This is a genomic window from Taibaiella sp. KBW10 (assembly GCF_003852495.1).
Taxonomy (GTDB): Bacteria; Bacteroidota; Bacteroidia; order Chitinophagales; family Chitinophagaceae; genus Edaphocola.
Window position 1 is genome coordinate 61795 of the sequence record NZ_QAJI01000004.1, and the last position, 115343, is coordinate 177137.

Annotated in this window: 98 protein-coding genes (2 of these 98 only partly in view); 63 read left to right on the forward strand and 35 right to left on the reverse strand. The window is 41.6% G+C overall.

Annotated features, from left to right (window positions below):
* The 6 genes from DBR32_RS07965 to DBR32_RS07990 all read left to right on the forward strand — a co-directional run.
* A protein-coding gene (locus DBR32_RS07965) for a M23 family metallopeptidase (RefSeq protein ID WP_124635788.1) crosses the window boundary here: on the forward strand, positions 1 to 1539 show its 3' portion. 213 nt of this gene lie to the left of the window's left edge; the window shows 1539 of its 1752 coding nt (coding positions 214–1752); the start codon falls outside the window, past its left edge; the stop codon is at positions 1537 to 1539.
* A 54-nt stretch (positions 1540 to 1593) separates the two neighbouring features.
* The gene (gene lepB, locus DBR32_RS15795) at positions 1594 to 2814 is read left to right on the forward strand and encodes a signal peptidase I (RefSeq protein ID WP_124635789.1); all 1221 of its coding nucleotides are present in this window, start codon (positions 1594 to 1596) and stop codon (positions 2812 to 2814) included.
* 188 nt (positions 2815 to 3002) lie between these two features.
* A complete protein-coding gene (locus DBR32_RS07975; RefSeq protein WP_124635790.1) occupies positions 3003 to 4250 on the forward strand; it encodes a PKD domain-containing protein in 1248 nt (415 codons plus the stop codon).
* Between the two features lie 195 nt (positions 4251 to 4445).
* Positions 4446 to 4658 carry a heavy-metal-associated domain-containing protein gene (locus DBR32_RS07980; protein WP_124635791.1) on the forward strand — a complete coding sequence of 71 codons (213 nt, stop codon included), beginning with the start codon at positions 4446 to 4448 and terminating at the stop codon, positions 4656 to 4658.
* 104 nt (positions 4659 to 4762) lie between these two features.
* On the forward strand, positions 4763 to 5437 hold the full coding sequence (locus DBR32_RS07985) for a class I SAM-dependent methyltransferase (RefSeq protein WP_158605940.1): 675 nt from the start codon (positions 4763 to 4765) through the stop codon (positions 5435 to 5437).
* A 2-nt stretch (positions 5438 to 5439) separates the two neighbouring features.
* A complete protein-coding gene (locus DBR32_RS07990; RefSeq protein WP_124635793.1) occupies positions 5440 to 5700 on the forward strand; it encodes a hypothetical protein in 261 nt (86 codons plus the stop codon).
* 149 nt (positions 5701 to 5849) lie between these two features.
* Here the strand turns inward: DBR32_RS07990 and cysK are convergent, their stop codons facing one another.
* The 3 genes from cysK to DBR32_RS08005 form a co-directional block, all read right to left on the reverse strand.
* Complete coding sequence (gene cysK / locus DBR32_RS07995; RefSeq protein ID WP_124635794.1) at positions 5850 to 6761, reverse strand: cysteine synthase A; 912 nt, start codon at positions 6759 to 6761, stop codon at positions 5850 to 5852.
* Positions 6762 to 6780: 19 nt separating this feature from the next.
* Positions 6781 to 7611 (reverse strand): serine O-acetyltransferase EpsC, encoded by an 831-nt coding sequence (gene epsC / locus DBR32_RS08000; protein ID WP_233559688.1) that lies wholly within the window; start codon positions 7609 to 7611, stop codon positions 6781 to 6783.
* 237 nt (positions 7612 to 7848) lie between these two features.
* Positions 7849 to 9267, reverse strand: coding sequence for a PLP-dependent aminotransferase family protein (locus DBR32_RS08005; RefSeq protein WP_124635796.1), 1419 nt, complete (start codon positions 9265 to 9267; stop codon positions 7849 to 7851).
* 98 nt (positions 9268 to 9365) lie between these two features.
* On the opposite strand from DBR32_RS08005, the gene DBR32_RS08010 reads away from it, so the two are divergent.
* The gene (locus DBR32_RS08010) at positions 9366 to 9842 is read left to right on the forward strand and encodes a cupin domain-containing protein (RefSeq protein ID WP_124635797.1); all 477 of its coding nucleotides are present in this window, start codon (positions 9366 to 9368) and stop codon (positions 9840 to 9842) included.
* A gap of 57 nt (positions 9843 to 9899) precedes the next feature.
* Positions 9900 to 10781 (forward strand): dihydrodipicolinate synthase family protein, encoded by an 882-nt coding sequence (locus DBR32_RS08015; protein ID WP_124635798.1) that lies wholly within the window; start codon positions 9900 to 9902, stop codon positions 10779 to 10781.
* Between the two features lie 58 nt (positions 10782 to 10839).
* Here the strand turns inward: DBR32_RS08015 and DBR32_RS08020 are convergent, their stop codons facing one another.
* On the reverse strand, positions 10840 to 14364 hold the full coding sequence (locus tag DBR32_RS08020; RefSeq protein WP_124635799.1) for a LamG-like jellyroll fold domain-containing protein: 3525 nt from the start codon (positions 14362 to 14364) through the stop codon (positions 10840 to 10842).
* Positions 14365 to 14553: 189 nt separating this feature from the next.
* The gene (gene lon, locus DBR32_RS08025) at positions 14554 to 16962 is read right to left on the reverse strand and encodes an endopeptidase La (protein ID WP_124635800.1); all 2409 of its coding nucleotides are present in this window, start codon (positions 16960 to 16962) and stop codon (positions 14554 to 14556) included.
* A 173-nt stretch (positions 16963 to 17135) separates the two neighbouring features.
* On the opposite strand from lon, the gene DBR32_RS08030 reads away from it, so the two are divergent.
* The 8 genes from DBR32_RS08030 to DBR32_RS08065 all read left to right on the forward strand — a co-directional run bounded on the left by DBR32_RS08030 (position 17136) and on the right by DBR32_RS08065 (position 24921).
* The gene (locus tag DBR32_RS08030; protein ID WP_124635801.1) at positions 17136 to 17852 is read left to right on the forward strand and encodes an outer membrane beta-barrel protein; all 717 of its coding nucleotides are present in this window, start codon (positions 17136 to 17138) and stop codon (positions 17850 to 17852) included.
* Positions 17853 to 17973: 121 nt separating this feature from the next.
* The gene (gene def, locus DBR32_RS08035; RefSeq protein ID WP_124635802.1) at positions 17974 to 18552 is read left to right on the forward strand and encodes a peptide deformylase; all 579 of its coding nucleotides are present in this window, start codon (positions 17974 to 17976) and stop codon (positions 18550 to 18552) included.
* A gap of 20 nt (positions 18553 to 18572) precedes the next feature.
* Entirely contained in the window at positions 18573 to 18965 is a 393-nt protein-coding gene (locus tag DBR32_RS08040; RefSeq protein WP_124635803.1) for a hypothetical protein, read from the forward strand.
* A complete protein-coding gene (locus tag DBR32_RS08045) occupies positions 18962 to 19744 on the forward strand; it encodes a helical backbone metal receptor (protein WP_124635804.1) in 783 nt (260 codons plus the stop codon). The genes DBR32_RS08040 and DBR32_RS08045 overlap by 4 nt, the downstream gene beginning before the upstream one ends.
* 157 nt (positions 19745 to 19901) lie before the next feature.
* Positions 19902 to 23213, forward strand: coding sequence for a preprotein translocase subunit SecA (gene secA / locus DBR32_RS08050; RefSeq protein WP_124635805.1), 3312 nt, complete (start codon positions 19902 to 19904; stop codon positions 23211 to 23213).
* Positions 23214 to 23533: 320 nt separating this feature from the next.
* Complete coding sequence (locus DBR32_RS08055) at positions 23534 to 24223, forward strand: hypothetical protein (protein WP_124635806.1); 690 nt, start codon at positions 23534 to 23536, stop codon at positions 24221 to 24223.
* Between the two features lie 10 nt (positions 24224 to 24233).
* The gene (locus DBR32_RS08060; protein ID WP_124635807.1) at positions 24234 to 24548 is read left to right on the forward strand and encodes a hypothetical protein; all 315 of its coding nucleotides are present in this window, start codon (positions 24234 to 24236) and stop codon (positions 24546 to 24548) included.
* Between the two features lie 97 nt (positions 24549 to 24645).
* A complete protein-coding gene (locus DBR32_RS08065; protein WP_124635808.1) occupies positions 24646 to 24921 on the forward strand; it encodes a hypothetical protein in 276 nt (91 codons plus the stop codon).
* A gap of 311 nt (positions 24922 to 25232) precedes the next feature.
* Here DBR32_RS08065 and DBR32_RS08070 read toward each other — a convergent pair whose 3' ends face one another.
* From DBR32_RS08070 to DBR32_RS08090, 5 genes are all read right to left on the reverse strand, one after another.
* A complete protein-coding gene (locus DBR32_RS08070; protein ID WP_124635809.1) occupies positions 25233 to 29249 on the reverse strand; it encodes a gliding motility-associated C-terminal domain-containing protein in 4017 nt (1338 codons plus the stop codon).
* 614 nt (positions 29250 to 29863) lie between these two features.
* Positions 29864 to 30529, reverse strand: coding sequence for a response regulator transcription factor (locus tag DBR32_RS08075; RefSeq protein WP_124635810.1), 666 nt, complete (start codon positions 30527 to 30529; stop codon positions 29864 to 29866).
* Positions 30530 to 30540: 11 nt separating this feature from the next.
* The gene (locus tag DBR32_RS08080; protein ID WP_124635811.1) at positions 30541 to 31326 is read right to left on the reverse strand and encodes a sensor histidine kinase; all 786 of its coding nucleotides are present in this window, start codon (positions 31324 to 31326) and stop codon (positions 30541 to 30543) included.
* Positions 31319 to 31831 (reverse strand): hypothetical protein, encoded by a 513-nt coding sequence (locus DBR32_RS08085; RefSeq protein ID WP_124635812.1) that lies wholly within the window; start codon positions 31829 to 31831, stop codon positions 31319 to 31321. Before DBR32_RS08085 ends, DBR32_RS08080 begins: the two co-directional genes overlap by 8 nt.
* Before the next feature lie 123 nt (positions 31832 to 31954).
* Positions 31955 to 32410, reverse strand: a complete 456-nt coding sequence (locus DBR32_RS08090) for a hypothetical protein (protein WP_124635813.1) — start codon at positions 32408 to 32410, stop codon at positions 31955 to 31957.
* 405 nt (positions 32411 to 32815) lie between these two features.
* Between DBR32_RS08090 and DBR32_RS08095 the strand changes: the two genes are divergently transcribed.
* Complete coding sequence (locus DBR32_RS08095) at positions 32816 to 35314, forward strand: outer membrane beta-barrel family protein (protein WP_158605941.1); 2499 nt, start codon at positions 32816 to 32818, stop codon at positions 35312 to 35314.
* 78 nt (positions 35315 to 35392) lie between these two features.
* Here the strand turns inward: DBR32_RS08095 and DBR32_RS08100 are convergent, their stop codons facing one another.
* Positions 35393 to 37168 carry an ABC transporter ATP-binding protein gene (locus tag DBR32_RS08100; RefSeq protein ID WP_124635815.1) on the reverse strand — a complete coding sequence of 592 codons (1776 nt, stop codon included), beginning with the start codon at positions 37166 to 37168 and terminating at the stop codon, positions 35393 to 35395.
* An 82-nt stretch (positions 37169 to 37250) separates the two neighbouring features.
* Here DBR32_RS08100 and DBR32_RS08105 point away from each other — a divergent pair, with 82 nt between their 5' ends.
* Positions 37251 to 37481 carry a hypothetical protein gene (locus DBR32_RS08105; RefSeq protein ID WP_148089212.1) on the forward strand — a complete coding sequence of 77 codons (231 nt, stop codon included), beginning with the start codon at positions 37251 to 37253 and terminating at the stop codon, positions 37479 to 37481.
* Between the two features lie 85 nt (positions 37482 to 37566).
* On the opposite strand, the gene DBR32_RS08110 is transcribed toward DBR32_RS08105, so the two are convergent.
* The gene (locus DBR32_RS08110) at positions 37567 to 38358 is read right to left on the reverse strand and encodes a DUF3050 domain-containing protein (RefSeq protein WP_124635817.1); all 792 of its coding nucleotides are present in this window, start codon (positions 38356 to 38358) and stop codon (positions 37567 to 37569) included.
* Positions 38359 to 38702: 344 nt separating this feature from the next.
* On the opposite strand from DBR32_RS08110, the gene DBR32_RS08115 reads away from it, so the two are divergent.
* Positions 38703 to 40406, forward strand: a complete 1704-nt coding sequence (locus DBR32_RS08115) for an agmatine deiminase family protein (protein ID WP_124635818.1) — start codon at positions 38703 to 38705, stop codon at positions 40404 to 40406.
* Between the two features lie 213 nt (positions 40407 to 40619).
* Here DBR32_RS08115 and DBR32_RS08120 read toward each other — a convergent pair whose 3' ends face one another.
* Entirely contained in the window at positions 40620 to 42173 is a 1554-nt protein-coding gene (locus tag DBR32_RS08120) for a PglZ domain-containing protein (RefSeq protein ID WP_124635819.1), read from the reverse strand.
* A gap of 180 nt (positions 42174 to 42353) precedes the next feature.
* Positions 42354 to 43853 (reverse strand): poly(R)-hydroxyalkanoic acid synthase subunit PhaE, encoded by a 1500-nt coding sequence (locus DBR32_RS08125; protein WP_124635820.1) that lies wholly within the window; start codon positions 43851 to 43853, stop codon positions 42354 to 42356.
* 333 nt (positions 43854 to 44186) lie between these two features.
* On the opposite strand from DBR32_RS08125, the gene DBR32_RS08130 reads away from it, so the two are divergent.
* The 12 genes from DBR32_RS08130 to plsX all read left to right on the forward strand — a co-directional run bounded on the left by DBR32_RS08130 (position 44187) and on the right by plsX (position 58578).
* Complete coding sequence (locus DBR32_RS08130; protein ID WP_124635821.1) at positions 44187 to 45533, forward strand: serine hydrolase; 1347 nt, start codon at positions 44187 to 44189, stop codon at positions 45531 to 45533.
* Between the two features lie 56 nt (positions 45534 to 45589).
* Positions 45590 to 46108 (forward strand): thioredoxin family protein, encoded by a 519-nt coding sequence (locus DBR32_RS08135; RefSeq protein ID WP_199724419.1) that lies wholly within the window; start codon positions 45590 to 45592, stop codon positions 46106 to 46108.
* A gap of 72 nt (positions 46109 to 46180) precedes the next feature.
* Positions 46181 to 48301: a thioredoxin family protein gene (locus DBR32_RS08140; RefSeq protein WP_124635822.1), complete on the forward strand. Its 2121-nt coding sequence runs from the start codon at positions 46181 to 46183 to the stop codon at positions 48299 to 48301.
* Between the two features lie 82 nt (positions 48302 to 48383).
* Positions 48384 to 50345, forward strand: coding sequence for an LTA synthase family protein (locus tag DBR32_RS08145; RefSeq protein WP_124635823.1), 1962 nt, complete (start codon positions 48384 to 48386; stop codon positions 50343 to 50345).
* Between the two features lie 57 nt (positions 50346 to 50402).
* Positions 50403 to 50894: a phosphoribosyltransferase family protein gene (locus tag DBR32_RS08150; protein ID WP_124635824.1), complete on the forward strand. Its 492-nt coding sequence runs from the start codon at positions 50403 to 50405 to the stop codon at positions 50892 to 50894.
* A gap of 131 nt (positions 50895 to 51025) precedes the next feature.
* A complete protein-coding gene (locus tag DBR32_RS08155; RefSeq protein WP_124635825.1) occupies positions 51026 to 53575 on the forward strand; it encodes an ATP-dependent Clp protease ATP-binding subunit in 2550 nt (849 codons plus the stop codon).
* A gap of 241 nt (positions 53576 to 53816) precedes the next feature.
* Entirely contained in the window at positions 53817 to 54467 is a 651-nt protein-coding gene (locus DBR32_RS08160) for a bifunctional 2-polyprenyl-6-hydroxyphenol methylase/3-demethylubiquinol 3-O-methyltransferase UbiG (RefSeq protein ID WP_124635826.1), read from the forward strand.
* Positions 54468 to 54572: 105 nt separating this feature from the next.
* A complete protein-coding gene (locus DBR32_RS08165) occupies positions 54573 to 55694 on the forward strand; it encodes a rhodanese-related sulfurtransferase (RefSeq protein WP_233559689.1) in 1122 nt (373 codons plus the stop codon).
* Positions 55695 to 55779: 85 nt separating this feature from the next.
* Positions 55780 to 56682 carry a DUF58 domain-containing protein gene (locus DBR32_RS08170; RefSeq protein WP_124635827.1) on the forward strand — a complete coding sequence of 301 codons (903 nt, stop codon included), beginning with the start codon at positions 55780 to 55782 and terminating at the stop codon, positions 56680 to 56682.
* A 52-nt stretch (positions 56683 to 56734) separates the two neighbouring features.
* Positions 56735 to 57310 carry a DUF177 domain-containing protein gene (locus DBR32_RS08175; RefSeq protein ID WP_124635828.1) on the forward strand — a complete coding sequence of 192 codons (576 nt, stop codon included), beginning with the start codon at positions 56735 to 56737 and terminating at the stop codon, positions 57308 to 57310.
* 31 nt (positions 57311 to 57341) lie between these two features.
* A complete protein-coding gene (rpmF, locus tag DBR32_RS08180; RefSeq protein ID WP_124635829.1) occupies positions 57342 to 57551 on the forward strand; it encodes a 50S ribosomal protein L32 in 210 nt (69 codons plus the stop codon).
* Positions 57552 to 57630: 79 nt separating this feature from the next.
* Positions 57631 to 58578, forward strand: a complete 948-nt coding sequence (gene plsX / locus DBR32_RS08185; protein WP_124635830.1) for a phosphate acyltransferase PlsX — start codon at positions 57631 to 57633, stop codon at positions 58576 to 58578.
* Positions 58579 to 58659: 81 nt separating this feature from the next.
* On the opposite strand, the gene DBR32_RS08190 is transcribed toward plsX, so the two are convergent.
* Positions 58660 to 59316, reverse strand: a complete 657-nt coding sequence (locus DBR32_RS08190; RefSeq protein ID WP_124635831.1) for an outer membrane beta-barrel protein — start codon at positions 59314 to 59316, stop codon at positions 58660 to 58662.
* An 87-nt stretch (positions 59317 to 59403) separates the two neighbouring features.
* Positions 59404 to 62289 (reverse strand): aminomethyl-transferring glycine dehydrogenase, encoded by a 2886-nt coding sequence (gcvP, locus tag DBR32_RS08195; RefSeq protein WP_124635832.1) that lies wholly within the window; start codon positions 62287 to 62289, stop codon positions 59404 to 59406.
* 366 nt (positions 62290 to 62655) lie between these two features.
* Here gcvP and acs point away from each other — a divergent pair, with 366 nt between their 5' ends.
* Positions 62656 to 64563, forward strand: a complete 1908-nt coding sequence (gene acs, locus DBR32_RS08200; RefSeq protein WP_124635833.1) for an acetate--CoA ligase — start codon at positions 62656 to 62658, stop codon at positions 64561 to 64563.
* A 142-nt stretch (positions 64564 to 64705) separates the two neighbouring features.
* Positions 64706 to 65731, forward strand: a complete 1026-nt coding sequence (locus tag DBR32_RS08205; protein WP_124635834.1) for an Omp28-related outer membrane protein — start codon at positions 64706 to 64708, stop codon at positions 65729 to 65731.
* Positions 65732 to 65906: 175 nt separating this feature from the next.
* Here DBR32_RS08205 and pnuC read toward each other — a convergent pair whose 3' ends face one another.
* The 5 genes from pnuC to DBR32_RS08230 all read right to left on the reverse strand — a co-directional run bounded on the left by pnuC (position 65907) and on the right by DBR32_RS08230 (position 69828).
* Positions 65907 to 66566, reverse strand: a complete 660-nt coding sequence (gene pnuC, locus DBR32_RS08210) for a nicotinamide riboside transporter PnuC (RefSeq protein WP_124635835.1) — start codon at positions 66564 to 66566, stop codon at positions 65907 to 65909.
* A 224-nt stretch (positions 66567 to 66790) separates the two neighbouring features.
* The gene (locus DBR32_RS08215; RefSeq protein ID WP_124635836.1) at positions 66791 to 67306 is read right to left on the reverse strand and encodes an outer membrane beta-barrel protein; all 516 of its coding nucleotides are present in this window, start codon (positions 67304 to 67306) and stop codon (positions 66791 to 66793) included.
* A gap of 69 nt (positions 67307 to 67375) precedes the next feature.
* Positions 67376 to 68188, reverse strand: coding sequence for a 1,2-phenylacetyl-CoA epoxidase subunit PaaC (gene paaC / locus DBR32_RS08220; protein ID WP_124635837.1), 813 nt, complete (start codon positions 68186 to 68188; stop codon positions 67376 to 67378).
* Positions 68189 to 68229: 41 nt separating this feature from the next.
* Positions 68230 to 68514 (reverse strand): 1,2-phenylacetyl-CoA epoxidase subunit PaaB, encoded by a 285-nt coding sequence (paaB, locus tag DBR32_RS08225; RefSeq protein ID WP_124635838.1) that lies wholly within the window; start codon positions 68512 to 68514, stop codon positions 68230 to 68232.
* Between the two features lie 51 nt (positions 68515 to 68565).
* Positions 68566 to 69828, reverse strand: a complete 1263-nt coding sequence (locus DBR32_RS08230) for an asparagine synthetase B (RefSeq protein ID WP_124635839.1) — start codon at positions 69826 to 69828, stop codon at positions 68566 to 68568.
* A gap of 100 nt (positions 69829 to 69928) precedes the next feature.
* Between DBR32_RS08230 and DBR32_RS08235 the strand changes: the two genes are divergently transcribed.
* From DBR32_RS08235 to DBR32_RS08285, 11 genes are all read left to right on the forward strand, one after another.
* Positions 69929 to 70936, forward strand: a complete 1008-nt coding sequence (locus tag DBR32_RS08235; RefSeq protein WP_124635840.1) for a sugar nucleotidyltransferase — start codon at positions 69929 to 69931, stop codon at positions 70934 to 70936.
* A complete protein-coding gene (locus DBR32_RS08240; protein ID WP_124635841.1) occupies positions 70933 to 72750 on the forward strand; it encodes a hypothetical protein in 1818 nt (605 codons plus the stop codon). The genes DBR32_RS08235 and DBR32_RS08240 overlap by 4 nt, the downstream gene beginning before the upstream one ends.
* Complete coding sequence (locus tag DBR32_RS08245; RefSeq protein WP_124635842.1) at positions 72743 to 73546, forward strand: DUF4292 domain-containing protein; 804 nt, start codon at positions 72743 to 72745, stop codon at positions 73544 to 73546. Before DBR32_RS08240 ends, DBR32_RS08245 begins: the two co-directional genes overlap by 8 nt.
* 201 nt (positions 73547 to 73747) lie before the next feature.
* Positions 73748 to 77497, forward strand: coding sequence for a type IX secretion system sortase PorU (gene porU, locus DBR32_RS08250; RefSeq protein WP_124635843.1), 3750 nt, complete (start codon positions 73748 to 73750; stop codon positions 77495 to 77497).
* Positions 77498 to 77641: 144 nt separating this feature from the next.
* A complete protein-coding gene (gene porV / locus DBR32_RS08255; RefSeq protein WP_124635844.1) occupies positions 77642 to 78820 on the forward strand; it encodes a type IX secretion system outer membrane channel protein PorV in 1179 nt (392 codons plus the stop codon).
* 199 nt (positions 78821 to 79019) lie between these two features.
* Positions 79020 to 79499: a 2-C-methyl-D-erythritol 2,4-cyclodiphosphate synthase gene (gene ispF / locus DBR32_RS08260; protein ID WP_124635845.1), complete on the forward strand. Its 480-nt coding sequence runs from the start codon at positions 79020 to 79022 to the stop codon at positions 79497 to 79499.
* 19 nt (positions 79500 to 79518) lie between these two features.
* Positions 79519 to 80550 (forward strand): thiamine-phosphate kinase, encoded by a 1032-nt coding sequence (thiL, locus tag DBR32_RS08265; protein ID WP_124635846.1) that lies wholly within the window; start codon positions 79519 to 79521, stop codon positions 80548 to 80550.
* Between the two features lie 64 nt (positions 80551 to 80614).
* A complete protein-coding gene (locus DBR32_RS08270; RefSeq protein WP_124635847.1) occupies positions 80615 to 81022 on the forward strand; it encodes a hypothetical protein in 408 nt (135 codons plus the stop codon).
* Between the two features lie 130 nt (positions 81023 to 81152).
* Entirely contained in the window at positions 81153 to 81533 is a 381-nt protein-coding gene (locus DBR32_RS08275) for a gliding motility-associated C-terminal domain-containing protein (protein WP_124635848.1), read from the forward strand.
* A 228-nt stretch (positions 81534 to 81761) separates the two neighbouring features.
* Complete coding sequence (locus DBR32_RS08280; protein ID WP_124635849.1) at positions 81762 to 82217, forward strand: GNAT family N-acetyltransferase; 456 nt, start codon at positions 81762 to 81764, stop codon at positions 82215 to 82217.
* 232 nt (positions 82218 to 82449) lie between these two features.
* A complete protein-coding gene (locus DBR32_RS08285; RefSeq protein ID WP_124635850.1) occupies positions 82450 to 82734 on the forward strand; it encodes an RNA polymerase alpha subunit C-terminal domain-containing protein in 285 nt (94 codons plus the stop codon).
* Positions 82735 to 82794: 60 nt separating this feature from the next.
* On the opposite strand, the gene DBR32_RS08290 is transcribed toward DBR32_RS08285, so the two are convergent.
* The 7 genes from DBR32_RS08290 to DBR32_RS08320 all read right to left on the reverse strand — a co-directional run bounded on the left by DBR32_RS08290 (position 82795) and on the right by DBR32_RS08320 (position 88519).
* Positions 82795 to 83985 carry a M20 family metallopeptidase gene (locus tag DBR32_RS08290; protein ID WP_233559690.1) on the reverse strand — a complete coding sequence of 397 codons (1191 nt, stop codon included), beginning with the start codon at positions 83983 to 83985 and terminating at the stop codon, positions 82795 to 82797.
* 6 nt (positions 83986 to 83991) lie between these two features.
* A complete protein-coding gene (locus tag DBR32_RS08295) occupies positions 83992 to 84585 on the reverse strand; it encodes an SPOR domain-containing protein (protein WP_124635852.1) in 594 nt (197 codons plus the stop codon).
* A 7-nt stretch (positions 84586 to 84592) separates the two neighbouring features.
* Positions 84593 to 85249: a deoxyribose-phosphate aldolase gene (gene deoC / locus DBR32_RS08300; RefSeq protein WP_124635853.1), complete on the reverse strand. Its 657-nt coding sequence runs from the start codon at positions 85247 to 85249 to the stop codon at positions 84593 to 84595.
* A 20-nt stretch (positions 85250 to 85269) separates the two neighbouring features.
* Positions 85270 to 86172 carry a DUF4249 family protein gene (locus DBR32_RS08305; protein WP_124635854.1) on the reverse strand — a complete coding sequence of 301 codons (903 nt, stop codon included), beginning with the start codon at positions 86170 to 86172 and terminating at the stop codon, positions 85270 to 85272.
* 12 nt (positions 86173 to 86184) lie between these two features.
* A complete protein-coding gene (gene rlmB / locus DBR32_RS08310) occupies positions 86185 to 86973 on the reverse strand; it encodes a 23S rRNA (guanosine(2251)-2'-O)-methyltransferase RlmB (protein WP_124635855.1) in 789 nt (262 codons plus the stop codon).
* A 6-nt stretch (positions 86974 to 86979) separates the two neighbouring features.
* Positions 86980 to 87468 (reverse strand): thioredoxin family protein, encoded by a 489-nt coding sequence (locus DBR32_RS08315; protein ID WP_124635856.1) that lies wholly within the window; start codon positions 87466 to 87468, stop codon positions 86980 to 86982.
* Positions 87469 to 87583: 115 nt separating this feature from the next.
* Positions 87584 to 88519 (reverse strand): lytic transglycosylase domain-containing protein, encoded by a 936-nt coding sequence (locus DBR32_RS08320; protein ID WP_124635857.1) that lies wholly within the window; start codon positions 88517 to 88519, stop codon positions 87584 to 87586.
* Between the two features lie 196 nt (positions 88520 to 88715).
* Here DBR32_RS08320 and carA point away from each other — a divergent pair, with 196 nt between their 5' ends.
* The 4 genes from carA (at position 88716) to DBR32_RS08340 (ending at position 92699) form a co-directional block, all read left to right on the forward strand.
* Positions 88716 to 89837 carry a glutamine-hydrolyzing carbamoyl-phosphate synthase small subunit gene (gene carA / locus DBR32_RS08325; protein WP_124635858.1) on the forward strand — a complete coding sequence of 374 codons (1122 nt, stop codon included), beginning with the start codon at positions 88716 to 88718 and terminating at the stop codon, positions 89835 to 89837.
* A 42-nt stretch (positions 89838 to 89879) separates the two neighbouring features.
* The gene (locus DBR32_RS08330) at positions 89880 to 90830 is read left to right on the forward strand and encodes an NAD-dependent epimerase/dehydratase family protein (protein ID WP_124635859.1); all 951 of its coding nucleotides are present in this window, start codon (positions 89880 to 89882) and stop codon (positions 90828 to 90830) included.
* Positions 90831 to 90942: 112 nt separating this feature from the next.
* Positions 90943 to 91662, forward strand: a complete 720-nt coding sequence (gene bla / locus DBR32_RS08335) for a BlaB/IND/MUS family subclass B1 metallo-beta-lactamase (protein ID WP_370453700.1) — start codon at positions 90943 to 90945, stop codon at positions 91660 to 91662.
* A gap of 173 nt (positions 91663 to 91835) precedes the next feature.
* A complete protein-coding gene (locus DBR32_RS08340; RefSeq protein WP_124635860.1) occupies positions 91836 to 92699 on the forward strand; it encodes an alpha/beta hydrolase in 864 nt (287 codons plus the stop codon).
* Between the two features lie 80 nt (positions 92700 to 92779).
* Here the strand turns inward: DBR32_RS08340 and DBR32_RS08345 are convergent, their stop codons facing one another.
* A complete protein-coding gene (locus DBR32_RS08345) occupies positions 92780 to 95701 on the reverse strand; it encodes a hypothetical protein (RefSeq protein WP_124635861.1) in 2922 nt (973 codons plus the stop codon).
* Positions 95702 to 95885: 184 nt separating this feature from the next.
* Here DBR32_RS08345 and DBR32_RS08350 point away from each other — a divergent pair, with 184 nt between their 5' ends.
* From DBR32_RS08350 to DBR32_RS08370, 6 genes are all read left to right on the forward strand, one after another.
* Positions 95886 to 97091, forward strand: a complete 1206-nt coding sequence (locus DBR32_RS08350; protein ID WP_124635862.1) for an FAD-binding oxidoreductase — start codon at positions 95886 to 95888, stop codon at positions 97089 to 97091.
* A gap of 341 nt (positions 97092 to 97432) precedes the next feature.
* Complete coding sequence (locus DBR32_RS15790) at positions 97433 to 97561, forward strand: hypothetical protein (RefSeq protein WP_255416691.1); 129 nt, start codon at positions 97433 to 97435, stop codon at positions 97559 to 97561.
* Positions 97562 to 97667: 106 nt separating this feature from the next.
* Positions 97668 to 98537 carry a DUF3347 domain-containing protein gene (locus DBR32_RS08355; protein ID WP_124635863.1) on the forward strand — a complete coding sequence of 290 codons (870 nt, stop codon included), beginning with the start codon at positions 97668 to 97670 and terminating at the stop codon, positions 98535 to 98537.
* 185 nt (positions 98538 to 98722) lie between these two features.
* The gene (locus tag DBR32_RS08360; protein ID WP_124635864.1) at positions 98723 to 101002 is read left to right on the forward strand and encodes a multicopper oxidase family protein; all 2280 of its coding nucleotides are present in this window, start codon (positions 98723 to 98725) and stop codon (positions 101000 to 101002) included.
* A 154-nt stretch (positions 101003 to 101156) separates the two neighbouring features.
* Positions 101157 to 102419, forward strand: coding sequence for a PKD domain-containing protein (locus tag DBR32_RS08365; RefSeq protein ID WP_124635865.1), 1263 nt, complete (start codon positions 101157 to 101159; stop codon positions 102417 to 102419).
* A 149-nt stretch (positions 102420 to 102568) separates the two neighbouring features.
* The gene (locus DBR32_RS08370) at positions 102569 to 102958 is read left to right on the forward strand and encodes a hypothetical protein (RefSeq protein WP_124635866.1); all 390 of its coding nucleotides are present in this window, start codon (positions 102569 to 102571) and stop codon (positions 102956 to 102958) included.
* Between the two features lie 84 nt (positions 102959 to 103042).
* Here the strand turns inward: DBR32_RS08370 and DBR32_RS08375 are convergent, their stop codons facing one another.
* Entirely contained in the window at positions 103043 to 104206 is a 1164-nt protein-coding gene (locus tag DBR32_RS08375) for a homogentisate 1,2-dioxygenase (RefSeq protein WP_124635867.1), read from the reverse strand.
* A 14-nt stretch (positions 104207 to 104220) separates the two neighbouring features.
* Positions 104221 to 104619 (reverse strand): acyl-CoA thioesterase, encoded by a 399-nt coding sequence (locus DBR32_RS08380; protein ID WP_124635868.1) that lies wholly within the window; start codon positions 104617 to 104619, stop codon positions 104221 to 104223.
* 127 nt (positions 104620 to 104746) lie between these two features.
* Between DBR32_RS08380 and DBR32_RS08385 the strand changes: the two genes are divergently transcribed.
* Positions 104747 to 105823 (forward strand): COX15/CtaA family protein, encoded by a 1077-nt coding sequence (locus DBR32_RS08385; protein ID WP_233559691.1) that lies wholly within the window; start codon positions 104747 to 104749, stop codon positions 105821 to 105823.
* A 9-nt stretch (positions 105824 to 105832) separates the two neighbouring features.
* Here the strand turns inward: DBR32_RS08385 and DBR32_RS08390 are convergent, their stop codons facing one another.
* From DBR32_RS08390 to DBR32_RS08400, 3 genes are all read right to left on the reverse strand, one after another.
* Positions 105833 to 106498 (reverse strand): DNA alkylation repair protein, encoded by a 666-nt coding sequence (locus DBR32_RS08390; protein WP_199724425.1) that lies wholly within the window; start codon positions 106496 to 106498, stop codon positions 105833 to 105835.
* Positions 106499 to 106773: 275 nt separating this feature from the next.
* The gene (locus tag DBR32_RS08395; RefSeq protein WP_124635869.1) at positions 106774 to 106995 is read right to left on the reverse strand and encodes a hypothetical protein; all 222 of its coding nucleotides are present in this window, start codon (positions 106993 to 106995) and stop codon (positions 106774 to 106776) included.
* 40 nt (positions 106996 to 107035) lie between these two features.
* Positions 107036 to 107335 (reverse strand): hypothetical protein, encoded by a 300-nt coding sequence (locus tag DBR32_RS08400; RefSeq protein WP_124635870.1) that lies wholly within the window; start codon positions 107333 to 107335, stop codon positions 107036 to 107038.
* 204 nt (positions 107336 to 107539) lie between these two features.
* On the opposite strand from DBR32_RS08400, the gene DBR32_RS08405 reads away from it, so the two are divergent.
* From DBR32_RS08405 to DBR32_RS08420, 4 genes are all read left to right on the forward strand, one after another.
* Positions 107540 to 108643, forward strand: a complete 1104-nt coding sequence (locus DBR32_RS08405; protein ID WP_124635871.1) for a sensor histidine kinase — start codon at positions 107540 to 107542, stop codon at positions 108641 to 108643.
* Position 108644: 1 nt separating this feature from the next.
* Positions 108645 to 109712, forward strand: coding sequence for a histidine kinase (locus DBR32_RS08410; RefSeq protein ID WP_124635872.1), 1068 nt, complete (start codon positions 108645 to 108647; stop codon positions 109710 to 109712).
* Positions 109713 to 109776: 64 nt separating this feature from the next.
* Positions 109777 to 110523 (forward strand): LytTR family DNA-binding domain-containing protein, encoded by a 747-nt coding sequence (locus tag DBR32_RS08415; protein WP_158605942.1) that lies wholly within the window; start codon positions 109777 to 109779, stop codon positions 110521 to 110523.
* A gap of 42 nt (positions 110524 to 110565) precedes the next feature.
* The gene (locus tag DBR32_RS08420; protein ID WP_124635874.1) at positions 110566 to 111717 is read left to right on the forward strand and encodes a methionine aminotransferase; all 1152 of its coding nucleotides are present in this window, start codon (positions 110566 to 110568) and stop codon (positions 111715 to 111717) included.
* Between the two features lie 445 nt (positions 111718 to 112162).
* Here DBR32_RS08420 and DBR32_RS08425 read toward each other — a convergent pair whose 3' ends face one another.
* Positions 112163 to 112444: a DUF721 domain-containing protein gene (locus DBR32_RS08425; RefSeq protein WP_124635875.1), complete on the reverse strand. Its 282-nt coding sequence runs from the start codon at positions 112442 to 112444 to the stop codon at positions 112163 to 112165.
* A 104-nt stretch (positions 112445 to 112548) separates the two neighbouring features.
* On the opposite strand from DBR32_RS08425, the gene DBR32_RS08430 reads away from it, so the two are divergent.
* The 4 genes from DBR32_RS08430 to DBR32_RS08445 all read left to right on the forward strand — a co-directional run.
* A complete protein-coding gene (locus DBR32_RS08430) occupies positions 112549 to 113301 on the forward strand; it encodes a ZIP family metal transporter (RefSeq protein ID WP_124635876.1) in 753 nt (250 codons plus the stop codon).
* A gap of 98 nt (positions 113302 to 113399) precedes the next feature.
* Positions 113400 to 113774 carry a hypothetical protein gene (locus DBR32_RS08435; RefSeq protein ID WP_124635877.1) on the forward strand — a complete coding sequence of 125 codons (375 nt, stop codon included), beginning with the start codon at positions 113400 to 113402 and terminating at the stop codon, positions 113772 to 113774.
* Between the two features lies 1 nt (position 113775).
* Positions 113776 to 114528, forward strand: coding sequence for a LiaI-LiaF-like domain-containing protein (locus DBR32_RS08440; RefSeq protein ID WP_124635878.1), 753 nt, complete (start codon positions 113776 to 113778; stop codon positions 114526 to 114528).
* Between the two features lie 12 nt (positions 114529 to 114540).
* Positions 114541 to 115343: the 5' portion of a sensor histidine kinase gene (locus tag DBR32_RS08445; RefSeq protein WP_124635879.1), read on the forward strand. The gene runs 274 nt beyond the window's last position; the window shows 803 of its 1077 coding nt (coding positions 1–803); the start codon lies at positions 114541 to 114543; its stop codon lies beyond the right edge, outside the window.

Consider the following 115343-nt stretch of genomic DNA (forward strand, 5'->3'; position numbering starts at 1 on the left):
CGTCAGCAACTGATCAATAATATTAATTTAGAGTTGACCAATATCTCTACCGACATCCGTACCACCAATACGGATATTACGGTTTTAAATGCGCAATTGAGCAAATTCAGAACCGATTATGCCCGTTCGGTACGCTATGCCTACAAGCATCAGGAGTCTCAAAACCTGATGTTATTTGTGTTCTCTGCCAATACGTTTAATGATATGATGCGCCGAATGGAGTACATGAAAAAGTACCGCCAGTACCGCACCATACAAGCCAATAAAATTCGCGAGATACAGGGAACCTTAAAACAAAAAGTAGGTTTTCTGAACAATAAAAAACTACAGAGGGGAGAATTGCTGGCTGCAGAGCAAGAACATAAATCTGCCATTCAGGCTGATGCGGATGAAACGCAAAAAGTAGCACAGGAATTAAAAGGCCAGGTTACCGATTTGTCGAGCCAGATTGCGAAAAATAAAAAAGCCGCCGCACAACTGGAAAGTGCGATTAAAATTCAAATTCAAAAAGAAATAGAAGAAGCGCGTCGCTTGGCTTTAGAAGAAGCCCGTCAAAGAGCCCTGGCAGAAGCCAAAGCCAAAGCGGCTGAGGAAACCCGTCGCAGAGCGGAAGAAGCCCAGCGCATGACGGAGTTGAACAGGCAAAAAGCGGTAGAGGAAGAACAAAAGCGTGCCGCTGATTTTGCCAGACAAGCGGAGCTTGCCCGTAAGAAAGCAGCCGATGATGCCGAACGCCAACGCCTTAAGGATATTGAAGACGCTAAAAAACGTAGAGAAGCCGCCGCAGCAGAAGAAAAGCGTATTGCGGATGCACAAGCCCGAGAAGAGCAACGCAAACGTAATGAAGAGCGTAATAAAGAGATTGACCGTAAGAAAGAAGAAGAACGCCAGAAGGAACTGACGCGCCAGAAAAAGGTAGCTGAAGATTTGGAAAAACAACGCCAGGCCGCCGCACAACAGGCCACGCAATACAAATCGGGCGGTACTGTGGTTACGATCAATAAAACCCCGACCACACCTTCCTCCGCAACGAGTACGCCTCCTGTGGTGAAGACCAATCCGGAAAGTATTTCTTATAAAAATATATTGACGCCTGACGTACAGGCTTTGTCCAATAACTTTGCAGCCAATAAAGGTGGATTACCCTGGCCTGTAGACCGTGGATTGATTGTTGCGCCTTATGGTAATTATCAACACCCGATAGAGAAAAGTGTTACCCTCAGTAACTCCGGTATTGATATCGGTACCAGTGCCAGTGCACCGGTGAAGGTCGTATTCTCCGGTGTTGTCACCAAGATTTTCTCTGTGCCGGGTATGGGCGTCACCGTATTGGTTAGCCATGGTCAATACTATACGGTATACAGCAAGTTGTCCAGTGCTACCGTAAGTGTGGGCACCAAATTGACGACCAGACAAACAGTAGGTTTTGCCGGTAAAAATGATGAAGGCGACAATGTAGTGCACTTTGAAGTATGGAAAGTAGGTGATAATGGCTCTATTTCCAATACCAATCCTATGGGCTGGATTGTGCCCCGATAATTATATTAACGTTTAATTTAAAATATTAATTTCACCCATATCGTTTAAGACATTATGAAATTAGCTTTCTGGAAAAAGAAAAAAGATCCGAATAAACCAAAGAAACCTATATGGCGGGAATGGCTTGATGCTGCCGTATTTGCTATCGTAGCCGCAACCATTATCCGGATGTTCTTTATAGAAGCCTATACCATTCCCACCGGGTCTATGGAAGGAACGCTTAAAGTAAATGATTATTTATTCGTCAGTAAAATGGCTTATGGAGCGCGTTTACCCAACACCCCTTTGTCGGTGCCTTTAGTACATAATACCATGCCTATATTTGGTGGTAAATCCTATAGCGAGGCCGTTAAATGGGGCTACCATCGCTTGCCTGGTTTCGGAAAAGTAAAACGTAATGATATTGTTGTGTTTAACTTCCCGAATAATGACACGGTTGTACTGGAAGATCCGGCGCAGGATTATTACCAATATGTAAGGGTACAGGGCAGGGAACAGGTTTGGAATACCAAAACCATCATTACCCGGCCGGTCGATAAAAAAGAAAATTATATCAAAAGATGCGTAGGTATCCCGGGCGATAAAGTTGAGATTAAAGAAGGCGTATTGTACATCAATGATAAAATAGCGGATTTGCATCCGCATCAGCGCATTGACTATTTAGTAGGCGGAACGGCACAATTATCAGCCGACTTTATGGAGGAAAACTTTATTGTGTTTAAAGGGTATACACAAAATAAAGAAGCCGTGTACGATATGGAGTATTCTGCAGTGGATAAAGTGAAAAAGGTGGCGGGTGTTACCGATGTAAAACCGTTTTCCCTGATTCCTGCGGGCAACCCGGGACCGGTGGATTACTGGACATTCCCTTTTGATACGGCAAATTTTAAATGGAACCAGGATAATTATGGCAGCATGATCGTACCTGCAAAAGGAACGACAGTGCAGTTGAATCCGCAAAATATTGCTCTGTACCGAAGAATCATCCGCGTATATGAAAATAACCCTGGCTTTGTCGAGAAGGATAACCAGTTCTTTATGGATGGAAAGGCAATTACTGCTTACACATTCAAGATGGATTACTACTGGATGATGGGCGATAACCGCCATGGTTCTGCGGATTCCCGCTTTTGGGGATTTGTACCTGAAGATCATATTGTAGGTAAGGCATCCTTTGTATGGTTGAGTTATGGTAACGGAGATGGTAATGTCTATAACAGCAAAGGAATGCGCTGGGGCAGGATTTTTAGAACTGTTGGCAACCTGGAAAACTAAAGAAACATAATTTTTATAAAACGAGAGCAGCCCTTATATCAAGGGCTGCTCTCGTTTTATGCCTGATGCGCGAAAATAGATGGGACTCCATATTTGAACCGCTTAGCAGATTGCCGCATAATTATTTTGAGAGGGACATGCTTATTTGATATATTTGCCTTCCTATTCATTCATAAATTTTATCAACCATGCGAAAATTGCTTCTTTTATGCAATTTCTTTTGTGCCCTTTCCCTGGGTGCACAAGCCAAAACCGTACGTGCCTTATTTATTGGCAACAGCTACACTGCGGTCAACGATTTACCCAATCTGGTCAATAAGCTGGCACTAGGTAGCCAGGATGTGCTGACCTATGCGGCCTCTTCTCCCGGAGGCTATACCTTTCAGCAACATTTTACCAATACGGCAACCCTGAACCTGATCAACCAGGGCAATTGGGATTATGTCGTATTGCAGGAGCAAAGCCAATTGCCCAGTTTTCCCGACGGGCAGGTCACCTCGAGCGTATATCCCTATGCTAAGAAGCTTGATAGCCTCATCCATATACACAGCCCTTGTGCAAAAACCGTATTTTATGTAACCTGGGGACGCAAAAACGGCGATGCCGGCAACTGCTCTAACTTTCCTCCTGTTTGTACCTATGCCGGTATGGACAGCCTGTTGCAACTGCGTTATACCAATATGGCACAACAAAATGCTGCAGTATTATCGCCCGTTGCGATGGTTTGGCGCCGTTTGCGCAATAGTGCGCCAGGCATTAATTTATACGATGCAGATGAGAGCCACCCTTCTATGCATGGGTCCTTTGCTGCCGCCTGTACTTTTTATGCCATCATGTTTCAGAAAAGCCCTCAGTTGAGTACCTATAATGCCACTTTAAGTACTGCTGATGCACAGCTCATCAAAACAGCTGTAGTGACGACTGTTTATGACAGTCTGGTCTATTGGAATCGCTTTGTACCGGCAGTATCAGCCGACTTTACTGTTGCTGTTTCCGGTGCGACGGCTACGTTTACCAATACCTCTCTGCATGCAAGCGTGTATGACTGGAATTTCGGAGACGGACAAACCGCGCAAACCCTAAACCCACAGCATACTTATGCGGCTACCGGTACTTATTCAGTACGGCTGATCGCCCAATGCACTGATACGATCGTGAAAACGGTTGAAATTGGTAGTCTGAGTATTCGCGATCAGGAAAAAAATAATAAGGTACAAGTCTACCCCGTGCCGGCACAGGAGCAGTTATACCTGAATTATGGATCGGATATCCGCATTACCAGTATGTATATGACGGATATGACCGGTAAGAAAATCCTTAAAAGTTTTAACCCCGCGTTGAAAAGCCTTTCGGTTAAAGAATTGGCTACAGGTACCTATTGGTTATGCCTCAGTACCAACCAAGGGATGATCACAAAGAAAATAATCGTTCGCTAATCAAGTTTTGCTTTAAAGCAATAGCAACCCGTATATATCTCAGGCTCCGGTTTCTTTACATAGCTAAAGAAACCGGAGCCTTATTGTTTAGAACGGGGGTAACCTTACCTTAGGAAATCTTACAAATAAAAAACAAAATAGTGTAAGTATGTCGGAAGATGATGAGCGAACTTTGTATCCTAAACAAAATATATTATGGAACATACGTTCAGATTCAAAACGAATATTAAGTGTAATGGTTGTGTGGCGACAGTACAGCCGACATTAGATGCAGAAAAAGCAATCACTTCCTGGGCAGTAGCGACAACCGAGCCGGATAAAATATTGACGGTAAACAGCGAAAGTCTTAGCGAAGAAGAGATCATCAATCTTGTTAAACTTGCGGGCTTTAAAGCAGAATCCCTGTAAATTTGTACCTATGCATCAGGCCCTTAATAATATCTTCAAGCCAATCAAATGGATTTTTAAAAAGCTTTTTACCAAAAGCTGTTGTCGTTAAACCTATGTTCCCAATGGAAGCGCAAGAAAATATTCCTGAATTTACTTTAGAAGCCCTGGCCGGGCAGCTCAGAAGCCCCTCGGGTACTGCTGGTGTTTCGGTTGGACATACCATGCACGAGTCCAATATCGCAATGACGCGAAACGCCTTTACGGCATTGGGTCTTCAGGAAGGCGATCATATACTCGAACTGGGTCATGGTAACGGGCATCATTTGAAAGAGATCTTAATGTCGATACCGGAATTGCAGTATTACGGTCTGGATATTTCAGCGCTCATGCATAAAGAAGCCACCGATTTTTGTGATGCAGTACAGCTACAGGAGCAGGTTTCTTTTGGGTTGTATGATGGGCGAACACTTCCTTTTGAGGACCACGTTTTTGATAAAATAACGACCGTCAATACGCTGTATTTCTGGGCCGATCCCCTGGCTTTGATGCAGGAACTGTACCGCGTATTAAAGCCGGGAGGCCTATGCAGTATTGCGTTTGTAGATAAAGCTTCAATGGATCAATTACCTTTTACGGAATTTGGCTTCACTAAATATGATCGTTCTCATTTTGAAGTATTGATGAGCAATACACCATTTATACTGAATAGAATACCGGAGTATACAGAAATGGTGCGCAACAAAATGGGACAGGAAATGACGCGGCGATATTATGTTGCCGTATTACAAAAACCATAACAATGAAGGCGGCATTTCTTGGGTTTGCAAAACAAGTGGAACAAAGTACCGGCTTATCATTTTTCGAAAATCCGGGAGTCGACAATTTGTGTTTTGCTACAAATCCAGAACTGCGTGCGGTGTATAAATCATACTTTACTACAGCAGATTTATGGCATTATATTTTTGCCCTGATGCCCGGGGTAAATGAAGAGCAGCTTGAGTTCGCAAGTATTCCTTTGCCTGAAAATGCCGATGCTTTTTGGTGTTTTCTGCATGAATAATTTGGATGTCATATTTGGAAAATGAATAGAAGAAAAATGTTTACGATAGCAGGATGGTCATATATATTGTTTATGGTAAGCATAGCTTTTTGAATCACAAAAAGCAAGTCCGGTAAAAACTTGCTTTTGTTTATGGTTCAAAAAGAGGTTTAAAATAGACCTTCGGTAGATAGATATCGTTCTCCTGTATCATAGTTGAATGTCAATACCCTGGCCTCTTTAGGCAGGCTTTCTATTTTCTGAGCAACTGCTGCCAAAGACGCACCGGTAGAAATGCCGACCAAAACACCTTCCTTTTGTGCGATGGCTCTGGCATAGGCAAATGCAGATTCTTTGTCTATTCGGATGATCTCATCAATAAGTGCCGATTGGTATATCTGTGGAATGAAACCTGCACCAATACCTTGTATCGGATGTGGCCCCGGAGCACCACCGCTCAACACAGGCGATAATTCGGGCTCTACAGCAATAACCTTTAATTGTGGCCATTTTTCTTTTAATACCGAGGCGATGCCGGTAATGTGCCCTCCTGTACCGACACCCGTAATGAGGTAATCAATACCTTCCGGAAAGTCGTTCAGAATTTCTACAGCAGTCGTTTTTTGATGGATGGCCACATTGGCCGGATTATTGAATTGTTGGGGCGACCAGGCATTGGGAATGGTTTGTAGTAATGCCTCCGACCGTTCAATCGCGCCTTTCATGCCTTTCTCTCTTGGGGTCAGTTCAAATTCTGCGCCATAAATTTCCATCAGTTTTCTCCTTTCGACACTCATCGATTCTGGCATCACCAGGATCACTTTATACCCTTTTACCGCAGCAACCATTGCCAACCCTATACCGGTATTGCCAGAAGTGGGTTCTATAATCACACTGTCGGGTTTTAAGATGCCTTTTTGTTCTGCATCTTCAATCATGGCCAGGGCAATGCGATCCTTAATACTGCCGCCGGGATTGGCTCTTTCTAATTTTATCCATACCAGACGGTCCGTTCCGAACAGTTTATTAAGATGGAGACTGGGACTATTGCCTATGGTTTCTAAGATGGATTGTACTTTCATTTGTTTATATTTTAAAAGATTAAATTGAAAAATTGATACTGTCCTGGTGGCTGGGTTTGGCCTTTACGATCATTTCGCTTTTATGAAAGACCATTGTTTGCGGGGGCACCGATTCTGTGATCCAGACATTACCCCCAATGATGGCGCCCGTGCCGATATGTGTATCGCCGCCTAGTATGGTAGCATTGGCGTATATCGTGACCTGATCCGCTATCGTGGGATGTCTTTTCTTATCTGCTTTATCTTTACGAACACTCAAAGCACCAAGAGTAACACCCTGGTAGAGGGTTACCTCGTTGCCTATAACGGTTGTCTCGCCAATCACCACGCCCGTACCATGATCAATAAAGAAACGCTTTCCGATAGTGGCAGCAGGGTGAATATCAATGCCGGTCTTGCTATGCGCTATTTCTGCAATCAAGCGTGCCAGGATAAAGACTTCCTGCTGCCATAAATAATGCGCAATCCGGTGTATGGCTACAGCAAAGAATCCGGGATAGCTGAGCAGCACTTCATGAGTCGATTTTGCAGCCGGATCCGATTGCAGCACTGCACTGAGGTCTTCGGTCAGTTGCAGATGAATTTCATTCAGCGCCGCAAATAATTGCCTGGACAAATGTGCAGCTGCAGTTTCTGTAAACTGTTCTTGCTGCAATAATGTTTGTAATAAATATTGCAGCGCTGTTTCCTTCTGTTCAAAATGTGTATAGCTTACAAATTCGGCTTTAGTGGCGAACAGCCAGGAAAATAATTCAGTGATCCAGTAATGGGCTTTTTCTGTGTCGAGAAAGATGCGGTGTACCAGGAAATTCCTTTGGTATAAACCTTTATTTTTTGAAATAATATCCACCGTATGATTGGTTTTAGAAATAAAAAAATGCCCAGGCATGAGCAAGGGCATTTGTGTGAACTATATAGACAGACGTGGCTACATGACAATACCGCTTGCGGGATCTACCCACATTGTACAACAGCATTGACAGCACATCATTGTAATCATGATTCTCTTTTTTTCTTTACAAATTTGCTAAACTATTTTGTCAAAACAAATTATTTTCTCTTAAATAAATGCTATTTTATGAATGCCCTAGGGGCCGAGCAGACTGCCCAATGCTTTAATCCCTTCTTTCAGCTGTGTTGCAGAAAGGGCGCCGTAGCTTAGGCGAAAACCATTTGTGTCCTGCCTGTAGCTGTATTGATCCGGGGGCGTTATTTTAATCCCTTTAAGGGACAACTGCGCCGCAATCTTGTGCCAATTAACCGTTTGTAAAGGCATAATCCAGAAGGCAAGACCACCTTCCGGCAGGTGATAGGTTACCTTACCCGATAAGTATTGGTCTATTAAAGTGGCACATAGATCGCGCTTGGCTTTATAGTGATGGATACCCTTTTTAAGATGCCGGCTTATGGTTCCTTCTTCCATAAGTTGCAATACGGCTTGTTCCATAATCGCATCGCCTTGCACATCAATTATTTTTCTTAAGGCCGCTATTTTTTCCAGCAATGCAGGATGACTCACGATATAGCCCATACGTAATGCCGGCGCCACCACCTTACTCATGGTGCCGATATATACATAATGCATGATCGTATCTAGGCTGCAAACCGGTAATATCGGCCGATAGGCAAAGTGAAATTCATTGTCGTAATCGTCTTCGATAATGGTGAACCCATATGCTTGCGAGAGGCGAACGAGTTCCAGTCTTCTTTGCATACTCAGGGTTACCGTAGTAGGGTATTGATGGTGTGGGGTGATGTAGATTGCCTTTATCTTTTTATACTTCTTCAGGTATTGTATTACATCTTCGATGAGCAAACCTTCCCGATCCAAACGTAGGGGCAGGAGCTTTGCGCCGGAATGTTCAAAAGCCTGCCAAGCGGGTTGGTATCCCGGATCTTCTATCATCACATAATCTCCTTTTTCGAGCAGGCATTGTGCGGTGAGGTATAGCGCCATTTGACTACCCCTGGTCACACAGATCTGTTCGCTGCCGATGTGCATCGCCCGGTGATGGTTCAGCATTTTAGCCAATGCAGCCCGGAAGGCAGCATTCCCATAAGCGTCGGTATAGCCCATCATCTGCCCTTTGGCCTTTGTATTGAAAATACGCCGGTAAGCCCTTGCCAATGCTGCTACAGGTGCTATTTTACTATCCGGATGCCCATCGTCAAAGACGATATGATGCCTTTTTATTGGAGTAGGCTCGTCTTCTTTGATTGCCTGCTGCTTTCTTTTTGTAGCAAGGGGAAGGTGCTCTGATACAAATATGCCTTTACGCTCCCGGGCCATCACCCACTCTTCATTGATCAGGATTTGCAAGGCTTCGACTACAGTATTCCGGTTCACTTTTAACTGACTGGCTAAGGTTCTGCTGCTCGGAAGTGCCTCACCGCTTTTAATCCTTCCGGAACGGATAATCCCGATAAGGGTATCCGCTATTTGCAGGTATACCGCTTTCTCTGACTGATAGTTTAATTGGATGTCTAATTCCCAGGGTCTGATCATCTGGACTACTTATATTTCTAAAAACTGTACCATATTGCTAGTCCAAATGTACGCTACTTTTGAAGGGCAATGATGCAAAAACAAATAATTTTTTAATCATGAACCAGAAAGAAATGAAAACAGCCTCCAAACAGTTCAGCTCTAAAGATTTTCACGAAACGTTTGCCAGGCCTGTGTATGTAAGACCGGCTAAGTTTATCCATGCTGATGTAGCAGCAGAAGGCGTACACGACCAGTTCTCAGCGGAACGGAAACACCCGGTTTTCTTTGTTGATCTGCCGAGTAAGAATGTGAGTATGACAATAGGAGGCTTATTGCCCGGACAATTGACCAACCGGCACCGGCATACTTATGAAACCGTTTTGTATGTATTGGAAGGAGTGGGCTATACAGAAATTGAAGAGGAGCGGGTGGCCTGGAAAGCCGGCGATGCCGTATACATTCCTTCCTGGGCATGGCACCGGCATCAAAATACAAGCGATACCCTTGCGGCAAAATATATTGCCTGTGAAAACGCACCGCAATTGCAAAACCTTGGTGTCGCGCTTAGAGAAGAGGAAGGCCGTGATTTGTAAACAACACAGGCTGCTCTCATCTCCTGATTTATCTCTTCATATTTCAAAATCTTAAAAATGACAAACAATTTGTTTAAAGGAATTATTGCTTATCCGATCACGCCTTTTGATCAAAATGAAAAAGTGGATTTGCAGCTGTATCGTAGCTTGCTCGAAAGGCTGATTGTCTCAAAAGTTCATGCTGTAGCACCTTTAGGAAGTACGGGTGTATTGCCTTACCTCAACGATGAAGAAAAAGAAGCCCTCACAGAAGCAAGTGTACAACAGGTAAAAAGCCGGGTGCCCGTGTTGGTTGGTGTATCAAACCTGACGACAGAACGTACGGTATACCATGCGCAATTTGCAGAAAAAGCCGGCGCTGATGCGGTCATGATCATTCCGATGAGCTACTGGAAACTTAGCGACGATGAAATCGTACAACATTACGACCGGGTGGCGTCCAAGATCGGCATTCCGATTATGGCTTATAATAATCCGGCTACCGGTGGGGTAGATATGAGTCCTGCATTATTGAAACGCTTGCTGCAGATTCCTAATGTAACAATGATTAAAGAGAGTACCGGAGATATACAACGCATGCACTACCTAAGAAAAGAACTGGGTGCGGAAGTCGATTTTTATAATGGGGCTAATCCTTTGGCATTGGCGGCTTTTGCAGCGGGTGCTACCGGATGGTGTACTGCAGCGGCTAATTTAATACCCGATTTGACGATTCGCCTCTATGAGGCCGTGCAGGAAGGACCGCTGTCTGTTGCTCAGGAGATTTTTTACCGGCAGTTTCCTTTATTAAAGTTTATCGTAGAAATGGGTTTACCCAGATCCATACAGGCCGGTTTAGCGCTTTTAGGTACAGATGCCGGGCATTTGAGAAGCCCTTTGAAAGCGCTGGATACAAAGGATGTAGCCACACTCCGGGAAATATTGGCCGGATTATCCTGAATTAAAAACCCTGCTCCATTTGGAGCAGGGTTTTTAAATTATCTGGTCTGGAGACCGATTACTGAATGATTATTTTTTGTGTGGTACTGCTACCATCGCTGGATAAATGTAACATATACACACCTGCCGCAATCCCTTTTACATTGATATTTTTGGTGGTGGTACCTACATTACAATCAAAGGCATCTTTCAAGATGGTTTGTCCCAGTGTTGTGCTCAGTTCCATCTGTACTTTTCCTGTAAAGCCTTGTGCCTGTACTGTGAACGTACCATTGTTTGGATTAGGATATACACTCACATGCTTGCTTAAGTCCGCATCATTGATTTTTAATGGAGAACCAACTGTGAATGAATAGAAAATCTGTGCACCAAAATCAGCACCAAAAGTTTTAAGTGTTTGTCCGTTATTACCATTTAAGATGGAGAAGGAACCACTGCCCTGAGCAGTAGATGCCCACCATTCCAAACCATCACCTACACCACCGGCACCATTATCGTCTAAGGTTAAGGTATAACAATTGTAAGGCAGGCTAAGAGTGTCGTTGTAAATGGTATTGGCTGCCATTCCTGTTTTAGACAAAATTACATTGCCCGCAAGGTCTCTTATGGTCAACGTATTTTCCTGAGGCCTGTTATTGGTTTTCAATCGGATGATCACCTTTTGTGTTGGTAATACATCCGGAAGGTTGTATTTGGAATAACCGGTATCGTTTACAGCATATTCATCGGTGGTATTATTGACACCGGCTATTCTTGCAATAAAGCGATTCGTGTTATCACCCACCCAGAAAGCTGCTGTGTTTACAGGGAGGTCTACTACAGCCGTATCTAAAAACTTAAGATTACCGGTCCAGTTAAAGGTTTGCTCTTGACCACCGGACACTTTATATTTAATTACAGCTTGTGTCAGGTTGTTTTTGCCATCATTCCTTAAGATAACTTGTGGATTCACACAAATAGGATTCATGCGGGATAAAACAAAAGCATCACTTGGTTTGCGGATACTATAGATTTCTGCATCATTATTTCTGCCCGGTGTTTTGTACTCAATCAGTTGCAGACCTACACGATAATTACCATTATACGTATTTTCATTACCTGCCGGAGCCGGTGCAATCTGGTAGTCAAGGTTGATCGATCCGCTGTTGATGTATTGGGATACATTCATGTCATGTGATTCGATAATGTCTCCCGGACACCATCCCTCACGACGGTATACCCAGGTACCTCCTTGCGGGAAAATTGGGTTTACAGAACAATCAGTGCGCTCGATACGGAAGGTCTTAATGGTTTGTCCATTCGATTTGTAGAAATGATCATTATACATAAACTCACAACAACCATTAGGGTAGGAAGGGCCGGCATTTTCTGCACCGCCATGACCACTGATATAGCTTCTGAATTTAGCTTGATTCGTTCCTGTTTTTAAGCTGATGTTTTTGGGAGATAATACGTTTTCTGTAACAATAGATCCGTAGGTATAGCTGCCATGGCCATTTTGTGTCCAGGGTTGCGTCACATGGTTAACTTCTGCCGGAGGATCACCTTTGATGAAGGCAAATTTCACATCCTGAAGCTCTTGTGTGCTACCCACCTCAAGGTCTACCGTATCTTGTAACAGTTGATAGTAATCGGTAACGTCATAAATACGGGTACGGCCATTGCCCAGGCTCAGGTTAATGCCATAAGGAGATATACTGCGGCCGATTTCATACTGTACGGTATTGCTATACCAGTTGATGGTGTTATTGTTTAACAGATTTGCTGAAGGGTTCAGGGTAGAATCCACCAGCACATTATTTAAGTAGGTATAGCTGTATTTTTTGGTCCATACCTTCATCGTATCTGTGCAGATTGCGGGGTTTACCGGGGAATTGTCGCTGATAATGTGATTTGCACCAGGATTACCATAGATATATACCGTTGTTGGTGCCAGGAATACCGTATCGGTTACCAGTACAGAATCTAAACTAGTGGTATAAGTATTGCGCTCAAACTGAATTTGCGGGCGCCAGTTTAAAGGCTGGGCATTGTAATAATAATCTCTTGGTTTTACTTTTTGCCACCACAGGTTGCTGTTGATGTCTCCCTGAGGTTGACCAACCGGAGAGGCATCCTGTACACTGAAGCTGCTGCCACTATTGATTTTATAGTCTGCTTTCAAATGGCTGTATTGCGGATGGCTTGCCGTGATGTCTTTACCAACCCATGCTTTGATTTCTGCATCGGAAAGTTTTTTATCCCAAATACGTAAGTGCGATAATTTACCCAAATAGTTATAGCCCCCTTCTCTGGATTCACCCAAAAAGAAATCGGCATTATCATTGTTAATTGAGGTGTTCAGGCCTGTTTTACGTTTGGTAAACACCAGCTTGCCATTCATGTAAAAGCGGATCGTATCCGTTGCATAAGTAATGGTCAGTTGTTTCCATGCATTTTTAGTATTCGGGCCGGAGAAAATTCCTTCGCCACTTGCAGCGGAACTCCACATGTTTAAACGATAGTTATTGTTCGGGCTTGTGGTACGCATGGTGAAATCGGCATTGTTTAAGCCGCGGCGTCCGGCACTGAACAGCGTACCTTCTGGCGAGATAAACGAATCCACATTCATCCATAACTCATACGTGCGCGGAGCTGTTCCGGTAAACATATTCAGGTTGCGCGGAAAACGGACGTTACCTCCTGAATTTTGAAAAGTGCTTAAGCTGTAATTTCCGGTAATACTATACAGACCGGCAGGGTAGGTGGTATTGTCTCCCATTAAATTATTAGCTGTGGCAGTACTGTTGTTGTCAAAAGAAAAATCGATCAGCAAATGTGCTGTACCATTCCAGTTAAACGGTGTGTTGAACTGAAAATTATTAAGCCCTGCTGTGGTCACCACCCGGTTGAAGTTATAGACCCTGGTCAGGGTATCGACTTCCATGGCATTCACACTAAAGCTATCATAAGGTACTTGTCTGATGCGGATTTGCAGGTTATTGATGGTGGCACTGGCACCTTGGAAGTTAAGTTTAATACCAGTTATATTTCCTGCAGTCATTCCTGATGCGGTCAGTTCGGAAGCCTTCCAGATAAACTGTGCTCTTTCTTTACCCACGGCAAGATTGAAGGGGTGAGGCTGTGCCGTAGTGGCGGTACCTACTGTGAAATTGCTTGCAGCCGTATTGGTCGGGATGGTATTATAAATATAAGACTTATACAGATTGTAATGCGGAGTGTTTGCATATCGCAAGGTATCCGGGCTGGATCCGTCATACAATTTAAAATAACGGCCGGTCTTTGCCGTTGAGTCTAAGATACCGCGATGGTCGTATATATTATTGAAATAAATATAATCCCACTCACCACACGCATAATTGCCATCACCTGAAACGGTAGGATAGCATTTGATATTAAAATACATCAAAATCTTTCGGTAATTTTCATTAGCCGTCGGGAAATTGAATTTGGCTCTTCTTGTCCACAATGAGTCGAATGTGTAGGTCTGCACCCATGTGGTATCCTGAGCATTTGTTTTGGCAAGCGGTAGTAGCATAGCCAATACCAACACAAAACATAAGGAGTAATTAATTTTTTTCATAGTTTGTTAACGTTTGATTTAAAAATATGACTTACGAAAATAACATATTTTTTTATATTATTTAAGAATTCTTTTGCTTCCCGATACAGCGGTTATAGACAAAGAAAATGCAGCAGGTAATAAGCCTGCTGCATTTTCTTTGTCTAAATATTATTGATTACCTAATATGGCAATCGAAGGGAAAGCGCATTATCTTTTCAATAAAGCCAATTCCAAAACCTCTTTCATTTCAGTCACATAATGAAATTTTAATCCTTTGATAAAAGAAGGGGTGATCTCTTCAATATCGCTTCTGTTTTGGGCACAAAGAATAATTTCTTTCGCACCGGAGCGTTTTGCCGCCAATACTTTTTCCTTAATGCCTCCTACAGGAAGCACCTGCCCGCGAAGGGTAATCTCGCCGGTCATGGCAAGACGACTGCGTACTTTGCGTCCCGTAAAGGCAGAAGCAAGTGAGGTCAGCATCGTGATGCCGGCACTTGGGCCATCTTTGGGTTGCGCCCCTTCAGGTACATGGATGTGTACATTGGTTTCTTCAAAGCGTTCGACAGGAATATTGTATGTGGCTCCATGTGCTTTCAGATAAGATAAAGCGGTTGTGGCACTTTCCTTCATGACATTACCGAGATTGCCCGTTAAGGTGAGTCCGCCCTTGCCTTTGCTTAAAATCGTTTCAATAAATAAGATATCGCCGCCTACATAAGTCCAGGCCAGCCCCATCACAATACCCGGTATATTAACGCTGGCATATTCATCATTCATATACACTGGCTTACCCAGAGAGTCCTGGATAAACGCGGCGCTGATCGCCGGGTTTACTTTTTTATTGGTGGCTACATCCATCGCTACATGGCGCATGACCCCTGCAATCTTACGATCCAGTTCCCGCACACCCGATTCTCTGGTGTAGCTTTCTATAATTTGTTGCAATACATTATTGCTAAAGTTGAGCTTCAGATTGGCTAAACCGTGCGCTTCTTTTTGTTTGGGAATGAGGTGCTTTTTCGCAATCTCAATTTTCTCTTCAATGGCATAACCACTCAGGTTGATCACTTCCAGCCGGTCTCTTAATGCCGGAGGAATGGCACCCAGGTTGTTTGCTGTAGCGATGAACAGGACTTTTGACAGGTCATATTCCAGTTCCAGGTAGTTATCATAAAAAGAGTGGTTTTGCTCAGGGTCCAGGATCTCCAGCATTGCAGAGCTAGGATCTCCTTTAAAGTCTTTACCCAATTTATCAATCTCATCAAGGATAAAAACCGGATTGGATGATTTTGCTTTTTTTAGTGACTGTATGATCCTTCCCGGCATGGCACCAATATAGGTTTTACGGTGTCCGCGCAATTCGCTTTCATCGCTTACCCCGCCTAAGCTCAGGCGCACAAATGTTCTATTGATCGCTTTAGCAATCGAATGTGCCAAAGACGTTTTACCAATACCCGGAGGGCCTACAAAACACAAGATCGGCGACTTCATGTCTCCTTTTAGTTTCAATACAGCCAGGTATTCCAGGATGCGTTCTTTGATTTTCTCCATACCGAAATGATCACCGTCCATTACTTGCATTACCTTTTTAAGGTCATATTTGTCGGTAGTGAACTCATTCCAGGGCAATTCCAGCATCAGTTCGGCATGATTATACACCACTGAATAATCCGGGGTGCTTGGATGCATGCGTTCCAGCTTTTCAATATCTTTATAAAAGGCTTCTGCCGTTTTCTCATTCCATAGTTTTGCTTCTCCACGTTTTCTCAGGTCAGACAGTTCCTTTTCATTACCATCATTCAGCTCATCCTTAATTGATTTCAGTTGTTGCTGTAAGAAGTATTCTCTTTGCTGTTTGTCCATCTCACCGCGTGCCTTATTGGTGATCTCGTTTTTGAGTTCGGCCATCTGCAAATCCGCTTGTAAGAGTGTAAAAAGATTTGCGGTACGTTCTCTTATGTCATTGATTTCCAGCAATCTTTGCTTTTCAATTAATTTAGTATCCAGATTCGTCGCGATAAAATGGATTAGGAAAGAATGGCTTTCGATGTTTTTGAGCATCATACCCGTTTCGATCTGAATATTGGGCGATAATTGTACAATACGCTCGGCAATATCCTTCATAGAAGAAATCATTGCGTCATATTCTTTATCCACCTTCGGAAACTTATCTTCCAGGTATTTGACCTCGGCCTTAAGATAAGGGCTATCCTGAGTATACTTCTTTATTTCGAAGCGCATTCTGCCCATGATGAACAGGGTCGTATTGCCATCGGGTAGTTTGATCTGTTTAATGATCTTGGCAACCGTACCTACAGAATATATTTCTTCAGTGGTTGGATTTTCATTATTAGAATCCTGCTGTGCCAGCACCCCGATAAAACCATCTCCTTTCTGCACTGCCTCAATCGCTTGCAGCGATTTATCTCTGGCTACCGTAATCGGAAGGACTACATTCGGAAATAAGACCGTATTGCGCAGGGCAATAATCGGCAATTCTTTAGGGAGTTTCTTTTTATCTTCTTCCTGAATTTCCATTTCTCCAAGGGGGACTATGGGCAGAAATTCCAAATCGTTCGTGTTGCTATTTTGTATTAAGTCCTTAAAATTCATCAAAAATATTTTTTTTCGTCTTGAGTTATGTATGACAAGATGTCAATATTGCAGACAATTCCCTAGAATATTGACGTATACCTTATAGGGTTCAATTAATATGCCAAAAATATATTGCTGAAATAATTTCAGTATTTTAAATTAGGCATTTACTTTTGTAGAAAATAACGATTATGAAAAAACTAATTACAGCGTCTTTAGCAATGTTGTGTATGCATGCTGCTTATGCTCAGGAACCTGCTCCCGAAAAAGCATCAAGAAGCCACTATGCCAATAAAAAGGGTAAAATAGGATCAGTATATATGTCTACACAAATGGACGGTTACATTTTGTCTACTGCCATGATGGAAAAAGGAGCTAGTACTAAATGGACGACGCCTCGTTTTACTGCATTTTTGCATATCGGTGCTACAGCCCATATTAATTTTAATGATAATTTTGGTTTGTTTAGCGGATTAGGGGTTAAAAACATTGGTTTTATTGAGAAATTTAGTGGTAATGACTCTACCGTAAAACGCCGTGTATATACTATCGGCATTCCTTTAGGGATTAAAGTTGGTAATATGTCTGGTACGTATGCTATGTTAGGTGGGGGTTTAGATATTCCATTCCACTTTAAAGAAAAGGGATTTGTAAAGAGAAGTAGTAAAGTAAAGCAAACGGAATGGTTTAGCCAGCGTAATGAGACCCTGATGCCTTATGTATTCGTAGGGGCTCATTTCAAACCCGGCGTGAATCTGAAATTGCAATATTACCCGACCAATTTCCTGAATACTGATTTTAAACAAACGGTAAATAATGTTACGACACAACCTTATGCCGGTTATAAGGTGAACCTGGCCATGGTTACTTTAGGAATTGATATTCCTTATCGTCCTAAATTTGATTAAAATATCGTTTAAGACCTTATTTTGAAAGTGGTTTGTGTATGCAGTAAGCTTGGTTTACGGTACACAAATCACTTTTTTATGTTACCTTTGCCCACTTATTATACATAGAATAACATTTTAGATGATTTTACCAATTGTAGCCTACGGACATCCTGTACTGAGAAAAGTATGTGCTGATATAGACGCAAATTACCCTGATTTAAAAAAGTTGATTGCCGATATGTGGGAAACCATGTACCACAGCAACGGAGTAGGGGTTGCCGCTCCACAGATCAATAAAGCAATACGTTTGTTTGTGATTGATACAGAACAAATTGTAGAAAATTTTGATGAGGAAGACCGTAAGGAATACCCTAATGAAAAACCGATAAAAAGCGTTTTTATTAATGCACATGTTGTGCGTATGGAAGGCGATGAATGGGCGTATAACGAAGGTTGTCTGAGTATCCCGAAAATAAGAGAAGATGTGATGCGTCCCTCCAAGGTAACTTTAGCTTATCTTGACGAAAACTTTGCTGCTCAGGAAAAAACATTTGACGGCATCACCGCCCGGGTGATCATGCATGAATATGACCATATTGACGGAAAATTATTTATCGATTATCTGGCACCGATTAAAAAACGCCTGATCAAGAAAAAATTAGACGATATTTCGAAAGGAAAAGTAAGCATGGGATACAGAATGATCTATCCTAAATAATCATATTTTTAAAATATAGAATGAAAAATTTCATCAATAATTTTTTCAGCAGGCCACCAGTTATTTTTCCTTTGGTGGCTTGTTTTTTGCTATTCCTGACTTTTAACGAAGCACAGCTGTTTTTGCTTAGTGAAGATACTGCGGCTATCTTTAAAGTACGTCCTATCTTAATGGCCATGATGACCGTTTTTTGGATAGGGGCTACCTTATTTCATAAATGGGGCGCTTTAGGTTTTCTGATCCTTACAGCGGTTACCGTAGGGATCTATTTTTTCATGCCGGGTTCGGAATTTAAACAGCTATTGGGTAATGTGCTTATGTTGAGAATTCCTTATGATGGCAAAGTATTCCCCATACCGATGAGCATTATTTTCTCCTTTGCTATTTTATACTATTTCAGAAAAATGGAATGAGGTATTCAGGACAAGATATGATGGGCAATACAATTGTTCTGGAACAAAAGCCGGAGCGGATTGTTTCACTTGTGCCTTCGCAGACAGAATTGTTGTTTGACCTGGGTCTCGATCAGGAAGTGGTGGGCATTACCAAATTTTGCCTGCATCCCGAGTCCTGGTTTAGGACGAAAAGCAGGGTAGGCGGTACAAAGACGGTACATTTTGACCGCGTGAAAGCGCTGCAGCCTGACCTGATTATTGCCAATAAAGAGGAAAATGTAAAAGAACAGATCGAGGCATTACAATCCCTTGCCCCTGTTTGGTTGAGTGACATAAAGTGTGTGGAAGATAATCTCGAAATGATAAGCCATATTGGCGAACTGACACAGACTATGGACAAAGCAAGTGTCCTGATTGAAAAAATTAAAACCGGTTTTGCCCAACTGCCCATTATGCCGGTGCAAGGCCGTAAGGTTGCTTACCTGATCTGGTATAATCCTATCATGGTTGCCGGTGCGGATACCTTTATTCATGACCTTTTATCAAGGATAGGATTGGATAATGTTTTTGTTGCAGATCCACGCTATCCGGAGCAAACCTGGGCACAATTACAAGTAGCACAACCCGAATATTTATTACTCAGTTCTGAGCCCTTTCCCTTTTCCCAAAAACACCTTCAGATTTTTCAGGAAAAGCTGCCGCATGCCAAAATTATGCTGGTAGACGGGGAGCTCTTTAGTTGGTATGGCAGTAGGATGCAATATGCTGTGCCATATTTTAAAAGTATCTTTTCTTGATTTGGCAAAAAAAGGTTTTTTTGCGACTTTTTGGCACGTATCAAAATTTTGCATAAAATTTGAGATTGTAAACATAATAATTAACTTCGCAACACTTTATTTAACCGCAAAAGTGTTATCAATTATAAGGCGGTAACCATTATCAAACACAGCAAAGATGTTAGGATTTTTATCAAAGCTACTTGGTGGCAGTAAGTCTGAAAAAGATATTAAAAAACTTCAACCGGTAGTAAAAGCGGTTAATGATCACTTTGAACTTTACCGTTCGCTTTCCAATGATGAATTAAGGAATAAAACGCAGGAGTTTAAAGCAAGAATTAAAGAATACTTAGTAGATATTGATATACAGATCGCAAACAAAAAAACCGATGCTGAAGCGATAGAAGACCTGCACATGCGTGAAGCGGTGTTGAACGAAGTGGATAAACTGGTTAAAACAAGAGATGAGAAGCTGGAAGAAATTCTGGAGCAATTGCTTCCGGAAGCCTTTGCGGTGATGAAAGAAACTTCTCGTCGTTTTGCTGAAGGCGGTTCCATAGTTTCTAAAGCAACAGAGCTGGATAAGACTTTGCTGGAGAGTGGTAGAACCAACTTGAGCATTGATGGAGATCAGGTGACTTATAATACTACCTGGTTGGCTGCCGGTGCAGAAGTAACCTGGAACATGGTACACTATGACGTACAGCTGATTGGTGGTGCGGCTTTGCATCAGGGTAAAATTTCCGAAATGGCTACCGGTGAAGGTAAGACCTTAGTGTCTACCCTGGCTACCTACCTGAACGGTCTTGCCGGATTAGGGGTGCATTTGGTTACGGTGAATGATTATCTTGCCCGTCGTGACTCTGAATGGAACGGTCCTATATTTGAATGGTTAGGTTTAAGAGTAGACTGTATCGATAAGCATCAGCCAAACTCTGAAAGCCGCCGCAATGCCTACAATGCAGACATTACTTATGGTACCAATAACGAATTTGGTTTTGACTACCTGCGTGATAATATGGTGCATCGTCCGGAAGAGATGGTACAACGTAAACATCACTATGCCGTAGTGGATGAGGTGGATAGTGTATTGATTGATGATGCGCGTACGCCTTTGATTATTTCCGGTCCTGTACCAAAAGGAGATGATCAGCAATTCCAGTTTTTGAAGCCAAGAATTGAAAAAATTGTAGAAGCACAAAAACGCGTAGTTAACCAGGCTTTGAATGAAGCGAAACGCTTGATCAAAGATGGTAAAACAGATAAAGATGCCGGTGGTCTTCAATTATACAGAGCATTTAAAGGGATGCCGAAAAACGGTGCCATCATTAAATTGCTGAGTGAAGAAGGCAATCGCCAGATCATGCAAAAGGCAGAAAACTATTACATTGCCGAACAGCAACGTAATATGCCTAAGGTGTATGAAGAATTATATTTCTACATTGACGAAAAACAAAACAGCGTAGACCTTACTGAAAAAGGTTTGGCTATGATTACCGGTGATGGAGAAGATCCTAGCTTCTTTATCTTGCCAGACATCAGCACGGCGCTTGCCGCAATCGAAAAGTCAGAAGAAAGCGAAGAAGTAAAAGCACAAAATAAAGACCTTTTATTACAGGAATACGCAGCTAAAGCAGATCGTATCCACTCTATACAACAATTATTAAAAGCCTATTCGCTTTTTGAAAAAGATGTAGAGTATGTAGTGATTGATGATAAAGTAAAAATCGTAGATGAGCAAACGGGTCGTATCATGGAAGGCCGTCGTTATTCAGACGGGCTGCACCAGGCGATAGAGGCTAAAGAAAATGTACACATTGAGGCGGCAACGCAAACCTTTGCTACCGTTACCTTACAGAACTATTTCCGTATGTACCACAAGTTGTCTGGTATGACGGGTACTGCAGAAACAGAAGCAGGTGAATTCTGGGAAATCTACAAATTGGATGTGGTGAATATCCCTACCAATCGTGGTATCCAACGCCAGGATCATCAGGATCTGGTGTACAAAACAAAGCGTGAGAAGTATAAAGCGGTGATTGACGAGGTGGAAGCGATGCGTGGTATCGGCCGACCAGTATTGGTGGGTACAACTTCTGTAGAGGTTTCCGAATTGCTGAGCCGTATGATGCAACAACGCAAAATTCCACATAATGTATTGAATGCGAAACAACATGCCCGTGAAGCGCAGGTCGTTACAGAAGCCGGTTTGCAGGGTGCAGTAACCATTGCGACCAACATGGCCGGTCGTGGTACCGATATCAAATTGGGTGCCGGTGTTAAAGAAGCGGGTGGTTTGGCCATTATTGGTACCGAGCGCCATGAGAGTCGCCGTGTAGATCGCCAGTTACGTGGTCGTGCCGGTCGTCAGGGTGATCCGGGTAGTTCGCAGTTCTTTGTATCCTTAGAGGATGAACTGATGCGTTTATTCGGTTCGGAGCGTATTGCCTCTCTGATGGATAAGATGGGACATAAAGAAGGTGAAGTATTGCAACACGGCATGATCACTAAGTCTATCGAAAGAGCACAGAAAAAAGTAGAAGAAAATAACTTTGGTATCCGTAAGCGCTTGTTGGAATATGATGATGTCATGAATGCACAGCGTAACCAGATCTACAAACGCCGTCATAATGCCTTGTTTGGGGATAGGGTTGCTATTGATATTGACAATGCAATCTATGATGTAGCAAGTGACCTGATCGGACAATATCAGGGTGGTTTAACTCATGAAGCCTTTAGTCTGGAAGTGATCAAGCAATTGGCATTTGAACCGAAGCTGAGCGCAGATGAGGCGAAAGCCACAAATGCAGCGGAATTGTTGTATGAAGAAGCAAAAGCATTCTATCAACACAAAACGAATGCGATGCGTGAAATCATGTTGCCGCAGTTTATCGATATTAAGCAACAAAACGAAGGTCGTATTGAGTATATCATGATTCCGTTCTCCGATGGGATTAAGGGAATGCAGGTTCAGGTAGGATTAAGCGAATCGATTGAAAAAGAAATCAAACCGGTTGTAGAAAGCCTGGAGAAATCCATTACACTTGCCTTGATTGATGAATCCTGGAAAGATCATCTGAGGGCAATGGATGACTTGAGAACATCGGTGCAAATGGCTTCTTACGAACAGAAAGATCCTTTATTGATCTATAAATTTGAAGCTTTTGAACTCTTTAAAAAGATGCTTTTAGAGACCAATAAAAGTATTGTATCTTTCTTATTCCGTGCAGGGGTACCGGCACAGGAAGAACAGCCGCAACACATACAGCAGATTCCGCAGGAATATGCCGATTTTGAAGAACTGTATGATAATAGCCGGGAAATTGAAAACCGTGGTGAAGATTATGCGGCTAATGAAAATGATTATTACAACGAAGATCATGTACAGCCCAAACAACAACCCATCTCTGTGGAGCCTAAAATAGGCAGAAACGATTTGTGTCCTTGTGGAAGCGGAAAAAAATACAAGCAATGCCACGGCGCTAATTGATAATTATCTTCCTGGTATTCAGTGTAAACAAAAAGATTGAAGAAAATTTTCTTCAATCTTTTTGTTTTTTGTTGAAAATTGTCTTTGTTTTGTGTGGCAAACGGAAACGTAGCGTAAAGCCGGTTAATCCGGAATGACTGAAAACACTTACGAAATCTGTAAACACTTAAGACCATACAAATTCAATTAAAGGGTGTGCGGAAATATGCGTAAATGGTTGTGCGATGCATGGCAAGGGTCCGCTGCGATAGGGATGCAGGAGTTCTAAGACCTTTGACAGCCTATTATTAAAGTGGATAGGGCAAAACCAACAACCTTTTATGAAAAAAAGAGTATCATTTACCATTATCATTGCCTGTTTATGTTTTATCATATCCTGTGATAAAAAAGAGACCATAAAACAGTCGGAAAGTACTGCAGTAGCCAATGGCATGCTTGGCAAAAATCTCAAAACCATATCAATACATGGCGCGGAATTGTATACAGATGTTGATTTTCTGGCCATGTACAAAAATGATACGATCTTAAGAAGGATATCTGAAGAAATGATTTTTAAATATCCGGAAGTAAATAAGGAAAGCCTGCTCGCACAAATTAATTCTTGCACTTCTGTAAATGATATGAGGGATGTATACATCCGCTTTGGTATTACGGAGGGAAACCAAATTGTTGATCTTACAGTTCAGAATTTTGGCTATCTGCAATCTATCGCCCAAAAATATCCGGCTCTGGCCAATTTAAACCAAACAGATTTGCAGCATTTTTGGCAGCAACAATGGAAAAAAGTCCCCGTTTTGCGATTGATGGGAACAACCTGTGCCCAACAATACGCTATCTCAGTAAGAGATTGCAATGATGATTATGTTGTGAATGTGGGCATCGCTGCCGCAGGCTCGCTCTTCGCAGGCCCCGCAGCTGTAGCCACTTTTGCCGTTGGATTAGCAGGAGCGATCATTACACATAATAACTGTATTGAACGTGCTAAAAGAGTATATGATTCATGTAAATAAATGTTATTTTATGTTGAGAAAATATAATAAACAATACATAGCAATAATGGGCATCATACTAGCTTTTTGTATGATTGCACTACCTTGGTTTATCCAGCCGGAAATGCGGGAACTGAAGTATAATATACGGCTTGTGGGCTTCTCAGTTTTAGGTGTCTTCTACATATTATTTGTCTATTATAATCGCACCCAATGGAAAAGGTTTGTATTACGGACATTTGTAGCAGCAATTTTATATTTTGTGGTTATGTGGCTTTCTAAACCAATGATGGATGCACCATATAAATATCAACCCGCACATAATACGCCTGTCGAAACTCCTTAACAGAATGAAAACCGGATTATTTTAATCCTGCTTGGGAGGCAGTGCTTATCGGAAATGACAGGCCAAAGGAATAATATTGACACATTAAATAATGTTTATGAAAACAGCGAAAATAAGTTTCTACATAGCCATAATTGGTCTGGTAGCGGCATTTGCAGCATCGATGACTAAGCTAAGTTATCCGGAACTATATCGTTCAGATATATTTTTACTCGGTCTAATTCCTGTTTGTGTAGCTGCTATCTTAATGATTATTGCAGTTCAAAAAGACAAAATGGCAAACAAGGCGCTTTGGTACCTTGGTGCATTGTTTTTTCCTTCTATAGCGCCGATTTTTTATTACCTCACCAATAAAAGCAGGAGCAGGATTTAATAATACCGTAATAGTTCCAATAAGATTAAGCTTATACTAAATCAAGTTGGTACCGACCCTGAAATGTTCCTGAGCGTATCTGCATAGTTATGCTCAGGAACATTTTTTATACCTGATTAAAAAGGCTTTAACAAGCTTCCTTGCAACTTGTCAAAGCATCCATTTAGCGATGCCGCTACCGTGCTATAGTGATCACCAATATTTGGAACGATGACCACTCCTAAAAAAGAAAGTGAATCCCTCTAAAAAAAATGAAGGCTGCCTAGGAATAGGCAGCCATGCTGTATTATAAGAGGGGGTAAAAAATTAAATTATTTAATAAGCGTTATATCGCCTTTGTAGGTTTTGCTTGTGCCATCAAGGAAGACAAGGGTGAGGGTATAAAAATATACGCCCTGGCTTTGTAGCTGCCCCTGGAAGGTTCCGTCCCATCCTTTATTGATATTGGCAGTGGTAAATAATACCTGCCCTAATCGGTTAAATACCCGGAAGTCTACTGTACGATAAGCCCTGTCTATGGCGAGGATCGGTATAAACACATCATTCCGGCCATCTCCGTTTGGAGAAAAAGCATTAGGCATCATCACATCTTTTTTATACGGTCTTACACCGATCGAAAGGGTAGCAGTGTCTTTACAGCCTTTTTTACTTTCTGCCATCACCACAATATTGGTCGCGGTGTTTAAGGCAATCTGCTGTGCAGTCGCTGTTTGGTTATTGAATAAGGATGATGGTGTCCAGGAAATGACAGTATAAGGTATATTCAAGTCGTTTGAAGTGGATATTTTAATATACTCTCCTTCATATGGATCTTCCGGAGTGTAGGTTGCCGTTAGATCAAAGGTTTCGATTTCTATATTATTCGTTCTATATACACTATCGCAACCGTTAATGGTTCTTAAGGTATCGGATATGACCGTACTGTTATAATAGGTTTGGCCATTAAGCGTATAAGAGGTACATCCAAGCAGGTATCGGTCTTCGGTATAACTGTATTGAGGGAAAACGGTAATCCTGGCTTCGTGATAGATACTGTCACAGCCGTATTGGGTGTAGAGCGTATCGTAAACAATGGTGCTCGCCGTATAAACATTTCCCAGATAAGTAACGGCACCACAGCCCGAAAGTCTGTCTATTTTCTGTACTGGGTTTACAGGCATTACAATCAGGTTGAGGGTAACGATACTATCACAACCGACGCCATTTACAAAAGTATCTTTTGCCGTGTTGTTCGTAATCGTATGGTATACTCCATTAAACAAATAGCTTTCACCGTTACAGATAATGGTATTTTGTGTTCCGTAGGTTACTGGTCTCACGACTACCGTCATGGTGTTGGTGAGGGCACATAAGCCCGGTGTAGGGGTGAAGGTATAGGTGGTGGTGGCCATATTGTTGATCACAGGAGACCATGTGCCGGTTACCCCATTATTTGCAGTTGTCGGCAAAAGGAATGTTCCTCCCTGGCATATGGATGCTATCGCAGTAAACGAAGGCGTTAGCATCGGATTGACCGTAAGGTTCAATGTGGTGATACTATCACATCCTGTAATCAAAGAAGGCGTATGGTACGTAGCTGCGGTAGTACCGCCTGCCGTTACGCTAATGCTGTTCCAGATATAGGGCAATTGATTGGCACAGATGGTAATACTTTGAGTGGCCGTAGGATTTGGATTTACGGTAAGGTTTAAAGTAGTAGCACTATCACATCCTGTGATCAAAGAAGGGGCATGATAAATTGCTACCGCTGTACCGCCTGCGGTTACGTTAATGCCGTTCCAGCTATAGGGTAATTGGTTCGCACAAATGGTGACATTTCTGGTCGCAGTCAATAACGGATTTACGGTAAGATTTAAGGTTGTAGCACTATCACAGCCGGTTACCAAAGAAGGGGTATGATAAGTTGCTACCGCTGTACCGCCTGCAGTTACGTTAATGCCATTCCAGCTATAGGGTAGTTGACTGGCACAGATCGTAACATTTCTGGTTGCTGTTAACAATGGGTTTACGGTGAGGTTTAACGTAGTTGCACTATCACATCCTGTACTCAAGGAAGGAGTATGGTATACTGCTGCTGTAGCACCACCTGTGGTCACATTAATACCGTTCCAGCTATAAGGTAATTGACTGGCACAGATCGTAACATTTCTGGTTGCCGTTAATAATGGATTTACGGTAAGGTTTAACGTTGTGGCACTATCACATCCTGTGATTAATGAAGGCGTATGGTATACTGCTGCCGTAGCACCGCCTGCGGTCACACTAATGCCGTTCCAGACATAAGGTAATTGACTGGCACAGATGGTAACACTTCTCGTCGCGGTCAACAGCGGATTTACGGTAAGGTTTAACGTTGTGGCACTATCACATCCCGTGATCAAAGAAGGCGTATGATAGGTTGCTACTGCTGTGCCACCTGCGGTTACGCTAATGCCATTCCAGATATAGGGCAATTGGCTGGCACAGATCGTGACGTTTCTGGTAGCAGTTAATAAAGGATTTACGGTAAGGTTTAAAGTCGTGGCACTATCACATCCAGTGATCAGAGAAGGGGTGTGATAGGTTGCGACTGCAGTGCCTCCTGCGGTTACATTAATGCCATTCCAGTTGTACGGTAATTGGCTGGCGCAAATGGTAAGGTTCTTTGTCGCCGTTAATAATGGATTTACAGTAAGATTCAGGTTTGTCGTACTATCACATCCGGTAACTAAAGAAGGGGTATGATAGGTTGCAGCGGCTGCGCCACCTGCAGTTACGTTAATGCCATTCCAGGTATAGGGCAACTGATTGGCACAGATCGTAATGTTCTTCGTTGCGGTTAATAAGGGATTTACTTTTACGGTATCCATTATGGTTGCTCCGACACAGCCGCTTCTGGTCGGGGTAATGGAATAAATAACGGTACCTTGTGTGCTGCCCGTAGTGGTTAAGGTATGTGCAATGTTGTTTCCGGATCCGTTACTGGCTCCGGTTACGCCGTTTTGTGCTACGGTCCAGCTGAAGGTGGTATTATTAAGCGTCGAACTTAGGCTGGTGTTGATTGCCTGTCCGCTACAGATGACTTTGTTTATAGGGCTTCTGCTCGCTACAGGCGTCAGGTTATTGGTGTAACTGTTGCTGCCGGTAACGGTACAGGTTGTGCCCCCAACGGTATAGCTTACCGACAGGGTGAAGTTGGATGTGCCCGCCGGTATGGTTGCAGTAGTAGCTGCGGCCGTAGTATTGGCAATGCTGGCACCACTTGTCGAAGTACTCCAGGCAATGCTTCTTGTAGCAAAAGTACTTAAAGGTGTGGCGGTATAGGATACCGGAACATTAAATACAGAGGCACTGGCAGAATTACAGGAATTATCGTTAATAGCGGAGTTTATTGTACCCGAATTATAAGTAATGCTGGTAGGGGAACCACAAGTTGTGGTAAGGTTCGAAAAAGTTACATTGGCATTGGTCAGGCTACCGACATCCTGCCCGATACAGTCAAATATTTGTACTTTCCAGCCGCCTTGTATCGCATTACAGCCAATTAGTGGTGCCCAATTAATTGGAGTACTGTTAGGGCCATATTTACCATAAGTTCCGGTAAGCGGTGTTGCGGCGCCACAGACATTGAAGTTGGCTACAGACGTTGTAGAGAAACATAGATTATTTACATTATCACCACTGTTGCAAATATTACTTTGACTTCCTCCCGGATTAGGAGAAAGTAATATAGCTGGACTGCCACAACTGGCGGGGCCGATCAGGTAAAAGGCTAAATCGGATACATAAGTATGGGTTGCAGTAAAGCAGACCTGTATCTGGGTATTGGCATTAATATAAGAGGTTGGAGGCGGCGGCGTATAGTATTTAAAGGTGTCCTGCACGTTGAAACCCGCGGTCAAACCTACTGTAGTACAGTTTGGGTTTGGATTCGTAATAGATACAGTGCCACCCAGGTTCCATACCCAGGTGTGGTAACATTCAATAATGGCATTGGCACCATTTGCGATTTCTACACGATATCCGCCACTAGGTAAATTATTTATTGTAGAAGAAGTACCGTTCGCCGTTGTGTATGCTTGCCAGGAAGTCGTGTTGGCATCAAATTTATACCAATTAAAGGTATAGCTACCTGCGGTAGCAGGGTTTACCCTTAAAGAGGCGGGTGTTGCACTTCCTGTCGCACACCAAACGTAAATAGGCACATTGGTAATGCCACCCGGGTAATTGGTTGTCGTCTGCCCCGTATTACCAATAGCCGTAATCTGTGCATAAATGCCAGAGGGCAGCAATAGTAAAAAGGTAAGTGCCCATGTGACACATAAATAGATTTTGTAGATTTTTTTCATAAACGTTGAATGAAGGAAAAATGGATAATGGATTGTTATACCGTAATAAATTGTGAAGCCCTAATGAATGTCTGACTACATATAACCGCAAATTTTTTCTTTTAAATAGTCTTTAGTAGTTGATATACAGTTAATTATAAAGGCGTAAAATAATATATTATTTCATGTTTTTAACAATTTTTTATCATTTTTTTTGAGCTAAAATTCATTCCGATTTTTTAAGGTTCTCGTTTAGTTGATGGGTGATTTCTTGGTTGGGATAGGGCAATAGGGCTCTTGTTGCTTTGTAAGGCAAAACAACAATAAAAGGCCGGTGGATTTTTGCGTAAAAATACCCGATTACTAAAGCAGGTGTTTTTACCTGCTTTAGCTAAAATAAAGGGTTTATAAATGGGATTAATAGGCGTACCTGATGGGGTAGTGTCGCCAATTTGTCTCCAGAGGGGGTGCAGTGTAGCGGTATGGTTAAAGTATGCTATAAACGATACCTGATCATATATGCCGGCTGTCGCTATATGTTCAGATGCAAAATAAGGATACGCGAATGACTATAAGACACATAAAAACACCTGATTGTATAATCAGGTGTTTTTATGTGTTACTTAAGCAAAATGCTAATAGGAAAGGTTGTGGATATGATATTTTACTGCGAATAATACCAGGCCGGCAGTGTTTCTGCAGCCTGTTTTTGCCAACAGGTTATTCCGATGGCCATCAATGGTTCGTGGGCTTACAAAAAGCTTTTCTGCGATTTCTGCATTGGTCAGTTCCTGGCAGATAAATTGAAGTACTTCCTTTTCTCTGGGAGAAAGGTCAATAGGGATGCCGCTGATGCTTTTGACAACATCTACTTTAGACGAGCCGCTTTGCAGGGCTTTTAAAACCGGGTCTGTAATATAAAAGCCACTTTTGTGTACTGTTTTGATGGCCGTCAGGAGTTCGTCCCGGTCGCAGTTTTTAGGCAAAAAGCCACTCGCACCTGCCTGAATCATACGGGCGATCAACCGCTCATTAAAATGAACAGAAAGGACAATTGTTTTTGTATCCGGATATCTGTTCTGAATTTGTGTATTCAGCTCCATACCATCCATAACAGGCATCTCCATGTCAATAAGGGCAACATGAAGTGGTTGTGAGCGGGTATCTAATTGGGTCATGAACAGCGCACCGTTTTCCGCTTCAAAAACTAATTCAAATTCAGGCACCGCACTGATAAGTGATGCGATACCCTGTCTGAAAAGTTGCTGATCGTCTGCAAGGGCTATGTGTATCTTATCCATTAGTAATTCTTTTATTGTGCTTTTGTAGAAAAAGTAATAACAGCATGGTAACCTTTCTCTGCATTGTAGTCTATTGTATACGTTGCAGCCACCATACTTAACCTGCTTTCTATATTTCTCAATCCCATACCTCTTTTTTTACTGCCCAGTTCCTTGTCCAAACCTTTACCATCATCTGCATAATCAATATGGAAAATATTTTCTTTTAAAGAAAAACCGATATTGATATGGTCTGCTTCGGCATGTTTGATGGTATTATTAATCATCTCAATCAGTACACGGTAAAAGGTTAAGGCTTCTGTCTGGCTCAAAGGAACCTCCAGGCTATTGTCTTCAAAAGACAGATTGATCCTGATTCTTCCCGATGCGTTAATGCCGTCTGTGAAATTGTACAGTGCATCACTAAATCCGTAAGATCCTTTAAACATTGGCGATAAGTTATGCGAAATACTGCGCACACTACCGATAATGTTATCAATTGTTTTTTTGCTCTGTGTGTTGAACTGCTTGCTTTGCTCCTGCTGGTTTTTATCGGCAAAATCTTCAATCATCAGGCGAAGAGAGGATAAGACGGAACCTACTTCATCATGAAGATCCATACCGATACGTTTGCGCTCCTGTTCCTGAGAGTTAATAACCGTATACAACAAGTCCTTCTGATGTTGTACCTCCGCTTCCTTCATCTGGTACTGTTGCTGAATAATATTCTTTCGATATTTCAGGTAAAACAAGAGCAGACTTATAGACAGCAGGAATGAGGCACTCATACCTATAATAATATAAATATAACTATCCATGTTGTCTGTTTAATTTAAAATATGCATAGGCAAAGATCAGGTACATGATTAGCGCCATACTGGCATGTATATTCCATAAGAGATCATTTATTTTGTCTGGCATTTCCATGATTTTGGAGGAAAAGCCAAACAGGGTAGAGCAGGTCGCAAAATACAGGAGTAAACCTACAATCACCATAAAACTGAATACAGACTGGTTATCTTTAATCTGCGTCAGATCTCGGATCAGGAAGTATACACATAAAATGGTTATGCTCATACTACTTAAGAACCTTGGTAATACATTGTGCTTATATAAAGCATCGTTATAACCGATATAGCCAATAGCGACGATCGGAAATAAGACGATGGAAATACTCAGTATGTTATTGATGACCTTTCCCTTTAGTAAAGACTTGAATAAGAGGGAAAGGGTACAAAACTCCAATACCGTGTACAGATGCAGAAAGGGTAGATTCTTGATCTTTAAATATGCCGTGCTGACGGCAATAAGATTAAAGAGCAATGAAATCAGAAGAAAATAATAGGTAATTCTTTCTGGGGCACCCCAGTACTGCCTTTTATATAAAGCAACTGAAATCGTTAAAATTAAAAAAGAGGGTACAATGACCCCCATATATAAATACATTTAAAGAGGATTGTAAGTGGCATATAGCGGACTGGAAACATCACATTGTTTAGGACATGGTGTTGTAAAGTCATAGATCGTAGAAGTCACCGGACTGCTAACCGTTCTGCGCATTTGAAGCACATCTTTTCCAAAAGGATATTCATTTGTTTCTCCGTTGCCCATAGGCTCGCCGCCGTCGATGGGTAATAAAAGTACATGTATATCATTGGCATCATTACTCTCAAGATTGTTTTTGGCCAGGTACACTCTTATGGAATTGATGTCGCCGCCCTGAGCATTATAATAGTCAATATCTTCCATGATGTTTTTTAGATCTACTAAAGGAATACGAAACCCTCTGAATATGTCTGTGCTGTTAGGGTCTTCTATGCCAAGAGACTGTGCAAAGTAAGTGCGCCATGTGCTCGTTAGATCTCTGGCTTCTTCGGGTGTGATTGGGGGGAAATCGCTCATGTTTTTTGATTTTTTAATAGTAAAAGAATGAAAAATAAGTAGATGCCCAATGGTATCCGGTACTGGGATATCATTGAAAGCATAAAAGTAGTAATTTTTGTTAATAATACATTTGTTAATAATTCATTTTCCAATGATATTTAAAGATGTACTATGTAATATGATCATTTTTTTTAGTATATAATGAAAAAAATAACGGGCGCAATCTAAGACTTTTTTTAAGGACTGTTTCAGGTAAAAATACCTGTTTTAATTTACCGAGCAGAAAGGGGCATTCACCGAAGTGCTCTTGAATAGGGCAATACAGCGCATTACTTTTGTGATATCCAATGAGTTAAAATCCCCCTGATGGGGGTAAAGAAAACATATTTTATCACCCTATTTTTGCAATGTAAATTCCTTTTTATGAAAACACTTCCTCTATTAATCACTGTTGCCGGTAGTTTATCCCTAAACATAGCACAGGCACAAACCGGAACGCAAATTCCTGTACCGGTAGTTGCAGCATCCTCTGTAAATAGTGTAAATGTTTCCGGATCTGTAGTAGATGGCGGAAGCAAGCAGCCGGTTGAAATGGCTAACGTTGTACTTACCGGAGCAGATAAAAAACAATATTATGCGTATACAGATGAGGCCGGAAAATTTTTGATTGAAGGCGTTCCGAACGGATCGTATAAACTATCTGCATATTTCGTAAACTATAAAAATTTTGAAAAAGATGTGGTGATTGATGCCGCCACCCATGATCTTGGATCTATCGGGATGCAAAGCGCCGCCACTAACTTGAAAGAAGTAACCGTTACCGATTTTAAGAAAGTAATTGAACAACGTCCTGACGGGATCAATTATAATGTAGAGAATGATAAGTCCAATCTGGGTACCTCCGCAACAGATGTATTGCGTAAAGTACCGATGGTTACGGTAGATATGGAAGGTAATGTGCAGTTAAGAGGTAATAGTAATATCAAAGTATTGGTAGATGGTAAACCCTCTGAATTGATGGCTTCTTCTGTAAAAGATGTATTGCGCCAGATTCCTGCCGATAATATTAAAAGTATAGAAGTATTGACCAGCCCAGGTGCAAAATATGATGGTGAAGGGGCTTCTGGTGTGATCAACATCATCACCAAAAGAAAACTCATCAAAGGCCTTAGCGGAACGGTATTTGGTGCACCAAGCTATAATATAGACAGAGACTTATTGATGGGCCATGTAGGCGCTAATATTAATTACCGCCAGGGTAAATGGGGCGTAAATACCAGCTTCGGTGTAAGCCGTTGGGCGATGGTGTTGGATAGTAAAGGAGGTCGTACAGATTTGCCCGGTACTGCTAATGAAACCCGTTTAGAGCAAAGCCAGCACATGTATGGTTATGGTAATTTCGGATGGAGCAAATTAGGAGCAGATTACCAGATTGACTCCCTGCAATCGATCCAGGCCAGCGTAAACTATAACCCGGGTACCTGGAACCAGGAAATGAGAACCAGTGCTGCTTATCCTAAAACGGGGTTGAACTTTAGCCGTAACATTGATCAGAAAAATCCGAGAAATACGGTAGGCGCGAATGCTGCATATTCCAAAAAGTTTAAGAGCAATCCTAAAAGAACGCTTGATGTATTAGCGGCCTATTCTACCGAAACCATGAACGCAGGATATAATCTGTCTAATGAAAATCTGAATAGCCATGTAGTAGATTACAAGGAGATCAATGATAATAGAGCACAAAATAAAGAATTGACGGTTCAGGCAGATTATGTGGAACCATTGAAAGGTAAAAACCAAAAATTAGAGTTTGGTCTGAAAGCAATCAACAGGGATATCTCCAGCGATTATAGCCTGAAAAGCCTGGCTACCGGTCAAAGCGATTATGTGGTTGATCCTAGCCGTTCTAACCTTTTGACTTATAACCAACTGGTGGGTGCTGCTTATGGGCAATTTACCACGCCGCTGGCTAAAAGCCTGAGTATGGTAGCGGGTGCGCGTTACGAAGTGACACATATTAATGGAAATATCAGAGATAACGGAGGTGATTTCGAACTGCCGGTATTCAATAACTTCTTACCGAACTTGGTATTTATGTTTGACCTGAAAAACTTCAACAAACTGAAACTGAGTTATAATAAACGTATTGAGCGTCCGTCTATAGAATTTGTAAACCCTTACATTGACTATAGTGATCCATTAAACTGGAAACAAGGTAATGCAAGACTGGTGCCGGAAAAAACGCATAATTTTGAATTGGGCTACAGTACATTCGTCGGAAGATCAAGCATTAACCTGAGTGCCTTCCATCGCAGAACCGATAATGCCATTGAATCGAGCACATTGGTGAATCCGGCTACAGGCATCAGCTTAACAAGCTATGGCAATATTGCCAAAACAAATGCAACAGGAGCTGACTTTTTTGCCAGCAGTACCTTCTTTGGTAAATTGATGGTGAATGTTAATGCAAGTGCTTATTATAAACAATTGAAAAGTACTTCTTTAAACATCTCGAATAAAGGCTGGGAATTTAAAGGAAATGCCTATGCGAATTATATGATCAACCAGAAATTCAGCCTCAACGGGTTTGGGATGCTGAACGGAAATCAGGTGCAATTGCAAGGTAATCAAGGAGGCTGGTACTACTACTTTATCGGAGCACAAATGAACATCCTGAAAGGAAAAGGTTCTATCGGTATCGCAGCAGAAAACTTCTTAACGGCTAAAATTGACATTCCTACAAAATACACTTACCAAAATGCAACCTACGATATGACGACTACTTATGTAGGTAGAGGAGTGCGCATGAGCTTTAACTATAACTTCGGTAAAATGCAGTATGGTAAAGAAAAAGCAGTGAATAACGATGACCTTAAAAAAGCAAATTCCGGACAAATGGGTGGTGCCGGCGGCGGTAACTAATCAAGCATAAATAATTAACCTTTTTTCATACAATCCCTTTTATTACAGGCTGTTTCAATTCTTTGAAACGGCCTTTTTTTATTCACTTACCTGATATTGATAAAGATCATAATAAAATCCTTTACGCAGCATTAATGCATCATGTGTGCCTATTTCTGCAATCTTCCCGTCATCCAGTACCACAATCTGGTCAAAATCCCAGTTTTTGAAAATCCGGTGGGTAATGATTAAGACCGTTTTATCTTTTAGTGCTGCTTTTAGATTTCTTAGAATAGCTTGTTCCGTAGTGGTGTCTACCGCAGAAATTGAATCATCCAGGATCAGGATCTCATGTGGTTTTAGCAAAGCCCGGGCAATACTCACCCTTTGTTTTTGTCCTCCCGAAAGCATTACGCCTCTTTCGCCGACTACGGTATCATATTGCTCCCTGAGCCCCATAATATCTTTATCTACATGGGCCAGCTGTGCCGCATGTTGTACCTTACCCTTAGTGACCTCATCCACTCCGAAGGCAATGTTACGGGCAATGGTATCCGAAAATAAAAAGACCTCTTGCGGTACATAGCTAATCTGTTTGCGCAACCGTTCCAAATCCCATTCTTTTACATCCGTACCGTCGATAGATACCGTACCGGCAGTGGTATCATACATTCTGAGTAAGAGATGTGCCAGGCTCGATTTTCCCGAACCCGTTTTCCCGAGAATGGCAATTTTTTGTCCTTTTTTGATCTCTAAAGACAGGTCAGATAAGGCTTTAATGCCCGTATGAGGATATACAAAGTCTACATGCTTAAAGGAAATTGCCCCTTCAACAGCATCAGTTCTGCCCTCAGCAGGAGACTGTATTTCGGGTTGCAGTACCAGAAATTCATTGATTCTTTTTTGGGAAGCCGCCGCTCTTTGGATCATAGAGCTGGTCCATCCAAGTGTGGATACCGGAAAGGTGAGCATCGTGATGTAAAAGATAAACTCCGCAATATTGCCTACCGTTATCGCTCCATTGATCACTTTCATGCCCCCTAAGAGTATCGTAATCAGTAAACTAATACCAATAAAAAAGCCCATCAAAGGAGTATACCAGGCTTCTGTTTTTGCCAGGCCGATCGTGCTTTTGCGGTAAGCCTTAGAAGCCGTCTCAAAATTATCTTGTATTACATCTTCCTGTACAAAAGATTTGATGACCCTGATACCGGAGAAGGACTCCTGAGCCAAGGCTGTTAGTTTGCCTAATTGTGCCTGTATTTTACTGCTTTTTTTATTAATCAGGCCGTTGATCCGGATCATGCTGAAAGCAAGTAAGGGTAGGGGAATTAAAGAACAAAGGGAAAGCATGACATCTACGCGAAACATACCCCAGATCGATAAAATAGTTAAGACGATAAAGTTAAGGGTATACATAATGGCAGGACCGGTATACATACGCACCCGGCTTACATCTTCAGACATACGGCTCATCAGATCGCCCGTGCTTTGCGATTTGAAAAAAGAGGTGCTGAGTCTTTGGTATTGCTCATAAATTTCATTTTTCTGATCATATTCAATATGGCGGGACATAACGATGATCGTTTGGCGCATAAAGAACATAAAAACACCCCGGATCAGCGCAAATGTAATGAGGAGCAAGCCCCCGACCATAACCATTTTCATAATCAGGCGCATATAGTCATTGTTCAACTTTGTATCACTCACCAGCCGGTATAAGGTAATATTGCTATACACCTGATCGATCACCGTACGGATAATGACTGGCGGTAAGACCGCAAAGAAGTTAGAAATGGTCACAAACAGGATGCCCAGGCCTAAACGGTATTTATATTTAAGGAAAAATTTATTGAGCGCGCGTAGTTCTTTCATACTATTTTAAAATACTTTCACAAAGGTACACCCCTTAAGTCTATTGGTTTCCTTAATTTTGCATCGTCAATATAAAATAAATATGAAAAAAGGGATCTTCATTGGTGTACTGGTGTTATTGCTGGGGTCTTGCACAAAAGCTTCAGAAGAAAAACGCTATACGGCCAAGGAGGTGAAGCAGGCGCTGGATTCTGCCAAAGCGACTAAAGTATCTGCCATGAAAAAAGAGGCGGAGAAAGACTTGGCGATCAGGAGTGCAATTGAATTAAAACCCCTGATGGATTCACTGGAGAGACAACAGAAAAAGAAGTAGGGAATATGAGCCCGTTTATAACATTAGCAAAAGGCTCCGGAGATCATCCGGAGCCTTTTTAAAATAATATCTTGTGTTGCTCTTATTAAACTTCTGTATAATTTTTCTTTTTTGCCAACACCTGATAGGCCCCGTCCCAAAGCCTGATGCGGCTTTGCAGCGCTTGTATCGTAGCCATTTCGGCTTCCGCCCAATAGGCATCATTTTGCGCACATAGGTTTGAGGTCATTTGCAAAGCCAGATGGCTATGATGGTCTCCATCTACTTCAATATGTCTCTCCAGATAATACTTGAAGATTGAAATACTGTCCGGGAAGTTTTTATAAATATCATCAATGATCGCATGGAACATGCCCGGGATCAGGTCTTCCCTTCCAAAAGTGAAGATGGCAGATTGTAAATGTGCCTTATCGCTTCGGATCGTGTCGAAAGTGAAATTCACAAAATCAATCGCTTCCGGTGGTGTGCCGGCAGCAGCAAAAGCCGCTTCAAAATTGCCGCCTGCTCTTAAGGCATCAATAAATGTCTCGATTTCTTTTGTGTCTGCGCCGCATTGTTGCATGGCATCCAGGTACAATTCAAAATGGCTCTTCTTATTGCCATACAAATCCACATCCGACTCTTCTCCAGCCACAATTTCATTGATCAATTGCCGCGTCTCTCCATCTCCTTTAGGAAACCAGGGTACTTGGGTACAGGTCAGGTTGTTTTGCAACGATTTTAATAAAGACATAAAGTCCCATACCGCATAGATATGATATTGCATAAAGACTTTCAAATCGTCCACATTTTCTATAATGGAATAGACTTTATGATTAATGATTGCGTTGCGGAATGGTTCCGCTGCTATTTGAATACGTTCAATGCGATGATGCATATAGATAAGATATCGTGTTGTTTTAAGAATTTTGCAAAGGTAGGGGGAAAAATAATTTCGAGTTATTTTTCAATAATTAATATTGTTTTTTTCGGTACTTTCGTTTAAATATAAATCTATAATTATATAAATAATTATAGATTTATATTTTATTGAATTTTATAGTTTTTTATTGTAATAAACTGTTTTATAGCTTAATTACCAACAAACCTTTATTCTTTTACTGGTCTGCATTACCGGCTGAGCCACTCAAATGAACCCTTTCTTTGGCTTCACTTTTATCTGGCTGACTTAATATTTATTTTGACTTGTACAATAATATACTAAAAAACCAAACCTTTCTTATGAAAAAACTACTTTTTGTCTTGATCCTTATTGGCCTTGCCTCACTACAGCTTTGGGCGCAGGTGCCCACAGTGCCGCGTGCACCTGCCGAATGGGAAGAAATCCGGGGCGTGGTCATGGAAGTAGAGCCCATGCGGTCGCATCCCAGTGTATCTTTTGATGAAGCAGTGGAGCCCTATGTAAAAGTGGCCCGGGCTTGTATTAATGAAAACATTGCTTTATACTGCATTACTTCTGACACTATAGATGATCTTGGCACACTCAAACCATTCGATCTGGACACGGTATTTTCCAACAGGGGTATTGTATCGCCACTGATCCATATATTGGATGTAGATAATTTGGAAAGCTTTACCGCCGCACCTTGGTCAAGAGATCATGGAATGTTTGCCATTTACGAGAACGAAACAGGCGCAAGGAAGCTGGCCGATTTTGATATAGTTGCAAGTACCCAGACCCTAATTGCCACTACGCTCGGTATTCCTTCCCTCAATATCCCAACGAGTACCAACACTGGTCAGGCATATTACGATGGAGGAAACTGGCTATGCGATGGTCATCACACTTTTAATATTGCTAATATTTCCCACGGTATACAGCCCGGTCTGCAACAGCCTGCAAAACCCGATTTTACCAATTATATGGGTATTCAAAAGACCCTAAATGTAACGGGGGTGGGTATACATGTCGACTATTGGTTGAAGATGCTTAATGAGGAAACCTTCGTTGTTAGCTACATTCCGCAAGCAAATTATAACCCCATCGACAATAAAACGGATCACCAGGTTGATATTGATGCTTCTGTAGCCTTGATCAAACAACAACTGACCAGTGCTTTCGGCAGATCGTTCACCTTTCACCAAATCAGGAATGCCCCTACATACAATAATACATCCCTTAATACAACATACCTGACAGCCGATGCAAGCTATACCAACTCGCTGATCTTGAACAAGACGGTGCTCGTGCCTCAATACGGTGTACAGCCCTTTGACCAGGATGCTCTTGATGCCTATGCCGCACTGATGCCCGGCTATACGATTACCGGCATTTTGTGCCCACAATATGCGCAAGCAGGAGGCGCCATCCACTGTATTACCCATGAAATCTATGCAGATGAGCCAATCTATATAAAGCATGCCTGGATCAAGGATACGGTGGTCATAGCCCCACAATTTGCCATCAATGCCACAATTAAATCTCAGAGTGGTATTGCTACTGCGCGCCTTTACTGGAAAACAGAGGGTAGTGCAAGCTGGACGACGGTGCCAATGCTTGCTTCGGGAGCAGAATATACGGCTCAGATTCCCGGACAGCCGGCAGGTACCACTATTGTCTATTATATTAGTGCTTCTAATAATTTGGGCAAATCGATATCCAAGCCCTTTGTCGCGCCAGCCGGCGTTTATAAGTTTTATATTAAACAAGGCCTGGGGATTGCGGAAACATCAAGGGAAGTAGCCGAAAAAATAACCCTCTATCCTAATCCGGCTTCGGGTAAAGTGACCGTAACTATTCCTGGTTTAGATCGCCATACACCGATCTTGATTGAGTGTTACGATATAAGTGGGCATAAAGTCCGCGCTAGGAACCTTGCCGAGCGGGATTTTGATATTTCCGGTTTGGCATCAGGCACCTATATCCTCCGTATTGTTTTTAAGGATGGTACGCTCTGCGGTACCGTTCCATTGACGGTACAATAATTTGTGACTAACCTTATCAGCTAAGTATCCTGACCACATTTTTTAGGGTTTGCTCTTAAATAATCGTGTAAATATTTTGTTTAGCAATGAAAAGCCAAGGATAAATAGTACCTGTTTTGGGTTTCGTCGTAATTTACAATTCAAAAAAGGGATATATGCCAAAACCGGTATATATCCCTTTTTATATTTTAAAATCCCGTTGATGGACAATGGTTACTTACTGCTTAGTCGTACAATCGGTACGATCACCTCTTCTAAGCTTACCCCACCATGTTGGAAGGTATTCTTATAATAATTCACAAAATGATTGTAGTTGTTGGGATAACACAAGAAGACATCACCTTTGGCAAAAATAAATTTAGAATTGATATTCGGCTGTGGCAATCCCGCTTGCTTGGGGTTGGTTATGTCAAACACATCCTTGTGCTCATATTGTAAATTTTTTCCGTGTTTATAACGTAGATTGGTAGTGGTTGCACGGTCGCCGATCACTTTACTGGGCGATTTTACCCTTGTCGTACCATGATCGGTAGTAATGAATAACTGAATGTTTTTATCTGAGATCTTTTTGAGTGCGCGATAAAGAGGGGAGTGCTCAAACCAGCTGATGGTCAATGAACGGTAAGATACCTCATCACTGGCCAGTTCCTTCAGTACTTCCATTTCCGTGCGGGCATGAGAGAGCATATCCACAAAGTTGTATACAATAACGGTCAGGTCATTTTGTAAATAATTATGGAAATTATCCTCCATAGATTTACCGTCTTCATTATTCGTAATCTTTAGATAATCCCATTTCAGGTGATCCAGTTTTAATTTTTGCAACTGCGCCCTTAAGAAATCCTTTTCATGCAGGTTTTTACCACCTTCTTCGTCATCATTTTTCCATTCCTTAGGGAATTTCTTTTCAATATCTAAAGGCATCATCCCTGCAAAAATCGCATTACGGCTATATTGTGTAGATGTGGGGAGTATGCTGAAAAACATATCCTCATCTTCGATTCTGAACTGCTCGTTAATGATCGGCTCTATAGATTTCCACTGATCAAAACGAAGGTTATCGATCAATACCATAAACGTAGGCTTGTCCTTGGTCAGGTAAGGGGCGATCTTGTCGGCAAAAAGATTATGCGAGAGCATCGGCAATTCCTTCGTCGTTTTATTGATCCAGTCCAGATAATTGCGGGATACAAATTTGAAGAACTCCGTATTTGCTTCTGTCTTCTGTGTATTAAATACCTCCAGCATCTCCGGACTATCACTTTTACTCATTTCCAGTTCCCAATACACCAGTTTCTTATACAGGTCTTTCCATTCTTCCAGGTTGGGATTAGAATTAAGCGTCATAAAGAGGTTGCGGAAATCTTTCTGATATTCAGTAGTGGTCTTCTCCGAAACCAAACGCTTTCCGTCAAATATTTTTTTGAGGGAAAGTAATACCTGGTTTGGGTTTACCGGTTTGATCAGGTAATCGGAGATTTGTCCCCCAATAGCCTCTTCCATAATATTCTCTGCTTCATTTTTCGTAACCATGATCACCGGTAGGTTGGCATACAGGCTTTTAATCTGGCTCAGGGTTTCCAGCCCCGTCATTCCGGGCATGCTTTCATCTAAGATCACCACCTCGGCCTGGTTTGATCTCAGGTGTTCCAATACGTCATAACCATTAGTAAAGGGGGTTACCTCGTATCCTTTATTTTTTAAAAAAAGTATTTGCGATTTTAATGATTCTATTTCGTCGTCTACCCAAAGAATGTTTGAAGTCATATAATGATCTTAAGATTTGAATTGTTTCTGTTTGAACGATAAATATCAAACAATTATTTCGATTTAAATATTAATAAAAATACAAAACTAAAGGCGGGTATCCTATAGCAGGGACAAAACAAAAGTGCTATCCCCTAAAGGATAGCACTTTGTATATGATATGCGGTATAAGAAATAAGCTTATTTCTTAGGCGCTGCTTTCTTTGCTGCTTTGGCTTCTGTTTCGATATCTGTAGCAACAGGAGAAGGTGCTACAACCTCTTCTTCGTTTACATTAACCTCTAACATTTTTTCCAACTGACGCACTTCTTTTTTCAAATCATAGATCGTTTTGTATAATTCGTCTAATTCAGATTTTGTGGCAATCGGTAAACCGGTAAGCATTTTCTCTGTTTGTGTATCCATATCCTTACGGATTTTCAACTGCATTGCGCTTACTTCGGCCATTAATTGGCTATAGTCATCACTTTCAAACAATTCAACATATACTTTATCACCGATGTTTAACCACTCTTGGTATAAAGCCGTCATGTTGTTGATTTCAACACCATTTTCTGCTTTAGCAATGATGTTATCTACAAGGCTGTCCATTACTTTTTGGCCTTGTTGATATACCATATATTGCAATTCTGCATTTTTGATATTGTAGATCGCTGTTCTGTCGATGATGCTAGACCACTCACTAGCCGATTTTGAATATTGGTTAGGTGTAGCCATTTTAGCCAATGGAGATACAGCACCGCTGAAGTTTTGCTGCATCGTTTGGTATGCATTAGCCATTGTTTCAAACATGTTTTGACCTGCGAAAGGATTCATACCGTTTAAAGACGCTGTAGCTTGGTTGTAGAAATTTCTGCCTTGTCCGGCGAAATCTTTCATATAACCATTCATCATTTCAGTTGCTTGTTGCATATACTGACGGTTTTCGTCGGTATTGAATCCGAAATAATTATTCATCAGATCCTTATAAGCATCAAAATTGAAGTTTTTCTTGAATTGCTCTGCATTAAAGTTTTTATCTTGAATAGATTTCCAGAAAGGCATCCACATTTCATAGAATTTGTTGAAACCTGCAGTTACATTCATCATATTAGAGAAAGTATCCTTGCTGTTTGCATTCTGAAGGTTTTCAGACAATTGACCGAATGATTTAGTCAACAAGTCGTTATATTGGGTAAACATACCACCCAAGTAATCATTTTGACCTTTAAAGCTGTCCATGATATTGGCAGGATTATATTGCTGCATCATGTTCATCCAGTTATTAGCTGTTTGGTATTTGCTGTACCAGCTGTTCCAATTGTTCATCATCTCCATCGGATTCATTTTGGCAAAGGAGTCCTGAGTGGGAATGTTGTTTTTAAAGAAACCCTGATTCATTTCCCAAGATTTTTTAGCCATCTCCACTTGGTTGTTCAACCAGCTTTGATAAAAAGTACCCGCTTTTTCCATGTTTTCTTTTGCAGAGTTCGTTGCATTTTCTACTTTTTCAGCAGAACCGGAGAACGCCTTTTTTTGTTGCTCCAACCAGTTTTTGTAAAATTCTTTACCTTTCTCAATACCGTCATTGACAAAAGCATTATTTTTTGTAGCTTTTTTAGTTGTTTCTACAACATTTTCCACCATTTTTTGTTGTGCTTCCAATACGGTTTCAACAAAATTTTTGTTTTCTGAGGCCATTTTGATTTGATTTTAAAAATGTATTTAAATATGGTTATTTCGTAATTTGATAGGGCAAAAATATTATGATATTATGTAATGGACAAACAATTCTGTGTTAAATCATTTTTTATATAAATATTTAATAATAATTGTATTTATAAGTATATTGAATATCAAATAAAAATAATTAATTAATTATTTTACTATAATAATTATAAGCAAAATAGCTTATAAAATTGAAACATAATACTCACTATGTGACCGATTGGGGGCAAAATGTTGTAGAATTATGGAAATACTTTAACAGGTAAAATGTTGTACGCCTTTTCAATCTTTTATATCTTCGGCTGCATGACAACAAATACCTTTACTAAAGCTAAAAAAGGCTTATTTCTCTCCATATTTGCCCTGACGGCAATGCAACAAATAGCAAGTGCGCAGCAATTAGATAAAACAAAATTAGATTCCTATTTCCAGGCCCTGGAAACGAGTAATAAATTTATGGGCAGTGTGGCTATAAGCCAAGAGGGTAAGGTCATCTATACCCATTCTACAGGCATGGCTGACGTTGAAAAAGGTCTTAAAAGTACGGATCAGTCTATTTATCGTATCGGTTCTATCTCTAAAGTGTTTACAGCGACCTTGATTTTTAAAGCCATAGACGATAAAAAGCTGGATCTCGGCCAAAAGTTATCTGTATATTTTCCTACGATAAAGAATGCAGATAAAATTACGATAGGTCAGTTATTGCAACACCGCAGCGGTATTCATAACATTACAGATGATGCATCTTACCTTACATGGTATACAAAGCCTCAGACTGAAGCGGCAATGCTGGCATTCATTGTGGCCGGTGGCAGTGATTTTGAGCCGGACAGTAAGGCGGATTACAGTAATTCAAATTATATTTTGCTAAGCTATATCCTGCAAAAAGTATACAAAAAACCATATGCAATACTGTTAACGGAAAAAATCTGCAAGCCTTTAGGTTTGAAAAGTACCTATTTTGGAACGAAAACTGATCCGGGCAAAAAAGAAGTTTATTCCTATCATTACACCGGTTCCTGGGTAAAAGAACCAGAAACGGATATGAGTGTGCCGATGGGTGCTGGAGCCATCGTCTCTACACCTGCTGATCTTACCCGGTTTGCCACCGGCCTGTTTACAGGTAAACTCGTGAGCGCAGCCAGTTTGGCACAAATGAAAGAAATGAAAGATGATTATGGGAAAGGGCTTTTTGAAACACCTTTTGAGGATAAGGTAGGGTACGGACATAGTGGCGGCATTGACGGGTTTAATTCAATGATTGCTTATTATCCTGCCGATGGCCGGGCATTTTCTTTTATTGCCAATGGCGTAAATTATGAAACGGATAAGATTTTGAAAACTATGCAAAATGCAGCCTATGGCAAACCATTTGAGGTGCCGGAATTTAAAAGCTTTGCGGTAAGTGCTGCAGAACTGACTTCCTTTGCAGGTGTATACGCTACTAAAGAAATACCGGTAACGGTAACCATCGCCGTAGAAGGCAGCATCTTAACCGCTCAGGCAACAGGGCAATCCGCTTTTCCTTTGGAACCGATCGCAAAAAATACATTTCAATTCGAGCAGGGTGGCATCGTGATTGAATTTAACCCCGAAATAAAGAAAATGACCTTAAAGCAAGGTGGAAAAGCCTTTGACTTTACCAAAGAGTAAGGGCTTATCAATATTGTTTACTGTATTAGCGCACTTGTGCACATTTATAATGGTTTATGAAATATAGCATATTTTTCTTGTTGAGCTTATGTATCGGAATGTGTGCGTTGGCACAAAAAGTACCGGAGACGAGCAAAACAGATTTTACCAAAGAAGCATTGTCTCAATATGTATACACCCCCTCCGGTGATTCCGTAACGATGGGATCGGTATTACAAAAACACCGCAATGATGTTGTGGTACTCGATCTTTGGGCCGGATGGTGTAAAGACTGTATTGCTGTAATGGAACAAAACCGCGCATTGGTCAAACGGTTTCCGAAAGTAAAATTTATCTATCTTTCCTTTGACCGATCCGATAGTGCCTGGAAGGCGAGTATGGCCAAACATCAATTGTCCGACAAGGAGAACTATTGGTTCAAGGCAGGATGGAAAAACAAGTTTACAAATTATATAGACCTGAATTGGATACCGCGCTATATGGTAATAGATAAAAAATCCAAGATAAAAGCCTATTATATTGTACATCCCGAAGATCCAAAATTTCTGGAGCTCTTAGGAAACTTTAGCAAATAGCAAAATTGCTTATTAAGTTTATTTTACTAAATTGCAAAACCAAATTTTTCTATTACATCTATTTTACATTTAATGAAAAGAATTTTATTCTTGTTTGTAGCATTTATATATGCTATCGGCGCACAAGCCCAGATTGTGGGCGACCCTTCTACCTGGTCTTTCGAAACGAAAAAGAAAGGAGACAATAAATACGATCTGATATTTAAAGTGAAGCTACAGGAGCATTGGCATATCTGGTCCTTTAATCCGGGTGGTGATGGCTTATTGGTACCGCCAAGTTTTAAAGTCAATGCAAATAAAAATGTAAAAGTTATCGGTAAACCTACTGAGACCGGTAAAAAAATCAGCAAAGATTTTGATGGAGAAGAAGGCTTAGAACACTTTTTTGAACATAATGTAACCTATACACAGGCCATTGAAGTAACGGGAAATACCAAAGTGACCGGTACTTATAAGTATCAGGTTTGTGACGAATCTCAGTGTCTGCCTCCTAAGACAAAATCCTTTTCTTTTGATATTACCGATGCGGTGGCAATGGATACGGCCAAAATGGATACCGCTGCGGTAGCAGTGGTAGATACCCCAAGCGCCAAAGATACCGCAGCAGTAGTTGCTGCGACGGGTGGTGCCGCAAGCAACGGAACAACCGATGCGGGTAAACAAGACCTTAAATCGGGTGATCCAGCAGCCAATAAAGATATACCAGAGTCTCTTTGGATGATCTTTTTAGCGGGTTTGGGCGCCGGTTTAGCAGCAGTGGTCACGCCATGTATTTATTCCATGATTCCAATTACGGTGAGTTTCTTTACCAAGAAAGTCGCCAGCAGGTCACAAGGGATTAAATACGCTTTAGTTTATTCTTTATCGATCATTGTGATTTTCGCAATCTTAGGGATGGCTATTACAGCCGCTTTTGGGGGAAATGCCCTGAATAACCTGGCTACCAACTGGATTGCAAACTTATTCTTCTTTGTGATCTTCCTCATTTTCGCCTTCTCTTTCTTGGGGGCTTTCGAGTTGACCTTACCTTCTTCCTGGACCAATAAGATCGGCTCTAAGTCTAATGCCAACAGCTATGGCGGTATTTTCTTTATGGCGCTGACGCTAGTGATCGTTTCTTTCTCTTGTACTTCAGCATTTATCGGAGGTATTGCCGTATTGGCCAGTAAAGGCGGACGCATCGGGCCTTTGGTTGGTTTCTCCAGCTTTGGTTTAGGGATTGCTTTGCCTTTCGCCATTTTTGCCTTATTCCCTTCTTACCTTAAAAACCTGGAAAAACCGGGTGGCTGGCAAAATGCCGTTAAGGTTACCTTGGGTTTTGTGGAATTGGCTTTGGCACTTAAATTCTTATCTAATGCCGATCTTTCTAAAGGATGGCGCATACTGGATCGCGAAGTCTTTATTGCCATTTGGGTAATCCTGGCGATCTTATTAGGTGTATATCTGTTAGGGAAACTGCGTTTTAAACATGACAGTGAAATGCCTAAAAACCATTTTGGCATAGAATATTTAGGCGTACCGAGATTAATGTTAGCTATATCGGCTTTTGCATTTGCTATATATTTAATACCGGGTATGTGGGGCGCACCGCTAAAAGCCGTAAGTTCCTTTGTACCACCAATGGGTACGCAGGATTTTGTATCTGGAGGCGGAAGCAGTACAGAATCAAATCATGCACAGGGTGGATTGAAGCCAGTAAAATACGTAGATCGATTGACAATGTACGAACCGGAAGTCGTGAAGAAATATGGTTTGGTTACCTTCTTTGATCTGGAAGAAGCAAAGGCAGCAGCAAAACAATTAAAAAAGCCCCTGATGCTTGATTTTACAGGGATTAACTGTATTAACTGCCGTAAAATGGAAGGACAGGTATGGTCTGATCCGGAGGTGATGAAAATGTTGAAAGAAGATTTTGTAATTGTGTCTTTATACTGCGATTTTGATGGGGTGGAATTACCGAAAGAAGAGCAATATGATTCAAAGGTTTTAGGTTCCAGAATTGTGACGATAGGCGATAAAAATGAAGACTATCAGGCTACTAAATTCAATTCTAATACGCAACCTTATTATTTCTTTGTAGACGAGAACGATGTGCAGCTGCATCCAAAAGGATACCAGTATGATCCTTCCGTGTCCAAATTCTTAAATCATTTAAAACTTGTAAAGGAAAAGTATAAGAGCTTACATCCTTAATTTATTTTTTATCATAAAATGTTGTCTGTAATTGGTATTCGCCGATTCAGGCAACATTTTTAGTTTAGTATCCCGGTATAGCATGTCCTATCTTAGAGTAGCAATCAATAAAATTATTACGCAGATTATTATCCTGTTACTCCTATACATAGTATGCAGAGCGTTATTTTATGCTTTTAATCATGATGTAATCGGGCCACTCAGTGCTGCACAATGGTATCAGGTGCTGATTGGCGGTTTTCGCTTCGATCTTTCGGCCATAGCCTTTCTAAACAGTTTTTGGATCTTGTTAGTACTGATCTTTGCCAACCGGAAAACCGGAACCCTGGTCAATCGGATCATTGCCTTATTCTTTTTGATACCCAATACCTTTGCCTTATTATTTGAAGTCAGTGATTGGGTGTATTTTCGCTTTAACCGAAAGAGAGCAACAATAGAAGTTTTTGACCTGATCCTTACCAAAGGCGATTTTATCAGTATTCTGCCCGGTTATTTGGTGTCCTTTTGGTATGTACCTTTATTGGCACTGTTGCTAGGTGCGGGTTTGTGGTATAGCCATCGTAAACTGAACCGGTATTTTGCCGAAAAAATCGCGGTATTCCGTGCGCTCAATTTTCCTACCCACACACAGAAAAAATATATTCCTGTAAAAGTATTATTCCTTGCACTTGTTGGCGGTATGGCTGTACTGGCCATGCGTGGCGGCTTACAATTGGTGCCCATAAATGCCCGTAATGCCATCGCTTATCTGCCTGCAGATAAGACCGGATTGGTGCTCAATACACCTTTTAGCATCATTACCTCGGTGGAGAGTGGTCGTCTGAAAGAATATCAGTTTATGTCTGATGTAGAAGCCGATGCCATCATCCGTCCAATAAAGACGTACCATACCGATAAGCCGTTTCGAAAAAAGAATGTCGTGATCATTATCCTGGAGAGTTTTTCCAGGGTGTTTACGGGCTTAGGTACAGAAAAAAGTTACACCCCTTTTCTGGATAGTTTAAGTCATAAAAGCATTGCCTTTAAACAGGCGTATGCCAATGGTTTACGCTCCAATGAAGGTATTCCTGCAGTTCTTTCGGGTATTCCTTCAATGATGGAAGGCCCCATTATTACTTCTGTGTATAGCAATAACAAGTTTACGGCTATTGCCGAAATTTTACAGGAAGAGGGCTATCAGACCGCTTTCTTTCATGGCAGTACCAATGGGAGCATGGGTTTTGATACCTATGCCAAAAATGCCGGTTTTCAACAGTATTTCGGCAGAACAGAATATGCCGGTGAAAAAGATTATGATGGTACCTGGGGGATTTATGATGAACCGTTCCTGCAATACGCAATAACTCAATTTAGTCTGCTGAAACAACCTTTTATGACCGCTGTATTTACGCTGTCCTCTCATCCGCCTTTTGCCATTCCGGCAAAATATAAAAATCGTTTTCCTAAAGGTCCTTTAGGCGTAGAAGAAAGCATCGGATATGCTGATTTTGCCCTGCAACAATTTTTTGCTTCAGCGACCAGGCAAGCTTGGTATGCCAATACTGTTTTTGTACTAACTGCTGATCATTGTGCTCCGTTTGGTTCGGGTTATTTCTATACTGATGGTTTAGGCCGTTATCAGGTGCCGATCCTTATTTTTGACCCGGAGCAGGAAGCACAGGCCCGCTACGACAGTACCCTGGTACAACAAATTGATATCCTGCCCACCGTTTTGGACTACCTGCATTACCCTAAACCCTTTTTTGCAATGGGCAACAGCATGATCGATACGACGGGCACACGGGCATTTATCACTTTTTTAAGTGGTAACTATAACAGTATTGTGCAGCAAATACACCTTAAAACAGTCGATACAGAAATCAAAGAAGCCTATCATTTTCCGGCCGACATCACCGATCAGTTTAACCTGATGAATAACGGGCTGCAAAATGATTCTTTAAAGGCCGCAGAGCGATACACAAAGGCCTTTATACAACTGTTCAATCATTCTGTTATACACAATCAAATGCACAGAAGTACTTACCCAACAAATATGGCGAAGTAGTATAGAAATTATGCTATTTTTGTCTGTAACGCAAACCACATAAACATAAAGGCGAACATGGAAATACCAATATTGTCAGTAGAACAGATCGAGCATAAGTTGAAACGCATGGCTTATGAAATTTGGGAACGGAATAGCGGAGAAAAAGAGCTGGTTATTTTAGGCATTGCTGAAGGTGGTGCCGTTGTTGCAGAAAACCTGAAAAAGATCTTGTCAGAGATTTGTCCGCTTACTATTTCTATGGAAATATTGCAAATCGATAAGAAAAAAGTAGAAACGTTTGCACCCCAGTTAAGCGTTATGATAAAAAATAAGGCAGTCATTGTCGTAGATGATGTCGCCATGTCGGGAAAAACCCTCCTGTATGCCATAAAGCCATTATTGGATCATGCTCCTAAAAAGATACAAATAGCTGTTTTAGTGGATCGGAAACATAAGAATTTTCCTGTTACGGCAGACTTTATCGGATATTCTATCGCCTCAACCCTGCAAGAACATATTATTGTCACTTGCAAGGAAGAAAAGGTTACAGGTGCCTATCTTAAATAAGTCAAAATGACGCTAAAATTACTCTAGTATGATTTTTGAGTTGTTTATATCAGTATCTTAGCATAAGACTATTATGATTATAAAAGCGCTTGTAGACTAAGGTGTTGTTTTAACGATTTAAATTTTTATCGATGGATTCTAATTTTTCGCCAAAAGTGAAGGACATTATCTCTTACAGCAGAGAAGAAGCTTTACGTTTAGGCAATCAGTTTATTGGTACAGAACATTTATTACTAGGTATATTACGTGAAGGTGCCGGTGCGCCTATCCAGGTTTTATCTTTAATGCAGGCCGATCTGCCCGCGATCAAAAGCGAGGTGGAAAACGCCATCAAAGACAAAGGTGATACCCCGGTGACTAATGTCAATACTTTGCCCCTGACCAGGCAAGCCGAAAAGGTAATCCGTTTTACAGTGTTGGAAGCCAAAGCGCTGAAAAGCCAAACCGTAGAGCCGGAACATTTAATGTTGTCTATTCTGAAAAATAAAGACAATGTAGCCACGCAAATTCTCAACAACCATCAGGTTACTTACGATCGTTTTGTAGAAGAATTATCGCAGATTTTAGGCGACTGGCCTAAATCGGATTTTTCTGATAGTGGAGACGATTATGATGCAGAAGAGCAGCAACGTCCTAAACAACCGACGGGTGGTGCAGCCAATGCCAAATCGAAAACACCTGTACTGGACAATTTTGGCAGAGACGTAACCCGCTTGGCCGAAATGGGCAGCTTGGATCCGATCGTTGGTCGTGAAAAAGAGATTGAGCGTGTATCGCAGATCTTATCCCGCAGAAAGAAAAATAACCCGATCCTGATCGGAGAACCGGGTGTGGGTAAAACAGCCATTGTAGAAGGCCTTGCCCTGCGCATTGTGCAGCGCAAAGTGAGCCGTGTCTTATTCGACAAAAGAGTGATTTCGCTTGATCTGGCCGCCCTCGTGGCCGGTACCAAATACCGTGGCCAGTTTGAAGAGCGTATGAAGGCCATTATGAATGAGCTGGAAAAAAACAGAGATGTAATCTTATTTATTGATGAGATTCATACAATCGTAGGTGCCGGTGGTGCCAGCGGTTCTCTGGATGCTTCCAACATATTCAAACCGGCTTTGGCACGTGGAGAGCTGCAATGTATCGGTGCATCCACTTTGGATGAATACCGTACCAATATTGAAAAAGATGGTGCTTTAGACCGTCGTTTCCAAAAAGTATTGATCGAGCCACCAAGCATTGAAGAGGCAATCACGATCTTGAATAACATCAGACCTAAATACGAAGACTTTCATAATGTAAGTTATGATCAGGAAGCGATTGAAGCTTGTGTGAAATTGAGCGAACGCTATATGACCGATCGCCTGTTGCCAGATAAAGCCATCGATGTATTAGATGAGGTAGGCGCAAGGGTGCATTTGAAAAACATCGATGTGCCGCAGAATGTATTGGATCTGGAAAAGAAAATAGAAGAGATTAAATTAGAAAAAAATAAAGTAGTCAAAAGCCAGAAATTCGAAGAAGCCGCTGCATTGCGCGACACGGAGAAAAAACTGGGGGATGAGCTGGAAAGAGCGAAAGCGGATTGGGAAGAAGAAGTGAAAAACAAACGCTACCCGATTCATGAAGAGGACATTGCAGAGGTAATCAGTATGATGACCGGCATTCCGGTTATGCGTATGGTTGAGGCAGAAAGTGAGAAACTGCGCCGCATGGGTGATGACTTGAAAAGTGTAGTGGTAGGGCAGGATGAAGCCGTTGCAAAAGTGGTTAAAGCCATTCAAAGAAATAGAGTAGGGCTTAAAGATCCTAAAAAACCAATCGGTTCCTTTATCTTCTTAGGACCTACGGGTGTGGGTAAAACCGAATTAGCACGCTCTTTAGCCAGATACCTGTTTGATAGTGAAGATTCTTTGGTGCGGGTCGATATGAGTGAGTATATGGAGAAATTCTCCCTGAGCCGCTTAATCGGGGCACCTCCGGGATATGTGGGCTATGAAGAAGGTGGACAACTGACGGAAAAAATTCGCCGTAAGCCATATTCTGTAGTCTTGCTGGATGAAATCGAGAAAGCGCATCCCGATATCTTCAATATCCTGTTGCAGGTATTGGATGACGGACAGCTGACGGACGGATTGGGTAGAAAGGTAGATTTTAAAAATACGATCATTATTATGACTTCTAATATCGGCGCCAGACAATTAAAAGAGTTTGGAGACGGCGTTGGTTTTGCTACGGCAACCAAAGTATCCGGTACCGATGAGAATAACCGTGCGGTGATTGAGAAAGCCTTGAAACGCACTTTTAGCCCGGAATTCCTGAACCGTATCGATGATGTGATCGTGTTTAATACATTGACCGAAGCACATATTAATGTGATCATTGATATCATTATGAAAAACGTGCTGAAACGCATGAAAGAGCTTGGCTTTACCCTGAGCCTTACGGATGAAGCCCGTAAGTTCCTGGTAGAAAAAGGTTACGATCAGCAGTTTGGCGCAAGGCCATTGCACAGGGCCATTCAGAAATACCTGGAAGATCCGTTGGCAGAAGAAATTCTGAATAAAACGATCGGAGATGGTGATCAGGCTTTAGCAGATTATGATGAAGAAGCCGGAAAGATTACCTTTAAAATCACCAAGGCCAAAAAGACCAAGACCAAGAGTGAAGACAAGAATAAAGATGTAGAATAAATAATAAATAAATAATGTCAAAGCCCTTCCAATTTGGAAGGGCTTTTTGCATGTGTAATGTCCCCATTTACCTGCCTGTTTTAGTATCCGCCTGCAGCGGTTCTTAGATGAGGCTAGTCGAAGAGATTGTGCTTATGATGGTTAATTTTTGAAGAATTTTATTATTCAGATATCAGTAGTGATAATAATTGTAACTTTAGAACTTATTGCAAATCAATAGTATCGACCCTTTTTGTCTTATATGGAAAACACCATTACGAATCCTGCTATCATTAGTTTTTTAAAAGAAAAATACCAGAGTACCGGCTTTATTGATGGCCTGAAAATAAGATACCGGTCCCTTATCTGTCCCTTTGTTGAATTGTTGGCCGAAGTAAAACCCGGAGAGAAAGTTGGTGATATCGGTTGTGGTTCCGGGCAGTTCTTACTGCTGGTGTCCCGGTTTACAAAAGCCGGAAAAGTGTTTGGTATTGAGATTGAACCAAGGCTCATTGCCAATGCCCGAAACCTGTTCAGTACTTATCCGGAAGAAAAATACGTATTTGATACCTATGATGGCATGCACTTCCCTCAGGCACTTTCAGAAATGGATGTGATTTTTTTGATAGATGTACTTCACCATGTGCCCAAAGCACTACAAGAAGCATTCATAAAAAATATTGCAGGATTATTAAAGCCCGGGGCGAGGCTCATCCTGAAAGACATCAATGCTGCCAGTCCTTTAGTCTACGCCAATAAACTGCATGATCTGGTTTTTGCCGGAGAAATAGGTAATGAATTAAGTATGAACAATGCCAAAGCCTTATTAGTACAAAGTGGTTTAAACGTTGTCCTGGAGCAGAAACGAACCATGTACGTCTATCCACACTATACACTAATCGCTGTAAAATGATTATAAGGACCAGCTGATACCGCCTATTGCTGGTTCTGGTGGATGGGTATGGTAGCAAGTATATCATAGGTACTGCCTTATGATATTTCTGGAAAAATAGTATCTTTGTACCCTATTTTTTACAATCCGATCCTTAAAAACAAAGAAGCGTTCACCATGCCAGTGTTACACAACCGCGTATCTAATGAGGAACTGAAACAGCGTATGTTGGCCGAGACCGAGCCCCGCATTACAGTATCCTTTTACAAGTATTTTCCTATTGCCGATCCAAAGGCTTTTCGGGATGAACTATACATCAAATTCGAACAATTAAAGGTTTTTGGCCGCATCTATGTGGCGCATGAGGGTATTAATGCCCAAGCCAGCGTACCGCAAAGCCAGTTTGAGGCCTTTAAAGAAACCTTATATACACAGTCTCCTGAATTGGATGGGCTTCGTTTAAATATTGCGGTAGATGATGATGGTAAATCTTTTTGGGTCTTACGCCTGAAAGTACGGGATAAGATTGTGGCCGATGGTATTGAAGACCCGAGTTTTAATTTGTCTAAAGTAGGCAAATACCTGAAGGCGGAAGAGGTGAATGAGATGATTGCAGACAAAGACACCATCTTTGTAGATATGCGTAATCATTACGAGTATGAAGTAGGCCATTTTGAACGGGCTATAGAGGTGCCTTCGGATACCTTCCGGGAGCAATTACCCATGGCAGCCGAAATGCTGAAAGACCGGAAAGATAAAAATATTGTGATGTACTGCACCGGTGGCATTCGTTGTGAAAAAGCCAGTGCATATATGTTATACCAGGGTTTTGAAAATGTATTTCATGTAGAAGGGGGTATAATTGAATATGCCCGTAAAGCAAAAGAGCAGGGGCTGCCGGTTAAATTTATCGGTAAGAACTTTGTCTTTGATGAGCGGCTGGGAGAGCGCATTACCGACGAGGTGATCTCTGAATGCCATCAATGCGGTACTGCATGTGATACGCATACCAATTGTAATAATGATGGTTGCCATCTCTTATTTATACAGTGTGATGCTTGTAAAGTAAAGTATGACGGCTGTTGCAGCGATACCTGTACTGAAGAGTATCATTTACCGATTGAAGAGCAACGTGCCCGCAGGACCGGGAGGGAGAACGGGGTGAAAATATTCAATAAATCGAAAGATCATCCACTGAGAAAACACCGTTCCGAATGGGAGCAGGAGAGAGGAAAGACAAACATATAAAATGCGAATGGCCAAATACATAATGTTTGGCCATTTTTTTGCTTAAAACCCTTGTGCTAAGCGGATATGTCTTATCTTTAAGCCCATGCAACTGACGCCCCAATCATTTGATACCGGAAACCTGGAACTGCTGGCCAAACAGGTCGTAGACGGTTTTATTATCGGACTGCACAAAAGTCCGTTTCATGGTTTTTCGGTAGAATTTGCGGAGCATCGCTTGTATAATCCGGGTGATAACCTGCGCTATATAGACTGGAAAGTTTATGGTAAAAGCGATAAGATGTTTATCAAGAAGTTTGAAGAGGAAACCAATCTGAAATGCTGTATTGCATTGGATACCTCTGCTTCGATGCATTATCCGGCAGAGGGGATGAGTAAACTATATTTTTCCTGTCTGGGCGCTGCAGCCATTATGCAATTGCTTAAAAAACAATTGGATGCCACTTGCTTGCAGTTTTTTACCGAGCGTACTTACTGGTCCTCTCCGGTAAAATCGAGTGAGCGGCATTATAAAATGTTACTGACCGAAATGGAGAAGCTCCTGGTGGCCCCTCCCGTTACCGGGCAAACGGATTTACCGGCAGTATTGCACCAAATCGCGGAAACCATGCCACAACGTGCGCTGGTCATTATTTTTAGCGATTTTATGGAAGACGTGCGCCGCGAGCAGGAATTTTATAATGCCTTGCAGCATTTAAAGCACCAAAAAAATGAAGTGATCATCTTTCATGTAGGCGAGGGGAATAAAGAATGGAATTTTGAATTTGAGAACAGGCCCTATGAATTTGTGGATATGGAAACCGGAGACCGGCTTAAATTGAAAGCAGGAGAGGTGAAAAACCTGTATGTAGATAAAATAAAAGCATATCATAAAAGGCTCTACGAACATTGTATGAAGTATAATATAGACCTTGTACCTTGTGATACTAAGGAATCTATGAATATAATATTGCAGCAATATTTATCTAAAAGAAATAAATTGATGTAATATCAAAAAAAATATTTACTTTTGCAAACCTAATTTTAGTGTACAATAGTGTATGAAATACCACAGAGAGTTTGAAATAGCGTATGTAGGTCTTAAAAATGGTGAGCATACCTATACATACGAGATAGGAAAACAGTTTTTTGAGTTGATAGAGGCAGATGCTGATGATCTGGAAGCGGTGAATATTCAAGTAACAGTTACCTTTGATAAACAGCCTAATTACTTTGCCTTAAAATTTGACATCAGCGGTAGTGTTGGTGTGGCTTGTGACCGTTGTGGTGATCCCTTTACCTTACCTTTGTGGGATGAGTTTAACCTGATCGTTAAACTAAAAGAACCTACAGCGGAAGATGAAGATGCGGAAGATGACGGAGATATCGTATTTTTGCCCAAGAATGAAACGGTTATTGACCTTTCAGAGTGGATATACGAATTCATTATGCTGAGTATTCCGATGCAACGCGTACATCCAGAAGATGCTGAGGGAAATACAACCTGCAATAAAGAGAATCTTGCTTTGCTGGATAAAATGACCCAACAGGCAGAAGCGGAAGAAGAAGCCGAAAAAGAAAAAAATAAGAATATTTGGAAAGGCTTAGATGCCTTTAAGAATAATAATCAGAATTAATAACAATAATTTACAGTAAAATTTAAACATCATGCCAAATCCTAAACGTCGTCATTCTGCACAAAGAGGAGCTAAGCGTCGTACGCATTACAAAGCAGTAGCAGCAACAATCAGTACAGATGCAGTTACTGGAGAATCACATTTACGCCACCGCGCTCACTGGAGCGAAGGTAAAATGTATTATCGTGGAAAAGTAGTTATTGATAACGCTACCACAGAGACTACAGAAACTGCTGAATAATATGTAAAAAGTGTTGGTAAAGGAAAATTACCAACATTTTTATTTATAGATCATACTAAATAGCTCAACCAAATATATTATGAATATAGGGTTCGATTTGATGGGTGGTGATTTAGCACCCAAAGAAGCCGTACTAGGGGCTTTGGCATATTTTCAGGAAAATGCCGATACTCGTTTAGTGTTGATAGGAAACGAAGAAGCATGCCAACCGCTGTTACCATTATTAGAAGCTTACGTTGACCGCTACCAGTTTGTACATGCACCTCAGGTTATTGAGATGAATGAGCATCCTACCAAAGCACTCAAAGAAAAACCGCAATCCAGCATTGCTATTGGCTTTGGGTTGTTGAAAGCGGGAAAAATTGATGCTTTTCTTAGTGCCGGCAATACGGGTGCAATGCTTGTAGGAGCTATGTATTCCGTAGCGCCTATACAAGGTGTATTAAGACCCACTATTGGTTCGCATGTACCAAGAGAAGATGATGGACATAACTTGCTATTAGATGTAGGAGCCAACGCAGATTGTAAACCGGAACACCTGGTACAGTTTGCCGTTTTAGGATCATTGTATGCCGAATATATATTGGGCGTTAAAAATCCTGAAGTGGGGCTTTTGAATCTTGGAGAGGAAGAAGGTAAAGGAAATATCCTGTGCCAGGCGACTTATCCTTTATTAAAAGAAAACACCTATCTGAACTTTGTTGGTAATATCGAAGGACGCGATTTATTCAGTACCAAAGCCAGAGTTGCCGTATGTGAAGGATTCACCGGAAACCTGATGCTGAAACTGGCCGAATCGGTATACGATTTGTTTAAAAAGCGTAATAAGATTGACGATCCTTTATTGGAGCAATTTAACTATGAGCAATATGGCGGTGTGCCGATCTTAGGGATCAATGCCCCGGTGCTTATTGGTCATGGAATCTCTAATGCTATTGCTTTCAAAGCAATGATACGCAGTGCGGAGAAAGTGATTGAAACAGGATTGATCGATGCCATGAAAAAGCATTTTAATGCCGTACAATAGCATCACAAAATATATTGATTAGATACAAACAAAACAGGCTGTCAAAAATGACAGCCTGTTTTGTTTGTATGGGGTTTATGATTAGAATTTATAACTGATGCCTAGTGTAGCCGCATTGTATACGTCCTTACTTTTGTTAGACGCAAGGTTAGGGTCATAACCATCTACCTTATCAGAACCACAGTAATTGATACGGTAGTTAAGGTTAAGAGAAAGGCCTTTGTCCGAAAAAACGCGGCTCAGGGGAATGTCAATCCCGAATTCTACCGGAACCACATAGTCGGTACCTTTATAGTTTCCTTTATAATTAAAGACGTCTGCAACAACATTATGAATCTTAGTATTGTTATTCAGTACGCCAATACCGACACCGGCATATATTTTAGATAGATAATACAAACTGGTTTCCGTGCGCGATTGTTTCATTATACCGACAGGATAAAATTTCAGGTTAAGGTCTGCCTGATAAAAATTATTCTCATAATACATATTTGCCGGCACCGCCTTGTCTCCACCGCTCAAGGTACCGTGTACGGCATTTAAACGGATACTGAGATAACGTAAGGCATCATACTGGCCGTTCAATCCGTAAACGGCATTCGTGCCATTAGGGGTTGCATCCGTTCGGGATATTGCTGCGCCGCCATGTAGCCCGACCGCAAATTGCGCCTGTGCCTGAGTGGCCATTAAAGTAGCCGTAAGGGCCAATAAAGTAAGTTTTGTGTTTTTGATCATCATATGGTAGTATTTTTTGTAAAAAACTCCCGGCAAAGATAGTTCTTGCCGGGAGCGTATATTGTTATGAAATGTATAAATATGTACCGATTAAGCTTCTTCCATATAGCTTTCAATCGGTTCACAAGTACAGATCAGGTTACGGTCACCGTGGGTGTTGTTGACACGACCCACTGTAGGCCAGAATTTAGCCGATTTGATATAAGGTAAAGGATATACCGCTTCTTCTCTGGTATAGGCATGATTCCAGTCCGTATTGATCACCACAAACTGTGTGTGCGGTGCATTTTTCAGAGGGTTATCTGCTTTATCCATATTGCCTTCCTCAATCGCTCTGATCTCCGCACGGATGGCCAGCATCGCATCACAGAAACGATCCAGCTCTCCTTTATCTTCACTTTCTGTAGGCTCGATCATGATCGTGCCCGGTACCGGGAAGCTCATAGTCGGTGCATGGAAACCATAATCCATCAAGCGTTTCGCCACGTCTTCCGCTTCGATTTCTGCCGTTTTCTTAAACGGTCTTAAATCTACAATAAACTCATGCGCGCAAGTACCATTGGAGCCACTATACAAAATTTCATAATCGTCTTTCAAGCGGGCTTTCATATAGTTGGCATTCAGGATTGCATATTCCGTAGCCATTCTCACCCCTTTGGTACCCAGCATTCTGATGTACGCATAAGAGATCAGTAAGATAGAAGCAGAACCATAAGGCGCCGCAGATACCGCATTGCTTGGTTTGCCTTTCAATTCATTTTCATTGATCACATGGCTTGGTAAGAAAGGAATCAGGTGTGCTGCAACACAGATCGGGCCTACACCCGGTCCGCCGCCGCCATGAGGAATGGCGAAGGTTTTATGTAAGTTTAAGTGACAAACATCAGCACCGATAAATCCGGGAGCCGTTAAGCCTACCTGAGCATTCATATTGGCACCATCCATATATACCTGGCCACCATTTTCATGGATGATTCGGGTAATATCTTTAATGCTTTCTTCAAAGATTCCGTAAGTAGAAGGGTAGGTGATCATGATACCCGCCAGGTCATTCTTGTATTGTTCTGCTTTAGCCTGCAGATCCGCTACATCAATATAACCGTTTTCCAAAGCCTTTACCACAACCACTTTGTAACCCGCCATAACAGCAGATGCCGGATTGGTACCATGTGCAGAAATTGGAATCAGCATGATATTTCTGTTGCCTTCTCCTCTGCTTTCATGATATGCTCTGATACATAATAAACCCGCATATTCGCCATTGGCACCACTATTAGGCTGTAAGCTACATCCCGCAAAACCGGTGATGATAGACAAATAGCTTTCCAGCTCTTTTACAATCTGTAAATAACCCTGTGTTTGTGATTTAGGTGCGAATGGGTGCATTCTGCTCCAGTGAGACCAGCTCAAAGGAATCATTTCGGTAGCCGCATTCAGCTTCATGGTACAACTTCCTAAAGAAATCATACTCGTGTTCAGGCTTAAATCTTTATTTTCTAAAGATTTAATATAACGCATCATCAAGGTCTCACTATGATGACTGTTGAAATTAGGATGGGTAAGGTATGCAGATGTTCTTACTAAAGCAGCAGGAATATTTTGTAACAACTGTGCATCGCTGGCATCATAGCTGACCGCTTCCAGCACATCGTTCAAGATGTTAATGATATCGGCAAGGTCTTCAAATGAAGTTGTTTCATCTAAAGAAATACTCACCATATGGTCTCCGATATAACGGAAATTGATGCCTGCTTTTTCTGCCTGGCTTTGAATGATGGCACCTTTATTCGTTGTAATGGTTACTGTATCGAAGAACGCTGTAGAAACCAGTTCGTGGCCATTTTCCGCTAAAGCATTTGCTAAAGTTTGTGCCAGAATATGTACTCTTGAAGCAATCGCTTTCAAGCCATCCGGTCCATGGTATACCGCGTACATAGCCGCCATATTAGCCAGTAAAGCTTGCGCGGTACAAATGTTAGAGGTTGCTTTTTCGCGTTTAATATGTTGTTCGCGGGTTTGTAAAGCCATACGTAAGGCACGGTTGCCCTGCGCGTCGATACTTACACCGATAATTCTACCTGGAATACTGCGTTTAAAGTCATCTTTACAAGAAAAGAACGCCGCGTGCGGACCACCAAATCCAAGTGGTACCCCAAAACGCTGAGCAGAACCCAAAGCCACATCCGCGCCTAATTCGCCCGGAGGGGTTAGCAGGGTTAAAGCCAGCAAATCAGTTGCATAAGCGACATAGCCGCCTGCAGCGTGTACCGTTGCCGTAAAGGCAGTATAATCTTCTACAGAACCCAAACTGTTCGGATATTGTACAATGGCACCAAAATAGGTCTCATCAATAGCCGCCGTTTTATAATCGCCAAACACCAATTCAATACCCAATGGGGTTGCACGGGTAGTGATTACATCTTTTGTTTGCGGGAAAGTATGTTTGTCTACAAAGAATTTTGGTTTTTCCGGATTGCTGGTCGATTTATTCGCAGCATGGAAAAACATAGACATCGCTTCTGCTGCTGCAGTCGATTCGTCTAATAAAGAGGCATTGGCAATAGGTAAACCAGTCAGGTCGCTGACCATTGTCTGGTAGTTTAATAAACTTTCCAATCTGCCTTGTGAGATCTCCGCCTGATAAGGCGTGTACTGTGTATACCAACCTGGATTTTCAAAAACATTACGCAGGATTACGGAAGGGGTTACAGTATCATAATACCCTTGTCCGATATACGTTTTGAATACTTTATTGTGTAAGGATACATTTTTCAGCATTCTTAAATAATCTTGTTCGCTCAGCGCGGGTGGCAGGTTCAGATCCTTTGTCATTCTAATGGCAGAAGGGATGGTCTTGTCAATCAGAGCATCTATGCTATCTATACCAATAGTAGCAAGCATTTCCTTAGTCTGAGCTTCATTAGGGCCAATGTGACGGCCTTTAAACTCGTGCTGTAATTGCGAAAATAGATTCATTATATATGTATATATGATTTGTGTATGAAGGTGCAAATTTAAGGTTAATTCTTCATCATACGAAATGGCGTTTTTCAATAAAAAAGAAAATTATATTTTTTTTATCGTTCACTATATGTTTGATTAATTAAAATGTATTATATACAGCTTGTCAAAAAGAAATATAAAATGATATTGCGCATCAGCAAATGCTCACCTGAAAGACAGATCGGCTATATGATCAGCACCACACCCTGTTTGCCTGTTTGATGCATGTTGTGTACCCCTTTATGCCTTAACAGACTTTTAAAATAATCAATACCAAAATAGTCTTTATAAATTATAAAAAATAGCAGAACTTTAAAGATATAAACAGTTGAAAGAAAGATGAAAAATTATGTAATCGAAAGCCTGCCGGACTATTTTAAACAGTACAAGAAGTCTATTAAAAATCCCAAGAAATTCTGGGATAAAATTGCTGATGAAAATTTTGTCTGGTATCAGCGCTGGGAGAAGGTATTGAATTATGATATGAGTGAGGGAAAGATTGAATGGTTTATCAATGCGAAACTAAATATTACTAAAAACTGCCTGGACCGCCATTTGAGTGAGCGCGGTAATAAAACGGCGATTATTTTCGAACCCAATAATCCAGAAGAAGCGGCGCAACACATCAGCTATCAGGAATTGTATGACAGGGTAGGCAAGATGGCCAATGTTTTAAGGGATCAGGGTGTCACAAAGGGCGACCGGGTTTGCATCTATTTACCAATGATTCCAGATCTGGCAGTGGCAATGCTGGCCTGCGCGCGCATCGGAGCGATACACTCAATCGTATTTGCCGGATTTTCTGCTGCTGCAGTAGCCTCCCGCATCAACGACTGTAGCTGTAAGCTGGTGATTACCTCAGACGGTAGTTTTCGGGGTGATAAAAAAATAGACCTGAAAGGTATTATAGACGATGCCTTAAAGACGGCACCGAGTGTAAAGAAAGTGCTGGTGGTGAAAAGAACAGAAGTGGCTATCCACATGCAGGAAGGGCGTGATGAATGGCTGGCGCCCCTTTTGGAAAAGGCACCTGTAGATAATATTCCGGCAATTATGGATGCAGAAGACCCTTTGTTTATCCTGTATACCTCCGGTTCTACCGGCAAACCGAAAGGCATGCTGCATACCAGCGCGGGTTATATGGTCTACACGGCTTATACCTTTAAAAATGTATTCAATTATAAAGAGAATGATATCTACTGGTGTACGGCCGATATCGGCTGGATTACCGGGCATTCCTATATTGTATATGGTCCCTTATTAAATGGGGCAACCACTGTGATTTTTGAAGGAGTACCTTCTTATCCGCAACCAGACCGCTTCTGGGAGGTAATTGAAAAGCATAAAGTAACACAGTTCTATACCGCGCCCACGGCAATTCGCGCTTTAGCTAAAGAAAGTACAGAATGGGTGGAAAAGCATGATCTTTCTTCTTTAAAAGTGATCGGATCGGTGGGTGAACCCATCAATGATGAAGCCTGGCATTGGTATAACGATCATGTGGGCAAAAAGACCAGCCCGATTGTTGATACCTGGTGGCAGACGGAAACCGGTGGTATTCTGATCTCCCCTTTGCCTTATATCACACCCACGAAACCGACTTATGCGACCTTACCTTTACCGGGTGTACAGCCGGTATTGATGGACGATAAGCGTAATGAGATTACGGGTAACCAGGTAACCGGTAATTTATGTATCCGCTTTCCCTGGCCGGGTATTGCACGCACCATTTGGGGCGATCATCAACGCTATAAGGAGACTTATTTTACGGCATTTCCCGGTAAATATTTTACCGGTGACGGTGCTTTAAGGGACGAAGTCGGTTATTACCGCATCACCGGCCGGGTAGATGATGTGGTGATTGTATCGGGACATAACCTGGGTACGGCACCTATTGAAGACAGCATTAATGAACATCCTGCAGTGGCGGAAAGTGCTATTGTCGGATACCCGCATGATATAAAAGGGAACGCCTTATATGGTTTCGTGATCCTGAAAGAAAGTGGAGAAGGCCGCGACCGGGAGAACCTACGCAAAGAAATCAACCAGCTTATTTCTGAGCAGATCGGGCCAATAGCCAAATTAGATAAAATTCAGTTTGTTTCCGGATTGCCTAAAACGCGTTCAGGTAAGATTATGCGCCGGATTTTGCGTAAGATTGCAGAAGGCGATTTTAGTAATTTCGGCGACATTTCTACCTTATTAAATCCTGAAGTAGTTGAAGAGATTAAAAATGATAGGATGTAGTGTATCCCAGATACTTATGCTGAAAGCCGGTCTCAGACCGGCTCTTTTTTTTATTATCTTTAAAACAGAAAAAAAACATGCAAAATATTTTGAATATTAATTCTTGTGCTTATATTTGAGTGAAATAAAACACATTAATGTTATGAAAAAACTAATTTTTACTTTTTTGTGCGCAGGCGCTGTAGCCACTACACAAGCGCAAACTCCTGAAATGAAATCGCGCTCGCTCGTATGTAAATTTACGGAAACATGGTGCGGTCCCTGTGGTAGCTGGGGTTGGAACTTGGCCAATCAGGTCATTCCCGACTTGGGAGACAACGGATTTTATGTGGGTGTTATGGGCTCCAGCACTCCGGCCACGATGAATGCAAATTGTTATAATGCTTTCGAATCCAACTTTCCGATTGGGGGATATCCGACTTTTATTGTAAATAATGATGATGGTGGTACGTCCTTTTCTGGTGTTCGTGCTTTGTACAATAATTTTGCAGCGACTACTGCAGTTGCCAGCCCTGCCGCATATTTCAATATAAGTGGGACTACGCTTACTGTGAACGCTAAATCGAAATTCTGGACAGCAACATCTGGTGAATATTATCTCTCTGCATTTGTTGTAGAAGATAAGGTACTGGCAACACAAAACGGGCAAAGCGGTACCGTAGAGCATCACTACCTGTTAAGAGGCAGTATGCTGGACAATCATTCACCTTGGGGTGTTCAGCTAGCAAATGGTTCGGTTAATGCTAATGCAGAATATAGCCAGGACTTTACGATGACCTTAGCTAGCGGTTGGAGAACAGATAATATCTCTGTATTATTGGTTATTTATAAGAAAGAAGGTACTAAGTATAAGTTTGTAAATGCTGCGAAAGCAGGTGCTTCGCCAACTTCTGTAAATCATAAAACCATTCTTTCCGGTATTTCTGTATTCCCTAATCCGTCAAGTAGTACGGCCAACCTGGCGCTGTCTTTAACGGACTCCCGCAAATTATCGCTTAAAGTAACGGATATGACCGGAAGAGTTGTATATAGCCAGTCAGCGCGTTATTTTGCTGCCGGAACCAATAATGTATCGATCCCTGTACAAATGCTGGCCGGTGGTACATACCAGGTTAGTGTGATGGGTGAAGGTATTTACGGCAACACGTCTTTAGTAGTTAGTAAGTAATAATAAATTAGATATAAATAAAAGCCGGCTATTCAGCCGGCTTTTATTTATATCTCTATACAGTTATAGCCTTGATTTTTTGGCGTTACCTTTTGCATCAAGGCAAATGCTATAGCTATAAATGGAAACTAAAAGAATAAAGTAAGTCCTTGTTTCTTAAAAGTGTATACCCAATTTATTTATGATGCGCTATGCTCCGTTGCCATTTTATATAACCATTTATTGCCAATATGGTAAAAATTAAGTACTGCAAGGCCGTTAGTCCAAGCGATTTGTACAGCATCATCGGGATGCAGATCAAATCTCCCACGATCCAGAAAAGCCAGTTTTCTACCTTTTGTTTGGCCATCAGCCACATCCCTACCAGAAATATAGAGGTCGTAAAGATATCGAGGTAATTCGCCCAGTCTAAATGATCCCATCCCAGCACAGCCGGTTTGTCTGACACATTCAGCAAGGGTTTGTAATAATAAATAATACTTACGGCTACAATGCTGAAAAGGAACAGCCAGGCACAGATGATCCATTCTTTTTTGCTCGTCCTGCTTACGCGTATATGCACCTCATCTATTTTTACTTTATTCCACATGATCCAGCCATAAATACTCATGACGGTATAATAGAAATTAATCAATGTATCACCGATTAGTCCTGCCTTAAATAAAATATATACATATAAAGCGGTACTAATGATACCGGTAGGATATACGCCTATATGCTTGCGTATAGAAAGCAATACACTCCATACACCGAAGATTACGGCGATGGATTCCAGCAAGATAAATTGTACACTGTATTCTTTATACGGGGCTATTAAATATTGAATCAAATCCATAAGGGATACAAATGTAATACATCTGCTTCAGAGATGTGGCCTTCTTCAATCCCTTATATACGAACATATTTTATGGTGCAGTAAGGTATTATAAAGTGCAGAGTACACCAGCCTGCAGACGGAGTTGTTGTAGGTAATGTACGTTATGGGATAGTGAGAATTTTGTGTTTAACTGGTTCAATAATCCCTAGTATACAAATGCTTCTCCGCTTATCTTTATTCTGTCAGATGCTATATATAAGTCCCACCCCTGTGGTGATACCAATATCAAATTTGCGGTATCCGGAGAAACCGATATCTGCAACGCTAAAAACATGCGTCGTGTATGCATCTAAAGGTGCTACGTCTAAGATTCTGTTGTTATAGTTTAGGTAATATCGTGGTGTGCCTGCCAGGTATATATATGGCCTTATTTTATGCTTAGCCTGTCTGAAATTGTACCGTACCTGTACCGGCATCCATAAAAAAGAGGCAGATTCGTGTTGCCAATAATACATCGGGTTTTGATGCGTATTACGCAGGTAGATATTGCCCTCATATTGCTCCTTGGAATATTGAAAGGAAATACCCAACTGCCAATGATCGTCGATGCTATATAAGCCTTGTATGCCGGCTCCGAAAGTAAGCATACGCTTTTGTTCTCTTAATTTAGTGATATGACTATAACCCGTATTTGCTTCATGTTCGGTTTCAAGCGATATATTTAAGATGAGTGATTGTCGCAGTTGCGTCTGACACAAACGAAAAGAGCGACGTTATTTTATTAACGTCGCTCTTTGTGAAATATTGTTTTGGAATATTACATACACCTACCAGCTCATATTCGGATAAGCTCTTTGTACATATTGTAATTGGGTAAGAATAAAGCCCATATGTTCGGTATGTGTACCTGTTTTGCCACCCGTGTGCATCCAAGCATTCGCATCGGGCATACTTAAAGTGGCTTCACTTAATACTGTATATATGTTAGACAACCATTCCGTTTTTAAATGCTCCATTGGAGTGGCGATACTGCCTGCAATCATATCTTTCTCTGCCTCAGACGGGATAAATAATTCGCCCGAATAAGCCCATAACTCATTAATGGCTTCCTGTATTTTGGCATGGCTTTCGGGTGTACCGTCGCCTAGACGGATTACCCATTCGCTGCTCCATTTTAAATGATACTTGGCTTCTTTCAAAGATTTTTCTGCGATAGCAGCGATCACCACATCTTTACTGTTTTTGAGGGCAGTATAATGTAGTACGGCAAACTGATCGTAATAGAAAGAACGGGCAATAGTGTATGCCCAATCTTTATTGTCTTGTTCTAATAATAAAGCATTTTTGAAATCCCAGGCATCCCGGAGATAGGGCAGTGTATCCTCATCCGCTTCCTGACCTTCAGGCAGGTTGAGGTTAGTAAAAGCAGACTGACGGGCTTCGGGTGTTAAATCATTATAGACTTCCGCAGCATATTGAAATAAGCTCCTGGCCTGGCCTAAATGATCTAAAGCCGTATTAGTAATGGCAATATCCTGCTCTAAGATAGGGCCATGTCCACACCATTCGCTGATGCGATGCCCGATAATTAAAGCATTATCGGCAAGCTGTAAAATATAATTAAGTTTATTGACTGACATAAATACGGTTTCCTTTGTACAAAGGCGTTAAAGATCACAGATTACATGTATTCCACTTCTTTCGGAAGCACATAAAAAGTAGGGTGGCGGTATACTTTATCATTGGCCGGGTCATACATTTCATCTGCTTCATCGGGATTAGAGGCATGAATATGCTTGCTTTCCACTACCCAGATACTTACTCCTTCCATTCTTCTGGTATATACATCTCTGGCATTTTCCATAGCCATAGCCGCATCGGCAGCATGCAAGCTTCCTACGTGCTTATGATCCAAACCTGTTTTGCTACGGATAAAAACTTCCCATAAAGGCCATTCCTGACTCATAATTCATATATTATTTAGTGCGTAAAAATAAACAATTTGCTGCAATTGTCCTTATGTTTTTCTCGGTTTCTTCTTGGCAGCCGGAAATAAGACATTATTCAGGATCAACCGGTAGCCCGGAGATTTTGGATGCAATGATAGATCGGTCGGCGGATCGCCTATGGCATGCTGATAATCTTCCGGATCATGCCCTCCGTAAAAGGTAAACGTTCCTTTACCATATTCGCCATGAAGGTAACGCACCTCGTTTTCTGCCTTATTTTCCCCCATGACAATTACATTACTTTTAATGAATTCTTTCCGAAAAGCCGTTGTTTGCCCTACAAACCCTTTAACCGTAGTTGTATGGTTTTGGGTCAACATCGAGGGCACCGGATCAAACTTTGCTGAAAAGGTGAACAAGGAAAAATAGTCATTATCGGGTCTGGCCTGTCGGTAGTCCGTATTGTCAATACTTGAATATTCATATCGGGTTGGACTACGTTCTAATATAAAATCCTTAAAGGCAAAACAATGGTCATAATTTAATTTTTGTTGCGCATTAGGGTCCATCGGATCGCCATCAAAAGGTTGCTCACAAATATCCACCCCTTCTGCAGAAAGCGCAATATCATAGCTGTCTGTTGCCGAACACATGGCAAACAGATAGCCCCCGCCGGCCACGAAATCTCTGATTTTTTGTGCCACAGCCAATTTGAGTTGCGATACTTTTTTAAAGCCATGTTTATGCGCCGAGGCTTCCTGTGTTTTTACGTCTTCTATATACCAGTTGGCCATTCGGTAATTAGCCCAGAATTTACCAAACTGTCCTGTAAAATCTTCATGATGCAGGTGCAACCAGTCGTATTGATTGAGTTTATCGCCCATTAGTTCGTCATCGTACACCTTATCGTAAGGGATTTCGGCATAAGTAAGGGCCATGGTCACCGCATCGTCCCAGGGAAGCTTCGAGGTTGGGGTATACACCGCAATGCGTGGTGGTTTTTCCAGCTTAATGATATCCCCGTTAAAATTGGGGTCTACAATCTTGTTTACAATACCCAGGTATTGGCCGTCAGGAATCACCTTATAATCTACTCCACGCACCTTACACAAACGTTCGATCGCTTCATTCTGATCCATGGCAAAAGCCCCGCCATCATAATTGAGCAGCCAATCGACCGTAACGCTGCTTTGGAGTGCAACAAAAGCAATGCCATAAGCCTTTAGATGGTTGCTTTGGTCATCGGCATTCATGGGTATATATAGCTTTGCGGCAAAAAGGGGCAGATGGCCGGCCAGAAGGCATAGAAATACAAAAACGGACTTTTTCATTTGTTGCAAATTAAGAAAATTATTGCAGTAATCTAATTTGTCAATTCAGCTAGTACAAGTATATTTGCTCTAATTAATCAACCAGACTTTATACATTCAGATGAATATTATCATACCAATGGCAGGCATGGGCAAACGTATGCGCCCACACACACTTACTACTGCAAAACCGCTGATTCCTATAGCGGGAAAGCCAGTAGTCCAAAGATTGGTAGAGGATATTGTGCGCACCGCAAATGAAAAAATTGAAACTATTGCCTTTATTATTGCCCCGACTTTTGGCAAAGCGACCGAGGATATGTTGTTAAATGTAGCCCAAAATCTTGGTGCTAAAGGATTGATCTGTTATCAGGAAGAGGCATTAGGTACAGCACATGCTATATTATGTGCCAAAGAATGTTTAGACGGAAATGTATTTATTGCCTTTGCCGATACTTTATTTAAAGCAACATTTACTATAGATACCCAGAAAGACGCAATTATCTGGACGCAAAAAGTAGCCGATCCTTCGGCTTTTGGTGTCGTGAAACTGGCAGAAGGCGGGCGCATCATTGAATTTATAGAAAAACCGCCTGTATTTGTATCTGACCTGGCGATTATCGGCGTTTACTATTTTAAAGATGGTGCCAACCTGAGAAAAGAACTGGAATACCTGATCGATAATGATATTTCGACCAAAGGCGAATTTCAGCTGACCGATGCCATGGAAAACATGAAAAACAAGAACATTGAATTTTATTGTGATCAGGTAGAGGAGTGGTTGGACTGCGGAAATAAGAATGCGACTGTATATACCAACCAGCGCATCCTGGAAATTAAGAAAGATACAGAAACCCTTATAGCAGCTTCTGCAATCATGGAGAACAGTATCATCATTCCTCCTTGTTTTATCGGAGAGAACGTAGTACTGCGCAATTCCATAGTAGGGCCTCACGTTTCTATAGAGCACGATGCAGTACTGGAACATGTTGTGGTTAGCAATAGTATGATACAAGAAAGCACGCAATTGAAATATGTAAACCTGACCAATTCTATGTTGGGCAAGCATATTCAATATAAAGAATCTCCAAAAGAAATAAGCTTAGGAGATTACTCCGTTTTATTATGATCGAAAGAAAACACTACTATTCCGTAATAGGTGCTTTACTGCTCACTTTTGCTTTGTATTCGTGTAAGACAGCCAAACCGGCGGTACAAAACGGGAAACCCGGATCTTTGGAAACGCAAGCAGAAGCGAATAATAAACCTGAAACCAAAGGACGTATTATTGAAGGATATACCCTTCAAAATAATGATCGGGTATATTTTAATGCGATCCGTAATTATATTTTAGGAAAGTACGATACCTCTTTTGTAACCTTCAACTATTATTCCCGTCTGGATACCAGTAATGCTGCCGCATATTATTACCTGGCCAATCTGAAAGGGAGGGCTAATTATTTAAAGCAAACCCTGAGTGATGCGCAAAAGGCCGCACGCCTTGCACCGGATAATAAATGGATACAGTCGTTTTATGCCAGTGTCCTTGCTTTTTCAGAGTCTTATGAAAATGCAGCACAGATCTTTATTAAGCTGGCCAAACAAAATCCCAGCGACCGAAGCAATTATTATATTGCCGCTTCCAAGTTGTATGTGAGAAATAAAAACTATCCTGCAGCCTTGTCGGTGTTAGATACGCTACAACAAAACAGACCCGAAAATGATGAAGATGTACTGCTGGAAAAGCAGAATATCTATATGGTGAGTAAAGATTTTTCGAATGCCATAAGGGTTACCGAGCAATTGGTTGATGCTTACCCACTTACGCCAGAATATCTCATTCATCTTACCGAAATATATGAGATACAAAAGAATGACGCCAAATCTTTAGAGACGATAAAACTTTTGGAGAAAAGATTTCCGGACAATGATGAGATCACCTCTTATACATTTGGGTATTTTTTGAAAAAACGCAATATGGAGATGGTGTCTCAATCGCTGAATGAGTATGTAGACGCAGCAGAGGCCAATAAAGAAAAAAACCTGTCTATCTTGGATCAAATTGGTGCTTATATGAGTAGCAACCAGAAAGATACCGCTGTGCTTACCTTCTTGACCGGATTGACACAGAAAATAACAGAGACCAAACCTAATAATTTTACGGCTAAGCGCCTGCTGGCTTCTATGAATCTGTATAACCGTAATGAAGCCGAAGGTTTAAAACAATTTGAACAACTCATCCAACAGGATCCCGGTAACTATGCATTGTATACCCCGGTACTGAGTTACTATTTATATTCCGGCAAGCAGGATTCGACGCTCCGCTACCTGGATCGGATGGAATATATCTTTCCCGATTCCATTGATCTTCCCTTAAACAAAATGCTGATTTTCCGTTCCGATAATAAGTTGGATACCGCATTGAAGTATGCGCTTAAAGGATTGGATCTATCTCAAAAGCAAAAATCAAAAGACAGAGAAATCCTGTTTTTTAACAGCATTGCAGAAACGTACAACGAACTCAAGCAATATCCGCAATCAGATAGCGTATTTGATGCACTGTTAAAGAAAGACCCGGAGAATATCATGGCATTAAACAATTATGCCTATTATCTGTCAGAAAGAGGCGTGCGTTTAGAATATGCCCTGAATCTGTCCAAGAAAACACTGGAACAGCAAAATGCCGAACCCAATTACCTGGATACCTATGGCTGGATCTTATATAAGATGAACCGTTTTGAAGAGGCAAAAACGTATATGGAAAAAGCGATTACTTATGCAGGCAAAGATGTGTCTGCGGTAGTATTGGAGCACTATGCCGATATTGAATTCAAACTGGGAAATGAGGAAAATGCCCTGAAAATATGGAAGGCCATTGATAAGGCCGGGCAAGGCTCCTCTTTTATAAAGAAAAAAATAAAAGACAAGAAAATTTATGAATAGACTATTGTATAGAAATGCCGCCTTTACCGCGGTTGCCGCGAGTGTCATGCTATTTGGAGCATCTTGTAAAACAACAAAAAAAGTAAAAAAAGCAGAAGAACCCACTGTGGTCGTTCCGGTGGTGAAACCGGATGATTTTGGAAAACTGTATGAACGCAGTTTTACCTATAGTACCTTCTCCGGAAAGGCACAAATGCACTATGTGGGCAATGGGCAGGATCAGAACTTTACTGCCAATATCAAAATGGAGAAGGACAAAAAAGTCTGGCTTTCCGTTATCGCTCTGGGTATCCAGGAGATTGCTAGGGCACAGGTGACGCCCGAAAAGATGCAGGCGATAGAAAGATTAAGTCGCTCTGCTTATGATATGACTTTTGAGGAAGGACTTAAAAAACTGAATGCACCTATAGAATTTCCAATGTTGGAAAACCTGTTGATCGGTAATCCCATCATGCAGAAATTAAAAATAAAAGACATTGCCAATACAGGGAGCGAAGTGAAAATTGTAACCGAAAAAGATGGTTATGTGCAAACGCTGACTTACGATAAGAATACGCAAAACCTTATAGAGCAACTGGTGGTTTCGGAAGCAAAGAAATTCAGATGCACGGTTAAATACAGTGATTATGTGGTGTTGAACGGGCAGGCATTTGCCAAAACCAGGTCGATCAATATTGAAGACCAGGCTAAGAATAAAACAACCTTACTGGAAATGGATTTTAGCAAATATGATTTGGATGGCGCTTTAGATATCCAGTTTTCGATTCCTTCTAATTATAAAATGAAGCAATTGTAATTGAAAATCAATTTTATAGCAAAAGGGATGTTCGTACTGGTACGGGGCATCCCTTTTGTATTTCAGCTGTTTCTTGCCCCTTAAATTGGCAGGATTACCATTTTTTTAGACTTATATTCAGTATTTTTGAGTTTGAGGTGCTTTGGCGTAAAATTTTATACCCGTGTTTTACGTTATAGCGGTAACGCCAAATATTGAATCATGAAAATAGTTAAACTCTTATTACTGGCTACGTTATGTTCCGCAGCCGTTTATGCCGGAGCAAAGCGTACGGTTTCCATAGACAACTTTAAAGCCTATGAAGTGAATGAGCAGGGTATATATGGGAAGCGTTTTCCACTATTGAATGCTTATGATACGGCAAAAATTACCCTGAAAAATATACAGTCTGTGGTTCTTAGCGAAGGTGTTCCATCCGGAATCACCGTACACGAAGGCGTTCCTCAGGTATCCGTGGTTTTTGGAAAGGAGAGAAAGCAGCTTGTGGCTACGGTCAATATGCCTTTGTTTTATAAAGAACAAAATGTCATTAAGAGAATTACATCCTTTGATGTTGAAATAGAAGAAGAAAAATCCCATAATATCGTAGCCAAAACCTATGCTGGTCATTCTATATTGTCTAGCGGTACCTGGTATAAGATAGCCGTAGACAGAAGGGGTGTTTTTAAAATCGATTATGCATTCCTGCAAAGTTTAGGACTCAATCCTGCGACCATCAATCCCAATAATATAAGGATATATGGGAATGGCGGTACCGTTATTGAAGAGGCCGTAACCGATGGCGCACCGGACGACCTCGTAGAAAATGCGATTGATGTACGCAGTAGCGGATCAACCTTCGGAACAGGTGATTTTATCTTATTCTATGCAAATGGCCCATTAAAATGGCAATACAGTACAGCCAGTCAGCAGTTTGAGCAAACACAGAATTACTATGAGCCGCAAAGCTATTATTTCCTGAATGTCGACCTTGGCCCGGGCAAGCGTATTCAGAACATGAGCAGCAGTGCTTTACCGGTGGCTAAAACAGTCAATACGTTTAATGAATACCGGGTCTATGAAAAAGACTCTGTAAATATTGCCAATATGGGTAAGGAATGGTATAGCAATTTCATGAACACCAACAATGCCAGTTCCCTGACGCAATTTGTGAATCTAGATCTGGGTGCGGTATCCGATACCGTACGCTACGATTTCAGAGCCGCCGCCAGAATAGAACTGGGTACCGGAAGTTTGTCTTTGTCTAATAATAATACCTTACTCAATACAATCAATTTTTCGGCTTCGGGCTCCTCAAGCATAGCCTTTGCCAGCAGTACAAGAAGCGGCTTTTTTATCACTACACAGCCTAACCTCAGTTTTAAATTAAATTTCTCCTCTGCAGCATCTAACGGTAAGGCTTACCTGGATTATATCCGGCTGAATTATAAAAGATCTTTGTCCTTGCAAAACGGGCAAATCAATTTCAGATCATTGGAGCAACGTAATTTAAACGCTTCCAATGCCTTGACGTTTACAGTAGCGAATATGAACAGCAATGCCAGAATTTGGGATGTGACCAATATGCTGGAACCCAAATTAGTACCGGGTAGCGCAACAGGGGGCAGCTTCTCCTTTAATGATGGAGGGGGTACACTGAAAGAATATATTGCTTTTGACGGAAGCAGCTATGGCAGCCCGGTTAAAATCGGTACCGTAAGCAATCAGGATTTACATGCTTTAAGCCAGGTCGATTACCTGATCATTACGAATAATGAATTATTGCCGGCAGCCAACAGTCTGGCAGACATGCATCGTACAAAATATAATACTACTGTACATGTTGTGACCGTAGATAAAATATACAATGAATTTTCTTCTGGCGGACAAGATATCGGGGGAATCAGGAATTTTATCCGGATGTTCTACAACAGAGGCACACCCGGCAACTTGATTAAAAACGTTTTACTGTTTGGTATGGCCTCTTTCGATTATAAAGACCGTATTGCTCATAATACCAATATTGTACCCACCTACCAAACCCAAAATAGTGAAAATAAAACGCTGGCTTTTGCCACCGATGAGTTTTATACTTTACTGGATGATGGTGAAAATGTAAACCTGAATAACAATACAGGCGCCTATATCGATATCGGATTGGGCCGTATTCCGGCTGGCAACCTGGCAGAAGCCAATGATGTCGTGGATAAAATCAAGCGCTATACCAGCCCGCTTTCTTTTGGAGAATGGAAAAATAACCTTACCCTGGTGACGGACGATTATGAAGCCGGATTTGCATTTTTAACCAGTTCCGAATCTATTAGCGATGCCGTTATGGGCGCTAACAGCGGAATCAACCAATCTAAACTATATACCGATGCGGCACCAAGGGTTGCTACACCAAGCGGAATTAAATTTCCTACGGTAACGCGCGATATCAACAACCAGATCTTTAACGGTACTTTCCTGATGAATTATATTGGTCATGGTAGTCCGCAACGCTGGGCCTTGGAAGAGATCTTGTATAAGGGAGATATTGAGCAATGGAATAATGACTCCAAATTGCCGATTATGGTAACGGGTACCTGTGACTATGGCCGTTTCGATAATCCCGAAGAGCCTTCTTCCGGGGCTTACCTGATCACCAAACATAATGGAGGGGCTATTGCAGCCATCACAACCACTCAGGAAGTTTACGAAGGACAAAATAACCGGATGAATATCGGGTATTTGTCCGCTCAGTTTGAAAAAGATGCCAATGGAAAATACCTGAGTTTTGGGGAGGCCTTTAGAGAGGGTAAAAACCGTGCAGGGGCTTCCGTGCAGGATAATTCCCGCAAATTTGCCCTTCTGGGTGATCCGGCGATTAAACCTGCTTTACCGGAAAATCTGGTACAGACCGACAGCATTTTGGTACGGACTAATACGGGTGCCTATTTACTGACCGATACCCTGAATGCCTTGGGTAAATATAAAATTAAAGGGAATGTAGCCAATGCTTCGGGCAATGTAAAAACCGATTTTAACGGTCAGGTATTTGTAACGGTTTATGATAAAATGAAAAACGTATCGGCCACCAATCCTGCTTTGCTGGCATCTTCACTTCAAAAAACATTCCGTGTGCAAAATAATATCCTGTTTAAAGGAAATGCCAAGGTGGTGAACGGACTATTTGAGATTGATGCGATTATACCTAAAGACATCAACTATGATTTTGGAAAGTGCAAGATCAGCTATTATGCATACAGCAGTACAGAAGATGCAGCCGGCTCTGATACCGGTTTTGTGTTGGGTGGCTTCAGCTCTTTTGCAGATGAAGATAATGCAGGCCCTGTAGTAAAACCCTATATCGATAATAATAAATTCAGGAATGGAGATATTGTGAGCAGCAACCCAATGCTGTATGTAGAACTGGAAGATGATAACGGGATCAATGTATCAGGCTCTTCAGTAGGGCATGATCTGATTGCTGTTTTAGATGGTGATTATGAAGCTCCCTTTGTTTTAAACGCTTTATACACACCGGAATTAAACGATTATACAAAAGGTAGTGTGTATTTTCAATTAAATAAAATTCCGATTGGGAAACATACCATAACCGTTAGGGCATGGGATGTTTACAATAATTCAGGTGAAGGTACCGTAGACTTTGAAGTAAAAGGCGCCGATACCCTTGCGTTTAATATTTATAACTATCCTAATCCATTTAGCGACCTTACCAATATCGTTATTCAGCATAACCAGCCCAATACAGATATGACTGTAAGCTTAAGGGTATTTAATACTTCCGGATCAGAAGTGTATAGCAAATCGCAGCAATTCAGGCCTACGGGTAGTTTTACCACCTGGCAGTGGACCGGGACTTCCAGTGCGGGTAGCAAACTGGCCAATGGCTTGTATTTTTATCAAGTGCACGTTAAAACGGCAGCCGGAACCAAATCGGCATATTCAAAATTAGTCTTGACACGTTAAAATAGGGTAAAGAAATTACACTAAATATTTATCAGGAATGATAATTTAATCTCCCTAAAGCGCGTTAGTACTATATATTCGCAGAAAATAGGTGCAAATGATTTATATTTGCGCCGCCTAGTAACAAATAAAAAGATAAAATAAATGACAAAAAAGCTGATTTTTTCAGGGATCACATTATTAAGTGGCGTGGCTTTCAATGAAGCACAGGCGCAACAGTACAAAGAGGTAGGGCCAATTTCTTATGCCGTTCCCTTTTTGACGATTGCTCCGGATGCTCGTTCAGGTGCTATGGGAGATGCAGGTGTTGCCCTTTCTCCGGACGCCAATTCGCAGCATTATAATGTGGCTAAATTAGCCATGAGTGAAGATAATGGGGGTATTGGCTTAACTTACTCTCCTTGGTTAAAAGACATCGTTCCTGATGTTGCCTTGATTTATGCTTCCGGTTTCTATAAATTTGGTGCTAAAAAAGATCAGGCAATCAGTGCTTCTTTACGTTATTTCAACCTTGGCGAAATCAACTACAGAAGCGAAAATAATACCGATAACGGTATTGGTAAGCCTTACGAACTCGCTTTTGATGTAGGATATTCCAGAAAATTATCAGAAAACCTGTCATTAGGGGCAAACCTAAGATATATAAATTCCAATATTGCTCCTGGAAGTAGTGGAAGTGGTGCCGGATATGCTCCTGCAAGTACTTTTGCCGCTGATTTAGGTATGTTCTATACCAAAACAAAAATGATCACAGAAGAAACGGGTTCTACTTTCAACTTTGGTGCCATCGTTCGTAATGTTGGTGGAAGGGTTACTTATTCTCAGGCAGTGCGCGATTTCCTTCCTGCACAGTTAGCGGTAGGGGTGGCTTATACGTATAAGATCGATAAATTTAATAAAATTACCGGTACGATAGACCTTACAAAATTGTTGGTACCTGCAGCTAAGAGAGTGATTACCGGTGGGGATACAACTTATCAGGCACCAAGAGAAGATTATACCGTTGTGTCTGGTCTGTTGAACTCTTTCCAAAGAGCTCCGGGTATGTACGGAACAACAATAGGTGTAGGTGGTGAATATTGGTACCAGGATCAATTTGCCGTAAGAGCGGGTTATTTCTATGAGGCACCAAAATTAGGAAACAGACAGTTCTTTGCAGCAGGTATTGGTGTTCGATACAGCATGTTCGGTATTGATGTCTCTTACCTGATTCCTTCAGGAAGCGGTATTGCCCGTAATCCATTGAGCAATACTTTACGCTTTACCCTGTTATTTAACTTTAACGATAAGTTTTCTAAAGAGAAAGATAATTCAGAATCTTAAAGATATTTTCCCTATATTATTCAAGACCGAAGCGTATCCTGTATGCTTCGGTTTTTGTTATATTTTGTATTAGATTTTATTATGCAAATAACTTAAGTTTGTCTGAACTTTGTTTACTGGTTTTATGATCGGCATACAATGTCTTGAAACAAATAAATAGATACAAGCGTAAGATTTATATCCTAAAATTATAATATTTATGAAATTGAGAATTGGTAACGGAGTAGACTTTCACAAATTACAAGACGGTTTACCCTTCACTTTAGGCGGCATTCAATTGGAACACTCCAAAGGACCGGTAGGGCACTCAGATGCCGACGTATTATTACATGCCATTTGTGATGCCTTATTGGGCGCAGCAAACCTGGGCGATATAGGCAAGCACTTTCCGGATACGGATATGGCCTATAAAGGAATAGACAGCAAAGTATTATTACAAAGAAGTCATAACCTGATCAAAGAAAAAGGTTATGTCGTTATTAATATGGATGCGACTGTATGTCTTGAAAAACCTAAAATTGCCCCGTATTTAGACAAAATGAAAGCGGCTATTTCGGGTGTAACCGGTATCGATATCAATGACATTTCTATAAAAGCCACCACCTCAGAAGGCATGGGTTTTGTCGGTAGGGAAGAAGGCGTAATGGCTTACGCAACCGTTTTATTATCAAAATTTTAATTATTAATATTCTATAAGAATGAGTGAAGAGCGTACAGAGATTGGAACATTGGGCGAATTTGGGCTAATTGAACATTTAACGCGTAATAACGAAACCAGGCAGGCGGGTACCATACTAAGCGTCGGAGATGATGCAGCGGTAATAGACCAGTTTGGAAAACAAAGTGTTATTTCTACAGAACTGCTGATAGAAGGCGTGCATTTTGACCTGATGTATACCCCCTTAATGCATTTGGGCTATAAGTCAGTCGTCGTGGCCATCTCGGATATCTGCGGTATGAATGCCATCCCTTCCCATATTACCTTGAGTATTGCGATATCGAACCGCTTCTCAGTCGAGGCTTTGGATGAGTTCTATAATGGTGTATATGCGGCATGTGATTTTTATAATGTAGACCTGATCGGAGGCGATACTACGAGTACACCCAAAGGCTTGATCATTAGCGTCACAGCAATAGGAGAGGTGACCCCTGATAAATTTGTGACCCGCTCGGGCGCACATGAAGGCGATTTGATCTGCGTGAGCGGAGACCTCGGTGCGGCTTATTTGGGTTTGCAACTGCTGGAGCGGGAAAAGAAAATCTTCCTGGAAAGTCCCGGCGTACAACCCGATCTGGAAGGAAGAAAATATGTAGTGGGTAAAATATTGAAGCCCGAAGCAAGGGTTGATATCGTAGAATGGCTGCACGAACAGGAAATTGTTCCTACAGCAATGATGGATATCAGCGATGGCTTAAGTTCCGAACTATTCCATATCTGTAAACAAAGCAATGTGGGTTGCGCCATCTATGAAGAGAAAATTCCTTTTAACGGGGAGATGCGGGAAGTCGCTTATCACTTTGAAATCGATGCGACCGCTTGTGCCTTAAGTGGTGGAGAGGACTTTGAGTTGTTGTTTACGGTAAAACAGGAAGACTACGACAAAATAAGATTCTCCGAGAAAATCAGTGTAATAGGCTATGTTACCGATGCCGGAGAAGGGAAGAAAATGATTACCAGAAAAGGTAATAAACACGATCTGGAAGCACAAGGTTGGGTTAATTTTAAATAATCGGGTGTTTATATTAAACCTTAAGCACGAAGTATTATCTATATATACATAAAACGTAGATAGAATGAAAAAGATCATCATATTAGTAGCAGTAGCCCTTACCATCACAGGAACCCTTATTGCACAGAATAAGGCTACCCATCAAAGAAAGACAAGGGCGCAGGCGCAACAAAGTACAGCCGCCTACAGCCAGGCGACGGTAGACCGGATGAGCCGGGAATTAAACCTGAGCGCGGAACAGCAAAAGCAAGTGTATAATTTGACACTTGCCAGTAATAAGGAATCCTTAAGGACCAAAGAAGGTGTTGCAAAATATAATGCGGATCTCAACCAAATTCTGAATGCCGATCAAAAAGCAACCTTAGATAGGTTGAAAGCAGAGAAAATACAGCAGAAAGATGTGCGCTCAGCAGAACGGCATAATGATCTGAAATCTGCCCCTGTAAAAGTGACAGGGCCTGAAAAAATATAGTTTTCACGTATTCTTATATTAAGAAATTGTAAAAAGCGCGCAAATAAAGGTATTTGCGCGCTTTTTGTTCAAACTATTTTCTTGATTATGGTGTCTTTATAGTATATTGTAATATAAAAAAACCACATGTATGATCAGAGTGATAGGCATAACCCTTGTATTGTTAGCAAGTCTTGTATATAAAAGTTCCGCACAGGAAGCAAAAATGAATGCAAACCAAACACAGGTAAAACAGAGAAATATAATGATCCCTAATGCATTTACACCTAATGGAGACGGCGTAAATGATGTGTTTAAGCTCATTAATGTTTCCGGCGAGCAATTGCTTGAATTGAAGATTTTTAACCGATGGGGCACCATTGTATACAGCTCTACGGATGCCGGAGAAGGATGGGATGGCCGATATAAAAATGCGGAGCAGCCTGTGGGTGTCTATGGCTACGGAATCAGGATAAAATATAATGATGGGGTGATTGAAACCTATAGGGGAACAATTACCTTAATTAGATAAGGTTTTTGTTTTGTTTGTATCGGCGCAAGAGCGCACGGGTACACAAAATGCAAATCGTTGCCTTTTCTGAAGGTGATTTTCCATAATGATCAGAAAGAAGCAGATACGCTGGTATTTGCTTCTTTTTGTTTTAAGCCCTGTTCTGATAAAGCCCCCCGGTACAAGGAATCTGATTTTTGCTTAAATTGCTTAGAATAAGGATTTAATACGCTTAAAACGGATAATGAAATGAAGGAACAAATGGAGATAAGAACATACGAACCAGGAGATAAAGAACGGGTTTTGGAACTGTTACGGCTCAATACGCCAGCGTTCTTTGCGGCAGAAGAGGAACAAGATCTGGTCTATTATCTCGATCATGAACTAGAGCAATATTTTGTGGTGATCGTTGATGGGAAGCTTGTAGGTGCGGGCGGGATCAATTTTAGCGAAGACCGATGTACCGGCAAAATCAGTTGGGACATCTTTGACCCTGCTTATCAAGGCAAAGGAATAGGGAGCAGGCTCTTACAATTCAGAATTGATATATTGATAAATAATGTTGATATACAACGTATTACAGTACGTACATCACAATTGGTTTATCCTTTTTATGAAAGAAATGGGTTCGTGCTACAGCAAATCGTCCCGGATTACTGGGCTAAAGGCTTCGATTTGTATCAAATGGCGTATAGTGAAAAATAGTAAATAATTGAATATTAATATTTAGTGGGTGTTACCTTAACCATTATTCTAAATAATATATTATTCTTAACTATATAGAAGGAGGAAAGGAAGAAGAGGGATTGTATGGAAAGGATTAGATACCCGATATGATGTAATAAGCTTATCTGGAAAATCAATAGTGTCAACTGCTTTCGATAGGAGCGGCGTAAAATATGATTATATACATAATGCACTTATAAAAACACAAGTGATGGAAAAGAAACTGCTGAAAATATGTGCAAAAGGGCATCAATTTTATAAAAGTAGTGATTGTCCTGTCTGTCCGGTTTGTGCGGCAGCAGATAAGCCTAAAGAAGGCTTTTTGTCCCATTTGTCTGCCCCTGCGCGTAGAGCTTTGGAAAACAAGGGAATAGATAGTCTGTCTGCTTTATCTGGATATACCGAAAAACAGATACTGAGTTTGCATGGTATTGGAAAAAGCAGCATCCCTCTATTGAAAAGATTGCTGGAAGAAAAAGGATTATCTTTTAAATAAAAGACCTTTTTACTTTAGTTTGTATATTATGAACTATTGATTATTATGTTTTGATATTACTTATTCTGCACCGTTTAGAAAGCGATAAGCCATCCAGGCCATAAGTCCCGAACCGGTGATTAAAGCAGTTTCGTCAATATCGAAGTGATCATTGTGCACCGGGTTTAGAAAAGTCTCATTATTTTTATTCGTTCCTAAACGGTAAAAGCATCCGGGAATCTCCTGGGTGTAAAAGCTAAAGTCTTCAGCCGTCATGCGCATCTCCAGGTCGCCCACATTTTCAGTACCTAAGTAATCTGTAGCGAAGTGTTTTGTTTGCTTATGGAGTACGGGATCATTAAACAAGCTAGGGTAGCCATCGGGAAAATGTACCCTTGCTGTAGCGCCCCAGGCAGTAGCGGTAGCGGTACAAACTCCTTCAATAAGTGAGAGGGCTTCTTTTCTCCAGGTTTCATCAAAAGTACGCAGCGTGCCCAGTATTTCCACCGATTCGGGAATTACGTTGGTTACCTGCCCACCGGCAATCTTTCCAAAAGTCAGTACTGTGGGTAAGAGAGGATTGCAACGCCTGGATACAAGCTGTTGGAGTTGCATGATCAGGTTGGCTGCTATCGTGATCGGGTCGATCGTTTTATGTGGTAAAGCGGCATGACCGCCTTTGCCCTTTATGGTAATATGTATTTCATCGGCACTAGCCATATATTGGCCAGATCGAAAAGCGACCGTTCCGGAAGGTAGTTCCGGAAAAACGTGTAAGCCAATGATTGCCTTTGGTTTAGGATTTTCTAAAACCCCGGCTTTTATCATTAAACTGGCGCCTCCAGGGCTTTGTTCTTCTCCGGGTTGAAAAATAAGCTTTACCGTGCCTTCAAAGGCATGTTTCAAGTCATTCAGGATGTGTGCGGCACCTAAAAGGCAACTGGTATGTACATCATGCCCGCAAGCATGCATAACGCCAGGTACGGTACTTTTGTAGGCTACTTCATTCTGTTCCGTAATGGGTAAGGCGTCCATATCTGCCCTTAGGGCGATACAGTTGCGTTCCGGATGCTTTCCTTCAATCAGGGCAACAATACCTGTGCCGGCTATATTCGCTTCAAAAGGGATACCTATTTTTTTCAACTCAGCACTTACAAAGGCCATCGTTTCATATTCCTGAAAAGATAATTCAGGGTGTGCATGCAGATGTCTTCGGGTCTGGCTTAAATAGTCTTTTAAGCCAAAAGCGCTTTGCTGAATAAAATCTTTCATAATCATCTACTTTGTCGTGTCGCTGTCTGTATTGTTGGAAGGTTCATTGCGGTTTGCTGGCATCCCGGCAGGTCTGGGTGGGATGCGGTTGTTGATTAGAGAAGGCACAATCATCACTGTATAAGATTTGCCTAAATATCTATAGAAGTCATTGGCTTCCTGTCTTGTCTTAAAGTCGCCTATGCGAATCCTGTAATATGGGGCTGCGTAAGTAATGTAAGAGCGCACAGAGGGAAAGCGCTTCATAAAGTCAATCTTTGTTGCTTTTGCTTTGGCACGTTCCGGCCCGCTGTAAATTTGTATGCGATAGCCTTTTGATACATTGGAAATACGCCTCTTTACAGTGTAGCTACCGGTTCCTTCAGTATGATAATCAACGCTTTCTAAATTTTTTGCTTCCTGCGTCTGTGGTAAAGGTTCCTGTTGCAGCGCAGGTTTTGTTTGTGCTTGTGGTGTCGGTTGAAAGGGTTGTGGCCCGATCATACTGCCGGTGCTTTGTGGTTTTGGTGTTTGGCCGGCTCCCTTTTTGCCGTCCTGACAAAATCCTATACTATTGATAATCAATATTATAAACAGTGTTAGATAAATTGTTTTTTTCATCGTTACCTTATTTTAGTTGTTCTTTGGCAATATGTACACTCGCTGAGGCACCAATCCTGCTTGCTCCAGCGGCTACATATTTTTGGGCATCTTCATAGGTTCTGATGCCACCAGATGCTTTTATCCGGATCTCTTCAGGCAGGTGTGCCCTCATGAGTTTTACCGCTTCCAGGCTCGCTCCTTTTTCTGCGTAACCGGTAGAGGTTTTTACAAAGTCTACATGGTGTTTTGCGTAAAGTTCACAAGACCTAATAATCTCTGTATCTGTCAGTATTCCACTTTCGATAATAACTTTTAACACTTTGTCATTCAGTCTAGTAGGTACTAATATTTTAGATACCTCTTTGGAAAGATAATCCCAATCTCCATTCTTCAGGGCTGCTATATTATGTACCATATCTAGTTCATCTGCACCGTCTGCAAGGGCTTCTTCCGCTTCTTTTACCTTGCTAGCAGTGCTGCTATAGCCGAAAGGAAAGCCAATTACGGTGGCCACCTTTACGTCGGTATTGAGCACGAGTTGCTTAGCCGCTTTTACATAAAAGGGAGGTACGCAAACTGCGGCAAATTGATATTGAATAGCTTCTTTGCATAGTTGCTCCACTTCTCCTATGGTTGTAGAGGGTTTTAGTATGGTATGATCAATATAAGCTTCTATATTCATTTTACTTTAGTTTTTGTTTTTTATTGACTTATTGTCAATGTTTTATAGCTTGAAGAATATCCTGCCCATGCACCTAGTGCGCCGTTCGAAATATTACTGCCTACTTTAATTGGCGTGCTAAAAGGATTGCCGGTGGTACCTACAGAAAATTCTAAAGTCTGCCAAAATGTATAAGTTGCTTTATCAATAGCAGACCATTTTACGGTTACTTTATCCCCGCGCTTGAAATAGCGGTAGGTTTCAAAGTTAAACGTATCCATAGGCGAAATACCATTCGAAATATCCAGATCTACGGTTGTGCCATTAACAATATCATCATTATAGGTAGAAAAGCGGTCGGTCAGATAGCCATTATCATTTCTGTTGGTGAATATCCGGACACAATTACCAAGTGTGTCAGGGTCGGTATATTTACCCTTCAAAACCCGGTAATCGGGTTCGTTCGTAATCGGTTGAGGCAAAACTTCTGCCCAAATCGAATCCAGTGCTTTCACTTTTGGAATTGTAGTCGTCGCTTCATATGATTTTCCTTGATAATCAATGGATAATTTATATGTTTTGGTTTCTAAACCCAAAAAGGTAAGGTCAGCAGGATTAGCCGTGTCTACCGTATAAAATGAATAGGTATTGCTTAGGGTGTCGATCGTATATTCCCTCAATTGAATCGTGCGGCTGCCGTCCGTTACTTTGATTACGGCTGCATGTAAGAAAGAGTTTTGCAGATTACCTAAATCGATTTTCGAAAAGAAACCCAGGCTTTTGGTCAATAGCACAAAAGGAGGCTGACCTACTTCAATACTCCCTTCTACCACTACTTTCTCTGAAATATCGGTAGGAAGGTTAAAGTTAACCTCCTTTTCGCAGGATATAAGACCCACAAGGCTTCCGATACAAACGGTCACTATAGCTAAATACCTTTTCATATATAAATTATATTATACTCTCTGTTTGAATATTTCATACATCATGATACCGGCGGCAACGGATACGTTGAGGGAATCAAAATGTTCTGACATCGGAATCTTAACCAGATGGTCTGCAGTCTTAAGTACATAACTACTTACTCCCGTATCTTCTGCACCCATAACAATGGCAATAGGCTCTTTTAAATCCACATCTGCCAATGCCGTTTCTGTTTGCAGGGTAGTTGCCACAATCTGAACCCCATTAAGTTTTAAGGTATCTACGGCTTGTTGTACAGAGGCGACCCTACAAATAGCAATTTTTTCCAGCGCTCCGGCAGAGGTTTTGATTCCTTCTTCGGTAATGGCTGCATTGTTTGAACTTGGAATAACCAAAGCATGTGCTCCGAAACCATAAGCAGAACGGGCAATAGCACCCAGGTTCCGCGTATCGGTAATGCCATCCAGGATGACAAACAGCGGTGTTTCTCCTTTGTCTACCGCCAGGTCAATCACGCCTTGCAGCGGTTGATAACTGATGAGGCCGGCAATCGCCACTACTCCCTGGTGATTAGCCTGAGTGAAGCGGTCCAGTTTTTCGGTAGGTACATAGCTTACGGTAATGTCTTGTTTGCGGGCCAGGTTTTTAATCACGCCCAGTTCATCCCCGGTAGCCGTTTTCAGAATAAATATCTTTTCGATATCAACGGCTTCGTTTAAGGCTTCGATAATCGGTTTACGGCCGACGATTAGCCTGCTTTTAGGGACAGAAGTACGCTGATTTCTGTAATTGCTGTTTTGTGGTCTGTTTGTAAAACTCAAGATATATTATTTATTGATAATGTTATAGGTCCAACTCTTCAAGAACGCTGCTACTTTTTCTGTATTGTATCCTTTACCTTCTTCCAGAAAAGAAGTGTTTTGTGTCATGATCTGCTGTCCTTTTTGGTTTAAGATCACGATAACCGGAAAGCCGAAGCGCTGTGGGCGCTGCAGGGCATTCAATACAGCCTCATTTTTATTTTCTTTACTATAATTAATATGTACCACTTCATATTCCTCCAAGAGGGTATGAAGGGAGTCATTTTCCTTCATAAAGCGATCCAGGCGCATACACCAGGGGCACCAATTGCCCCCTATAAAAACGATAATATGCTTTTTTTCTTTTGCTGCTTTCTTTTTGGCCTGGTCCAACTCCTGTTTTGCATTCGCTTCCGGATGGTACACTTTTGCTGCCGGGGGTTTAGATGCCTGGTTTTGCGCCCTGGTTTGTAGCCCTGCAATAAAGAATAGTAATAAGAACCAAAAAGATTTCATGCTTAAGAAATGAGGATACACACGGTATTTTGCATGGCAAATTTAGTATATATACCTTAGATAAAAACAAAACACTATTAAAAATAGTGTTTTGCCTCCTTTCGGGTTTGTATAATTAAGTATTTGGAATCAGGATACTGTAGGTCTTTCCGGGACGCACGCTCAGAGACTTTCCCCTTAACCATTGGTTTGCGATCTTGATTTGCTGATAAGTACTGCCATTTTGTTTGGCCCATGCCGCCAGGTCGCCAATCGAACTGCTCACCTGTAGGTTACGACCTGTAATAGGTTGATACACATCCTCATTATCTAAAACGAAACCTAGTTTATCGGCGTTGGCAATGATGTGTTTCAGGGCCAGGATGCGGTAAACATATCGGTTTGTTTCTTCCGGAAGCAAAAGGTTATAGTAATTGCTTTCATATTGTTGGCTGCTGTAATTACTGAATCCGCCCATACCCATATTATAAGAGGCGGCGGCGGCGGTCCAGTTGCCAAATTTAGCATAAGCTTGTTTGAGGTAACGGCAGGCTGCTTCTGTTGATCTTTCCAGATCATAGCGTTCATCTACCTCATCGGTGATCTCCAGCCCGAATTGCTGTCCCGAAGCTTTCAGGAATTGCCAGTAGCCTACGGCACCTGCTTTAGATACCTGATTATATAGTGCACTTTCGGCAACGCATAAATATTTAAAATCATCCGGGACGCCATTGGCTTTAAGGATACGCTCAATAATCGGAAAAGTACGGTTAGCTAGCTTTAAGATATATATGGTACTACCATGCATGTAACTATTAAATAGCAACTCTCTGTCCAATCTTTCTTTTACATCCCAACGGCTTAGTGGCGTGCTTTCACCGGCAAAGGCAATGCTTTTAGGTAATTTTGGGGCAAACCATTTATTATTATTCAGCAATACGGTTGTTTCCGGCTTTACGGGACTGGTGGGTTCTGCGGCAGAAACGCTTGCCGGTCGCTCATTTTTTTTAGCAGCCGCTTCCTGCGTACCAATAAGGGATAGCAAGCCCAAGCTCCAGAGGTATTTATTCATATTCAATAAGTTATAACTTTATATTTATATAGCAGATCGTTTTAGGTATCTTGATTGATGTTGCAATATAGTAAACAAATTGCAGAATAATTTGTTAACGAAATGATACAAAATATGGGAAACAATTTATTAATGAGTATATTTGCACCCCAGTAGTTATACCATTTTAAGTCCCGCATTACATTATTATTATATTATGCCCCAACAAGCAACTATCGATCGTCCGGCTTATCTCTTATTAGAAGACGGCACTCTTTTTAAAGGAAAATCATTTGGTAAAATTGGCACTACAGGAGGAGAACTTTGTTTCAACACCGGTATGACAGGTTATCAGGAAGTTTTTACCGATCCCTCGTATTCGGGACAAATGTTGATCATGAATACCGCTTATGTCGGTAATTATGGTGTGAACGATAAAGATGTGGAATCGGATAGGGTAATGATCAAAGGTTTGATTTGTAAAAACATTACCTCGAGATATTCCCGCATGATGGCTACCGGATCTTTAAGTGAGTATTTAACGGAAAACGGTATTGTCGCCATACAGGATGTAGATACCCGCGCTTTGGTACAGCATGTACGTACCAAAGGTGCTATGAACTGTGTGATTTCTTCCGAATTTGAAGAAGTAGCAAAACTACAGGAAGCCTTAAATGCCATTCCTAAAATGGAAGGTTTGGACCTTGCATCAGGTGTGAGTACCAAAGAAGCGTATACCTTCGGATCAGAAGATGCGCCGGTAAGGGTATCGGTACTGGATTTTGGTATCAAGAGAAATATGCTGCAGTGTTTTGCCGACAGAGGGGTTTATACAAAAGTATTCCCGGCCACTTCAGGGGTACAAGACTTATTATCTTTTAATCCGGATGGGATTTTTGTCTCCAATGGTCCCGGCGATCCGGCGGCTATGGATTATGCCATCAAAACGGTACAGGATATCCTGGAAAGTGGAAAACCAATGTTTGGTATCTGCTTAGGGCATCAACTGCTGGCTTTAGCCAAGGGCATCAAGACCTTTAAAATGCATCACGGACACAGGGGTTTGAACCACCCGGTAAAAAACCTGCGTACCGGTATTTGTGAAATCACCACACAGAACCACGGTTTTGGTGTAGACGCTGCATCGGTAAAAGCACAGGAAGAAACTGTTGAAATATCACATATCAACCTGAATGACGGTTCTATCGAGGGCATTCGGATCAAGGACAAACCGGCCTTTTCGGTACAATACCACCCGGAAAGTACGCCAGGGCCTTATGATTCAAGGTACTTGTTTGACGATTTCCTGGAGCTGATCAAACAACATAAACTGAACTAAACTTATCATCATTCGTTTTACGATTCGAATACGTCATATTATATGGAGAAAATATTAGTTATTGGTGCCGGTGGGCAAATCGGGGTAGAACTCACCCTGGCGCTCCGCGCTAAATACGGTCAGGACAATGTTATTGCTTCTGACATCAGAGAACCGCACGTTTTATTGGCCGATAGTGGTCCTTATGTACAATTGGATGTGATGAACTCCAATGCGGTATCTTTACTGGTACAAAAAGAAAAAGTGACGCAAATCTACCTGCTGGCAGCTATTTTATCGGCTACAGGAGAAAAGAACCCACTTTGGGCATGGGATATCAACATGAAGAGCCTGATGAATATCCTCGATATTTGTGTAGAACAAAAAGTGTCTAAATTATATTGGCCAAGTTCAATTGCGGTATTCGGGAATACTACACCAAAAGAAAATACCGAGCAGAAGACGATTATCGAGCCGGTTACGGTCTATGGTATTAGTAAATATGCCGGAGAGTTGTGGTGTCAATATTATTTTGATAAATATGGCCTGGATGTGCGCAGTTTGCGTTATCCCGGCCTGATCAGCTGGAAATCAGCTCCCGGTGGCGGAACCACCGATTATGCCATTGATATTTATATTGAGGCATTGAAGAAACAATCTTATGAATGTTTCCTGAGTGAGCATACTTATTTGCCTATGATGTATATGGACGATGCGATTCGTGCGACCATAGAACTGATGGAGGCACCAAAAGAATCGATTAAAAACAGAATGTCTTATAATCTTTCCGGAATGAGTTTTTCTCCAAAGGAAATTTCGGAAGCCATTCAGAAACATATTCCCGGATTTACGATTTCCTACGCACCTGATTTCAGACAGAAAATCGCGGACAGCTGGCCAAAAAGTATTGAAGACAAAGAAGCCGAAAAAGACTGGGGCTGGAAAGCGGAGTATGACCTGGAAAAAATGACGGCAGCCATGCTGGAAAATTTAAAGACGGTAAAAAGAATGTAAGCTTGCTTATCAAAACATACAGAAAAAGCGTAATCCGAAACCGGGTTGCGCTTTTTTATATTGTGTACCTTTATGTATAAAACAACAAATCATGATGCGCTTTGTTATTATAATGAGTTTATTAAGTTTGGGTTATGTGGGTAGTGCAAACGCTCAGGCGCTAGGCCATAAACTCGAAATCAGTCACCTGACCGGTGATTTTTATGTGTATACTACCTATCAAAAATATGGGGATCAATTGTTTCCTTCAAATAGCATGTATTTGGTTACAAAGGCAGGTGCGGTTTTGTTTGATGTACCCTGGGATAGTACACAATTCCAGCCTTTGCTGGATAGCATTGCCATAAAGCATCATCAAAAGGTAGTCCTCTGCCTGGCAACGCATTATCATGAAGACCGGACCGGGGCGCTGGAATTTTATAAACAAAAGGGGATTAAAACGTATACGACCCGGCAGACAGACCTGTTAAGTCAGCAACATAAGGAACACAGGGCACAATACCTGATGGATGGAGATACTACATTTACCATTGGTCAGTATACTTTTCAGACCTATTACGCTGGTGCAGGACATAGTGCGGATAATATTGTTGTTTGGTTTCCGAAGGAAAAGATTCTTTATGGAGGCTGTCTGATCAAGAGTGTAGAAGCGAAAGACCTCGGCAATCTGAGCGATGCACATGTAGGGGCTTGGGCAAAAACAATCAAAAAGATTCAACATAAATTTCCAAAACCAAAGTATATCATCACGGGGCATCAGGACTGGACCGATACCCGGTCTATGGAACATACGCTGTACCTGATTAAACAGTATCAGCGGAAACAGCAATAATCAAAACTGCTGGATTGGTTTAATGTGCAAAAAATAAATACATTAGCCCTATCCGGCTATGTATAAAGCAGGGTAGCAACTGCAGTACATTTTTCCTAAGCTAAGTTAATGCTGTATCTTTGACCGTATTGCCTTAGTGCTTTACTGTTTTGATAGGGATACCATTATATTATATGAAGAGACTTATGCTACTTGGTCTGCTGACCATCACTTTTTTCCTCACTTACGGACAAAAAAATAAATCAATCAAGAGCAGCCCTTTGGTTTTGGGCCGGATTGATAAGCTGTATTCCAAAGCCTTAAAAGAGACCAGAACCCTGAGTATTTATTTACCCGAAGGATATAATGCAAAAGATACGGTGCACTATCCGGTGATCTATGTCCTGGATGGGGGTGTGGAAGAAGATTTTATCCATATTACCGGTATTGTGCGGTATAATACACAAGCCTGGATCGCCCGTTTCCCAAAGTCAATTGTTGTGGGTATTGAAAACACAAACCGGAAGCGTGATTTTACCTTTTCGGTGCCGGACCTGGATTTTGTAGCTAAAATGGGATTTAAGAAAGAGCAGTTTCCTGCTTATGGGGGATCGGCTCACTATATTGCTTTCCTGGAACAAGAGTTGCAACCCTATATCACCCAAAAATATAAAGGTACCCGTTCCCGAACCGTGATTGGAGAGTCTTTGGCCGGACTTTTGGCTACAGAGATCTTACTCAAACACCGGCATTTGTTTGACCATTATATTATTATTGCGCCGAGCTTATGGTGGGGTAGCGAATCCTTATTAAAGCCGGTAAGCACTTCCGCTGTGCTTGCTCCTAAGCCGGTCAGTGTCTATATCGGTGCCTGTGCTAAAGAAGAAGAGGAAACCATGTATCAGGATGCATTGACCCTAAGCAATATGTTGAAGGAACAGCAAAACCTAAATGTCTATTTCGACTATTTACCGGAGGAAATTCACGCCACCATTATCCATCAGGCGACTTATAATGCCTTTAAATTGTTTTATCCCAAAACGATATATCAAAAATAAAATGCCCGAAACAAGTTTGTTTACCCATAAAAAAATAGGCTGTCCGTATCACGAACAGCCTATTTTTTATGAAAATGATGCTATTTTTTTAGGATGAATTTTTCGTTCTGGTTCAAAGAACTACCATTCGTCACGGATAAAATATACATGCCGTCCGCTAATTCAGATAGACCATTGATCATTATTTCCGATACACCGGCATCTACCATAAAGGTTCCGCTGCGTAGAATGCTTCCTTTAAGGTTCACAATGTGCCAGTTCAACTGTTCCTGACTCGCTGTGCGGTAACTAATGTTCAGTTTATCGGAGGTAAGGGTAGGATATACCTTCAGGATATTTACCGAGCCTTGTTCCTTTTTATTCAGTTTGATCACATTGGAATAAGCCGTTTCACCATCCAGTCCTATCATTTTCAGGCGATAGTATAACATATTCTCATTACGGAATTCGTCTGTGAAATTGTAGAAAGGCGTATTGTTTGTTGCCAGTGTTCCTGCTTTTTTAAATAACCTGCCATCAACACTATATTCAATGTCAAAGGTACGTACCGTCTCAAAATTGATCACCTTCCATTTCAGCGTTGCCTGTTGCTGTGCATTCAGCACACCATTGAAACTTTCCAGAGAAATAGGTAAAGATTGACCACACGATGCGGGATCTACTATATAAGAAGCAGAAAACTGATCGCAGGTACCGTAAACTATTTTCACTTTATAGGTATCAACGGCTACTGCAGGTACCGGATTAAGGGTATATGCATTTGTTGTGGCACCACTGATCACTACACTATTTTTATGCCAGGTATAGGTCGCAGAAGGCTCATTTGAAACCGACATCGTAAATGATTGTCCCGGACAAGGAGCGACCGTGCTGGAGTAGGCTAATTTGCGGGGCGCATTACTGAATGAAGTAGAATACTGCGAACCATTACCACATACATCGGTTAAACGTAAACGATATATATTATTAGGTAATAAATTGTTGAATATACTACTGGTCTGAGGCCCTGCAACAGCTGTCCAGCTGCCTCCGCTTCCCTGTACATCTAAGCTATATTGGTAACCGCCGCCGCCGCCTTGCGCATTTGCCGCTACGGTAGCTGTACCATCGCTACATGCAGACGTAAAGGTAGATTGTGTCAGGGACAGGGGTTGGTTGGCTGTATTGGTATAGACACTATCGACACTACAGGTTGGGTAAGGAAGTATGCCCGGGAGTACTCTGATTACTTTGATGGTATAATTACCATTCACCAAGCCCGTAACATCTATAGTGGTAGGCCTGCTTACTGAAGTTGCGGAAAGAAAACTGTCTGTTTGATTAGTGGCCGTATTGGTGACAATGGCTCTTAGCGAAGAATAGCCGGCATAAGGATTGTAATTCGTTTCTGAAAGATTAAGTCGGAAGCCCGACTGTGAAGGCAGGCAGGATAATAAAGGGGAGATTGTATAAGATAATACGGTAGGGCTGATCGTGAGGTTACGGGTAACTGTAGCGCCGCACTGATCTGTGATTTTAATACTATAAGTGCCCGGTACCATATTATAGCTCAGGTTATAGCCATTTCTTGTCTGGTACCAATAGAAAGAATCGGGTAAATTGCCTCCTGCCGGTTGGGCGATCACATTGAACTTAATGCTATCCTGTACTCCGGAATAAGTAAGCGCCTGGATACTAAATCCGCTTTTTCCATTACAGGAATAGGCCGTAAACTGGTTCAGGTTCACATTAATCGCCGGAATAACAGTATTGACCACTATTTTTTCGGTATCGCAGTTACTCGCTAGCCAGATATTTTGCGTGCTGCCTACGGTAAACGTATCTGTATAGGCACTCCCAGTGGTGTTCAGTGCCGACCAGGTAGCCCCATTGTCTAAAGAAAGCCGGGTATTATAGTAATTATACACATTGCCACTCAGGCTGTCTGACGCACGTATTTGGTATATCCTTTCTGTACAGGATAAAGAACTATTGGTCAGTATTATTTTAAGATTGGGCACGACTACATTTACTGTATTCTGGTAAATATTGCCACAGGTAGATTTATAACCGTAAGTGATTGAGGCGGGGTAGCTGGTGATGACTTTTGTTTTGCGGACGCTAATCTGAGCATTCCCCCCTGAGAGGACATAAGTACCGGTAGGTGTAATGGTGTCGGTGATCCCGTTATAGGTAATCCAGAACCGCTCAGATGGGTCAGGTGCTACCGGTATGGTCACTTTGTTATTCACGGTAACCGTATAATTGAAACTCAGGGAATCACAACCGTAGAAATTATAGCTGTTTCTGTTGGTTGCGAGGACGACACTTTCTGTAACGGAATCGATCACTACGGTGGCTGAGGCGAAGGTGCCGCAATCATCATAAACCCGGGTATAATAGGTACCGGCCGGAAGACCGGTGAAAATATTGCTGCTTTGCTGTGGCCGTACATAGTTTGCTACAGGTTCGGTGGCCGTAAGCGTGGGAACCAGGGCATAACGGTATGGTGCAGCCGTATTACCACCGGTGGCGGTAATGCTGAGGCTTCCGTTACCACAGCTCGATTTGCTTCTTTGTACTGCCTGTGTAATCGATAAGGGGGTTGTACTACTGGCTACGGTAACACTTGCAGACACATAGGTGGTAGAAATAACAGTACTGCATATTCTTTGGATGTATACTTTATAGCGCCCTACGGGTACCTGTGTAAAAGTGTCGTTGGCTTGCCAGGGTTTTACCACAGAAGTATTGCCGGTAGAGTCATATTGTAACTGGTATTCATAAACCGCTCCGGCTACCGGGCTGGTAATCTTAGCAACCACCCGCCCTTGTCCCTGGCAGGCTGCGGGCGTCGGGGTCACTGTAGCGCCAGTAGGAGCAGGACATTGTGCATTGGTGTCTACGTTAAAAGCAAAACAGGTGATTAGGCTTAGAAGAAGGCCAATAAAATACTTTTTAAATTTTTTCCTCGATTTTTTAGGTTCAAAAAAGAGTGTTTGTGGCTTTAAATTTTTTTTCATTTTTCGTGTTTAATTGGTATGTTCACACCTTTGTTTGTAAAAAATATTTAATATGAATTTCCGTGTAAAGCGCAATATTATATATAATTTAATATTTTAACTATAAAATATGTTCCATTAACTTTATGTTAGTATGACCAGTTTGGGTGTTGTATGTCATTAATAATGAGGAATAATATACTATATGAAATTAAAATCAAGTGAACCTTTCTGGATTGTGAAAAATGGCATCCTTAATGCATACCCTTCTTTGAGAAAAGATATCAAAACGGATGTATTGATTGTGGGTGGTGGTATTACCGGAAGCCTTATCGCGCATCAATGTATTAAAGACGGTTATCGTACCGTTGTAGCAGATCGCCGGGAAATTGCTCATGGCAGTACTTCTGCCTCTACGGCTATGCTGCAATATGAAATCGATACGCCTTTGTATCAGTTGATAGCACAAATAGGAGAGAAGGCCGCGGTTGCGAGTTATAAAGCTTGCTTTGAGTCTATTGATATTTTAGCACAGTTGGCTAAAGAGATTGGTTCTGATTGTGGGTTCAAAAAAAAGGATTCTTTATATTTTGCCGCCTATAAAAAAGATGTACCCTGGTTAAAAAAAGAATTTGACGCCCGGAAGGCGCATCAGTTTCCTGTTACCTGGCTAGAGCAGGAGGACGTTGCCGCAAAATTTAAATTAGAACATACTTACGGCGGTATTTTGTCTGATCAGGGGGCAAGCATGGATGTGTTTCGGATGGCACATGACCTGTTGGCCTACAACCACAAAAAAGGCTTGGAGGTATATGATAAAACCGATATTGAGAAAGTGCAACACCAGAAAAACGGTATTGTGGCCACCACGGAATATGGGAATAAGATTAAGGCGGCTAAGATCATTTACTGTAATGGTTATGAAAGCACGGAGATCATTAAAGAGCAATTTGTAGATCTATTGTCCACCTATGCGATTGTAGGAGAGCAATGTGCCGGCGATCAGCAACATTTGGAAAATACCCTGTTTTGGAATACAGCCGACCCATATCTTTATATGCGTACGACGGAAGATAACCGTCTTTTGATCGGCGGCGAAGATGAAAGCTTTGTAAATCCGGAAAAGAGAGACCATTTATTACCTTATAAAGCGAAAAGACTAGCGCAAAAGCTGGAGCGATTACTGCCCGGTTATGATCTGAGGCGGGATTTTATGTGGGCAGGAACCTTTGGTGCGACTAAGGACGGTTTACCCTACATTGGAAAACATCCTGATTTTAAAAATGCTTATTTTGTTTTGGGCTTTGGCGGCAACGGGATTACCTTTTCGGTGATCGGTATGGATATGGTCTCCTGTTTTCTTCAGGGAAAGCAACACAAATTATCTCCCTATTTTAAATTTGGGCGATAAAGGTATTGTGAAGGCATTTTTATTAAGAACATTTTAGGATAAAAAATATACAGTAGTATAAAATAAGTACTACTTTTGGTGCATCTGTAATGTTTAAAAAAATTTACATATTATCCCTGCTTTTTGTGTTAGGCCTCTTTTTGTTGCCGGCACTAAGCTTTGCTTGTGGACAAACACAACAGAAATCCTGTTGTGCGCAAAAGTCTTCTGCAGCAAAAGGGCATAAAAAGGATTGTTGTAAAGGGAAGCATCACAAACAACAAAAAAAGGATTGTGCTGGTGATTGCAAACATAATTCCTGTCAATGCTCTGCATCTTCAAGGGTAAACTTTGTTTCATTTGTGTTTAAAGCACTGCCTTCGCCCGATAGTTGGGCCTTAGCAGCCGCTGCAGATAAGCAGTTTCACTATAACGAAACCTACCTTTCTTCGGGTTTCTATTCCATTTGGCTACCGCCTAAAATAGGTTAATATAGATAAGGACAGCCCATGGTCTGTCTTGTTGTGATGTTGTTGGTAATCATTTTACCGCTTCATCTGTTCTATTATATTTTCCTTAATTTCAAAAAAATAAACAATGAAATCGATATCCAAAATATTGATGATAGTAATCTCATTACTATCCTATACTGCCTGTACGGCACAAATCAAAAATAGCACAACTACAACTGTTGCTATCTCCGGAAATTGCGATATGTGTAAAGCCACTATAGAAAAGGCCGGCAATGATAAAAATATGGCTAAAGTAGATTGGAATAAAGACACTAAAAAAGCCAGCATTACTTATGATGCGAAGAAAACAACGCTGGATGTGGTTTTGAAAAAAATCGCCCTTGCCGGATATGATAATGAGCAGTTTGTTGCGCCGGATGAAGTTTATGCCCAATTACCCGGATGTTGTCAATACGAGCGTGCTAAGAAAACAGCGGTGGTTGAAAAGCACTCCCAAAGCCATGATAAGGGAGCCGCACACGATCATAGCCAACACGATGGAACCACAGCCCCGGCAGAAACGAACGAATTAAAACCGGTCTTTGATCGCTACTTTATGCTTAAAGATGCCTTGGTGAAATCCGACGGAGCAACAGCAGCGACAAAAGCGAAAGAGTTTATCAGCACGATTAATGCAGTGCAAATGGAAAAGCTGGCAACGAAAGAACATACCGTTTGGATGAGCGTGATGAAAAAACTGAGCGGAGCAGCTACACTGATTGCAGAAACCAAAAATATAGCTAAACAGAGAAATGCCTTCAGTAATTTATCCAAAGATATGTATACACTGATCGCAGCTGCGCCTCAGACGGCCCCTGTATATTATCAGCATTGCCCTATGTACGATGATGGAAAAGGTGCCCATTGGCTGAGCAAGGAAGATGCCGTAAAAAATCCTTATTACGGAGCCACCATGCTTACCTGCGGTAAAACGGTAGAAACAATCTCGAAATAATGGTGTATGCCCCGGTGGCTTCTGTAAAAATTACTTTTAACAGCACCCATCGGGGTAAATTACCCATGCTTTTGCTTTGTAACTGACTTTAGCAATAGCAAAAGCTTGGGCTTTCCACAACCGCATAATATAAGGATGTGTGCGGTTGTATACCATATTACATACACTCAAATGAATTACATCAAATGATTATTAAACAATCTATATATAAAGGAATAGGGCTGTTGGTAGCCTTATTATTAGGCCATCCCCCCAATGTATCGGCTCAAAAAGTAGTCCGTTACGACTTGTATGTCAAGGATACGATGGTCAACTATACCGGAAAAGAAAAAAGAGCGATAGCGGTAAACGGGCAGATTCCAATGCCTACCCTAACGTTTACAGAAGGAGACACCGCCGAGATATGGGTGCATAATCAATTAAATGAAAGTACCTCACTGCACTGGCATGGTTTGTTTTTGCCCAATAAAGAGGATGGAGTGCCCAACCTGACCCAAATGCCCATCGCTCCCGGTACCACACATGTGTACCGGTTTCCCATTATCCAGCAGGGTACCCACTGGTACCACAGCCATAGCGGCTTGCAGGAGCAGATAGGGATGTATGGTAATTTTGTGATGAACAAAAAAGCGGATGCCCTAAATATACGTAAGGGTATTGATGATCTGCCCACACTTCCGGTAGTCTTAAGTGAATGGACGGACCTGAAGCCGGAGAATGTACATCGTATGCTGCACAATGCCAATGACTGGTCTGCTCTAAAGAAAAATGCCGTACAGAGCTATGCCGAAGCGGCAAAAGCGGGGCACCTAAATACCAAATTTAAAAATGAATGGAAACGTATGCTGGCCATGGATGTGAGCGATGTGTACTACAATAAAATATTCATGAACGGGCAATCCGAGTCTTCCTTTTCGGCCCATCAGGGAAAAGTCTTAAAAGCGGGTGACAAAGTCCGTTTGCGGATTTCAAATGGGGGGGCATCTTCTTACTTCTGGCTGCGGTATGCCGGTGGGAAAATGACCGTTGTCGCAACAGATGGTAATGATATAGCACCTGTGGAAGTCGACCGTTTGATTATTGCCGTTTCTGAGACCTATGATATTGTACTGACCATTCCGGAAGAGGGTATGGCGTATGAATTACTGGCGACCACAGAAGACCGTACCAATTCGGCTTCTTTATACATTGGTGCGGGCCGTAAACAGCTCATTGCACCCTTGCCAAGGCTTAAATACTTTGAAGGTATGAAGATGATGAATGGCATGATGAAGATGAACGGAAACCTGGATGATATGGGCATGAAGATGAGTCTTAATAAGATGGATATGAATGTGGTGATGTATCCCGAAATTACCGGAGCAGCCCCTAAGAAAGGTGATAAAAAGAAGATGGATATGGCCTCCGGTGCGCACAGTATGGATGATCAATACAACAGCAATGCGCTCTCTGATATCGTAACCCTGAACTATGCGATGATGAAGGCTACGGAACCAACAACCCTTCCGGAAGCGCCTACCAGAACCTTGCAATTTGAACTGACGGGTAATATGAACCGGTATGTATGGAGTATGAATAACAAAGTCATCTCAGAAACGGACAAAATCCTGGTTAAAAAAGGAGAAAACCTGCGGTTGGTTATTTATAATAATTCCATGATGCGCCATCCCATGCACCTGCACGGGCATGATTTCCGGGTGGTGAATGGCCAGGGGGCTTATGCACCTTTGAAAAATGTGATCGATATCATGCCAATGGAAACGGATACCCTGGAGTTTAATGCCAATGTAGAAGGGGACTGGTTTTTTCACTGTCATATCTTATACCATATGATGAGCGGTATGGGCAGGATCTTTACCTATGAAAACCAGGCAGCGAATCCTTTAATTCCCAATCCTAAATTGGCTAAACGAATGTTATACGCCGATGACCGGATGCCACATTTTATGATCGAAAATGATTTTGCCAGTAATGGCAATGACGGGATGATGATGATCCAGAATACCCGATGGAGTGTGGGTACAGAATGGCGATTGGGTTATCATGCGATGCATGGTTATGAAACAGAGACCCATATTGGCCGCTATATTGGCAAGATGCAATGGCTGATGCCCTTTATCGGCTTTGATTGGCGCTACCGGAAAATGGGGCATGGAGAGGTCGAAAAGAATCTCTTTGGTCAGAAAAATACAAAAGACAACCGTGCCCAGTTGAGTTTGGGTGTGGAGTATACCTTACCGATGTTGATCCGCTTTCAGACCGAAGTATACCAGGATGGTAACCTACGGCTGCAGCTCATGCGTGAAGATATTCCCATAGCCAAAAGGCTGCGCATGAGTTTTATGGTGAACACTGATATGGAATATATGGGCGGCTTTAAATATATCTTGAACCGTAATTTTGCCCTATCAGCACACTATGATAGTGATATGGGTTTTGGTGCAGGATTTACACTAGGCTACTAAAAAGAATCTATGTTTTTACAATAATGTGATCGAAGAGCATTCTTTTGTATCAATAAAGCAACAGGGCCGTTTAAGAGCGGCCCTGTTTGCTTACAGAAATAGTTTCTATAAATATTTTCAGGATGATTATATTTGCGAAAACCAAATACATCTTATGAAATATATCATCTTTATTGCATTAGTGCTCATGGGTACTTTATGTAAGGCACAAACTGCCGATTCAACAAGGGTTTTGTTTATTGGCAATAGCCTGACCTATTTTAACGATATGCCGCAAATGTTCCGGAACGTTGCGCTCAATAAGGGCAAAAAGGTCTCTGTCACTTTTTATGCTCCCGGAGGTACAGGCTTTGTGAATCATGTAAACGATCCGGCGGTATACAGTCTTTTCCGTACCGGCCACTGGGATATCGTAGTCCTGCAACCGGGAACGGGAGAGTCGGGTGGTGCCTCTGCTTCAGTCGATCTGACGATTACAAGGGGGCGGCAGCTCATGGATTCCATTCTTCATTATAATAATTGTGCCCGGATCTATTTATACGAAATATCCAACGGGGTTTCTTCTGCCACGACTTATAACGCCTACTTTTCGAGCCAGCAGCGGATCAGAGATTCTGTAACTAAAATGGCCGATGGCCTGCGGATACCTATGGTCCCGGCAGGGGAGTGTATGCGCGCCTATTATACCCTGCATCAAAATTTATTGTTGCATGGCGGTTACGGAGATGTGCATCCTAATGCGAATGGTTCTTTGCTGATTGCTGCTGCTTTTTACAGCGCACTTTTTCAGGATACGCTTACCCCCTGTACCTATTATGCCGGGATTAATGCAGACACCGCCCGGAAATTTTTTAGTATAGCGGATACGGTCGTGCTTCGTCACCTCGCCGATTGGCGTATCAATACGTATAACTTGCATGCCGGTTTTAGCTATGTGCGGACTAATAATACGGTAAACTTTACTTCGCTTGCCAGTAATGCCACACAAGTGTCCTGGGATTTTGGAGATAATAGTGCAGCAGTTACCAGTCCTAACCCGGTACATAACTATGCCGTAGCCGGAACCTATACTGTGACCTTAAGGGTATCGAACAGTGAGGGTTGTACCGATAGTATGCGTCAGCAAATTACCATTGATGGGGCGACATCGATTGATCGACAATTATCTGCTGCAGACTTGGTTTCGGTCTATCCCAATCCTTTCCGTACTTCGTTTAGCATACAACAGCCGCAATTGATCTATGGTCGCTATGAAATATACAGTATAAGTGGCCGGCTCCTTACTTCGGGTAATACTGGTGATAATGAGACGGTAATCAATCTTTCCGGTCAGCCCGATGGCCTATATCTGCTGAAACTCTCCGATAAAAAAGGGAATACTGTCTATTCTCGGGTACTAAAATCGGATCGCCCATAAACAGGCAGCGGTTATGATATATCCATACGTTTATTGTCTACATAGATGTATACAAAACGTAAACTGAGTATAGAAAACAGGTTGAAAAATCATTTTTAAGGGAATTATTTTGTTTATTTGTTAATACATTTCACTAAAACTATTTAAAAATGAAAAAGACAATCACCGCATTTTTGTTGCTCTTCATAGCTGCAACAGGTATTTATGCACAAGACAAAAAAATTACCTCGGCCAATTTACCGGAGTATATTATCATTACGGCAAACAATAATAGCCTTATCGGCGGTATTGCGATAACCATAGATAAGAAAAATTCGGTGTATCATGATCAGTTAGATGCTTTGGAAACACAGTTGGAATCAAAGAAAACCGGTGCCGGTGTTCGGAATTTGTCCGATTTATTGAATACAATGAGTGACTTGGGTTATGAGTATGTGAATGCATTTCAATCTTCCGCTACTGAAACTTCTTATGGTAAAGAGGCTACGTATGCTGCGGAACAAAACAGGAATAATATTGTATTCAGAAAGAAAAAGTAAGCAATTTTCATTTGATAGTTCTTTCACTACTATAAACAAAAAGGTTGTCNNGACAACCTTTTTGTTTATAGTAAAACGTATATTTTAATCTTCAATCCAGCTTAAAGCATACCCTTCATCTTCAATGCTCAGGGCTTCCTGAGTCATTTTCAAAGGGTGGAAGGTATCAACCATCACAGCCAGTTCCAGGGTTTCTTTAGCACCAAGGCTCTTTTCTACAGTGCCCGGATGTGGGCCATGTGGAATACCTGATGGATGCAGGGTGATCATGCCTTTCGTTACATGCTTACGGCTCATAAAGTCACCGTCCACATAATACAAGACCTCATCACTATCAATATTACTGTGGTGATAGGGTGCCGGTACAGATAAAGGGTGATAGTCAAACAAGCGCGGTACAAAAGAACAGATTACAAAATTATGGGCATCAAAGTGCTGGTGTACCGGTGGCGGTTGGTGTACACGCCCCGTTATTGGTTCAAAATCATGGATGCTGATGGCATACGGATATTCACAACCATCCCAGCCAACCACATCAAACGGATGATAGCCATACCAGATCGGATACATTAAACCTTTCTTTTTCGTATTGATCAGGAATTCTCCTTTAATATCGTTTGTTTCCAGATCCTGTGGTTTACGGATATCTCTTTCACAGAAAGGTGCATTTTCCAATAACTGTCCATAACGGCTCAGGTATCGTTTAGGGAAAGTAACCGGACTGAAGGAATCCACGATGAACAAGCGGTTCTCCTCTGTTTTAAATTCAATCTGATAGATACAACCGCGGGGAATTACCAGGTAATCGCCATATCCAAAAGGAATCTGGCCGTATTGCGTTTTCAAAGTACCCTCACCTACGTGCACAAAGATCACCTCGTCCGCATCGGCATTTTTAAAGAATACATTCCCTTCCAAACCCTTTGTAGGGGCTGCCAGGGCAAGTTGTACATCATTATTGAATAAGACAACCTTTCTGGATTTTAAATAATCGGCATTAGGCTGTACACTAAAACCCTGGAAACTACGGTGTTTTAAAATATTATCTGAAGCTGCTTTGGGCGAAACATCATAAGGTTCTTCCGTTTTGATGATCACCGTAGGCGGGTGTACATGATATAACAAAGAATAGTTTGAAGAAAATCCTTCGGTACTAAATAACTGTTCGGCATACAGTTTGCCGTTTTCCTGACGGTATTGTGTGTGTCTTTTGTTAGGGATCTTACCTAAGCTATAATAGTGTGCCATTGTCCTTAATTTTATTATGCTAAAATACCATTTTTAAATTTCTCTTTTACCTTTTCTTCCAAAGATCTTGGATTGCCGTCTTCATCTATTCTAACGAAAGTGGCCGTGGTCGTACAGGCCAGGGTTTCTTCCGCGTTATACACGCTATATTTCCGGGCTTCGATCACTACCGTCACAGAAGTATTACCCACATGTGATACCATTCCGTACAGACGAATATGGTTGCCTGCTTTTAAAGGCTTTTTAAACAGCAATTCTCCCACACGGAGGGTTACCATATTGGGTGTCTGGCAGTACTCAGTAGAAAAAGAGCCGGCCGCCTCATCTATCCAGGCCATGAGGATACCCCCAAAAAGATTGCCGTGAATACCAATATCCTTGGTCATCACGATTTTTTTTGTAATTAATTCCATACGTCTGATTGCGTCTTTTTTGAAAACGCTGCAAATATATAACTATTTATGCCGCATCGAATTTTATAAAAATAATATGACGAAATCCGTCTTTTCGGTTGTAACTTCGAGCAATTTTTTAAGGGAAATGATAGCAAATTACACAGACCAGGCAAGAAAAAATAAAATCGTGGCCTATTGGTTACTCATAGGCGTTTTTATGATCATTATCCAAACCCTTTTGGGCGGCATTACCCGTCTTTCGGGCTCTGGATTGTCCATTACGGAATGGAATCTGGTGACGGGTACCCTGCCTCCGCTCAATGATAAAGCCTGGCTGGAAGAGTTTGGTAAATACCAGCAGTCCCCGCAATTCAAATACCTGAACCAGGATTTTGGACTTTCTGATTTTAAATTCATTTTTTTCTGGGAATGGTTCCACCGTTTATGGGCCAGGATTCTGGGCTTTGTCTTTGCCATTCCATTTATCTATTTTCTGATCAAACGTTATTTTACTAAAGATATGGTGTTGCCGATCTTTGGTATGTTTGCCCTTGGCGCTTTACAGGGAGCCATTGGCTGGATTATGGTCGCGAGTGGTTTGGTAGGTGATGCTATTTATGTGCGTCCGACCAAACTGGCTTTACACTTTATATTTGCGATGATCCTGGCTTGTTATGTGCTGTGGTTTGCCCTGAAACTACTCGTTCCCAATACCCAAAAAGTAGTGAATCCTGTACTGAGAAAGTGGAGCGTTGTGATGCTCCTGCTGTTATTCATACAACTGACTTATGGCGCGCTAATGGCGGGTCATAAAGCGGCTACGGTAGCCGCCACCTGGCCTACGATCAATGGTATGTGGGTGCCCGATGGGATGAGTCATTCTGCCTCCGGCCACTATTTACTGGAAAATAAGATTACCATTCATTTTATACACAGGGGCATGGCCTATTTATTGTTTGCCTTTATCCTGATCTATACCGTTAAAGCAGCAAAAGTAAAGCCCTCCAAAACATTTAATAAACATAAATGGATGCCCCTCATTCTGGGTACTGTTCAAGTACTTTTGGGTATTTTCACCGTGCTGAGCAGTACCGGTATTCAGCCCAATAAATGGCGGATGTTTGAAACCATTGCCGAGTTGCATCAGCTCTTTGCGATGTTCCTGATGCTGAGCCTCGTGGTGCAAGTCTATCTTGTACAGGCGCGGTCTTCTGTACGCTAAGAATATTCTTTATTTTTCGATAGTGCGCATAGCCCTTTTGATAATATTGAGGGTCTGCTTCGTATTGCTTTTTTGTGCCCAGGCTGCACATAAATCCCTTACAAACTGCGGCTGGGTTTTGCTGGCATCATTAAGCCAATTACCCACACTGTCCTGTACATATTTGGCAGGATCGGTATGTAAGGGTTCGAGTATACTGATGGCCTGTTCCGGATGTTCCTTTAATGCCTCGATATGTGCGCACCAAACGCCCCGGGGCCGGGTGGCTTCGCTGGCAAACCGGCGAATGTTGTCGTCCGGACTCGCCGTCCATTGATGGAGTATCCCGATACTTTCGGTTAAATGCCTTGTAATATGCGGCCGTACGGCCATCCAGGCAATTTCCCGCACCCCAAAATGCTCATCTGCAGCAAAAATCTTTATCTGCGCTAATTTCTCGCCGGTTGATAAAGCCTCGTTCCGACCTATAGTATAGGTGGCCCAGCACCTGGCCAAATCTGCAGGATGCACGGATAAGTAAGGAATCAGTTGGGTATCCTTGTGTGCCAATGCGAGGCCGGACAGACTGGTGCCAATGGTTTCATTGACGGTCTTCTTTTCCAAATTGTTGATTTGAGCCAAAACAAACGGAAGGTATTCGCTGCGGTCAAACTGTTGCAGGACGTGGTTCAACAACACGGCCTGGTCTACCGCCAGTCATTCCACTAGATTGGCGGTGGCAATCTGCCCCTGATTCAATTGCACACGCAGTTCCTGGCTAATGTCTTTTCTGGATCTCGCTCCTTTTCGTTTTGGGTCTGGCATATGTATACAGCTTGTGAAAATTACGGGCTAAGATAGCTGCTTATTTCTTATGCCCCTTAGTGATGATGCGCAAGGCCAGGATATTTATAAAAATGCCCTCTTGCTGTGTACAAGAGGGCATTGTAGCATACTACACTATAGGAACATTATTTTTTATCCTTCTTTGGCGGATTGTTAGGTACTATTTTGGTCGTGGCTGTTGTTGCCGCACGAGGCTTTACTTTATTGTTTTGGTTTTCCATAATATTAATGGCGCTCACATTGTTTGTGGCCATTGCTTTATCAGACGTCAACAAATGTTTGGCAGAGATTCCGGCCATACCGGCAAACAGGCTGCATATGGTCAACAGGGTATATTTGTAAAACATATCTTTATGTTTAATAATTTTCAAAAATAAGAAATAAAAGTTATTGTACTTCGAAATTTTGTAGCACATCGGAGCCAATCATAAACAAGTAGCTGCCACTGGATAATTTCCGGGTAGGGATATAAATGGTTTTGTCGCTGTCAATCGTTCCCTGAAGGATGACTCTGCCTTTTTTATCTGATATTTTATATACTTTGCCTATGGCAGCTGTATTAGGCGTGATGCCGATATGGGTATTGGCCGTTCTGTCATATACCAGTCTGCTTTTAGCCGCGGCGCTGAATCCTACAGAAAGAACTAAAGTAAATATTGCGATGGTTTTGATGAATTGGTTTTTCATAATATTGATTATTTATTTTTGTGAGTGATTGTTTCTGATGCAAACATAGCACGGGACAAATCCCCTGCCGCATACAATTAGACTAAGCACCGGAAATACTCGACGAAAAAAGTGCGGATATTTCGTCGAAGAAAATCGGGTGTTGGTCGAAAAGGATAATGTAGGGTAATATTTAAATGCATTTTCGCATAGAAATCAATTGATATGGCATTCGTACCAATCCGTTTAAGGCAGGCTCTGAAGCAGGAAATGAACACGCAAAGGAAAACACTGTTTTCCAATAACCTTTACTGGCTGCATATTGTAGCCGTATTGATCAACCTGGTGCAGCTTAGTTTAGCCTTTATAGATGCTCATAAAACCATTACCAACAATAACATCGCCTTATTGTTATTTTCTTTGTTCTGTACCCTGGGACTGATTTATACTTTTTTGCTATTGGTCATCCCCATGGCGAGGGCAATGCGCAATGCATGGATCCCCTGGCTGGGTCTTGCTTTCACTTTTGTTGTCTGGGCTTTGCTGCTGACTTTAGGCTATGGTATCCTGCTTATGCTTGCCGGCAAGCCTTTTGTTTTTTCAAAGGCTTATTCCAGTTCCCTTCTTAGTATCTTTCATGCTTCCTGGCTGTTCTTTTCCTTTTACTATTTCTTTGACCTGTATTATCAGCAAGGGCAGTTTAAGCGTTATCAAAAGCAGCTGGAAGAAAAGTTACAGGCAGAAAATAAATTTCTGAAATCGCAGATCAATCCGCATTTTTTATTCAATACGCTCAATAATATTTATTCGAAAACCCTTGTACATTCAGAAGAATCGACACAGATTATACAACAACTGCGGAAGCTTATCTCTTATATGCTGTATGATTGTGAGCAGGATTATGTGCCCCTGCAGGGTGAGATTGAATTCATAGAAAGTTATATTGCCCTGGAGCGCATCAGGAATAAATCGGCACAACTTGATATTAAAACGAGCATAAGCGGCAGCATCGGAACACAGAAAATAGCGCCGCTGCTGATCGTCAATTTTGTGGAAAATGCCTTTAAACATGGGGTGAAATCCGGTATTGGTGCGGCTTTTATCCATATAGAATTCATCATTGAAGGCAATGATTTTAAGATGAACATGACCAATAGTGTGCCGGAAAAAGTGGATCGCACCTTTGGGATTAAAGAAGAAGGTGGTATTGGTATTGCGAATGTCAAGAAACGCCTCGCTCTTTTATATCCTAAGATGCACCGCTTAACCTTTACAAACACCGACAATAGCTATAGTACAGCGCTTTGGTTACAATTATATTCTTTTTAAGATGAATGAACTTATCCTAAACAGCCACGTTAATGCAAAACTAAAAAACTTCTACCTGCGCAATGGCCGCTGGGCATTGCACCTGCTCTATTGGACCTATGTCCTTTTCAGCGGACAGAAAATGGTAAAGGAATCTATGTTTTCCCTGGAAGGTTTTTTGTTCAATTTCCTGTTTGATAACTGGATAATTATCATTTTTTATTATCTCTATTGCCTGGTTTGGATTCCTGCATATTTTAAAAAGGAGCGCTATCTAAAATTCTGGATATCCATATTGGCCGCCTTTATTATTATGCCGGTCGCCGATATGCTTTTTCAAGTCAAATTCCAGCCCTATATCCCACAACGCTATCAGGATTACGATTTTTCTGGAGCTTTATTTCCGGGTGTTGCGCTCAAATTTTACTATATCTACTTTGCCAATTTTGTGAGCTTCTCTGTTTTTTTATTCCTGATGGAGACGGCAGAGGGCCTATCAAATTATAAAGAGGAGAAAACTGCGGCTGAGGACGTGTTGATACACCAGAAAGAATTGATGAAAACCCGTATCAACCCTGAATTTGTATTGAATGCCCTAGACGGATTAGCGGATCTTTCCGATCAGAAAAATGAGAAGGCAGCACAATCCGTAATACAGTTTTCCGATATCCTGCGCTATCGTTTGTACAAAAGCAAAGAGGCCGCTATACCACTGAGCGAGGAGGTGCAGCAACTAAAGAATATTTTCGACCTCCAGAATAACCTGTTTACCCAATGCTGTGTACTCGAAGTGGAAGGCGATTTGAGTGATAAGCAGATCCAGACCTTATCTTTGGTCAACATGATAGAGCCTATTTTTAATACTTATGAAGCCGATACCGAATGGAATCTGATCATGTACCTTTTGGTTGAGGAGCAGCAGCTACACATTGCCCTGGAATGGAATACTCCTTATGAAGATAAGGCAAGGGTATTGACAGAGATCAAACAAAATTTATTACACTTCTATGACGAGCATGCGCAGCTGGAAGTGGAATTTATGGCATACAATTACAGTATCCGTATTGCCGTGCCTTTATTACCGGTATAGGGCATCGGCCGGGTTTGTCATCTTGCCGATTAACCGTTATTTTTGGATACTTTATATAAGAGATATGAATTGTTTAATTATCGATGATGAGCCTTTAGCGATAGATGTGATTGTAGCACATTGCAAGCGTATACCCGAACTCAATGTGGTAGAGACCTGCAATAATGCGATGGAGGCATTCCAAGCCCTGCATAAGCATGAGATTCAGCTGATTTTTCTGGATATTAATATGCCGGTAATTAGCGGGCTTAGTTTTCTAAAATCGCTGAAAGAGCCGCCGGCAGTGATCCTGACGACTGCCTATACCGAATATGCTATCGAAGGGTACGAGCTGGATGTAGTCGATTATTTATTAAAACCGATTCCCTTTGAGCGCTTTGCCATGGCCATCCAAAAGGTGCAGCAACGCTTGTCGCGACCCCAAAATATTTCAGGAATCAATATACCTGCAGTTGCGACGCCTGCGATCCATCCCGGCACTTACAACAGCAATACCTCCACTAAAGATTTTATTTTTATAAAATCCAACGGGAAGTTGGTGAAACTAAATTTCTCCGATATTCGATATATAGAAGGCATGAAAGATTACCTGAAAATTTTCACTTCCGATAAAACACATGTCATCCATCAAACCATGAAAGCCATGGAAGAGCAGTTGCCCGAACACTTATTTATGCGGGTGCATAAATCCTATATTGTGGCTTTAGATGCGATTCAGCAGATTGATGGTAATTGTATTGAGACCGCAAGCGGTGGTGTACCACTCAGTAATACCTACCGCGATGTGTTGTTGAAAACAATTGAAAAGTAAGCGCTTTTACTCTTTTCCTTACCTATCTTATTCCTTTTGAAAATGATCCCCTTATTTCCCAAACACACCGGAGCCGATACGACTATTTTTAGCGTGATGAGTGCATTGGCACAACAGTATAATGCTATTAATTTGTCTCAGGGCTTTCCGGATTATCCTATAGAAGAAGATTTAGGTAACTTGTTATATGAAGCTAGCCGTAAAGGGTTTAACCAGTATGCACCTATGGCGGGTTTACCCATCTTGCAAGAAGCGATTGCTACGCATACCGCCCGAAGTACGGGGATTACTTTCGGTAGCCCTAATATTACCATAACGCCGGGTGCCAGCTATGGTATTTATACCGCATTAGCGACCATTTTACAAGCGGGAGAAGAAGTAATTATCCTGGAGCCGGCTTATGATAGCTATATCCCCGCTATTGAAATGAATGGAGGGATACCGGTGCCGGTTGCTTTAAACAGTCCCACTTTTACCATAAACTGGGCCTTGCTGGAAGAAAGCATCACGCTTAAAACCAAAGCAATTATTGTCAACACGCCGCATAATCCTACGGGCATGGTATGGCAGCAGTCAGACTGGGATCGATTAACGAAGCTTATTGCTGAAAGGAATATTTATGTGCTTTCAGATGAAGTATACGAGCAGGTTATTTTTGACGGTCTGCCGCATTGTAGTGTTTTGTCACAGCCCGCTTTACAAGATAGGTGTTTTGCAATCTATTCCTTTGGTAAGGCTTTTCATAACACCGGCTGGAAAGTGGGTTATGTAGTCGCTAATGAGGCCTTGACAAAAGCTTTCCGGCGCGTTCATCAGTTCCTTGCGTTTTCAGTCAATACTCCGGCACAATATGCAATTGCGACTTATATGCAGCAGTTTCCCTTAAATAATAGTGGGATATTGTTAGCCCAAAAAAGGAATTTATTCAATGAATTGATGGGCGATTTGCCTTTTACTTTGCCACAGGTGGCTAAGGGGAGTTATTTCCAGGTGGCGGATTACAGCGCGATCAGCCCCTTGCCGGATACTGAATTTGCAGCTTGGCTAACGAAGGAGGTTGGCGTGGCAACGATTCCGATCAGTGCTTTTTATAAAAATGGCTCTGATGCGAAGCTCATCCGCTTTTGTTTTGCTAAAAAAGAGGAAACCTTAAGAGCAGCAATCGAAAGGATGAAAGCGCATTTAATAGGATAGGGGTATTTTATGGTGTCAAATAAAATAAATTGAGTATCTGCTTTGAGGAAACAAGGATTTAATTATTCTTTTGGGTTCTATTTATAGTGATTGCTACCTTTTGCCTTGATGCAAAAGGTACCGCCAAAAAATCAAGGCTGTATAAATCCCTGGCTAAAAATCAAGGTGTTGGTCGGTCGCAAACCAAGCTCGCTGCGCTCAGACAGTGGTTTACGACTTATCGACAGAGCCAATGATTTTGTTAATGCAGGATTTATAAGGCCTATCCTAAGCGATCTGTTCTGTACGAATAGCTTATTTTTTTTCATTACAGCGCAAGCGGAATAAGCAAGTATAAAGAAAAAAAGAAGAGATTCCTCCTGTCGTCGGAAAGACAAAACGCAATACGTAAATAATATAACTGTATTTTTTTGGTCTGCTTACTAGAATAAGCAATAGATATTTGCTATTTGATTTTGAGATCTAAGATCACTATTTCACCAAAATAGTCATTAATGTTTTTGATCAGGCTGTCTTTAGCAAAGCGCAGCTCCTGTTTCAGTGGGGCCACAGTCGTGCCAATCGTTAGGACTTTATTATACAAATACAGTTCACCGGTATATTTAGCAATGGTTTTGCCCACGATCTTTTCCCATTCGCTTTTAATGCGAATTTCCATCATCCTTTGTTTCCATCCGTTACTTTCCAAAACATGCTTTACTGCATCACCAATCGAGGTCGCTCCCATGAGGCTGTATTAAAATTGTATAGGGTCTATTTGTGTCAAAGCTACTATTTTTTAAAAAATTAGCATTATAATTCTTAATAAGACTGTATTTTTGCCGCCTCTATATGGAACTTTTTTACAACATTTTACTATTCCTGATTACCATCGTAGGTGGCAGTATTCCTTTGTGGTACAGCTCCTGGTCAGAAAAGCAAATGAAGTATTTGCTCGCCTTTTCCGGCGCATATTTGCTCAGTATTACCATGTTACATCTTATACCGGAATCGGTAGAGCATGTAGGCTTTACAGCCGGTATGTATATGTTGTTGGGTTTTTTCTTACAACAGATTCTACAAAAATTTACGCATGGGGTAGAGCATGGGCATAGCCACGTAGGCGAACAACATCATCATTTTCCCATTGTAAGCCTGTTCATCGGTATGGCCTTACATGCCTTCGCCGAGGGCATCCCCTTGGGCGCTACCTACCATGATAATAATACAGTACCATCTTTATACCTGGCCATTGCCCTTCATAAATTACCTGAGGCAATGCTAATCGTTTCCCTTTTGGTACATAACCGTAAAACAAAGGCACAATCGATCTTCTGGCTAGCCTTGTTTGCCCTGCTGACGCCTGTTTCCAGTATGCTCACGCATTATATAGGTGCCAATATGGAACAATTTGCCACAGCATTACCCTATGTAATAGCGGTAGTAACCGGTTCTTTCCTGCATATCGGAACCACCATCTTTTTTGAAAGCGGCACCGGTTCTCATGATATGTCCTGGCGCAAATGGGTAATCATTAGCGTGGGTATAGGCCTCGCCCTGTTATCCATCATGAACCAGTCGCATGAACACGTTCATGTACACTAATACCCGGTTTACCGAGCATTTTATTTTATTCACCGAAAGCCTTTAGGCGGGCGTTATGTGCGTTGGTACATTTGTTCTATAATTTAAATGTCATCATTATGGAACAGATACCCCAACAATTCATTAAGCCGGTTCCCAACAGCGTTCAGGTAGCGCAACAGCAAAAACAGTTTGCCAGAGGTGTTATTTTGGTCATACTGGGTATTGCGATACTCTTACACAATATGCCGGCCACTACTTATCTAATGCCCGATTGGTTATACGGACCGCATTCGCTGCTGATGCTCTTAGGTCTTTATAACGGCATAAGGCATAATTTTCAGAACACCGCCTGGTTGGTTTTGTTATTACTTGGTGTATATTTAATGTTTGAAAAATTTACGTTTATCAGTCACCGTGAGTTACGCTATATTGGATTGCCCTTTGCGATTATCCTTGTAGGTGTATATACGATACTTAAAAGAAGAAGATAAGATGGAAAATCAATATAATTATGAGGACGAGTATAAACAGCCACAGCCTCAGCCGCCCTATAATAATCAGAAAAATAATAACAACATTACCCTTGGCATCATTATTGTCCTGTTCGGAATCTTTCTGTTTCTCCGGAATACCAATATCATACAAGGTTCTTTCTTTAGATTGATCACCTCCTTTCCTGTATTTATGATCGCCGGTGGTGTTGCGCTTGGCTATAAGAATAACTTCAAACTGGGCGGCTGGATCGCGCTGACGATAGCAGGTCTTTTTCTATTCCTTCAGAAGATTAATATCAATATAGGACAATTTATCCTGCCCACCATTTTAGTAGGTATCGGCGCGCAACTGGTGTTGAAAAACAGGAATAAAACAGCAGTGGAAGAGCAGAAAAGAACCTATGGGGGCAATAGCGATGACTATGTCAATGTGGATTCTATCTTTGCCGGAGCCGATCGGTTTGTACAGACACCCAATTTCAGAGGGGGTTCCGTATCTGCCATCTTCGGAGGGGTGAAACTAGACTGTAAGCAGGCCAATCTTGAAGAGGATGTCATCTTGAACCTAACCGTTTTCTGCGGTGGTGTAGAGCTTATTGTACCGGCCAACTGGATCGTAGTGAACGATGCCACCACCATACTCGGCGGTATCGAAGATAAGCGTCGCCTGATTAACATGACTGGTTACGAAAAAAGACTCATCCTTAAAGGAGTAGTGTTATGTGGTGGTATCGATATTAAAAGCTACTAAGCCCGACATTTTATGAAACAAAATATCTCCGCACTGGCTATTAATATTTGTATTGCCACCTTTATGACGGCCTTGAGTATCGCCGAAGTCTATTGGTTGAAGTATAATATGCATTTTACTTTAGCCGCGGCGATCAGTGTGATTGGTATTGCCAATGGAAGCCTGTTTGTTTTTTATTATGTATCGACCCAAACGAAGGTGTTTTGGTTTACCGAGCGCAGTATGCCTGCAGTATTGTCTCAGGGCTTTGTCTATGCGGTAGTCTGTTTGTTTGTGGTTAAGTGGACTTTAGACTCTTTATTCCCTTTTGTAGAGCTGATGCCTTTATGGGGCAATACTTTTTATGTCTTTGGTATAAAATCCTGGATCTTACTATCCTTCTTTGGTATGGTGTTTTATCTGGGTAATATTATTGAACTGCAAAATCAGAAAATCAATATAGAAACCAATGTACAGCAGCTTAAAAACGATGCCGAACTGTTTAAACTAAGACAGCAACTACATCCCCATTTTCTGTTCAACAGCCTTAATTCTATCAATGCCCTGATTGGCATCAATCCAAAACTGGCAAGAGAGATGCTGATGAAACTGTCTACTTTTTTGCGGCAAACGCTGAAAAAAGAAGATGATGAACTGGTGTATCTCTCTAATGAACTCGAGGAACTGGATTTATACCTGGATATCGAAAAAGTGCGTTTCGGCGATCGATTACTCATCGAAAAGTCCGTTCCGGAGCGGATCTCCGATATCAAGATTCCGCCATTCCTTTTACAGCCCCTGGTCGAAAATGCGATTAAATTTGGTTTATATGGCAC

Excerpts from the sequence above, each read along its gene's own strand:
- lepB (WP_124635789.1), top strand. The coding sequence starts at position 1,594 with ATGAAATTAGCTTTCTGGAAAAAGAAAAAAGATCCGAATAAACCAAAG.
- DBR32_RS07975 (WP_124635790.1), top strand. The coding sequence starts at position 3,003 with ATGCGAAAATTGCTTCTTTTATGCAATTTCTTTTGTGCCCTTTCCCTG.
- DBR32_RS07980 (WP_124635791.1), top strand. The coding sequence starts at position 4,446 with ATGGAACATACGTTCAGATTCAAAACGAATATTAAGTGTAATGGTTGT.
- DBR32_RS07985 (WP_158605940.1), top strand. The coding sequence starts at position 4,763 with ATGGAAGCGCAAGAAAATATTCCTGAATTTACTTTAGAAGCCCTGGCC.
- DBR32_RS07990 (WP_124635793.1), top strand. The coding sequence starts at position 5,440 with ATGAAGGCGGCATTTCTTGGGTTTGCAAAACAAGTGGAACAAAGTACC.
- cysK (WP_124635794.1), bottom strand. The coding sequence starts at position 6,761 with ATGAAAGTACAATCCATCTTAGAAACCATAGGCAATAGTCCCAGTCTC.
- DBR32_RS08005 (WP_124635796.1), bottom strand. The coding sequence starts at position 9,267 with ATGATCAGACCCTGGGAATTAGACATCCAATTAAACTATCAGTCAGAG.
- DBR32_RS08010 (WP_124635797.1), top strand. The coding sequence starts at position 9,366 with ATGAACCAGAAAGAAATGAAAACAGCCTCCAAACAGTTCAGCTCTAAA.
- DBR32_RS08015 (WP_124635798.1), top strand. The coding sequence starts at position 9,900 with ATGACAAACAATTTGTTTAAAGGAATTATTGCTTATCCGATCACGCCT.
- DBR32_RS08020 (WP_124635799.1), bottom strand. The coding sequence starts at position 14,364 with ATGAAAAAAATTAATTACTCCTTATGTTTTGTGTTGGTATTGGCTATG.
- lon (WP_124635800.1), bottom strand. The coding sequence starts at position 16,962 with ATGAATTTTAAGGACTTAATACAAAATAGCAACACGAACGATTTGGAA.
- DBR32_RS08030 (WP_124635801.1), top strand. The coding sequence starts at position 17,136 with ATGAAAAAACTAATTACAGCGTCTTTAGCAATGTTGTGTATGCATGCT.
- def (WP_124635802.1), top strand. The coding sequence starts at position 17,974 with ATGATTTTACCAATTGTAGCCTACGGACATCCTGTACTGAGAAAAGTA.
- DBR32_RS08040 (WP_124635803.1), top strand. The coding sequence starts at position 18,573 with ATGAAAAATTTCATCAATAATTTTTTCAGCAGGCCACCAGTTATTTTT.
- DBR32_RS08045 (WP_124635804.1), top strand. The coding sequence starts at position 18,962 with ATGAGGTATTCAGGACAAGATATGATGGGCAATACAATTGTTCTGGAA.
- secA (WP_124635805.1), top strand. The coding sequence starts at position 19,902 with ATGTTAGGATTTTTATCAAAGCTACTTGGTGGCAGTAAGTCTGAAAAA.
- DBR32_RS08055 (WP_124635806.1), top strand. The coding sequence starts at position 23,534 with ATGAAAAAAAGAGTATCATTTACCATTATCATTGCCTGTTTATGTTTT.
- DBR32_RS08060 (WP_124635807.1), top strand. The coding sequence starts at position 24,234 with ATGTTGAGAAAATATAATAAACAATACATAGCAATAATGGGCATCATA.
- DBR32_RS08065 (WP_124635808.1), top strand. The coding sequence starts at position 24,646 with ATGAAAACAGCGAAAATAAGTTTCTACATAGCCATAATTGGTCTGGTA.
- DBR32_RS08070 (WP_124635809.1), bottom strand. The coding sequence starts at position 29,249 with ATGAAAAAAATCTACAAAATCTATTTATGTGTCACATGGGCACTTACC.
- DBR32_RS08075 (WP_124635810.1), bottom strand. The coding sequence starts at position 30,529 with ATGGATAAGATACACATAGCCCTTGCAGACGATCAGCAACTTTTCAGA.
- DBR32_RS08080 (WP_124635811.1), bottom strand. The coding sequence starts at position 31,326 with ATGGATAGTTATATTTATATTATTATAGGTATGAGTGCCTCATTCCTG.
- DBR32_RS08090 (WP_124635813.1), bottom strand. The coding sequence starts at position 32,410 with ATGAGCGATTTCCCCCCAATCACACCCGAAGAAGCCAGAGATCTAACG.
- DBR32_RS08095 (WP_158605941.1), top strand. The coding sequence starts at position 32,816 with ATGAAAACACTTCCTCTATTAATCACTGTTGCCGGTAGTTTATCCCTA.
- DBR32_RS08100 (WP_124635815.1), bottom strand. The coding sequence starts at position 37,168 with ATGAAAGAACTACGCGCGCTCAATAAATTTTTCCTTAAATATAAATAC.
- DBR32_RS08105 (WP_148089212.1), top strand. The coding sequence starts at position 37,251 with ATGAAAAAAGGGATCTTCATTGGTGTACTGGTGTTATTGCTGGGGTCT.
- DBR32_RS08110 (WP_124635817.1), bottom strand. The coding sequence starts at position 38,358 with ATGCATCATCGCATTGAACGTATTCAAATAGCAGCGGAACCATTCCGC.
- DBR32_RS08115 (WP_124635818.1), top strand. The coding sequence starts at position 38,703 with ATGAAAAAACTACTTTTTGTCTTGATCCTTATTGGCCTTGCCTCACTA.
- DBR32_RS08120 (WP_124635819.1), bottom strand. The coding sequence starts at position 42,173 with ATGACTTCAAACATTCTTTGGGTAGACGACGAAATAGAATCATTAAAA.
- DBR32_RS08125 (WP_124635820.1), bottom strand. The coding sequence starts at position 43,853 with ATGGCCTCAGAAAACAAAAATTTTGTTGAAACCGTATTGGAAGCACAA.
- DBR32_RS08130 (WP_124635821.1), top strand. The coding sequence starts at position 44,187 with ATGACAACAAATACCTTTACTAAAGCTAAAAAAGGCTTATTTCTCTCC.
- DBR32_RS08135 (WP_199724419.1), top strand. The coding sequence starts at position 45,590 with ATGAAATATAGCATATTTTTCTTGTTGAGCTTATGTATCGGAATGTGT.
- DBR32_RS08140 (WP_124635822.1), top strand. The coding sequence starts at position 46,181 with ATGAAAAGAATTTTATTCTTGTTTGTAGCATTTATATATGCTATCGGC.
- DBR32_RS08145 (WP_124635823.1), top strand. The coding sequence starts at position 48,384 with ATGTCCTATCTTAGAGTAGCAATCAATAAAATTATTACGCAGATTATT.
- DBR32_RS08150 (WP_124635824.1), top strand. The coding sequence starts at position 50,403 with ATGGAAATACCAATATTGTCAGTAGAACAGATCGAGCATAAGTTGAAA.
- DBR32_RS08155 (WP_124635825.1), top strand. The coding sequence starts at position 51,026 with ATGGATTCTAATTTTTCGCCAAAAGTGAAGGACATTATCTCTTACAGC.
- DBR32_RS08160 (WP_124635826.1), top strand. The coding sequence starts at position 53,817 with ATGGAAAACACCATTACGAATCCTGCTATCATTAGTTTTTTAAAAGAA.
- DBR32_RS08170 (WP_124635827.1), top strand. The coding sequence starts at position 55,780 with ATGCAACTGACGCCCCAATCATTTGATACCGGAAACCTGGAACTGCTG.
- DBR32_RS08175 (WP_124635828.1), top strand. The coding sequence starts at position 56,735 with ATGAAATACCACAGAGAGTTTGAAATAGCGTATGTAGGTCTTAAAAAT.
- rpmF (WP_124635829.1), top strand. The coding sequence starts at position 57,342 with ATGCCAAATCCTAAACGTCGTCATTCTGCACAAAGAGGAGCTAAGCGT.
- plsX (WP_124635830.1), top strand. The coding sequence starts at position 57,631 with ATGAATATAGGGTTCGATTTGATGGGTGGTGATTTAGCACCCAAAGAA.
- DBR32_RS08190 (WP_124635831.1), bottom strand. The coding sequence starts at position 59,316 with ATGATGATCAAAAACACAAAACTTACTTTATTGGCCCTTACGGCTACT.
- gcvP (WP_124635832.1), bottom strand. The coding sequence starts at position 62,289 with ATGAATCTATTTTCGCAATTACAGCACGAGTTTAAAGGCCGTCACATT.
- acs (WP_124635833.1), top strand. The coding sequence starts at position 62,656 with ATGAAAAATTATGTAATCGAAAGCCTGCCGGACTATTTTAAACAGTAC.
- DBR32_RS08205 (WP_124635834.1), top strand. The coding sequence starts at position 64,706 with ATGAAAAAACTAATTTTTACTTTTTTGTGCGCAGGCGCTGTAGCCACT.
- pnuC (WP_124635835.1), bottom strand. The coding sequence starts at position 66,566 with ATGGATTTGATTCAATATTTAATAGCCCCGTATAAAGAATACAGTGTA.
- paaC (WP_124635837.1), bottom strand. The coding sequence starts at position 68,188 with ATGTCAGTCAATAAACTTAATTATATTTTACAGCTTGCCGATAATGCT.
- paaB (WP_124635838.1), bottom strand. The coding sequence starts at position 68,514 with ATGAGTCAGGAATGGCCTTTATGGGAAGTTTTTATCCGTAGCAAAACA.
- DBR32_RS08230 (WP_124635839.1), bottom strand. The coding sequence starts at position 69,828 with ATGAAAAAGTCCGTTTTTGTATTTCTATGCCTTCTGGCCGGCCATCTG.
- DBR32_RS08235 (WP_124635840.1), top strand. The coding sequence starts at position 69,929 with ATGAATATTATCATACCAATGGCAGGCATGGGCAAACGTATGCGCCCA.
- DBR32_RS08240 (WP_124635841.1), top strand. The coding sequence starts at position 70,933 with ATGATCGAAAGAAAACACTACTATTCCGTAATAGGTGCTTTACTGCTC.
- DBR32_RS08245 (WP_124635842.1), top strand. The coding sequence starts at position 72,743 with ATGAATAGACTATTGTATAGAAATGCCGCCTTTACCGCGGTTGCCGCG.
- porU (WP_124635843.1), top strand. The coding sequence starts at position 73,748 with ATGAAAATAGTTAAACTCTTATTACTGGCTACGTTATGTTCCGCAGCC.
- porV (WP_124635844.1), top strand. The coding sequence starts at position 77,642 with ATGACAAAAAAGCTGATTTTTTCAGGGATCACATTATTAAGTGGCGTG.
- ispF (WP_124635845.1), top strand. The coding sequence starts at position 79,020 with ATGAAATTGAGAATTGGTAACGGAGTAGACTTTCACAAATTACAAGAC.
- thiL (WP_124635846.1), top strand. The coding sequence starts at position 79,519 with ATGAGTGAAGAGCGTACAGAGATTGGAACATTGGGCGAATTTGGGCTA.
- DBR32_RS08270 (WP_124635847.1), top strand. The coding sequence starts at position 80,615 with ATGAAAAAGATCATCATATTAGTAGCAGTAGCCCTTACCATCACAGGA.
- DBR32_RS08275 (WP_124635848.1), top strand. The coding sequence starts at position 81,153 with ATGATCAGAGTGATAGGCATAACCCTTGTATTGTTAGCAAGTCTTGTA.
- DBR32_RS08280 (WP_124635849.1), top strand. The coding sequence starts at position 81,762 with ATGAAGGAACAAATGGAGATAAGAACATACGAACCAGGAGATAAAGAA.
- DBR32_RS08285 (WP_124635850.1), top strand. The coding sequence starts at position 82,450 with ATGGAAAAGAAACTGCTGAAAATATGTGCAAAAGGGCATCAATTTTAT.
- DBR32_RS08290 (WP_233559690.1), bottom strand. The coding sequence starts at position 83,985 with ATGAAAGATTTTATTCAGCAAAGCGCTTTTGGCTTAAAAGACTATTTA.
- DBR32_RS08295 (WP_124635852.1), bottom strand. The coding sequence starts at position 84,585 with ATGAAAAAAACAATTTATCTAACACTGTTTATAATATTGATTATCAAT.
- deoC (WP_124635853.1), bottom strand. The coding sequence starts at position 85,249 with ATGAATATAGAAGCTTATATTGATCATACCATACTAAAACCCTCTACA.
- DBR32_RS08305 (WP_124635854.1), bottom strand. The coding sequence starts at position 86,172 with ATGAAAAGGTATTTAGCTATAGTGACCGTTTGTATCGGAAGCCTTGTG.
- DBR32_RS08315 (WP_124635856.1), bottom strand. The coding sequence starts at position 87,468 with ATGAAATCTTTTTGGTTCTTATTACTATTCTTTATTGCAGGGCTACAA.
- DBR32_RS08320 (WP_124635857.1), bottom strand. The coding sequence starts at position 88,519 with ATGAATAAATACCTCTGGAGCTTGGGCTTGCTATCCCTTATTGGTACG.
- carA (WP_124635858.1), top strand. The coding sequence starts at position 88,716 with ATGCCCCAACAAGCAACTATCGATCGTCCGGCTTATCTCTTATTAGAA.
- DBR32_RS08330 (WP_124635859.1), top strand. The coding sequence starts at position 89,880 with ATGGAGAAAATATTAGTTATTGGTGCCGGTGGGCAAATCGGGGTAGAA.
- bla (WP_370453700.1), top strand. The coding sequence starts at position 90,943 with ATGAGTTTATTAAGTTTGGGTTATGTGGGTAGTGCAAACGCTCAGGCG.
- DBR32_RS08340 (WP_124635860.1), top strand. The coding sequence starts at position 91,836 with ATGAAGAGACTTATGCTACTTGGTCTGCTGACCATCACTTTTTTCCTC.
- DBR32_RS08345 (WP_124635861.1), bottom strand. The coding sequence starts at position 95,701 with ATGAAAAAAAATTTAAAGCCACAAACACTCTTTTTTGAACCTAAAAAA.
- DBR32_RS08350 (WP_124635862.1), top strand. The coding sequence starts at position 95,886 with ATGAAATTAAAATCAAGTGAACCTTTCTGGATTGTGAAAAATGGCATC.
- DBR32_RS08355 (WP_124635863.1), top strand. The coding sequence starts at position 97,668 with ATGAAATCGATATCCAAAATATTGATGATAGTAATCTCATTACTATCC.
- DBR32_RS08360 (WP_124635864.1), top strand. The coding sequence starts at position 98,723 with ATGATTATTAAACAATCTATATATAAAGGAATAGGGCTGTTGGTAGCC.
- DBR32_RS08365 (WP_124635865.1), top strand. The coding sequence starts at position 101,157 with ATGAAATATATCATCTTTATTGCATTAGTGCTCATGGGTACTTTATGT.
- DBR32_RS08370 (WP_124635866.1), top strand. The coding sequence starts at position 102,569 with ATGAAAAAGACAATCACCGCATTTTTGTTGCTCTTCATAGCTGCAACA.
- DBR32_RS08375 (WP_124635867.1), bottom strand. The coding sequence starts at position 104,206 with ATGGCACACTATTATAGCTTAGGTAAGATCCCTAACAAAAGACACACA.
- DBR32_RS08380 (WP_124635868.1), bottom strand. The coding sequence starts at position 104,619 with ATGGAATTAATTACAAAAAAAATCGTGATGACCAAGGATATTGGTATT.
- DBR32_RS08385 (WP_233559691.1), top strand. The coding sequence starts at position 104,747 with ATGATAGCAAATTACACAGACCAGGCAAGAAAAAATAAAATCGTGGCC.
- DBR32_RS08395 (WP_124635869.1), bottom strand. The coding sequence starts at position 106,995 with ATGTTTTACAAATATACCCTGTTGACCATATGCAGCCTGTTTGCCGGT.
- DBR32_RS08400 (WP_124635870.1), bottom strand. The coding sequence starts at position 107,335 with ATGAAAAACCAATTCATCAAAACCATCGCAATATTTACTTTAGTTCTT.
- DBR32_RS08405 (WP_124635871.1), top strand. The coding sequence starts at position 107,540 with ATGGCATTCGTACCAATCCGTTTAAGGCAGGCTCTGAAGCAGGAAATG.
- DBR32_RS08410 (WP_124635872.1), top strand. The coding sequence starts at position 108,645 with ATGAATGAACTTATCCTAAACAGCCACGTTAATGCAAAACTAAAAAAC.
- DBR32_RS08415 (WP_158605942.1), top strand. The coding sequence starts at position 109,777 with ATGAATTGTTTAATTATCGATGATGAGCCTTTAGCGATAGATGTGATT.
- DBR32_RS08420 (WP_124635874.1), top strand. The coding sequence starts at position 110,566 with ATGATCCCCTTATTTCCCAAACACACCGGAGCCGATACGACTATTTTT.
- DBR32_RS08425 (WP_124635875.1), bottom strand. The coding sequence starts at position 112,444 with ATGGGAGCGACCTCGATTGGTGATGCAGTAAAGCATGTTTTGGAAAGT.
- DBR32_RS08430 (WP_124635876.1), top strand. The coding sequence starts at position 112,549 with ATGGAACTTTTTTACAACATTTTACTATTCCTGATTACCATCGTAGGT.
- DBR32_RS08435 (WP_124635877.1), top strand. The coding sequence starts at position 113,400 with ATGGAACAGATACCCCAACAATTCATTAAGCCGGTTCCCAACAGCGTT.
- DBR32_RS08440 (WP_124635878.1), top strand. The coding sequence starts at position 113,776 with ATGGAAAATCAATATAATTATGAGGACGAGTATAAACAGCCACAGCCT.